Origin of the sequence: Treponema sp. OMZ 906 (assembly GCF_024181185.1) — a bacterium.
Classification (GTDB): domain Bacteria; phylum Spirochaetota; class Spirochaetia; order Treponematales; family Treponemataceae; genus Treponema.
On record NZ_CP051196.1, the window covers coordinates 2,537,546 to 2,652,888 of the forward strand.

Here is a 115,343-nt window from a genome sequence, read left to right on the forward strand (position 1 = left end):
TTTTTTCGTGTGTTACTATTTATATCATCTTTATAGAAATAGTATCGCCATTGCTGATGGACTATCGACGCTACAGCGACTTTAAAACACATGATTACTACGATTTTATAAAAGAGACCGATATCTCATTACGTAACGGGGATGCCGAAAAAGCGTACGATAATGTGAAGGCTGCCCTAGGGATTTGGAAAAACAACCCCGACGCGTTACAGCTTTTTGATAAAGCTAAAGTATTGCATGAAGCATACGTGGCCGATCACAAGCGAAACAATATCAGCGAGACTGCTTCTGAGAGTGCCGACCCTGAAAATCTGACAGCGGAAGGCGCATTGTTTATCAGCAAGCGATTTATGAATAAATATGATTTTTACACCGCGCATTATTATGCCATGCGGGCATACCAACTCAGCACCGAAAATGAGCCCTATCGTGAAGAAGCCTTACGACTGGCAGCACAAGCATGGAACCAGATAGAAAAGGGAATTGCCGATCTTACTGCTGAATTTGATATACGTTTATACCAAGCAAAAAAAGCCGGATACGAGATGATCCAGCAGGGGAACTACATCAAAGCATATTACCAATTTGTAAATGCACAGCGTATGCTTGAGCAAAACAATCCGCTCAAAAGAGACCCCGATATAGACCGTTTTATAGACATTACCCGAAAAAAAGTGTTGGAAGAAGTTTTCTTTATTGATGAAACAGCCTCTCTGCCGCTTTTTGAAACAGCACGGAATATTCATTTTACCGCTCCGGCCTCGGGTACGAGAGCACCGGCACAGATAACAATAGAAGGTCTTTCTTATATCACCAACAACAATATTAAGGAAATATATGGAAGGAATTGTGAACTTACACAATACACCACCGACGGTAAGATTCTTTATCGGTCGCGGATTCCTTTCATCAAACTTATTCCGATTGAGAGCGCAGAAGGAGAGCCCATGCTCCGTATGCTATTCCAAGCCGTGGATAAACAGCGCGATAAAGTAGTGCTAAAACCTATCGTTCTGGAAGGAACAATGCCGATTGAGCGGCAGACATCTTTAAGACTGCCGTTTTCTTATAGCGATTTTGAACTTATTATTGCAGCTAATGAGGGTGAAAAGACCATGACGTTGCCGCAGCTGTACGCCTTCCGCCAGCGGGGAGGGCAATACGGCTTCCCCGGGCAAATATACCATCGGGAACTATTAGCAAGGATCAGCGATGTTTTCCTGATTTTGATTGTTTCAATTTATATGCTAGTATTGGCGTGGCGCTTCCGTATCCCGCCGCACCGTCAATTTAAGCATTCATGGGCGCTGGCTTTTCCGCTCTTTTTTGTAGCAGCAACCGGATTTGTAGAGGCAGGACGGTATTGTGCCCGCCTCGTAATTGCCCTGCTTACCGACGTATCTTATAGCCTATCGCCGTTACTGCTATTACTTGCATACACACTCTGTTTTATCGGAATGTGCTTCCTTTTTATCGGTCAGCGCTCGGAAACCTAAGAGTTCTTCTTCAGATGACCAAGGATACTTTCGATATCGAGCTCTCCCGCAAAGGCCGGAACGGTAACAGACCAGTTTTCTAACACTTGCGGATGCAATTCGCCGAAAATGCCGATTTGTTTCCCATCGGCAAGGACCCCCGCCTGTCGCCCTTCGATAAAGCGCGGGTCGTGCGTTTCGCATACGTTGTAGTCCATTTGCAGATAGTACAATAAACCGGCGACAAGGCTGGCGGCTTCGTTAAAGTTAGCGTCTTGGTTTACGCTAAGAAAGCCGAGGCTCTGGCGGGTGCGCGTACCGGTATTTTCTTCGGGAGCAAGGTACGCGATTTTCCCCGTTTCAAAGATACGGTGCGGATAGACCGCATTTCCCGAAACCGTTTCTGCGGATAAGAGCGACGGAATGATGGACGGGCGGACAAACTGATAGTTTTCCGACATGGGGTTTGCAATTTCGATTACCGCCGCTCCGTCTATATTCATGCGGTCGATGTAGTCTTTCTTTGAACCGAGATAGTTAAAAATCATCTCTTGATAGCCGAAGCCGACCATCAAACTTTTAATCTTTCTGCTCAGCTGGGTAACCGGAGAGAGCCGCCCGATGGTAAATTCCCGCGGCGTTTCCGGTTCAAAGAACTCGACGGTTTTACCCATCATCACGTCTTCGATAATATCCACTTCGTGTAAAAAGTCATTCCGGTATGCAGGCGGCATCAGCGACAGGCAATCCCCCTCGACGGTAACGGTGTTGTCCATACGCTCTAACGCTTCCACAATGTCCTGCGCCGAAAGCTCCGTTCCGAGGAGCTTATTGACGGCATGAACCGTCGTCTTTGTCGGCTCTTGGAAGTAAAGCGGCGTAGTAATCGTCTTACCGAAGCCCGTGTCATACGGATATTCTACGCTGACCGGTAAAATCGTGTATCCCGCATCGGAAAAATCGCAGGCAACAATGTTGGTTGCAAGCAGCAGAGAGGGCATATCGGTACCGGTCAGCTCAACCAACAGGTCGGCATCCCCCGGCTGTACCGCGCCGATCTCCGCACTGTTGATAATCGGCGCCATTGAAAGCACACCGCCCTTTGAATCCGATAAGAGCGGTACCTTCTTCATATCTTTGAGTATCCAGCCGTATTCCTTGCCTTTCGGGTGTTCGGTGATAATGCGCCCACACGTCATTTCGGTGTCGAATCCGAGCGGTCTAAACGAGGTTGTGTGCGGGTCAACAGCGCGGTAGTGTAGCGGCCAATTGATCAGTTCGCTGCGGTACACTCCCATCGACACGGAACGGCGTTTTCGGCCGAAGTTCCAGCACAGTTTTTCCTGTGTTTGGATAATATCTTTTAGCATAGCATCGTCGATGGGCTTGCCCGAAATGACAAAGGCCGTCATAAAGGGGCGGATATGCTGTAATTCGGGGTCTACGGTTACTATCCGTTTTCCGGAATCCTTCCGCTCGCTCAATGTCGATAAAAATGCTTGATACCGAGCTTTGTTTGAAGCACCTCCCGTGTGCATACGCAAAAGGCGAGCAAGCCCCGCTGTTGACCACAGGTCGGGACGGTTGGTATCGTTTAATTCAATTTTTATAATGCGTTCATCTTGCGGTGCTGCTGCGGAAGGAGCTTCGTCCAGCTCCGCCTTTGCAGAGCTTAATAAGTGTTCAAATTCGGGGGAATAATCGTATTTTTTTCCTAATAAATTGAAAAAAAGCTGTTCATTTACATCGATCTTGGGCATAGTCTATCCTTTTTTAATATGACTGAGCTGAGGCAAATGCTAAAACACACGGTTCACGATGCCTCTGAAACAATTCACATATAATAATATTGAAAGAGTATATGCAATATGCTTCTGTTTGACAAGAATAGTACGAGATTGGTTATCGGGCACCTCTAAAAATATAACCGAGCTTTTAGAGGTCATTATCGTATTTTCAAGCAGCCGCTTTTTGCTCTACGCAAGCCGTTCCTCTCTTTGTAACATTATAAATGCGATGAGAATAAAGAGCTCACACAATAAAATCGATTTCTCCGCATAGTATTTTATGGCAATAAATCCAAATGAAACGCCAATGCCGAAACTTGCAATGATGAGAAAGTATTTAAAGCACGAGTGCAGGTATTTTATATCTTTTGTTGTTCGATACTTTGCAAGATTTATCATGCAGCTTTTTAAGTTGCCGGTAATCATTGTGGTTGCTATCGGATTGCCGTCAACCTTATCGAAGTTGGCAACCTGTAGCGCTGCAATAAAAGAAATAACGGAATTAATAATATCATGTCGGAAGTAAGAACCGATTAATCCGATTGTAGCAATAACCAATAATTCAAATACTAATACCATAACCATCCGTGCATAATTTTTAACATAATGCTTATTTTTAAAAAATTCTGAGATAAATATACCGATCGCAAACGTAACAATGGGTATGATATATTTAAGGGCTTTATGAGGTTCCCAACTAGCAACTGAGATAAATAGTAGCACAACATTACCGGTTTGCGCATTCGCAAATACTTTACCTTTTAATAGATAAGAGTAAGCATCCAAGAAGCCTCCTACCAAAGAGAGGCATACGCCGATTACAATATTGTCATGCAGTTTTTCTTCTTGTATTTGTACCGTATCCACCTGTACATCCGTTAAAAAGTCTTTAAAAGTCAAAATCTTTAAAAATGTATAGGTATGATAGGATTAAACTTATCACCTGTCAACAGTTGCAGAAACAGATGTCATAGAAACAGAGAACCCCTTCCGTAAGCCTTTTGAAATAGCCTGTCCAGAAGTGTACATCCGTGTACACTTCTGGACGCGAGTTTTTGCGGCGCAAAAACGTCGCTTCTGCGTGGAACCACCGCCCTCCGTGGCGGTTCTGAAATACCATTTGCCGTAAGCCTTTTGAAATAGACGATGCAGATACAAGGCGCCTAGCAAATTCCAACCGCAGGCGTATCTTTGATACGTTGAGGATTAATTTTTTCGAAGCAACGAAGGAGATACCCGCATATTTCAAAAGGAATTTCCTTTTGTCTTGACCAAGATACGCCGATACTATAAAAGTAAGGTTTTAATAGAAGGAGTAGTGTAATGGCAGCTAAAATAGGCATAAAACTCGCAGATGGAATGTTTCTTCCCATTATGGACGACGATGCATCAGCCTCTGAAACGCTTGAATTAACTACGGTACGCGATAATCAACGGAGTGTACAAATTAATTTGTTCAAAAAAGAGGATGATACTTCTGATCCCTTGTATATCGGTTCGCTGATTGTTGAAGATATTCAAGAGAAGACAGCCGGAGAACCAACAATAGAATTAAAATTGGTCCTTGACGAAGATAAAAATCTTTCTGCTGAGGCTGTCGATAAAGATTCGGGTTCACACCAAGCGTTGCGAGTGTCATTGGAAACATTTGCAGATCAAGCATTCGATGATCTTGATTTTGATTTGAGTTCGGAAACGGCTGATGCTGATATCGACCTTTCCTCTGCCAACATAAACGCTGATGATAATTCTGAAACTCATCCTGAGTTTTCTGCTGCAACTTTTTATACCGATGAAGACGATGAAAAAGAACCGCAGCCGAAACGCGGAATGCCGGTTTGGCTTTTAATTTTACTTATTCTACTCGGTATTGCCGCATTAGTTCTCGGCATTCTATTGTTAACGAAAAAGAATCTTAGCAACGATGACCATCCGATGGCCGTGCAACCTGAGGTGGCCGCAGTTATACCGTCTCAAAAACATCCCATACAAGAACAACCAGCGTCAAATACGGCACCTTCATTACCGGCGGATAAAGCGGTAACCGAACCTCCTGCTCCTCAACCGGCAGGCCCCGCTCCAATAGAGCAGCCGGTGCCGTCGCAGCCTGTTCAGCCGGAACAACCGGTAAAACAAGAACCGTCTGTTCAGCAGACTAAGCCAGCGGTAAAAGAACCGGCTGCGTCCGGATCAGGACAGAAAGCAATCCGTTATAAACTTCGTTGGGGCGATACACTCTGGGATTTATCGGAAACGTATTACCGCAATCCGTGGCTGTATACGAAGATTGCAAAGCATAACAAACTGAAAAATCCTGATTTAATCATTTCGGGAACCTATATTGAAATTCCTCCGCAGTAAGATATTATTTGGCAAGCAAGAGCGTTTTCCGCGCTCTTGCTTGCCTCTTTTTCCGTTCCGGCTTTCCCTCTTTTCTCTATTTCTCTTCATAACTTCCGTTGCAGCCTGTGCAGCCGATAAAGGCGCTGTTCTATTAAAAAACTTAAAAGCAGGAAACTATGACTTTTTTTTAAAGGCGGACAACGCGGCTTACCGCAGCGTCAAAATGATGGGACGCGGCAGCGCCTACTATGTCGGGTTGCACTTGAAACGTGCAGGATATGAACAAGCCGCTCGTTTTTACTTTGACCTTGGAGAAAAGCAATATGAGGCGCCGCTGAACCGACTATGCCGCGAAGAATTATACGCAACAGGCGCCCCTGCCGACCGCTTACAATCCGTACAAAAACGCTTGCAAGAACTTACCGGAACGCCTACTGCATTTGGGCAAGAAGATCCGGCACAGGCTGAAAAAGAGCGATTATCGTTATTGGAAATTCGGCTCCTTTTGCAAACAGGTGCTTACGGCAGTATTACACAAGCGCCGGAACCCCTGTATCTTACCGGCCCGCTGACGGCGGAGCTTGTTGATGCCTTTTCTCACTTTGGTAAAGACCTGCCGCCGTTTTTATATAAGCTCGCCGAAGCCCGCATAGCGGTTTTTGAAAAACGCTATGTGGGAGCATGGAGTTCCGTACAAGAAGCTTTTGACATAGAGCATACGTTTGTAGGCATTGCCTCTCCCGCACTGCTCTCCGATATCGGTAAGGCGGGTACTTATGGAGCAGAGAACTCCGCCGATGCTGCTGCATTTTTTGAAGATTTTGCAGCGCAGGTACGGGTAGCAGTTTCCAACAGACAACTTTCCGATATCGACGCACGCCGCTGTCTCTTCTATACTTTATTCTACGAAGCCCGTTGCAGGGCTAAAATCGGCGGCGCTGCGCAACGTGAACAAGCCGTAAAACTTTTCTTACAGGCAGCAGAACTGGCCGATTCCGCTTCCGACTTTGATTCTGCGATGTGGTACTATCTGGATACCATGCGAATGCTCGGCTTATCCCGTTACCTCAAAGCGCTGGCGGATACGGCAGCCCGCTGGAAAAACCCTGCATGGTACGCCGATTTGGTACAATCGTTACGGGCGCAGCTGACTGCGACAAAGGACTGGAAAAACTTAGAAACACTCCATACGATGTTAGCAAAAACACAACTGCCGGAGCAGCAGGCTGCCGTTGCTTACACGCTTGCCTGCGCAGGGCATCTCCCGCCGGACAGAACGGCACGGTTACTACAAGAAGCCGCCGGTGAATCGCACGATGCGCTGTATTACCGAATTTTAGGAACATACCGGCTCGGCGGCGCTCAGCTGTTGAAAGACAGTTTTAACTTTCACAGTGCAAGCAATGGGCAAACGCAATCCGTCAGACGTACACAATCCCCCGGCACACAAGCGCAAGCCGGTGAATCGCACACTCAGGCCGACGCGGGCAAAGCGCAAACAAGCACATTTTCTCCCCAAGAGGCGCGAACGTATATCGACGGCTTGCTTCATTTCGGTTTATACGATATGGTCTATCCCCGCATTGTTGCCGTGTATCCGTCGATTTCCGCTGAAGAGGCACTACAAATCGCCCGCACGTTGGCTAGTGAAGGCCGCTATGCCGATTCGATACGGGTGATCCGCTTCTCGTTAAAAAATCAGGAAGATGCGGCGACAAAAGAGCAGCTTGAGCTGTTGTATCCCCGTCCGTGGGGTGAACTTGTCTCGAAATACGCCGCAGAATATGGGCTGCCGGAATATCTGTTATATGCGTTAATAAGAAGCGAGAGCTTTTTTCAGCATCAGGTTGTATCAGGGGCAGGCGCGGTCGGTCTTACACAGCTGATGCCCGCAACAGCTGCGGATATCGCAAAAAAGTTAAAGGTTGCAGATTACAGCCTTACCGATCCCGAAATAAATATCAGATTCGGCGCATATTACCTTGCGGAAATGATCCGCCGATCCGATAACCGTATTATGCCTGCCTGCTTTGCGTACAATGCAGGTATCTCACGCGTTCGCGGATGGCAAAAAAAAGCACAAGGTCTGCCGGAAGATCTCTTTTTGGAAAGTTTGGAATACGCCGAAACACGGGATTACGGGCGAAAACTACTGTCCGCTGCAACGGTATACGGAGTACTCTATTATTCGGAAGAGCCGGAAGATATTGTGCGGCTCTTTTTTAAGGAACTGTTATGACGATTATACAAGCAATTTTACTCGGCGCCGTTCAAGGCGTTGCCGAATTTCTTCCTATTTCAAGCTCCGGTCATCTCGCCGTAGCCGAGTACTTTTTGGGACATACCGATGTTCCCATCATTTTTGATATTCTGCTGCATATCGCGACCCTCGGAGCAGTTTGTATTGTGTTTTACAAACAGATATGGCGGCTTTTAACCGTACTCGGCCGGTTTATTATCAGGAAAAATACGATAGAAGACAGTGCAGACCTTAAACTAATCGGTGCACTGCTCATTTCTACTGCTGTTACCGGCGTTATCGGTATCGTTCTGAAAGATATTGTGCAGGCAAAAAACATGCTGTTTATCGCAGTCTGTTTTATTATTACCGGCATTGTGCTTTTTCTTTCGGCCAAACTGCAACCGAAAAAAAACGTTGCCGTGCCGTCCGTGCTGCAAGCGGTGATTATCGGAGCAGCGCAGGGTATCGGCGTACTGCCGGGTATTTCACGCTCAGGGTCCACCATCGCAGCGGCGCTTTTAACCGGCGTAAACCGCGAAAAAGCCGGAGAGTATTCGTTTCTTCTATCTATTCCAGCCATCCTCGCTGCGTTTATCTTTGAACTGAAATCAGCCGATACCATAAGCGGTTCAATCGGCATCGCAGCACTGATTGCGGGGATGCTGACCTCTTTTATCGTAGGTTTTTTTTCATTGACCTTTTTGCTCAAATTGATAAAAGGGGGAAAGCTCGGCTTATTCGCCTACTATCTTATCCCCGCGGGGATTATATTATTCGCTGCAGTCGGCATTTTACATTTATAAAAGGCGTTCACGGGAGGGGAGATAACATTAATGGGAAACCGAGAGAATCGATTTAGAGTTTTAGCGGTCATTTTAAGCGTGCTGTTCTTTTGTGCCGGTATTGTCTTGACGCTTGGCATTTTTTTACCGATTGCCGGATTTACTGCATCGCACTATGCGTTATTTGCGATGGGGCAGCGGGTCTTTTCCGTGTATGGGTTCTCTTCTTTTTTAATTCCTCTCCTTTTTTTGTACGGAGCGGTGTTACTGCTTATCCCCGGCTGGTCGCGCGAATCCAAAGCGGTGTTGCTTGGCGTGCCGTTCTATTTTGTTACCGCGATTATCGGTGAGCGGCTCATCTATGCTTTTGTTCCGTCCGTTTCGATTCCGCTTATCCGACAGTTTGTAACCGTTTCAATACTGATCTGTGCGTTGCTGCTTGTCTGTTTTGAAATTTTTTTAATGCTGACGCTGAGTGAAAAACTATCCGGCCGTCGTCCCTCTTTAGGCGGTATCCCGGAGAAAGATAGTGTCATTGAAAATGAAGAAACAAGCGGCGGCAATACGGATACGGAGGAAGCGTCAGCTTTACCGGAAGATACAACGACCGAGGCATCATCTCCACAGGCACAGACAACGGATACGGATACCGAAACTCCTTCGGAACCGGATACCGCCACAGAATCGGACGGTATTCTCTGCGAGGCGACCGGAACCGGCATTTCGGACATTACAGATGCACAAAGCGAAATACTGCAGCGTGAGCAGATGCTGCCGATTCAATCGGGAGACAGCGCAGAATCGTCGGCTACAGAGGAAGAACTGCCGTTACTGGAAAGGGTCGATGATGAAGACTTGAGCCCTGAGTTTTCCGAACAAGAAATCGAGGTTAACACGCCTAAACCGGAAAAGGATGACAAAACGATAGTAAGAACCGAAGAGCAACCGCTTCCGCTGTCAACACCGTTATCGGCTGTTATGGATATACAGGAACAAGAGGTTGTCCGTCCGGTATTTGACCCATCCGATCCGAACAACCTGTTTGCAAGTTTGGAGGAAATCACCGCTCCCGTTGAGCGCATTAAACAGACTGATCATTCAGAAGCGCAGTCTAATCCCTTGCCGCAGGAAGACGAAGCGTCGCCTACACCACCGGTCGAAAATGCACCGACTATGGCAGATAGCCCCGAAGCTCCTGCTCCAGTAGAAGGAGAAACGCTACCACCAGAGAACGATGCACCGGCTACAGCGGAAGAGGTCGCAGACGCCGTTTCTCAAATGGATATTATTCCGGAAGAAACAATTTCGGAAAATGAAACTATAGCAGATGTCTCTCAAACGGAGAGTGATTTTTCGGATACCGGTACGGCTACCGAAAACGAAAGCGTCGCTGTATCGAAATCAACTTCTCTGCAGCCGGTTGAAAATGTACCGGCAGCAGAGGATAGTTCTGTTGCTGAGCTTCCTCAAGCAGAACCGGAGATGCCGCTTGTTTTTGTAAACGGCGTACCGCTGCCAAATGAACGTTCAGACCTGCTCGATACAATGGTAGTGATCGACTCGGAAACCGACATTGGCGCCGAAGCCGCGGCTGTACCGGTTGAAGACACTGCGAGAGCGGATATTGCAATTACCGGTTTCGACACACAAAATGAGGATGGCATTGCAAGCAACGAAGCCGAAACAGATGCTGAAAGTGACAAAGCGGAAATCGAAAGCGACACATCGAATACCGATGATGAGTTCTTGGAAACCATCGAACAAACCGTACCGATCATTCCGGCGAAACCGGCACCTCCCCCGCCGCCGCGGAAAAAATATGCCATCCCGTTTGATCTTTTAACGAATTATCCCGACGGCGAATATTGGATTGTTGACGATGCAACAAGGCGAGCAGCGCTGATGCTGAAATCGACCTTTAACGAATTTAAAATCGATGTATCCATCACCGGTATCCGTAAAGGGCCTGTCGTAACGATGTTTGAAATGCTGCCTTCGCCGGGTATCAAACTATCGAAGATTACCAATCTACAGGATAATATCGCATTGCGTCTTGCTGCTTCCAGCGTTCGTATTGTCGCACCCATACCGGGTAAACATGCAGTCGGTATCGAAGTCCCCAATAAGAAGCGTTCGATTGTCAGCTTTCGGGAGCTGATAGAAACCGATTTGCCGGAAGCCGCTAAGATGGCGATCCCCGTTGCCCTCGGAAAAGATGTAACGGGAAATCCGCAAGTCCTTGACCTTGCACAAACACCGCATCTGCTCATTGCCGGTGCGACCGGTTCGGGAAAATCGGTCTGCGTTAATTCAATCATTTTGTCGATTCTCTATAACCGTCGTCCCGATGAGGTAAAGCTGATTTTGGTCGATCCCAAAATCGTCGAGCTGAAACTCTATAACGATATTGCGCATCTTTTAACCCCCGTTATTACCGAACCGAAGCGGGCGTTCCAAGCGTTGCAATATGCGCTCTGCGAAATGGAGCGGCGCTATGCCTTGCTCGATAATATGGGCGTGCGCGACATAAAGACCTTCAATGCGAAAATCAAATCGGAGCATATTGCAACTGAGACGTTGCCCTATATTGTCATCATCATCGATGAATTTGCAGACCTTATGGCCACATCGGGGAAAGAGCTTGAAGCTACAGTCGCGCGCTTGTGCGCAATGAGCCGCGCAGTCGGTATTCATCTGGTGCTTGCAACACAACGGCCGTCCATCGACGTCATCACCGGTTTGATTAAGGCAAATATTCCGAGCAGAATTGCTTTTATGGTTGCATCAAAAACCGATAGCCGAATCATCTTGGATGAGATGGGTGCGGAAAAACTGCTGGGGAAAGGCGATATGCTGTATGTAAGCGCTGCTCGTCCGTTCCCGACCCGTATACAGGGCGCTTTTGTTTCCGAACAGGAAGTAGAACGTGTCGTTGCCTGTGTAAAAGAATATTGCGAGCCTGAATATATCGATGAAGAAATCTTTGTCGATGATGATGACGAGCCCTATGATAACGCCGTGTTCTCCGACGATAATGATCCGCTCTACGATCAAGCGTTGGAAATTGTTACCTTTGCAGGCAAAGCGTCCGCTTCTTATGTGCAGCGCAAACTGAAAATCGGGTACAACCGCGCGGCACGTCTTATCGAAGAGATGGAAGCCCGCGGCATCGTTGGCCCTGCAAACGGTTCAAAACCCCGCGAAGTTATCAGACACGTGTAGTTTTTTCTTGCTGGACACCTGTAGGTAAAAGGTCTATACTTTTATGTACATAGGGAGAGATCAATAATGAAAAAACGCTTTTCTATTCGATATAAACTTATTCTCATTTTTGGGTTTCTTATTGTGACGGCTTTAACAATAGAAAGTGTTCTAGCCGTCCACACAGCACGCAAAGCTGTAATAAAAAATATTGAAGCGCATCTGCTGGATAAGGCGCATGATACAGCCGAAATACTGGACGGCAGAATTGAGCAGTGGTTTCAATTGCTTGAAGGTATTGCCCAGATGCCGGCATTACAAAGTACCGAATTATCGTATTTTGAAAAGGCGGTATTGTTAAAAGAACTCGCTGATAAAAATACTTCTTTCCAAATACTCAATATTATCACTCAAAACGGAATCGGTTATTTAGCTAACGGGCGAACAAGTGATATTTCTTCTACCGCTTGGTTTAAAAGTTATCGAGGAAAACCTTTGATGTGCGAGCCTTTTATGTCCCTTATCAGCGGTAAAATGATTATCATTATTGCTGTTCCGATTTATGATGATAATAATCAAGCACATGATATACTTGCAGCAACAATCGACGGATTCGCGATGTATGATGCTGTAAAAGATATCGTTATCGGACAAACCGGTAATTGTTCTATGATAGGAGATACAGGGATAGTCATTGCTGATCAAGATACGGAGTTGATAAAGAATCAGTTTAACCCAATAGAAGAAGCTAAAAAGAATCCGGCTTTTACTTCTCTTGCAGTATTTTTGCAAACAGCGCTTGAAGCAAAGGATTCTACAATCGGGTATTATGAATACGACAAAGTACGGAAAATTGCGGCGTACGCTGTAATGAAAACGACCGGATGGACAGTGCTTGTCAATGCACCGGCAGAGGAGTTTATGGGCACTGTCAACACCTTACGCGGAACTATGGTGATTATGGGGCTTATCATTTTGCTGCTGGCAATCGTTATTGTATATATTATCGCCCGTACAATGGTAAAGCCGGTACAGACGGCTGTTAATGCTTTAAAAAATATTGCACAAGGTGAAGGTGATTTGACAGTACGGCTACCGGTGATCGGCAATGATGAGGTAACCGATTTATCCGAATATTTTAACGAAACAATTACTAAAATCGGCGCTTCAATACAAGCGGTTGGTAGAAACAGCAATGAAATGGAAGAAATAGGAAATGAATTATCTACTAATATGATTGAAACAGCCGGCGCAGTGAATGAAATTAGCGCAAATATAGATGGAGTAAAGCAGCAGGTGCTTACCCAAGCAGCAAGTGTTACCGAAACAGCTGCTACCATCGAAGAGATTGTCCGAACGATAAAGCAGCTGAACACCAGCATCGAAACTCAAACGACAAGTGTTGCACAATCTTCTTCTTCCGTAGAAGAAATGGTCGCAAATATTGCTTCAATCGGGCAAACGCTCGGTAAAACCGACGATGTAATCAGGACACTCACTGCAGCGACCGGCGATGGCAAAGCTACGCTAGTTTCCTCCAATACTGTAACACAAAAGATTGCCGAAGAATCCGGTTCGTTGATGGATGCCTCCAGCGTTATTCAACATATTGCGTCACAGACAAACCTATTGGCTATGAACGCTGCGATAGAAGCTGCGCATGCCGGGGAAGCGGGTAAAGGCTTTGCCGTCGTTGCCGATGAAATCCGTAAACTCGCAGAAGAATCCTCCGCGCAAGGTAAAACTATTACTACAACGTTGAAAACGCTCAGCGGAGAAATTGAAATGCTTGCAACCTCTTCAAAAACGGTAGAAGAAAAATTCAATGTAATTTTTACCTTAGCCGAACAGGTAAAATCGATGAGTGATCGACTTACCGAAGCAATGAGGGAGCAAGAAAACGGCAGCAGAGAGGTACTCACTGCTATTAAGAGCATTAACACGGTAACAATAGAAGTGCAGGCAGGTTCTGAAGAAATGTTGAAAGGCGGAGAGAGTGTCGCGCAGGAAATGCGTAAATTAGATGATCTTACCCGCATTATCACTGACAGTATGAATGAAATGGCGGCTGGCGCAGTACAAATTAACAATGCGGTACAGGAAGTCAATCAGATTACGCAGAAGAATAAACACAGTATCGAAAGCTTGGCTCAAGAAGTGGGAAAATTTAAGGTCAATTAGAGGGGATATCTCTTCTATTTGTACCCAACCAGTATCATGGTTCGAGCACGTTCATTATAGGGTGAGCGGTCAAAGTCGCCGTATATTTCGACTGAGGTAAAACCGGCAGACAGCATAAGCTGCCGTAATTCGGTAGCGGCATAGAGGCGCTGCACAAAGGTATGATCGGCTTTGAGGCCGTCTTTTGAATAGAGCTGCCAATGCGATCGTAGTCCTTCCCATGCCCCTTCTACCATAAAATCGGTGAGCACGGTATAACCGGCCCGCTCAAACCATTCTCCGGCGGTGAAGTCCCGCACGGCAATTTCGCGCCCTAACATTTCGAGGATAAAACAGCCACCTTCTTTTAAGGATTGCGCAATATTGCTGATAATAAGGGCATCTTCTTCAATCGTTTTGCAGTAGCCAAAGCTCGTATACATATTGATCGCAATATCGAAGGCCCCCGGCCGTATAAACTCCCGTAAATCGGCTCGCACCCATTCTATCGTTACGTTCTCCGCCGCTGCCGCCTCTGACGCTGCATCTAAAAATGGTTTAATAAGATCGACACCGGTAACCCGCGCACCGAGAATAGCAAGCTCAACGGCAATGCGACCTAAACCACATCCCGCATCAAAAATTTTTAATTCCTGCGGCTGTCGTCCCGTCCCGGCAAGTTTAAAAATACCTTCGGCAACGGCAGGCGCCTCCTTCCATCGTGAAGTGTCAAACATGATAGGGGCATACTGTACCCAAAAAGATTCATTTTCAAACCAATCGTCCATATTGCGACCTTTCGATTCTCCTTTTTAAACCCCACCCTGCTGTTCGTACTACTGCGGATTGGTATCTGTGCCGTTTTGCAAAATAGTATCTAAACCGGAATTCCGATTAACACTGCCGTCGGCAATAAGTTTTTGTTTTAGTACATTTGCTCGGTGGTTTTCGGAATCGAGTTTCAACGACTGATTCAACAATGCGATTGCTTCCGGCATCCCATTGTGTTCGGCATATATCCGTGCAGCTTCGTAGAGCATCTTACTTTTTACACGGTTATCGGAAAGCAACTCTGCAGCATGGGAAAAATACTTAATTGCCATATCCGGTTCATTGCGTGCATCATAGATATAAGCTTGATCAACCACCGCAGGAATTGTATAGCGGTGTTCGTTTTCCACCTCGGTAAAATTCTTTAGTGCTGCAGTCGAGTATCCCTGCACTGCATGCCGGATACCGTTGTAGAATATATCTTCATCATGGTTGTCTGCTTTGTCGATTCCAAGGCAGGCATTAAAATCGCCCGAAGAAGCAAAGTACCAGCGTGCATACGCCTTTACCAGCGGGTTATGGGGATGGGCTTCTAGGATTTTCCACATCTCTCCGTTTCCCTGTGCATAGTTTTTCGGCTGCACATAACGGTATCGAAATTCTTCTAGCTGAAACCGTATATCGTCGCTATCGGCAGCCATGGCTTCCTCAAGCACTTGCTCGGCGGAAAGCGTAAAAGCCGAAGACACAAACAAGCCTTTTTCCATCTGTAATGAGAAAAAATCTTTGCTTTGCAGATATTCGTCTAAGGGATTTTTTTGATCATGCCCCGCATTGATAGCGGACCAAGCGCGGACATACTGTGCCACCGCCGGATAGTATCCCGGATTTTGCGAAATACACTCGATCAATATCTCTGCTTTTTCGTCTTGGGTAGGAGCGGTCATCGCTAAGTTATAAAAAACTTCGCTTGAAGAATCCGCATAACGGTCGACATATATGTGCCAAAAACCACGCGCCTGCTCCATATCACCGAGCCCCGCACTTGCATCAGCGGCAAGCAAGAGATGACGGCGGGCATATTCAAAAACCTTAGGATTGTTTTCAGGGAGCCCCGCCATGTCGGCATACGCAAGTGAATAGACTAAATCATCCAGTACCGGTTGGAAATTCCCCATATCATAAGCTAAGCACGACCAAAAATAGGGAGACCGAAGCGCTTCTTCTTTAGCAATTCGGAAACGGAGTGCGGCTGCCTGTGCAATGTCTCCTTGGTGAGCAAGCATTACGGCAGCATTCTCCAAGAAAATATGTTCGCCCGTAAGCCGAAAACTTTCTTGCCAAAAAGAAGCAGGCGTCTGGTATGTTTGTTTTTCCTTATCTATATGGATAAGAGCCTCCGCCCCAATACCAACATAAGAGGAGCCACGCAAAGATTCAGCTGCTGCAGCAGCATCTTCTATCCGTCCTTCCTGCATCAATGTATGAGTAAGGGCAGCGTTAAGCATCGGGTCATCAGGATATTTTTTTAGACCGGTCTGAATTGATTGTAGAGCTTGTACAGGGTAATGCAACTGTAATTCCCGTTTTGCAATGCTTAAATAGTGAATGGGGATCTGTGCTTTTTTACGCAATGCACGTAAGTTATTCAGGGCTTTTTGAGTATTTCCCTCTTGCATAACACCGTCAATGACATTCAGTTTTTGTTGAAAAAGCTCATTTTTATCTGTTTTTGAACATGCTGCGGCAATAACGCAGAGGAAAAGACTTCCTATAAGAAAGAGATTAGTTTTTGTCCTTTTCATAAGAGCAGTCTAAACACTCTCGTTTAATGCTGTCAAGTACTGCGTTTACAAACTTAAAGGAATCATCGGTGCCATACGTGCGGGCAATAGTAACCGCTTCGTTAATTACGATCCTGGGATCGGTGTCTTGTTGAAAAAGGAGTGAATAAGTACTGAGGCGAAGAATTGCCTTGTCGACCAATTTAAGCCGATTAAAATCCCAATTTTCTAAGTTCTTGGTAATGAGGGTATCGATTTTATTGATATGCTCAACAGTACCTAAAAAAAGAAGCTGTGAAAATAATAGATCTTCGTCATGCACCTCTTTACTGGTACGTTCCGCCCATGGGAAGCGCAATAAATCATCAGGCGAAAGCGATCCCGCATCCCAAGCAAACAGCGCTTGAAACGCAAGAATCCTTCCACGTCGTCTCCCGATCGCCATCTTTACCACGAAAGAGCTTTTTCAAGATCGGTGCCGGTTTTAAATATGACGAAATTTTCCGATTTACGGAGCTCATTGGTTACCGAAACCAGCGCGTTGTTAAGTGCTTCATTTTGGCGCTGCATAATCACCATCTTTTTTATATATTCGTAGAGACTGACATTTCCGCCCGGTTCTACTACATCACTTAAACCGAGTATCTTCGCATCTTTTTTCGCTAGGACGACAAAACACTGGTAATTAGCACCTGTTTCCGTTATCGGAGACACATCTCCTACCTTCATGTTAAAGATTTTGAGAAGTTCGTCCATCGGAATACCGAGCTGCTCAGCTGCTAATGAGGTTTTACTGACAAAAATCTCTCCGGCCTGATAACCTGAATTCTTTTCCTGCGATTTTGCCCGAATATCGGCGGTAGCCTTCGAGTTTGCCGTCAGTTTTTTTTGAATATCTTTTATCGTTTTTTCCGCAGTACTTGCTTTGTCGCCTTTCGGGGCTACCACAAGGAAAAGCTGTACTGTGTCAGGCTGTACGAAAGACTGTTTATTCACCTCATAATACGAACGGATTTGATCATCGCTCGGACTTGGAATCGATTGCAGCTCTTTTTGTTTCTTCTGCATCACATATCTTTGCGCAGTCAGTTGGGTTCGTAAAAAGCTCTTAAACTCTGCAAGGGTCATGCCATTTTGTGCTTTCATATATTCATCCAGCGACATATTGGTCTTTTCTTTAATCAGTTTTGCAAAATCTGCTTCGGACACCTGCTGCCCCAATTGATTGGATACGTATTCGGTGAAGTAATTATTTACTTCCGAATCCATGATTTTTATTCCGTCTTTTTCGGCAGCCTGTACGATTAAACGCTCATTGATGAGACCGTCCAGCGTTTGCTGCCGCTCTTCTAAAGTCATCTTCCGTCCGATTTCTTTTTCCAAGGCAGAAACACGAGTTTTTAGCTGACCAAGAGTAATCGGTGTCCTTCCTGTAAGCTTCACTTCTGCAATAGGCTGCAAATTGGTTTGGGCAAAGACGCCGCTTATAGACAAACTTAATACAATAAACAACATGATTACAGTTTTCTTCATCGTATCCTCTTCAAGTTTTGATATTTGTAAACAAATGAACCACCGATAAGTTACTTACCGGTGGTTCACATATCTCATTTTATAAGTACCGCACGGATACGTCTGATACCCGCCGATGACGATTGTTCTTTTTGGATTACGAACTTGCCTAATACACCGGTGTGTTCTACGTGTGGGCCACCACATACCTCTTTTGAAAAGTTCCCGATGGAGTACACTTTTACGGTATCTTCGTATTTTTCTCCAAAGAGTGCCATCGCCCCTGCACGCTTTGCTTCTTCGAGCGACATTATTTCCATCGTAACCGGTAAATCTGCTTGGATCTGCTCGTTGACAATACGTTCTACTTCCGCCTTTTCTTCGGCAGTCATCGGCTGCGGATGAGAAAAGTCGAAGCGGAGTCGCTCTGCCGTAATATTAGACCCTTTTTGCGCAACATGATCGCCAAGTACCATCCTGAGCGCTTTATGCAAAAGATGCGTCGCGGTGTGGTACGCGGTGGTCTGCTCGGAGTGATCTGCCAAACCACCTTTAAAAATCTGTTCGCTTCCGGCGCGAGAGAGCGCTTGGTGTTTTTTAAAGGCTTCTTCAAATTCCTCTTTATCAACGGTTAAACCCGATTCCCGCGCAAGCTCTTCGGTAAGCTCAATAGGGAAGCCGTAGGTATCGTAGAGTTTAAAGGCAAGCCTGCCCGGGATAATCTTTTTAGGATTTTTTAACAGGTTTGGCTTCATTTTTTCGTACTCAGTCTCGCCTTTTTTGAGGGTCTCGAGGAAGCGTTTCTCTTCGGCTTCAAGCTCGGCGGTGATGGTTGCTTCTTTCTCTTTTAATTCGGGATACGCGCCCTTGTATTGTTCGATGACAACCTTTGCCGGAATTGCGAGGAAAGTTCCCTCGATACCAAGCTTCCTGCCATGGCGGACAGCTCGTCTGATAATACGGCGAAGTACGTACCCTGCACCGACATTGGATGGCACCACAGTTTTCGGATCTCCCAAGATAACGGTAGCCGCACGGATGTGGTCACAGATAATACGGACGGATACATCTTTTTCAGCATCGCTGCCGTATTGGTAGCCGGTAATCTTTTCAATTGCGGCAATCAGCGGGGTAAAAATCTCGGTTTCGTACACGGATTTCTTGCCTTGCAGCATTGCAACGGTACGTTCAATTCCCATACCGGTATCGACACAGTGCCGCTCCAACGTGTGATAGGAACCGTCTTGCTCTTTGCGGTACTGCATAAAGACATCGTTCCATATTTCAACGTACTTACCGCAGCTGCAACCCGGGCGACATGCGGCGCCGCACGCAGGCTTTCCCGTGTCGATGAACATTTCCGTGTCGGGACCGCACGGACCGGTTTCCCCTGCGGGCCCCCACCAGTTATCCTCGCGGGGTAAAAAGTGAATCCGTTCTTTCGGGATACCGTGTTTTTCCCAAATCTCCGCCGATTCGGTGTCGCGTGGCACTTTATCATCGCCTGCAAAAACGGTTACGGAAAGGAGATCAACCGGAATGTTAAGATATTGTGGGCTTGTCAAAAATTCAAAGCTGAATCCAATAGCTTCTTTTTTAAAGTAATCGCCAAGCGACCAGTTTCCCAGCATTTCAAAAAAGGTGAGGTGAGAAGCATCCCCTACCGCATCGATGTCGCCGGTGCGGATACACTTTTGATAGTCCGTTAAACGTGTCCCCGCAGGATGCGGTTCACCCATCAGATAGGGAACAAGCGGGTGCATACCTGCGGTGGTAAATAGTACGGTAGGATCGTTTTCGGGGATAACCGACTTACCGGAAATTTCCGTATGGCCTTTACTTTTAAAAAATGCGATATACTTGGAACGGAGTTCGTCTGCTGTAATGTGTTTATTCATATTTTATCATAGTAAGAAAAGCTATTAAGCCTGTCAACTGTACTTTTGAAAATAGGTGGCACATCTGCGTTGTCGCTTAACAAAAAACAGTCCTCGACGTACAACAAGTACGCCTGCGGGTGTTTTTTGTACGCTCCTAGCATCTGTACCGCCTCGTATAATAAAGTCATTGAATGATCTTATGCATTTTGGGATAGTATACCCGTGCAATATGATGAGATAACCCGTCTGCACGCTGGGGGTGCTCCCCGTAAAATAGACTGGATTTCTTAGCTCCGGTAGGTAGTACACAGATGAGCAGGATGGGGGCATTCCCCGTATCTCACACGAGGATGTGTGCCTTTCGGAGATAAGATCATTCATATTTCACCAATCCATTTATCCCAAAGGAATACAGCATTATGTTTATTGTTGGAATTGATATTGCCAAGAAAACTCACGTTGCTGCTATAACCGATGATACCGGTAAGCTCATCGGTAAAACGTTCAAAGTCGACAACTCCGTCGAAGGCTTTAACGGTCTTCTTCAAAAACTTGCCGACATCAGTACTGACATCAGTCAATTCGTTTTCGGTATGGAAGCGAGCGGACATTATTGGCTGAACCTGTATACGTGGCTGAGCGATAAAGGTTTTACCATTCACGTTATCAATCCCCTCCAGTCCGATGCACTGCGCCGGTTGCAGATACGACGGACAAAAACCGATCCTATCGATGCACAACTGATTGGCGAATGTATACGGCTAGGGAAATACTGTGAAACCAATCTTGCCAACGATGATATGCTCGCTCTGCGTGACCTTACTCGTCAGCGTTTCTATCTGGTCGATATGGCAGGTGATATAAAGCGCAAAGTTATTTCCATGATGGACAGGATTTTTCCCGAATATGAATCACTTTTTAGCGACATGTTCGGCAGAACCTCTTGTGAACTGCTGAAGGAATGCACGAGTCCTGAAGAAATCCTCGCTCTCGACACCGAACGGCTGTGTGAAATCTTACGCAAGTCAAGTAAAGGCCGTTTTAAGCAGCAGAAAGCTGATCAAGTACGAGAACGTGCACGAAATTCTTTTGCAGTTCTTTTATCTTCTCAGTCTTTGTCTCTGCTTGTAAAGCAAATGATCGAACAACTTGAACTTTTAGAAAGTCAAATACGCCAAATTGAGACGCTCATCGAACAACTGTATGCCAAGTTCGATTGTAAATTAACCAAAATACAGGGAATGGGTACTACGCTCGCTGCTGTAATCTTGAGCGAGATAGGTGATATCTCCCGTTTTCAAAATCCAAAACAGCTGACCGCTTTCGCAGGTCTGGATCCGGTTATTAAGCAATCCGGTTCCTTCTCGGCAACAAGGGTTCATATGTCTAAACGCGGCTCTCCGTATCTACGCAGAGCGCTGTGGCTTGCTGCAAACACCGTCAAACAATGGGATCCCTCATTTGCTTTTGCCTATCAGAAAAAAATGAATGCAGGAAAGAATAAATCTCAAGCCTTGGCTTTCATTACTCATAAACTTCTTAACGTCGTTTTTACCATACTCAAAAACAATATTGATTATCTCCCGCTCTTTCCTCCTGATTTTGAGCTTTCTAAGCTGCCTCAAAATTTTCATTTAGCCACTTGACTTTTCATAGCAGGCTATTTTCAAAAGTGCTGGCTATGCAGAACGAACACGGATGTCCGGGGTTTTACACAGCAGCGAAAAAAGACGGTGGCAGTTCCGGTACACGGTTTCGCATAAGTGTTCTACCGAACACTGCCGGTATTTGCTTGCAGCCTGATAGGTATACGAAATATTCAACGGGGTGTTTACCTCTCGTCTAACCGGTTGAGGGGCGAGGTACGGTGCATCCGTCTCCAATAGTAGTTTATCGTCAGGCACCATGCGTACCAATTCCGCTATTGTGGAAGCTGTTTTCGCATTGTCAGTGTATGTGATGGTACCCGGAAATGACAGATACCAGCCTCGTTCTAAAAAAGCCTCCGCTTCTTTCTTCCCGTACGAGAAACAATGAATAACGCCTCGGTGCCAGCCTACTTCGTCGATACAACGGAGCGTCGGTTCAAAGCCGTCGCGTGAATGAATAATCACAGCCAATCCGTACCGTTTGGCAAGAGCAAGCTGTTCTTTAAACAGCGTTTCTTCACCGGCGAGATCATCGGTTCCCGTACCCGTTGCTCCGGCATGGTTCCAATACCGGTCTATACCGCATTCTCCGACTGCCGTATACAGCTGCCCGCTTTTGAGGATCGCTTGAATATCGGCTTCAAGCCTTTGCAATGCCTCTGCCGAATGTTCAATAGCGGCACGCCCCGGCCACAATCCCGCAGAAAAATGGATAAAATCGGGTATAGAGCCGTCTTTGCCGCAAGCTTCCGCAACGGTGCTATACCGAGGGATAAAATCTCCGGCATCTGTCCCGATATCCATTATAAAAGGATACCCTTCTTCCTGCATCGCTTTCAGTATCAGCGGAAAGTGTGCCGTTTTTTGAGAAATATGATGTAAATGACAATGAGAGTCTGTAAACAATCTTGACCGCCTCTATAAATTCCGGTATAGTATATCATCTTTGCCGGAGTGGTGGAATTGGTAGACACCAGGGACTTAAAATCCCTTGACTGGTAACGGTCGTACGAGTTCAAGTCTCGTCTCCGGCACTTCTTTTCATGGAAGTCCCGAGCAACCCCGCTTTTTAATATATTTTCTTATCTGTGCTTTATTCTATGTCTTGAACTATTTATACGCGACTGCGTCTAATCTATTGTGAACTTATCGATGGTACGTTTCTGCATTCCATTAAAAATCTCTTCCGACTTTTGCACTTAATTTTTTTTCTTGTTTTCCGATATTGTCTGTATGAAGCTATGGGAGGATCTTATGAGAAAATACCATGTACTGTCAGCTCTAGTGGGGGCATTGTTGTTATTACCCCTTGGAGCGGAAGAATTACTCACAGCAGAAACTTATGCATCTTATTACGGAGAGGCTTTTAACGGCCGGCCGACGTCAAGCGGCGAAATTTTCGATATGAATGCCTATACGGCAGCCCACAAAACACTGCCGTTCGGAACTTTTCTTGAAGTAACCAATCTTGAAAACGGGAAAAAAGTGGTGGTACGCGTAAACGACCGCGGCCCATTTGTCCCAAACCGCGAGATAGATTTATCAAAAGCTGCAGCTAAATCCTTGGGGATGATTAGCCGCGGTATCACACGAGTTTCGATTAAAAGGGTTGATTCGCTTGATCATGCAGCACTCGTTGCGACAACTGATGTTTACAGCAACACAGCGACGGAATCCGCACCGAAAGGAACTCATCCCGTTACCGATTCCCAGCCTGAAGCGGTGCCTGTTCAGAAGGAGGCGGTGTCCGATATGCCAGTTAAAGGCTCCGACACAGCGGCAGAAACGGCACCGTCTAAAGCACCACAAGCTCAAGCATCGCAGCCTAACACAACACAAAGACAACCGTCATCTGTAGATCAACAAACAGCAAAGCCTGATACCGTTAAAGGTGCTGCAAACCGTTCAGCTTCCGCACAACCGGCACAAACTCCGGCGCCGGTTTATTCACAAGGTACTTCAGGCGTGTTGTGGAGAATTCAGCTGGGCGCTTTTGCACGGGAAGAAAATGCACTGCGGCTTGTTGTCCAACTAAGAAAAGCAGGATTCGACCCTGCGTATGAGCGTACTGAAAAATCGGTACGGGTTGTCCTTCCGGGTATACAACCTGACGATCTTGAAAAAGTAAAAGAAGCACTGGCAAATCATTCTTTCACTGATTACGTAATCAGACAGGAAAGCTGGTAAGCCGATTTTTTTATCAAAGTAAACGTATCAGACAAATCGACAACTCCACGACGCAAGGTGCCGGGGTTGTCGATTGTTATGTGCTATAGCGATCGTATCCCCGACAGCGATGTGCTCCGTAACCAGTCATTATTGCTTTAAACTTTCCCTGCCAGCAAAATTCATATTACTAAAAGTTTTCTTTTCATCTTTCGTATCTCAAGTATTGGACTTGCTACTTTATTTCGTATCCTGTCCCAATCTCTTCCTTCCATACCCATCCTCTCTCATTGTAATTATTCCATTTCCACTCTCTTAATGTGCCATATTTTTCAAACCTTTTAGCCATTGGAACACTGTTATACTTTGCTATATATCTATCTTCCCAATAGTTTATTGGACTGGTTAAATAACTTACTGACGTTTCTATAAATCTTATTGCATTGATGCTTGTACACTTATCTGAATACAGATAAAACACAACTTTTGATTGCTGAAAACATCCATATAAATAAAGCGATGACAATACCATAGACGATAAGTATTCCAATATCTTCCGAAAACTGCCGTGCCTTCATACGCTGTGTTGCATCTGCCTGTGATTGAGCTATTGCAAGTGCGTATGCTTTCTCATCTGGTGTTGCATTGTAGTTATGCACATTGTACACGCAAGCATCACACTCTTCCGTACACGTTCCCTCTTCAAGATGCCGTGCGCACTCACAAGCAAGCGCGCCTAAATCAATACCAATATCCCTGGCATTTACACCATTACGTTTCGTATAAGCCTTTTTACGGGGCGATTTTCCTCTCGACTGTGCATTGTGTTCAGTATTTTTCGCTGCGGACTGTGTAGAATGCGAGCCGGATAGATCGCTGTCGCAATACCTACACTTAATAGCTCTCTTTTTTATTTGTTCGCCGCAGTAAGGACATGTTTTATATTCATCGCTCTGTTCCATCGTTTTATCTCCTTCGGTATAAACCGTATCAAATAGAGGTTATCAAATCCGCATCCAACCGAAACAACGGGAAAATCCTCAATGCTGTCGGGGATGACGATATCACCGCCTTTTCCGACGTACTTTAGGATAACTACTCCCGTACCGTCTCCATTTAAGTCATACTCAAAATCCGAAGCGGGAGAAACATTTTGCGCTACCGCTTGTACCGTATCGATACCGCTGAGCAAAATAATAGACAGTACCGCCATAGAAAAAAGTTTTTTATTCATTTTTTATAGCTCCATATACAGTAGGTAACGATTCCGGTAAATCGCTATTACAGTACCGGCATTTAACGGCGGTTTTTTTTATTTCTTCACCGCAGTATGGGCAGGTTTTGTATTCATCAGGATGCGTATGTGCATTGTGTTCGGTATTTTCCACTGCGGACTGTGTAGGATGCGGCTCGGATAGGTTGCTGTTGCAGTATCGGCATACGACGGCAATTTTTTTTATCTGCTCACCGCAGTACGGACAGGTTTTTACATCGGTGTTCGGGGCGGGTTGAGTACCGTCCGCTTGAGTTTGCGCGGCTTGTTTTGCCTGCTTCTCTTTTTGAATTGCTTTGTATCGCCATACGGCACCGTCGGGGTTATCCGCCTGTAAAGAACATTTAGACACATATCCCGACTTTATCAGTTTCTCTTTAATCCAGTCGTTGCCTTTTATGCCGTAATAAACCGACACACCGAGTAATCCCAGAGCTCCTCCCCAATTAGTTCCCACAACCCCTAACAAAGAAAGTATGGTGAGTGCTATTCCCGTTACAGCTTGCGGAGTTAAATCGTGATACAGCGCCCAAAAACCGTCTAACCAAAACGCCGGATGCGACCAGCCTTTTTTTACCGCCTTAATGTCTCCCGAAGGATGTTCATAAATGACAAATTCTTTCATCGGTATCTCCTGTTGTAAAATAAGCAAGACAACTTATCTGCCAGCCTGATATTCCGTATTCTTTACACGTCTCGTTTACAGTACCGGCATTTAACAGCAATTTTTTTTATCTGCTCGCCGCAGTAGGGACAGGTTTTGTATTCATCGCTCTGCTCTATCATTTTATTTTCTTCGTTATCAATTGCATCAAATACGGTCAACAGCCCCTGTGGACTGGTATTCTCTAACAAAAAATAACAGGTTGTTTTGTACTGCCGCCATTTTGCCAGATGCTCATTGACTACAACATACATATAATCGACTTCGTCAACGAGCGCCATGCTGACATCACAGCCGCGTTGTGCCATCAAAGCCTTTACGGAAGATACCAAACCGGTATTGGGTTGATACACTTCTATATTATCAAAGTCGATATCATAACCGAGCCGCTCTACCCAGTGCGGAACAATGTGGTTACATATTTCGAAAGTATCTCCACCGTGGTAAGTTTGGGTATCGTAGAGCCAATAATGCAATCTACGCCCCAGGACAATCGCATAGCCGTCTTGTTCGCGGTACGAATCGGCAAAATTATTTTGTAAACCATCTGCTTTTGAACCGTAAAACCATCTACCGTTCAGGTTCACTCTTTCCGTATACGACCAATCATACATCGGTGACATCTAATTCTCCCTGCGCATGCGCCGTTCCGATGAAAGCAAGCAAACACATGCATGCGATAATCTTTTTCATAGCAATGCCTCCTTTATAGCAAAATTATTTGCACTCTATCTCCGCTTATTTTGTAATTCACGGATTTTTTCGTTTAGTCCTTTCTGACCGGGAATTCTGATTGTCGGACCGATTTTTACTGCAAAATTCATACTGATAGGATGGAACATTGATGCCCTCAGAAAGAATGCGGAAGCACTATCAACAGGCATTTCAGAAGAAGTAATGAAGGAACCTATACCAAATGTCCCCATACCGGAAATGCTGATCCCGACGCTGCGGGTAAAATAATATTTAAGATCCAAATCGATCGGTACGGTAAAAGAGATAAATGATGACTTGCCGAATATGCTGGCAGAAAGCCCGATGCCACCGGCGGGTGTCAGATAAAAATCTTTTACATTAAAGGTATAGCCGATGAGTAGATGTGCAGATAAAACCGATGAAAAGGCCGTATACGGTTCTCCCCATTGCGCACGAGAAGTGTTCTTTTCGGTTATTTTACCGCCTATTGCCCAATCTGCACCTATCATATATGACCAGCGGGTGGGAGGCCGTGCAACTTGCAACCAGTTTATACCGAATGTAAATTGATCTGATTTTCGAGCGGTGGTATCGACTCCATAGTAAGAATAATTGTAGCCTATAGAAGGCGTAAGCAAGAGAACGCTATTACCGGTTAATAAATCCGGCATCGGATAATTGCTTCTCATTTCCCAATTAGGGAGATGTCCGTTTTTGACAACATAGTTAAACAGCTCCATATTGGCAGGGCTAACAAAGCGTCCTTGTCTGCCCAGTTCGTTCCATTCATCGATATCCATGACTATATTATCAGGATGCGTATTGATCTGTTTTATAAAAAGCCCATTTTTAGAAAGCTCCCAACCGTGCATTGCAACAACATATACGGTTCCTTCGCCACTTTGCGGTTCAACATCAACGGCATGGCCGCGGATATTCAGTTGATTATATGCATGGTGCAAGGTGGGATTACCGACGAGCTTGCAATCAATGCGATAATACTTGCACAGCGCATAAAAAAGGAGAGCATAATCCTGACAGTCCACGAATTTATCATAGTTCATATTGTTGGCGGTTTTAACTGTACGGAAATACTGCGCTGCTTGCGGATTATTTGTACCGGAGGGATTATTGTACTCGAGCACTTCGGCAATATACGGAAGAATCTTATCTTCTATAATATTATGCTCTTTTATTGCTTTCGGCGTATCAATAAGAAAAGCACCGCGCCTATCTACTGTCATACAGGATATTGCTAAAAGGCAGTATATTACTGCAAACGCAGACATCATTATCCAGCGCTTTAGTGTTTTCATAACGTTCTTCCTTATAGTTGCTTACTACCTATTTCTTAACCTTCCCGTTCGGAAATTCGGTTAATCAACACCTAAATCCCGATAGAAAAAAGTATTTCCTACCAGGATTAGTTCATTAAAGGAGACAAAGCTTCTCGCAGTATTTTTCAGCCGTTATTTTTTATACGACTAACAATAAACATTTATTTCTTAGCCGCTTGACCTTTTCCTCCAAGCCTAAACGAGGGACCTACTTTTAAATTGAAAATATTGGCACTTCCGACCGGCAGGCCTGAAAAAATGGAAGGAATCTCGTTAATCGAAACACCGATACCGATCATATTCGTAAAAAAGTATTCAAAACCAACATGAAAAGCCAAGCCTACCGTAATTGCTGTGGATACAGCCTTTGCCTCCGTAACTTCATAACCGAAGGTACCTACGGCAAGTCCGCCTGCTAAACGGAGATATGCATTGTCTTTTGCAAACTTAAACGTATATCCCGGCATTATCCGCGAATTCCATGCTAGCCCCTTACTCACGCTCAGACCTACAGAGTTACCATCAACCTTAGTTGTTACTTTTCCAAAATACTGAAAATCATTATCCATGCAAAGCGTAAAGCCCGAATCCGTCAGGTACGAAAAGTCAAAACCGACCCCAAAGGGAACCATAGACACAGAAGACTTTTCCCCTGTTGAGCCGGAATAATAGCTAAGTCCAAGTCCCGGCACCATAACAAATTCTGCAAACGCATGTGCAGAAACCAACGCAAGACAGAAAAGCATAATAGCAATTTTCCTCATTTAAAAAAAACTCCTTTTTGGTATTAACCATACCGTAAAAAATTATAGACAACCTCTATTCCTATTTTAGAGGTTGTCATTGTAACTGCAAAAATATGTTACGTTTCGACGTAAAATACCCTATGCTTTTTCGAATTGATACATGGGAGCATCCGTTGCGCCATCCAATAGTGTAAGGATATTCCCTTCAATCTTGTATTTAAATTCCCTATTGAAGAGCATTTTTACTCCCGGATTAGTAAAACCGGTAAATGTTATTGTATTCCCTGTTATTGTATATGTACCGCTGTCAGACACCTCGACACCAACAGTACCAGTATATGTAACTTTCCCGTTTTTAAGTTGTAAAACCAACCGACCGCCATTAGCCTTCCAACGACCCTCGATACTTGATGCAGTATTTCCGCCTCCGGAACCTAAACCACCCCCTCCGGGAATGCCGCTCCCTCCGGCGGGAGCCCCCTGCCAGCACGCGGTAACCACGAATGCTGTACCGATAAGAGCCGCAAACAGCGCGGCTGTTAAACTAGATTTTTTGCTTTTCATATAAAGCTCCTTTCAAAATACTTTCTTCCATATTACCCCCCCCCCCCCCCCTCAAAAGTCAAGAGGAAAATTCAAGATAGGCAGGGCAAATATAACGGAAATACTTAAAGCAGACGTATTCTTTCTATATGAAATTTCGGAGGTGTAAGGTGAGCAGCGGTAAAATTCGATTCCTTGACAATTATTACGTGTATTATTATATTTTATACGTAGGAGAGGGCTATGCAAAAAAAACTGACACTTAATATCGACGATGAACTCATTAACTTCGCCCATACATATTCTCGTCAAAACGGTTTATCCATCTCAAAGTTATTTGAACAATATTTAAGCAAATTAAAAACAAATAACCAAACGCAGCCGCTCCATTCAAAAGTACAGGCTTTATACGGAATCTTTCATACCTCACCCATTCCGGATAAAAACGAATTAAGGCAAATATTCAATGAAAAAAGTGCTCATTGATTTAAATATCATTCTTGATTTTTTAAACAAACGAAATTTTCATCAAGAAGCTGCGCGACTCATTAATATGTGCGCTGAAAGTGTATTAACGGGCTACATTTGTGCACATGAAGTTACAACATTATCATATTTCTTATTCAAAGAACAAAAAGATAAAAATAAAGTAGTAACTACTATTTCAACATTGTTTGATATTTTTCAGATTATTCCAATTGATGAAACAATACTGAGAGCTTCATTACTATCACCAATAACGGATTATCAAGACGCAGTAATCGAAGTCAGTGCCGTTAAATTCAATATTGATTATATACTTTCCCGTAATATTTCCGATTTTAAATTATCACGCATTCCGACATACACACCTGAACAGTTCTTTTTATTCGTGCGGAGGGTTTAATACCCCGACGCTTGCGTCGTAACAAAGGGTATTAAAGCCGACTGCAACCACCTTATGAGAACAACAACCCCGACGCTTGCGTCGGGGTTGTTGATTGTGATGGGGAATGGATATGCCGGCATCGTCTATTTCCGAAATGCAACTTCCAAGTGCCTTTTTTCTTTTACACAATCCTTTAGATAATAATTAATTATATTCTGATACGGCATACCTGTTTCCTCTGCCATATTTTTAAAATAATTAATTACTTCGTCATCAAGACGGATGGTAATCTGTTTCTTTAATTTATCTGCATAGGGATTTTTGATTCCGTTTGAAAAATCATAATCGTCTCTCATATTAATTACCTCCGTATTGTTTTGCTTCCTGTAAATTTGCTTTTCTTGCAGAAATTATTCTGATTCTGTCATTTTCTCTATAGCAATGACAAACGAGCAGCATATGCATTTCTGAACTCAAGCCAAGCATAATAAACCGATCTTCATCTATATTTGAATGATCAGGATCTGCAATCAATAGTGCATTTTCATCATAAAATACGGTTTTTGCTTCCTCAAAAGTTACTTTGTGCTTTGCGTAATTCAAATCTGCTTTTACCGGATCCCATTCAAAAATTATTGAATCCATAATTATATTATAATTCCCCCTTTGCTTTCGTCAATATAAAAAGAGCTGTTCCATGATCTGCCGATTATCGATGTAATACCGTATGATAACTTCGGTAAAGGAAACTTGAAGCTACGGAAACAAAATCATCAAACTGCCGGACATCTTGTTTTTACGCTGATGAGACTGTTTGTCCGCAATTAATTCTCAATTATTAATTTGTACCTCTATTCACAGCAACTCTAAACAGTCGCGCAGCAAAATGGTTGACGCAGGCTGCTGCCTCATGGTTATCGGCAACGGGAGCGGGATGTTCATAGCGGAAATAGATGATGCCGTCTTGGCCGATAAGACTGAGCCGGATGCTGCTTTCGGTACATACTGCCGTGATGGAAAACGGCGCGTGTTCGGAAACCGTAAATAACGATTTGTTTAAAGCGGCGGCGATGCGTTTCTCGGTTCGTTTGCTGAGCCGTTCGTCTGCACCGGTACAGGTCAGCGTAACCGGCAACCGTATCCAATGTTCCGGAAAGCAGGCGGGATTGCTTTGCAGCAGCTCTTGATAGAACGCGGTTTTCAGTTCGGCGTTTCTTGTGCAGAGTATCAGCGTCGCGGCAGCTTGTTCCCGCAGTTCTTTCTCCCATACGGGGTCGAGGGCATCCAGCGCTTCCCGCAGCAGTTGTTCATCGCGGAGCAGGATACCTTTTTCGGCAATGTATGACGGACGCGCCTCCGGAATAACCGAGGTTTCCAGCGCTTCCGCACGGCGTAAATACCGCCGCGCCTTAAACGGTACCGACTGAAATGCCCGATAATAGAAGCTGTTTTTATACAACCCGTGCGTATTGCCGTCCGTATCCGCTATCGTGTACTCCTTTGCCAATTTCAAATTATGTATACTAAAAGCCGCTCGATAATATCGAATCAAAGCAGAATACTTTGTAAGATTTTTAGACCGGACAAAAAAATCCTTGGCGCTTTCAGGTATCCGCATCTTTTCCGCTGCATATTTTTTTTCGTATAATGTCTGATACAGGCCGTACAACTCAGTATAAAACTGCGCGGTACTCATCCCGAAGTTCGCAATCCACGAATAGTCGGTAACCCGCTCGATCTGTGTAATATAGCGTTCCGCTTGCTCCCAATGCCCCATCCGCAGATAGATTTTTGCAAGATTGATCAGCGGCAGCGGCGTATAATTATCTTTTGTCGATTGCGCATAATAGGCAATCGCACGGTCAAAATTATTTTTCCGCTCTTCAAGCTCTCCGAGAATCAAATATCCCGATGAGCGTGAAAAATAGTCGGAAGCATTGCGGGCATCTTCTTCAGCTTGATCAAAATGATAGAATTCGGTTTCCAAGATTGCCTTGTTGTAGGAATACACCGAGGCCGAGTATAGCGAATCGTTTCGCAGCGCGAGTTCAATGCCTTTCCGGTAATAGAGCGCCGCATTCCGGTAGTCGAAGAGTTCGCCGTACAGATTTCCGAGCGCGTTCGCAATACAGCCGTCGTCGCCGTAGCTGCTGCGGGCATCGAGCATCGCTTTAATCCCCTCATCGGTTCGGTGCGTTTTAAAACAGAGCCATCCGTACGTTGACCATCCGAAAATATCGGTAGGATTATACGAAAGATATTCGTGCAAAAGACCGCGCGCCTCCTCTGCTTTATTCAACGCCGCTGCTGCGCTCGCTGCGCCGTACAGAAGTTTGATGTTGTATCGGTTGATACGCAGGCCTTCGGTAAAGCGGCGGTATGCGGGTTCGTACAGTCCGTTGCTAAAATACATATCGCCGAGCTTGAGTTGGAAAAGCTCATTTGTCGGGTATCGCGCGATACCTTCTTCGAGCAGCGCAGCAGCGGTATCCCAGTTTTCCGCTTGCACCGCCGCGTCCGCTTTTTGCAGCAACTCATCAGCGTTCGATGTACCCGATGCAGGGAAGAGGTACAATGGTAATAGAAACAAAAACACCACGAGGAGCAGCCCGTTCCGTGATGCATGGCCGTTATGATGTTTATCGGTCGGGCGGTATTTTCGGTATTGTGCTTTCATTTGCCGTCCCTCCGACTTCGATGCCAAGCGTTTTTTCTCTGCTTTTTCTCCAAGCGGTAGAGCTGCTTTGCAATCGCAATATCTTCATCGGTACAGGACGGCGCAAACTTTGCTTTTTGAGTGAGTGCGTAAAAGGCATCGCTCGGATGCTTATGCAGCCGCTTCAGCGTGAGAATGATTTTCCGGTTATTCCTTGAAAATCTGATAATCAGATACGGATAGGCGCGGAAGGCGCCGTACAAGAGAAGCACAACGAGCACAGCAATGCAGAACAGTATTCCTCGGTGCATTTTAAAGAACTGCGAAACACGCTGAGCAACGGTTTGGGCTTCTGCTGCCGAAAGCGTTCCGCCGTGCCTAATACGGAGCGCCGAGCGGTTTAATAGAATTTCGTCGAGGAGCTGCGTAAATTGATCGCCGCCTGCCTGAAAAGAAAAATCGAGCGATTCACCGTCCGCGAGCTGTTCGGTGGTCGGGTCTATATCCACCCAGCCGAGATAGGGGAAAAAGACTTCCACCCACGCATGAGCCATATTCGCCCGCACCGGATAATAATTGAGGATACCCGATTCAGGCTGTAGAAAAAAACCGGCGGCGAGCCGCGCAGGAATGCCGAGGCTGCGGAGCATGAGGCAGTACGCAAAGGCGAAGTACGAGCAATAGCCCTTTTTCGATTCGGTTACAAAATACCGGAGCTGATCGCCATCGGGAGCCTGCCCGGGACGAAGCGAATATCGATACTCGCCTTCGCGGAAATAGTCGAGCAAGGCGTAGACCTTATCATAGTAGAGCGCAAAGGGAGCGGTAACCGATTCCGCGATAGGAAAGAGCAGCGCCTTTGTGCCGGAATCTACGGTCGTATAAAAACGCAAGGCTTCCGCCGATAGCCCCTCTGCCGGATTTCCCGACGGAGGCTCCGCCGTAATAAGGTCGAGCGGCACACCGTGCAGCACCTCGCTTTCCGCCTTGTAAGCGCCTTTAAAACTCACCGTGTCCCAAACCGTATACGGCGTTACCGACAGCGGATAATCGAGCGCGACAAGGGAATCGGGATCAAGGTTGACGGTAAATATTTCTTGACTGACCCGCTCGCGGCACAGGAAAGACTGATGCGGAAGTTCCGCCGGTTGCTGAGTAATCCGCAGAGGCTGCTCCGGTTCGCCGGGCGCCGACTTTTCGTAAAAACCTTTTTGCGGACTCCAGCCGGACAGGTACATACGGCGGAACAAGTGTGAATCATATTCCTGATCAACATGCACCACCATCACCAGATTGGTGTTCATTTTTACCTCATCCTGCAACTGCAGAAACTGAGAAAAATCGAACTCGAAAAGCTTTTGTTCGAGCAGTCCGCCATTATTACCAACGGAGCCTTTATTAAATGTCCTGATGAGGAGCGCAAGCAAAACCGCCGTTAAACCGATAAAGATGACTGCAAACGCTGCGAACCGTCTGCGTTTTAAAAACGGAATGCAGAGCAAGGTTATTTGAAGCAGCATGAAAACACCGGCAAAGCCCGCCGCAAAGAGCGGATGGGAAAAGGCTGTCAGACGATAGTGCTGCTGCGGAAAAAACAGCAGGGAGAACACGAGAATAGCAACAAGCGGTTCATAGCGCCGCCACCGTTCGGTAGAAATGAACAGCGCTGTTGAGGTAACGCTGATGAAGGCGGTGAGCGCAAGTAAGCCGAATATCAGCTTGATGCGCAAAAAGAGAGTATCCGCAATAAGCTGCGGTATCAACGCGAGCAAGCCGAGGACACATGCAGGGATAAGCAGCGCGGCGGAAAAGCCGATAATCCCCGCCGCTTCCGCACGAATTCCCTTTCTATACAGAAAGTGAATTACCGCCGTGCAGCAAAGCCCCCATACCGGCAGTGCCGCTGCGGGCAGAATACCGGCAAGATAGCGATACGGTACCGAAAGGAGCAGCAGGAGTGAACATATACGGAGCACGGCGGCAGGTTTAGAGTAGTTCTGCATGGCAATTTCCTGCGGTAAAGATACGGAGTTCCCGTTCGGCAGCTTCCTGCACCTTTCGATAAAAAGCATCCTGCCGTGCGGAAGCGGCGGAAGAATACAGCAGCCGGTGTATCCCCCTCCGGCTAAGAACACGATGCGCTAGCTCATCAGCCTGCATACAGTTTTCCGATACCGGCGGCACGGCAACGCAAAACAACGTTTCAACGCCGCTCCGGCTGTAAGCGGTGATTTTCCGGTAAGCGGCAATATTTTGGTAAGCTGCGATGTGTTCGCCGCCGCCGGTTATACCTTCTGTATGCGGTGGGCGAAACGGCGCAACAGACGCATTTCGAAGGACGCCTCCGGTCGGCATATAGCAGTATAACAGTTCCCCGCCGTCCGGCACTGCACTAAAGACCGCCGCCGCATCGGGAAGCGCTTCCGGTGAAGCACGGAGCGCCGGTATGGCTAGCAGAGTTTGTATCTGCGCAGCAGCAGCGGACGCGCCTTCCTCGGTTATCTCGTACCGCTGCAAGGACTGCTGCGGATAATCATATAATAGAAGAGAGCATTGGATTCCGGCATTGAGCAGCTCTATAATCACGCCGGAAAGGCGGCCGATAAAGGCATCAAAAATGGAAGCAACCCAAGCCCGTTCTTTTTTTTTCATGCACACCGGCTCTTCTATATATATCGTTAAGCGCTTAACCGGCGGCGGTTCAAAAGCACCGAGCTTTATGGAAAGCGTATTGGTATGTGCATAGAGCTTCCAGTGAATTTTCCGCGGATCGTCGCCGGGAAAATACGGACGGGATTCATAGAGTTCATGCGTGCGCTCTTGTGAGGGCAGATCGTTTACGGCGCGGGAACGGAGGTCGGGAAATACCGCTTTTTGCGGCGGAATCACCGGCTGTACTACAATGTAGGGCACGGACAGGCAAGGCGGCTGCGTATATGCCGCGGCAAAAAAACCGGCAAAGTCCCGGATATTGAGATACAGCCGTTTATAAAAGTACCGTCCGCGGGTTAGATTTTCAGGATGATATTTTGTTTGTATTCCCTGCAAGGGAATGGAAAGACATGCGGCCGTTTCTGCGGTAGGTTCAGGCGATAGTGAAAATTCAATGGTATAAAAGGCTGCGGTTCCGGGAACACAAGGCGGGAAGGTCTTTGCAGATTCTGACTGCACGGTTTTGGAACAGGCGGGAGTAACCGTAAAGCCGCCGCCGTCTGAGGCAAGGTCAGGTTCTTCCGATTTCCAACACAGGGCGGTAACCGCTACAGCAGCGGCAGCGAAACCGGCATAGAGCATAAGTACCCCGCCGCATACCGCGCTCAAAAGCTCTCCGCGGAGCAAGCCGCTTATTAAAAGTAGCGCACCCATCACGGTGTATACTGCGCCGTGCCTCGTAATCCGTATCCGCATCATGCCTTATTGTGCCTCAGCCGGTTTTGTCCAATCCGTTTGTTTGTCGGCGGTGCGGATAACCGCTTCGGTGATGCTGCTGATGAGTTCCGAAGCCGAGCCGTCGCCGGTTTTTATCAAGCACCGGTGAGCAAGTACGAGGGAGCTAAGTGTGCGGATATCTCCGTCCTCAACCCAATTGCGTCCGTTGACAAGCGCAAAGGTGCGGGCGAGGTACAGTAAATGCAAACCGGCGCGAGGCGATGTGCCGAGCCTAAACGCAGGATGGGCACGGGTCTCTTTTCCGATTCGCGCGATTATCTTCTCGAGTACGGGATGCACAAATACCTGCCGCTGTTCTTCCCGCGAAGCTGCGATATCCTCTATGGAAACAACCGGCGTAACCGGCTCCGGTTCTGCAGCGGGAAGGTGCGTTTGTTCATGCAGCAATTCGGTTTCCGCTTCTTCATCGGGGTAGCCGATCGACAGGCATATACTGAACCGATCCAGCTGAGCGGCGGGAAGCGGATAGGTACCTAAACTTTCCACAGGGTTTTGCGTAGCCGCCGTAAAAAAGTAAGGGCTTAACGGACGGGTTACCGTACCGGCGGTTACCTGCCGCTCAGCCATCGCTTCCAGCAAGGCGGACTGTACCTTCGGCGGGGTGCGGTTCAGCTCATCCGCAAGCAGGATATCTGCGAACACCGGGCCTTCCATAAATTCAAAGGTATTCAGCCCTGCATTAAAGACTTCCACACCGGTGATGTCGTAGGGCAAAAGGTCGGGGGTGCATTGGATACGCCTGAACCGCGCCGGCTGCCCGTCTTTTTCGATGAGCGCTGCAAATGTTTTTACCAGTGTGGTTTTCCCGACGCCCGGCACATCCTCTAAAAGAACATGCCCGCCGGTCAGATATGCGGTAATAAAAAGACGGAGAACATCCTTCTTTCCTTTAATCGCTTTTTCCAGTGCGGAAAGAAGCCGTTCCGCCGTTTTTTCGGTATTCATAGCGGAGATTATAGCATAGTATGCGGAACACCTCAACTTTATAAAAAGAGGTACTGTCCTATCCTATTCGTGATGATGTTCCCCATGATGATTGCATTGAGCATTCGGATCATCCTGTAATGTGCCTGTTAAAAAAGCTGCGACAGCTTCATCCGGGGAGCCGGTAATTCCCGCCAGCTGATGAATTCCGGCGTTATTCAGCGCATCAATCGCACCCTGTCCGCGGTTTCCTAAGATGAGCGTTTCAACTCCAAGACTTTTAAGATAGGTTGCCAAATCATGATGCCCGAAACCGCCGTTATCGATTACTTCAGTTTTCGTTACTTTTCCGGCTTCAATTGTGTAAACCTTAAAATGCTCTGTTTTTCCAAAATGCTGGAAAATCGAATTCGTTAAAATATCATAAGTCACTGCGATTTTCATATTGGTTGAGTGTATCATAATTCATGAGGGCTGTCTAAAGGTTGGTATAATCATCGAGGATCAATACCCCTCACGCTTTCCCAGATAATCCGATAAAACCGGTCACCCCATATCTATGCAGCGCCGTAATTTTTCGGTATGATGGCAGGATGGTCGAGTTATTAGCGCCGGCGGGGAATCCCGAAGCATTGGAAGCAGCGATTGCGGAAGGGGCGGACGCCGTTTATTTAGGTTTAAAAAGCTTTAATGCCCGTATGCGGTCTTCAAACTTTGCGTGGAATCAGTTTGAGGCAACGGTTGATGTACTGCATAAGCGGAATAAAAAAATATATGTTACCGTCAATACGGTTGTAACCGAGAATGAGATGGAGCGGCTCTACCGGTTTTTGGCATATCTCAACAATGTCGGCCCGGACGGCATTATCGTGCAGGATCTCGGGCTAATCCAGATGGCGCACAAACACTTTCCGAATCTCAAGCTCCACGCCTCAACACAGCTCAATATTGCGAGTGCAAAGGCAGCCAATGCGATGAGCCGCTGGGGGGTGTCGCGGACGGTTCTTGCCCGGGAACTGAGCTTGGAAGAAATCCGCGCTGTCCATGCCAACACCTCCTGCGAGCTGGAAGTATTCGTACACGGGGCGCTCTGTGTCAGCGAATCGGGACTCTGCCTGTTTTCGAGCTACCTCGGCGGAAAGTCGGCAAACCGCGGGATGTGTACCCAAGCGTGCCGCCGCCTCTACACGGCGCATGAGCCGGAGGGCGACCGGGAAGGCTACTTTTTCTCCCCTGCGGACTTACAGCTCATCGAGTATATCCCCGATTTGATTCAGGCAGGCGTTGCCTCATTTAAAATAGAAGGAAGAATGAAAAGCGCCGAGTATGTCGGCACGGTGGTGTCCGCCTACCGGTATGTCATCGACAACTGGGAAGCCGATAAAAAGGCGGCGATCGAAACGGGCAAGCGTATTTTAGCGAACGACTTTGCACGGAAAAAGACAAGCTATCGCTTTAAAAGCGCCCGCGCGGAAGAGGTGCTCAACCCCGATCAGGCGGGCGGCACCGGCATCTACCTCGGCATTATCGACGGCATTAAAAAAGGCGCCGTGGAGGAAGTCCCGTTCAAAGACGGCACGAGGGCGGTACACTATGTACAGCTGAAAGACGGACATTATACGCCGGAAAAAGGCGACTCGGTGCGCATTCATAAGAAGGACGACAGCGGACGCGAAAGCTGGAAAATTCAGGATATAATGGAAAGCAAATCCGGTGCATGGCTGCAACTGCCTGCGGATTCCGGCAAAGGCGACAGCGTATATCTTTTGCAGACCAAGGCGATGACCAAACGCTACCCTCGTTTGCTGCCAGCCTCGCTCGAAAAATACCGCAAACAGCCCAACGACGAAGCGCTACCGATGCTGACACTCGAAGCAGGCTTCCCGACGCTCGGCGATACAAGCAAGTCCGCGCCTTCAAAACCAGCAACCGCGACACCTGCCGGAGCTGCACTGCCGGCGAAATCAGCGGCTGCGACAACCGCACCATCTGCGACACCCGTCAAAAAGAGCCTTGCGAAAAAGCCTGCGGATATTTTCCCCGAAGGGCTCTACGTTCAAGTTTCTTCCATTGCAGATTTGCATACCATCCTTGCGGATAAACCGGTGCGGGTTATTATCAATTTGAATGAGGACACCTATCCGGCGCTGGCTGGACAACAGCCCAATCCGCAGCAGCAAAATCAGCAACAGGCAAAACCGCTGCCGTTCTCCAAACGGGAAATTTTTATTTCGCTTGATCCCTTTGTGCCGCAGGAACAGGAACCGATCCTTGCAGAACAGCTTGAACAGCTAACCGTACAGGGGTATACACAATTTATCGTGAATAATCCGGCGCATATTTCCATGCTCCGCAATAAAAAGAACTTTTTAGTTGCGGGACCGTACCTTTATACCTTTAACTGCTGGGCGGTTTCGTGGCTGCAGGAGAACGGCATCTGTGCTTACATTCCCCCTGCCGAAAGCTCTCAGGCGAATATCGAAACGGTGTTTGCGCCGGAGCTGCGTCCACAGGTACTGCTGCCGCTTTTTTCGTATTCCGTGTTGTTCAGGATGCGCTTTACGCTGCCGAAAAACTACAACTTTCTCTACTTTTCCGACAAGCAAGGCGAGGCATTCAGAGCTTTTTCTACACCGTCCGCCTCTTTTGTGCTGTCCGACAAGCCGTTCTCGGTTGTAGACCGATACCACGCCTTACAGCATCATCAGTTCTCACGCTTTTTGCTGGATTTTTCGCATACGAGCGTTGAACGCCGCGCTTATCGGTTTATTTTACAGTCGCTGCGGAGCGGCACTCCCCTCCCCGACTCGGTGCGCTTTAACTGGAAGGAAGGCTTCTACGATCCACAGCGGGTAGAAGAGCTCAAACAGCTGGGGCAAAAATCGGCGGCAGAGCGCGGCCCCAAAAACTCCGGCGGACGAGCAAAACCGCCTAAAGGACGTTCACAGAACCGTCGGCACAATCAGACACACCGGAAATAAATAGCCCCGTCTCTTCATTCCGATGCTGTACGATAATCGATGCATCGGGGGCATTGCGCTCGGCTAAACCGCGCTGTATCAGCGGATAGAGCTTTTCGTGCGGCTTTTGATTGCGGTACAGGATAAGCAGCAATGCCTCATTTTTGAACGCATCCATCATACAAAAATCGCCGTCACTGTCGCCCGCAATAAGGATGGGAGCTTTCCCGCCGTGCCGCGGAGCAATCAACGTCCGTATCGCATCCGCCTTTCCTTCCCGCCACGTTTGCGGAATGGAGTAATCCCGCTCATCGGTAAACACGCCGTCGGCATTCCGCAGCCGCCGTCTGCCGAACACTTGTTCGGGACGGAGGCAGTAGCCATACGCAGGATTACAGGCAAACACCCGCACGCCGTCCTCCTGCGAGGCAGAACAGATATAGGGAGTAATGCCGTGTTCTTCAAAACGGCGGAACAGCTCTTGTATTTCCGGCTGTATCCGTATCCCCTTCCGGTACGTTGCGGTAACAACACCGGCTCGCCCTGCCTGCCGCATGGGTGATACGAGCGTGTATTGTTTTATTTCAGCGGTAAGCGCTTCGGCAATTGTTTTTTCTACAAGACTATTTAATTCGGGGAGCGTCAATCCCGTGCATACCGATTGAGAAATATCGGTATCGCAGACCGTTACCGCATACCGCATCAGCGTCAGAATTTTTGCCTTAAAATCGAGGTATTCCTCGGTTTGCACGACTTCCTCGAGCGGGAGCGTCCCGTTCAAATGTTGATATGCATGATATAAGAACCGATAGCGGTCATCCAAATCCGCCGAAAGATCTGCTGCAGTGAGCTGACGCCCTTCGCTATTAAAGCAGCCGACGAGCGGAATATCCTGCGGAATTTCGTGCCGAATGGTAACGGCAAACTGTTCGGGCGCCAGGTTAAAACAAAGGTGTTCAAGCTGATACAGAAAAAGGCTATCCTGTATATCGTAGAAGATACACGTATAATCCCAATCAAAGACGGCATAATTGTCCGCAAAAGCTTTTTCCGCAATCAAGCGTTCCAACCGCAGTTTGTTCTGCGGCTCCCAATTCCCGGTTAATGCCGGTTTATTTGTTTTATGAGTCTTATCCGTTGCCTTGGTTTCCATGTCTGATGTTCCGATGAGGTTGTTCTGAAAGGCCCGATTATCTTATTTAAGCAAAACCTGTGCGCTGTGCCAGCTCAGTGTCGCGCATTTAATACGAGCAGGCATTTCGGCAAAATAGCTGAGAATCTGCGCATCGCCGAGGCTCTCCAATTCTTCCTCGGACTGCGGCTTTCCTGCCATCATATTAAAAAACACCTCAAGACAATGCTGCGCCTCTTTAACCGTTTTGCCTTTGATTAAATCGATCAGCATATTGGTGGAAGCGGTTGAAACCGCACAACCGGCACCTAAAAAAGAAGCGTCCTCAACAATCCCGTCCTTCTGCTTAATCAGCAAGGTTAAATCGTCGCCGCAGCTGGGATTATGCCCGCGCTCAATACCGGTCGCTCCGTCCAACTGATGTTTATGTTCGGTTCTCCGCGAATAATCCAATAATGTTTGTTGATATACCGTTTCGATGCTCACGTCCCGCTCCTCTATTGCTATCACCTAAAAGATTCAATCTAAAAAGTTCGGTGATAATTTTACACAAAACAGTTCCATTAGTATAGTAAATCATGTTAATGAAGCATTACCGCAATACAAACTTATTGAAAGATAAATGACGCTCAATAAGCTAGATATGCTTTCACAAAAGGGCTATCATAATCAGATGAAATTCACGTTTCGAATAGAAACAAAAACGCGACTCGACATTTTCCTACGTTCGGAACTTGTTCAGGCCGTATCCGTTCCGGTTGAAAACGCTTCTATTACACCTCTGTCAAATTCAAAAATACGACGGATGATTATCGCAGGAGCAGTCAGTGTTGACGGACTACAGATTCGCCGCCCTTCATATGAGCTTTTGCAAGGGCAGATTGTCTGCGCCGAATTCGATAAAGAAAAATTCTTCTTTGAAAAACAGGCGGATGATATTGCCTTTGAATTGACTGCCGCTGATGTGCTTTATGAAGACAACAATTTGATTGCCGTGAACAAGCCGGCATTTTTTCCGACGGAAGAAACGATTGTCGGCGGCGAAAAGCGGGACTGCCTGCACGCGGCGGTTGTACGCTACTTATGGACAAAAGCCGCGCTCCGAAATCCTCCTTACGCAGGGATCATGCACCGCCTTGACCGCGAAACCAGCGGCGTTATTATGTTTACAAAAAACCGCGCTGTAAATGCTGCCGTTCACGAAATATTTGAAAAACACACCGCGCAAAAAATCTACCGCGCCGTATGTGCCGTTGCAGGAAACAAGGGAAATACGCAGCGATACCGTAATTTGGAGAAAGGCTCCAAGTTTTTTGTAGAGAATAATATCGGGCGCATAAGCCCTAAAAGCACACGGGCAAAGTGGGGAGAGCTGAGCACGACGCACGGCGGATTGTATGCGCGCACGGAGTTTACAGTTTTGGAACGCTGCATGATCGGCGGTATTTCTGCCGTCAAGATTGAAGCGCGTCCGCTTACGGGACGCACCCACCAGATCCGCGTTCACCTTGCGTCGGTCGGTTTGCCAATTTTAGGCGACACACTTTACGGCGCACCGGAATACAAGCGCACAATGCTCCATGCACAAAGCTTGATATTCTCGCATCCCATTAGCAAAAACACAATGACGGTGAGCGCACCGCTGCCGGATGGCTTCTAGCGGCAGCCGGTCTACTCAAAAAGGCTGCCGGTCTGCGCCGCTGACGCCGGAATTTTTAGTCCGAGATGGGTGTATGCTTTTTCCGTAACCATACGTCCGCGCGGAGTACGCTGCAACAGTCCCGTTTGAATAAGGTAGGGTTCGTAGTAGTCTTCAAGCGTATCTTGCGACTCCCCGATAGAAATCGCAAGGGTCTCCGCCCCAACCGGTCCCCCTCCGTAGTTTTCGATGATAGAGCGGAGTATCTGCCGGTCATAGTTTTCCAAACCGAGCCGGTCGATGTGCAATTTTTCCAATCCCTGCGCAACGGTTGTTTCGCGGATAGTATCACTGCCTTCGATAAACGCAAAATCCCGCATACGCCTCAGCAGCCGATTGGCAACGCGTGGGGTTCCGCGGGAACAGCGGGCAAGTGCAACGGCCGCTTTTTTCCCGATGTTAATTTCGAGGATATCGGCGGAACGCATAATAATGGAAGCAAGCTCTTCGTCGCTGTAAAATTCAAAGCGCTGCACGATCCCGAACCGGCTAATAAGCGGACTGGAAACCATACCGGCACGAGTTGTCGCACCGATCAGCGTAAACGGCGGCAGCGGAATACGAACAGTCCGCGCCCCCGGCCCTTGCCCGATAATCCAGTCAAGCTCATAATCTTCCATAGCGATATAGAGCATTTCTTCGATGGCGGGCTTTAACCGATGAATTTCGTCGATAAAGAATACGCTCCGTTCGGACAGCGTTGTCAAAATACCCGCCAAATCCTTAGGTTTATCGAGGGCGGGGGCGCCGGTGATCTTGCATTCAACGCCAAGCTCTTGCGCGGTAATTTGCGCAAGGGTAGTTTTTCCCAGCCCAGGAGGCCCAATCAAAAAAAGGTGATCAAGGCTCTCTCCCCTACTCCGCGCCGCTTTGATAAAGACCGACAGGTTTTCTTTGATGTTTTGCTGTCCCTGAAAATCCTTCAAAAGCTGCGGGCGCAACGCGCGGTCTTTTTCATCCCCCGCACGCTTTTCTCCGCGTATAATGCCGAATTCATCTATTTCATTATCCTGATATATTTCGCCGTTCATCTGCATTGCTAAAAGATACTCATCGTATTAAAATAGTAGGAACCTCTAAAAATCTCGTTTTTTTGAGGTTTCCCTTACATGTAATTTGAGTTATGCGTTTTTCTTTTTATTCACTTTTTCCATAAACCGGCCGACATTGATAATCGCCCGTTCATGGATACCGCTGCCTATCACACCGTGCTCATCGCGTGCTTCAACTTGAAAAGTCAGAAATTTTCCATTTGCATTGATCTCTACCAATTCGGTATGGATGAACACCTTCATTCCTTCGGGGGTTGCATCAAGATGCCGTACATCCACATGTGTACCGACCGTTGCCTGCCCCTCGTCCAAATACGGCATCACACTGTGCGTTGCCGTATCTTCCATTCGAGCAATCATAGCCGGTGTTGCAAATACCTCTACCGTTCCGCTGCCCACCGCAGTTGCGAGCATTTCCTTTGTAACAACAAAGCTGGCATCGCCCTTAATTCCTATTTCCATAACCGTCTCCAACACATCAGAGCAACCGTATCAAAAAATATCTGATGCAGTTACTCTTTTAAATAAACCAGTCGAAATTATACCGTGAGCACGATACGATAGTCAATGAAGTTCACTTTTAGAAAATTAAACAAGGGGAAGACTTTTTTTCGATAAAAAGAAAAGTCTTCTCCTACGCCCCCATCTAAAGAAAAACGGGGGCTAAAGCTTGATTCTTATAGTGCTTCTACTTCTGCTTGAGAGAGTCCGGTGATTTTTGTAATTAAATTCAACGAAAGCCTTTCCTCTTTCATCAATTTTGCAGTTTCAAGCTTTGCTTGGCGGGAACCGCGAGCTTCTCCTTGCTGTATCCCAAGCATTAAACTTTCTTGTCTCTGGACTGCAATATCGGTATCGTAATCATATTCAGCTACTAACATGTTTATAACCTCCCGTGACTTTCTTTGTAAATATTCCCTTAATATATCGTTTTTAATGCATTCTTTAATGGCATATTCGGATTTACGGTTGACTGATGTTCTGCAAGCACGATGATTTTATTATCAACGAGATACGATACATCATTAGCGAATGACATATACATTGTTTGTTTAAGCCGTATATTTTGCAATATAGCTGTAGACTGATAATTCGTATTATACAGGGCATTATACAGTGCTAAAAAATTATTTTTTGCAGTTCTATCACTACTGAAAAGATCAACAAAGACTGAATCCTTTGAGAAGCGGCACGGATGCCGCTGGTTCCATGCAGAAGCGATGTTTTTGCTGGGCAAAAACTCGTAGCTCAAGCCGGTACACGGATGTATCGGCTTGAGCAGTTGTGTTTTCTCATAGTAATTCACCTCCGTGCACCGCCACTGACAGCAGTAGTTCCAACAGGATATATAAAGCACGGATGCAAAAATGGCTAAAGAAATGAAGAATTTTTGAGTTTTTTAATTACAAAATCCTATTGCAATACCTCCTGCACCGGCTGATTGCAACATGAGCCAACACAGGGGTAATGTGCAAAGCATATTCCTCCTCTGTCCACGCACACCGCTTTCATGCTTGTAGCGGTATTGCTTAATACGGTTTTTAAGACGTTTCTTCTTCTTTTGCGCAAGACATATCCCTTTCGGCTTGAGTAAAAAAACCAGAAACGGTACGCCACTCGCAGTTTTGCCGACAGTTTCTTCCTTTTATTTGTACAGCTCTTATCATTACTGCGCACGAACACGGATATCCTGAGTCCATACCACAAGTCTCCTGTACACGATAGGGACAGTTCACACTATTTGTGTGAGCTCTCAGTACCGCCACGGATGACATCGCGCACAAATGTACATCCTTGTACATTTGTGCGCTTCGGGTTTTTCTAATGAAAAACTCGATGCTGTGAAGAACCACTGACATCCTGTCAGCAGCAGCGACGTTTCGGTAGGCGAAGCTTACCGAAACTCGCGTCCAAGAATTGACAAGGACGTCAATTCTTGGACATAGCCACACGCAAGCCAAGATTGTCGTTGCTGTTGTCGGGGTTGTTGTTCCGTTTACCGACGACGCAGTTCTTCGCGTTATTGTTCCAGCTGCCACCCTGTTCATATTTTGACATCCTTGTCAAAATATGAACGCGAGTTTTTTGCTTACGCAAAAAAACATCGCTCCTGCATAGGACAATCGCCATCCTTGGCGATACTGACGCGGTTAGAACCGGAATCAGCACCTTTTTTTGTCCCTACCGTTTAATACATTACACTATCAATGACCTAATTATACATTTCGCCATTTGTTTACCTGTTGTTTTTCTTTTTTGTTTCCTTTTGTACGGCAGGGTACCACTACAGCAATCAAAATCCATGCAAAGATTGTACCGCTTAAACAAATACAATGTACAATGGAGCACTTCCTAAAACATAGAAAAGTCCCATAAAAATTTTTCGAGCCGCATCGTTAAAAAATGTACGTCCTGTACATTTTTTTAACAGCAAGTTTTTGAAACAAACTTGCTACTGCGTGGAACCACGGACATCCTGTCCGATTGTCGTAGTTCCACCTTTTTTTCAAAACTACACTGCACCACACGACACATTTTGCCGGTTCGGTTTCGCCGCATACCGCCACGGACGGCGGTGGTTCCAAACAGTAGTAAGTCTTTCGCTAGAAAAACTTATCGTTGAGCAGTGTACACGGACGTACACTGCTCAACAGCCCGCAGCTGCTCAACCTCACAGGCAAAAGCGGCATGGATGCCGCTGGTTCCACGCAACAGCGACGTTTGAGGCTTCGCCTCAAACTCGTCGATGAAAAATGTACAAGGATGTACATTTTTCATCAGGGGCGACAAGCCACACGCAAGCCAAGAAAGTGGATGCGAAAGTCCGGGTTGAAGCTGTCCCGAATACCGACGACGCAGCGCAACGCGTTATCGATCCAGCTACCGCCGCGAATGACGCGGCTATCACCGGATGCAGCACCTTGCGGGTCAACTACAAATCCGCCGGATGTATAAGCATCATTTACTGTAGGATTACTATCATACCCATCAAAACACCATTCCCATACATTCCCGCTCATATCGTGTAAGCCTAGTGCATTCTTCCGTTTTTCCCCTGCAGGATGGGTCTTACTGTCTGAATTATCACCATACCACGCAACCGCTTTTGTCTCATCCGCATTATTCCAGTCAGCTTTCGCTCCGCTTGCACTATTCAGTTTGGTAAGCCATACATCCCCGTATTGTTCAGCATTGGTGTTGTCGCTTCCCTGCCAACGAGCTGCATATTCCCATTCCGCTTCCGTCGGCAGCCGATACCCTTTTTTACTCATATCGGCATACGCCGCATCACACTCACTACCTTTCGTTGCGTCTTTTAATACCGTAGTATCGGTTTTGCTTTTGCGATAGACGCATTCCCCCTCCCCTTTGATTTTCTGGGTATACGCATTGCACCATACAATACAGTCTCGCCAGCTTACATTCGTTACCGGCTCTTCTTCAGTCCCGCTTCCATCTTTACCTTTTACTCCTGCATTGGCAAACTTGTATCCATTCGCAGGCTGTGTCGCCCAATCGTATACCTCTTTCCACAGTTTATACGGCACTTCCGTTTTGCCAAGCTTATAAGGGCTCAATTTTACCTTACGCCCTGCGCGGAATACCCCTTTCCCCCAATCTCCCGTTCCCGGCAATGTATATGTCGGATCTTTACCAGTAATCCCCGCTGCAGGCGGACTTATTTTTATAAAGCCGTCGCCTGTATCTTCAAAACTACCAACATCGCCGGAAGGTGGTGTAGGCGGGACGCTGTTGCTTTCAAAGCTCACCTTAACCTCGACGCCTTTTGTAACGGTAAACGAATAGAAAGCGTTCGTGCCGTTTACGGCTTCTCCATCGCACGTCCAGCCCTTTACCCTGTAGCCCGAATCAGCCGTTGCCGTAAAGGTTACGGTTTTACCCTTTTCAACGGTTATAGGACTTTCTGTCGTTTCCGTTATACCGTCCGCTTTTGCTTTTAACTTGCCGTTGCCGCCATCCACACTAAAGGTTACCGCAAACGTTTCAGGGGTGCTGCTTACATTTGTCTTACAGCCTGCTATCATCAGCGCCGCAAGTGCCAATCCTACTGCAAAACCTAAGAGCGTACTGCCCTTTTCCTTTGTTTTCATACGAAAATCTCCTCTATAAATTTGTCTTTATATCTTCAAAAACACTGTCCACCCGATGCAAGAACATCGGGTGGAGTGCTTAACGTTTCACATTGTATGTTCTATTTATATACAATCATCCTCATTGCAAAGATAAGTATCCGTGATAAACCCGGTATTCTTTACTGTAATCGGATTTTTACACCTTTCTTTGTTTTGTGTATTATACGTTGCTGCTAAGTTGCTGAGTGATTATGCCGACAAAGCTATGTGTGTCAACTACCTTTTGCAAATATGCGGGTATCTGCGCTTTTGGGGGAGAATTTTTATATTGCGGTAATCCGATTTTAAGACTCAGCATAGAAATAGTATAGGGGCAAATATCGGCAAATGCAAGAGGTGAATTACTGCCTGCACACCGAGATAGATATCCGCAACAAGGAAATCAAATGAGAACAGATAATACGGAAAATTCACCATACCCAAATCCCTGCAAACGGCATAAGGGCAAACGCATCCCCAAAATCGCTGATACGTAGTTGTTCTCCTTTTTAGCCGAAAATACAAATCTATGCCAGACAAACAGGAGCCGTTTCGCTATAATGTCCGCTATGAATTTTCGTTATTCGGACTATGACGTGATTGTCGTCGGCGGGGGGCACGCGGGCATCGAAGCCTCGCTCGCCGCTGCACGGATGGGCGCACAAACCCTTCTTATTACACAAACGGTTGATACTATCGGCAGGATGTCCTGCAACCCCTCGATTGGAGGCGTTTCAAAGGGCAATATCGTACGGGAAATAGACGCGCTCGGCGGCGAAATGGGAAAACTCGCCGATGCTTGTATGATTCAATACCGACTCCTCAACAAAAGCCGCGGACCGGCAGTGCAATCGCCCCGCATTCAGGCGGATAAATTCTTATATGCGCAGACTGCGCAGTACACCCTCGAAAAAGAAAAAAATCTCCATATTTATCAAGATACGGTTGTTGATGTTATCTCCTCGCAGACTGCGGAAAGCGGGCTTGTGGACGGAGGAACCATACAAGCGGTGTTGACGGCGCGCGGCAGGACAATTTCCGCACGGGCGGTGGTGCTTACCACCGGAACCTTTATGGAAGGGAAAATCTACATCGGCGAGTTCGAAGCGGAAGAAGGCCGCCTCGGCGAAAAAGCGGCGATCGGTCTCGGCAGCGCCCTTGCACGCAAGGGCTTCACGATGAGCAGGCTCAAAACCGGCACCCCCTGCCGCGTATTGCGGAAATCCGTTGATCTTTCTCAACTGGAAATACAGGAGGCGGATGCGGTGATGCGCCCGTTCTCCTTCGACACGGCGGAAATATTCCGCCCCTCGGCAGTGTGCTATGTCTGCTACACCAACGAGCATACCCACGAGGTTATCCGGCAAAACTTTCACCGCTCGCCGCTTTTTTCGGGAAAGATTCACGCAACGGGCGCCCGCTACTGCCCTTCCATCGAGGATAAGGTACGAAAGTTCCCCGAACGCACGCGGCACCAACTGTATATCGAACCGGAAGGCCTGATGAGCGATGAGCTGTACATCAACGGCTTTTCTTCGTCGCTGCCGGAGGATGTGCAGGATCAAATGCTCCGCACCCTCACCGGTTTTGCCGATGCCGTAATCACCCGCCCCGCGTATGCAGTCGATTATGCAGTTGTCTCTCCGCTGCAGCTGGGGCCAGACTTACAAACCCGCCGGATCGCAGGGCTTTTTACCGCGGGGCAGATTAACGGAACCTCCGGCTACGAAGAAGCGGGCGGCCAAGGCCTCATCGCCGGAATCAACGCAACGCTGTACGCCCGAGCTTTCAGCCACAGCAGCGCACAACCGGCAGCCTACGAACCGTTCACACTCCGCCGCGACGAAGCCTACATTGGCGTAATGATCGACGACCTTATCACGCAAGGGGTCGATGAACCCTACCGAATGTTCACCGCCCGCGCCGAATACCGGCTCAAGCTCCGGCACGATACTGCCGATGAGCGGCTCACCGAGCGTGCATACCGCATCGGCTTGCAAAAGCAAAGCTCCTTTACCCGCCTGCAGGAAAAACTTGCACAGCGCGGTGAGCTTATTAAACACTGGCGGGAGGTGAAAATTACCGGCAGCATTGTGGAGGCGGAACCCGCGTTGCAGTGTCATCTCGGCAAGTCTTTCGCCGACGCGCTGCACGATCCGCTCATTCCGCTTGAGCTGATCTGTCGATGCGATCCCGCAAGTGCACAGTATTCCGAGACAATTAAAAACTCGGCGGAACTTGAAATCCGCTATGAGCATTACATTATTGCGCAGGATAAACGAATTGATAAAATGAAGAAGATGGAAACGAGCCGCATCCCGCCGAATTTTAACTACGATGCGGTTTCGGGGCTTTCGACGGAATCGCTTGCACGCTTAAAGCGGGTAATGCCCACAACAATCGGACAGGCAAGCAGAATTCCCGGCATCCGCCCTTCGGACATTATGGTATTGATGGTCGCGATAAAATAAGAAAAGATTAGTTTCGTATATTCTCCGGCTAATCGCAGAGAAGACGAATCACCTAGCCCCGCACCGCCATCAGCATCTCAGCATCAGCATCGGTAATAAGCCCGCATTCCAGCATATCGTAGAGTTGATCGCTGTTTGTCTTGCCGAAGAACAACAGATCATCGGTACCGAGCCCTATCGGAATTCCCGCATCGATCATTTTTTTGATGGGGTGCTCTTTTAAACTGGGGACGGCGCTCAGCATCACGTTGCTCATCGGACACACATTACAGCGTATTTTACGATCGGCTAAAAATTTCAGCACCGAATCGTCAGAAGCGGCTCCGATACCGTGCTGCACTTCATCCAACTCAAAAAATTCAACGAATTTACGAACCGATTGTGCATCCGAAAATTCTCCGATATGCGCTTTCTTTTTGATATTATGTTTTTCGGCCAGTTTAAAGATATAACCGAAATCCTCGATCCCTTCAAAAACCTCGGGGCCATATAAATCGACATTCTTAAATACCTTGCTTTCAAAAAGCGGATATACCCACGTGCGAATAAAATCTCGGTCGAGTGTTTTCGGAATACCGACTTCGGGGCGTATTTCAATTTGTTTTTTGTATTTTGATACAAGCCTCGAAACATCCGATAAGAACTTATCAATATTGTTGTCGTAATGCTTTATAAAACCGATATCAATTGACGTTTCAAGCCAAACAACGTTGTCGGCAATCGCATCCTGAATGGACATTTCGAAAAGGGCTTTGACGTCTTTTGCCGTTTTACAGCGCGGGCGGGTATAAGAACCGATTACTTGATGCATTTCATCGAGACCTGCCATTTTGCGGGGAAAATTCGGAATAACCACACCCGCCCAATGCTTGTAGTGTTCATACTTCATGCTCAAATTAAGATGATTATGCGTATCCGACTTTGGTCGCGATTTTAAATACTCAATATCTTTCATTCTAAAACCCTTTTTGCGCCTCTACTGATATCCGACATGCATATTCCGACAAGCCGACGGTATAATTATCGGTAAATATCGGGAAATCTTGAAGCCCCTGACTCTTATAGTATTCGCCGGAATATCCTCCGAGATACTCCGCAAGTATATCATTTGTACGGCATCAATACGACAGTTTCAATTCATTCACTCACCATGCTTGAGAAAACAGCAATCGATCGGCGCATCTACCCATTAATTATTTTGACGCCGCTACTAGTGCCAATCCTTGAACACCCTGCTTCAATATATTTAAGCGCATCCTCACGACTGCGAATACCGCCTGACGCCTTAATCTTGGTATCTTTTTTGAGATATTTCTTAAATAAAGTGATATCTTCAAGCGATGCTCCGCGCGAACCGTAACCGGTAGAAGTTTTAATAAAATCCGCCCCGGCCTGTTCAACCGCAACACAGACATTTGCAATATCCTTTTCGGACAAATAGCAAGTCTCCACAATGACCTTTAAATGAGCTTTTTTTGCATGGCAGATTGAGGCAAGCGCAGCAATTTCTTTTTCAACATAGCTTGTATTGCCTTCCAGCAATTTTCCGATATTAATCACCATATCGATTTCGTCAGCGCCATCTTTTAACGCTTGTTCAGTCTCAGCACATTTTACTTGGGTTGTCTGTGTGCCGAATGGGAAACCGATAACGCTGCACGTCATAACATCGGAGCCTGCAAGTTCTTTTTTTACCAACGCAACATTGCAAGGATTCACACAAACCGAAGCAAAATGATATTCCTTCGCTTCTTTGCACAAAGTAACAAGCTCTGCCTCGACGGCATTAGGCTTTAATAAAGTATGATCGATATACTTATTTAATTCCATGTTATTCTCCTAAAAAATAACAGACACCTATTTGGTATCTTTGCATCTTATGATAAGTCAGGCAACACCGCCGACATATTCGCCATTAATTGTTCCAATTCTTGTCTTACTCTTATCCCCAAATCCTGATCCGGCAACTCAATACTTAAATCACGTAAATAACTCAGCAATTTAAATACTGATACATCATCATATGGCGGCTGAGCACTCGCTACGCTGCAGGCCTGCTTAATAAGATTCGCACGTTCTTTAAGTCCCAGTTCTCCCGACAACCGGGCAATAATATAATATATCTGTATTCTTTCACTGCTGTTAAGAAATATTTCGAGTTCTTCTTGCGGAAGATAGGCGGCTAAATCACGCAAATACAAGAACAACTGAGCAAGCTGTTCGGGATCGGTAGTATTAAGATATTGCTCAAATGAAGGTGAGTCTTTAATCTGATGTTTTGCATGGCACCATAAAAGATTTTGCTGTTCCTGATCAAGGACAAATGGCGTTTGGTTATCACTCGACTCATATTCTTCCTCTATCTCGGAATCTTCGGAAGCAGCAACTTCTTCATCCTCAACGGCAACTTCTGCGTCACCTTCTTGATTTAGATCAGATTGAATATCAACAGGTTCTTCCTCCACTGCACCTTCTGTAACCGCTTCGGCATGATCTTGCTCCATTATTTCATCAATCGGAACAGTTTCGGTTTCAAGTGAAATTGCCTGATTTTCCTCGGTGCCAAAAATATCTTCTTCCGCAGTTTCGACAACCTGAACACTATCATCATTCACCGATACATCCTTATCAACCGGCACACGATCTTCTTCCGTATCCGGGAAAGTTTCCTGTGGTTCGGCAATCTGTAGACATTCCTCCCCTTCTGTTACTGCAACAGCTTCCTCTTCTACGGGAGTGTCTTCGGATTCCTTTTCTGCTACAGCGGCAGTATTTTCTTCTTCTACTGCTGCTTCTGTGGCAGCAGCAGTGTCTTCGGCTTCCTCTACTGTCGCAATAGCTTCTTCTGTGGTAGCGGCTGGTACTCTGTCTTCTTGAGATATTTCCGCCGATTCTTGCAATGTTTGTTCTTCCGATTGAACCGGTTGCTCCTCAGGTTCTTGCTTTAGAGCGGTCGATTGAAGCGGTATTTTTCGACTAAGATTTTCAGCTATCCTTTCAGCCAAAACCTCGACTGCCTGCGCATATTGGTTTTCATCCAGTTGCTTATCAATATCTGAAATGACATCCTGTAAAAAACCGATTGTCGTTCCGTAGATATCCATATCTTTTAATCTTTCCTGTATTACCTCGTCACGAAGAAGATCTTGGCGTTTATGCAATGCGCGTGCATTTTTTTGAGAGATACTGCCTACACCAAAGGTGGCACTATTTCCAAGATGATTAGGATTAAGATAAAGTTCATCGACAGGAGAAGCAAAAGTCTCACTGGCTGCTACACCTACTTGGCCATCCGACAAGCCGGTTTTTACTTGCGGAATGTCACCGGCACTACGACCTGTTGCTGCAAGCCCGGTAGCATCAAAATTCCCGGCGCCGAATGCATGGGGTACAGATACCGTGCTTGGATGGGACGGAAATACGGGCTGACCGGATATATCCGATTGTTGACCAGTTGTCAACTGTATACCGTCCATAGAAACATCGTCTTTTTCCGACGGGAGTTCTTTCACTTCTTCAGTCCCTTCGATAAGCATTTCAAAAGGGAGTTCTCGCTCGGATATTGATATATCTCGTAATGAAGGAATTCTCTGTTTTGGCTCCGGGTTCAGCTCAGCCGGAGAAATATAAAGATCCGAATCGTCAGATTTCAGCTGTTCAAGGTTTTTGGTTAACAACGGATCCGCTATATAGTTTTCTGCTGCCTGCTCATAGAGATCGAGTGAGGCAGCCATATCTTGTCCCGGTTCATCAGATTCGGAGTCGCTTTGCATATTAAGGATCTCATTTGCCGTTTTTAATGCCTCAAGCGTATCCCCTCGTTTTTGAAATAACCGCGAAAGAGCAGATCGAGCTTCAATAGCATTCGGTTTTAATTCGAGTACTTTTTGATATTCTTGATATGCAGCCTGAGGATTATTCAGCAATTCTTCGGTTCTACCTAATGCCATCAATGCGGAAATATCGATCGGCTTTTGCTTCAAGAAGAGCCTCAGCTGCTCCTTAGCTTCCTCATATTTATGCGCCAAAAGATACTGCTCCGCGAGTTCTTGGCGGAACTCTATCGCTGACGGCGCTATGTTTAATATTTGTCTGAATGTCTCTTCAGCTCGTTCAACCTCGCCTGTAAGGGCATACAACTCTCCCCGTAATTTAAGAGCATTGAGACTGTTATTGTGTTCTGTGTCCAGCCGTCCAAAAAGCTCATGAGCCTTTGCATAATCTTTAGCATATATGCACATTTGGATAGCCTTAAGCCGTAGTGCATGATTGTCGGTATTTACCGGAGCAGATTCCGCAGCAAGTAAGATTGGAAGCGCTTCATTATACCGCTGCTTCTTTTCTAAAAGATTTGTTAAGGCAAGTGCAGCAGGAGCATATCCGAAATCGATTGCTAACGCGTCATAATAATATTGCTCAGCTTCTTGTTGAAGCTGTTTCTTTTCAAAAAGATAACCGAGCTTAGTATAAAGCGGAGCATTTTCACCGGTTATACGAAGCAACGATCGATAGGTATTCAATGCATCATCAAGTTTATCCAGTTGTAAATAGGCAGCAGCGATGCCCGTCAATACTTCCCCCCATGCCGGATTAACACGAAGCGCCGAGTTGTAATATACAATCGCTTCTTCATACCTCTTTTCTTGGCATAAAAGTCCGGCAAGGTGGAAATTCAAATAGGGATGATTAGAGTCTACGCGGAGACCCTGCTTATATATTTCAATTGCTTTATCCGTTTCACCGGTTAAAACATACAGATTACCGAGCCGATCATAGGCATGGGCATGATCAGGTTTAACTTCGATTGCGCGGGAAAAATACTCAGCAGATTTTGCATACTCCCCCATCTTTTTATAGGTTTTTGCAAGACTGTATAATACTTCATCGGTATCGCCGCCGATCGCCTGTGCTTTCTCTAATATCTTGAGTGCTTCTTCATAACGCTCCAAATGGCGATAGATACGGCCGAGGTTCAGCATCAGCTCAATATTATCGGGAGCACGTTCATATAAGTAAAGATAAGTCGCAAGTGACTGCTCAAGATTACCTTCATCACCATAAACGCGCGCTAACAAGTTCTCAATTTTTTCCTTATCACTCGGTAGTATGTCCGGATGTTTTTTCAGCACATTGGTCAACAACCGTTCGGCATATTCGAAATCTTGAGTAATTAAAGCTGAATTCGCACGTTCAAAGATAAAATCAAGTGAGTCTGACATAATCCCTCTGACCGCTATTCCTTCCGCGGCCTTGCCCATACTTCTTGAGAAAACGCCCCTACCCGCGTACCTGCCTCGTCATCATAGGCAGCAACGGCAAAAAAATAAATTTTACCGTTATGCAAATTCGGTATGCGATAAGAAAGGACTTTACCCACATTCAGAGGTGAGCCTGCCGAAAAATATTCTCCTCGGCGTTCTCCATAATATACCATATAACCTTTTACATCAAAATCAATCGATGGCGTCCATGACAACTCGATACTACCGTCTTTCGGTTCTGCAAATAAGCGCGCAGGAGGCAGCGGTTCTGAGTCTTTTTCATATTCAAGGCTGATGGAATGTACAATAGGCGTTTTCTGTCCCTCTGCATCCGGATACAAATCACCCGCAATTTGGAAGAACCGCCCTCGCATCCCCGTAATTGCCTGCCCGCTGCGTATAGGTTTCCATGCCGGCTCCGTATCTGTCCATGCATAGCGGTTCTCTCCGGAGCGAATAAAAAATACAGCATCCGTTTGTACCGGCGTATCTGCAGAGACGGTTAACAGTTTTGCCTCAGACAGAGAGCCCCCCGAATCAATAATCAGAGATTCGAAACGCCCTCCATTAAGGTGGTACCGGTCAAACAGTGCAGTCTGCTCGGCAAAAGTCGGCGGTTCAATAAATCGCTTGGTTATTTTCATTTCATCAAGTAATCCCGAATAATGCACGCCGATTGAAAGGTCTGCGGCGTGCCCCATTTTTGATAATAAGATGGCATCGCTTTCTCGCCCATTCTCGGTAACGTAGACGATATTCTCCGTATGTCCATTCATCCGGTACTCTAACAGCCCGATTTCTTCATCATACGTAATCAAATGATGTGACCACTGCGATGGAATTAAATTGGTGCGTCCCCGCAGCAAAATGGAAATACCGTTATTATATTTATCCTGCCAAATGTTAAAAAAATCCCATTGCACCTTGTTTTGAATAATCTGTGCAATGATATGTTGATCGGTCAAGCGTTCTTTTTCAAAATATGACGAATACCACTGTAGAATAATACTACCGCTCTCGGTAACCGCCGGTGCTATCCAGAATTCAATCGTAAACGATCCGGCAGAACTTTCGCCTGCAAAAAAAGAACCGTCCTGCGGTTTTAGCACTAACCCTGCAGTTTTTATATGGGGACTGCACATCGCCGCCCCTGCACCGAGCTTCGCCTGTTCAGCTCCTATGAAACGCATATTCGAAGAGACAACCGTATAGGAACTAGTCTCCTCTACAATAGAAGGGGAATCAAAATTGAGATAAAGATCGGTTTCCTGCGTTATTTTTGGAGCACTGCTGCTGAGTGAAATACCGGGATTCCCATATTTTCCCGGACACATCTGTATATTTTCGGTATACTGCAACATTCCCCAGCCATGTTTTCCGCCTAATTCAAACACTGCGGGGTCGGTAAAGGAGACAGTAAGAACGCTTGAGAAAAAAAACAGCACTGCAAAAATCTTTTTTATACACATCATCGCTTTCAATTATCGGTCAGAAGTATATATCATTTAAGGAAGTTTTAATAGACCGGAACGTTAGGACAAACGCATCAGTTCATTTTTTAACAGTCCCGCAGAATCAACAACCTCGACGCAAGCGTCGGGGTATGTTGTTCTCATAAGGTGGTTGCAGTCGGCTTTAATACCCTTTGTTACGACGCAAGCGTCGGGGGATTAAACCATCCGCACGAATAAAGAGGCCGTTCAACCAGAGTTGAACCTCTTTGCGGTTCAAATGGTCTCACAACCTCTTTATTCTACGGAATTGGATTTATTCATCTGATGCGTTTATCCTTCTCCTAAAATAAACTGTGCAAAATTTTGCTTAAAATTTCGCACAAACGGGGAAACCTGTTTAGCATATTTTCAGTGCGGTTGTCATGAGGAGAGTGTAACGGCCAATCGTAATATTTTCTTAAATATTATACTTGACAACATATTATATTATGAATAATATTATAAAAGTTGCAACCTAAGATGAGAGTATCTCTAACAACTTGGTTAGATTTTTCCACAAATGGTTGCGTATATTTAGAAATATAAACCTCAGGAGGTAAAAGTGCTTTTTTCAATTAACTCAGGATTGCTTGAAGCCTGCGTGCTCGCCCTCTTGAGTAATGAAGACTCCTACGGATATAAGTTAACGCAGGATGTAAAGGACGTCATGTCCATCTCCGAATCGACACTCTATCCGGTATTAAAACGCTTGCAAAGTGCCGGTTTTTTAGAAACATATGATATGCCTATTGATGGGCGCAATAGAAAATATTATCGCATAACGTCCGCAGGAAAAAGGCAGCAGAGCTTATACTGCGACGAATGGAAGTCTTACAAGGAATTGATTGAAAAAATTTTTAAAGGAGCACAGCATTCATGACCCGTAGAGAATTTATGACTGAGCTGGCTGCACGGCTGCACCGACTGCCAAAAGAAGATTTACAAGCTGCATTACAGTATTACGAAGAATACTTTGACGAGGCCGGCAGTCAAAATGAACAAGAGGTAATACGGGAACTGAGAAGCCCCGCACATGTTGCTTCAAAAATTTTATCCGATTATGCCGTAAAAGAAGCAAAAAAAGCCCGCGCTTCTACAAAAAGTGGCTGGCGCGCTTTTTGGTTTACCATACTGGCTATTTGCGCCGCGCCCGTTGCGGTACCGCTTATCATCGCCGCAGTAGTAACCATCGTAGCGCTCGGATTTGCCGGCTTTGCAGTTGTCTTTGCTTTGATCATTGCCGCCGGTGCAATTTTTATCAAAGGAATCGGCAGCTTGTTTTTCGGCTCTGCCACAGCCTTATTATTGTTCGGCAGTGCATTAATACTTGTCGGTTTTGCACTTCTGATCTTTTACGGCATCAGCGCCTTAATTGTCGCTATTGGCAAGCATATTAAAAACAAATCAAATAAATAAATGAGTGAGCATTGCTAAAAGCTCAAGTGAGCTTTTAGTGATTCTCAAAACTACATACATTGGAGGCTTATATGGACAAGAAACTCTATCGAAGTGAAAGCGATAAGAAAATCTGCGGCGTATGCGGCGGTATTGCCGAATACTTTGACATCGACTCAACCGTTATCCGGTTGCTGTGGATTCTTGCGACTCTTTTTTTCGGAAGCGGTATTTTCTGCTATATTATCTGCGCATTGGTAATGCCTATTAAAAAAGAAGAACCGCTCGAATACGAGTATATCAGGAAAAACACAAGCGATACTGACCGGTAAGGAGAGGAAAATGCTGATGATCATTATTTTGTGCATTCTGCTTAGTCTGTTCGGAATAGGCGGATTAGTCTTTGCCATCGCAGGCGGTCTCCTGAAATTCTCATTCAAACTCTTAATCTTTAGCATTACGTTGATTATTATGATTTTATGCAGCATCCCTCTCCTATTGGCAGGATTATTTTTCAGCGGTTTAGCATTCTTATTTTAGAATATTGCTAAGATATGTTTTTAGAATATTAGGATTATATCGATGAAAAGAAGAATAAGAACGGTATTTACAATTATTGGAATTGGAGGACTCCTCATCATTATTGGAATTCTGATGGGTGGCAACGTGAAAAAGACCTTCTACGACAATGGTTATCTCGATGAGGGATGGTGTATGGACAAGGAGGAATTGAGTATGGATAACGAAAATACAAGTAGTGCCCTATCGACACATACGAATGAAACACAGCTCATATCTGATGCTTCCGTTCTAAAACAGCTAAAAGCGGATGTTTCTTATGCCGCGCTGCGAATTGAACCGCATGATAAGCAATCCATTGCCTACAGCATCACAAATAACACAAAAAGGATCGGAGCTTCCGTACAAATTGACGGCGACACCTTAGTAATCAGCACAAAAAAGAACCACACATGGAGTTGGCCATTCGGATGGAAAGGCGACAGGCTGGGACGTTCTAAAACAGCCATCACGGTTAAGATACCTCAAAATACACTGTTTGATACCGCTAACATCAATATCGGGGCTGGCTTACTGATACTTGACGGTTTTACTGCAAATCAACGGTTTAAATTGAATAGCGGAGCAGGTAAAGTAGACGTCAAAAATATTACCGCCTCAAATGTAAACATCGAAACAGGCGTAGGAGAAACAGTCTTTCACAATTGTAGTTTTACGGATACTGTGATGAACACCGGCATCGGAGAGACCGTCTTTGACGGCAGAATTTTTACGAAACTTGAAATTAACGCAGGAATCGGCGAAATAGACATGCGCATAAATGGAAAAAAAGACGATTATTTGATCAATGCTACCTCAGGGATCGGTTCGATACTGATAGACGGACGCAGTGCGACAGGGATCGACTCCACATTCCGTATCAACAATCAAAATGCGCTGCATACCATCCGTGTTAAAGCCGGTATCGGGGAAGTCAATATCAATTTTACCGAATAACGTTATATATACGAAAGCAGAAACGCATCCTGCTGTTTTTGAATTTTCCGATAGAATAAAAAATAAAAAAGAGCTACTTGACAATAATGTTTTTTTGAGATATAAATATATCTCATTGTTGAGCAATGAATACTAATGTCTCCTTCGTCTAGTGGTTAGGACATCGGGTTTTCATCCCGACAACAGGGGTTCAATTCCCCTAGGAGATGGTTAAAGCCTGAAATAAACAGCGCGGTTTATTTCAGGCTTTTTATTTTCCAGACAGTCAGCTTACTTCTCGCTCAATCTCATACTGAAAAACCTTTTTTCAGCTAGCGCCCCACTTCATCGCTAAAAAAATCTACTAAATCACGGCATTATGCGCTTACATTTTTACTGAAGCCTTTCCAATTTTTCAGCAAGCTGAAGATACGTTTTATTATAAGGATCAAGCGCAATAACTTGCTGCAAATAATAATATGCTTTGCGATAATCCTTATGCTTAAAATACCACTCATATAGAGCAAAGAGCGTCAACGAGCTACGCGGATCGGACAAAAGACTCGACCGTAAGAGGGTCAGTTTCTCCTCATCGCTGGGCGCAAGTAATGCTTGATAATAAATTAAAATTGACTTTAAGGCAGATCGAGCATCACTGAGATGGCGGTTAATAACTTGCCTAAGCGTACCGTATTTTTTTGCACCGTAAAGAACCTGTAAATACAACGCGATAATTTCGTCAGAAGGCCGCTTTTGGGCGGCAGCCATATATGCAGCTTGCGCCGTATTCATCGCTTCTTCCCAGTTATTCATCCCTGCGCAGACACGGGCATATAACACGATATCTTGCTCAGAAGGATTATTATTATATAGATACTGTGCGCGTTCAAAGGCGTTTCCCCATCGTTTTTCAGCTATATCTTCTTTGACCAAAAGGCGGATTGCAAGAATATTACGCGGATTTTGTTTTAAAAGTACACTGAGAAAATCATTCGTAGTCTTCCCGTTAACGGTATTTTTTGTTTCAAAGCAAAAATTTGCACAAGCGAGAATAACATCAGGAGATTGCGGATAAAGAGAGTCAGCCTTTTCAAGGCATTGTTTTGCCTCAACAATATTCTTACTCCATTCGAGTAATACACGGCTCCGCAACAGAAGGTAAGCCTTATCAACCTTATTTTGTTTGGCAAACTCATCAAGCAGAGTATTTGCAGCTAAATATTCTTTTTTTTCTACATATAGCCGGACTTGCAAAAAGAAGGCACGCCCAAAATCATTATCTTTTTTGATGACCGCGGAAACAAGTTCCTCAGCTTTTTCAAAATTCCTTTTGTCAAGATATGTTTCGGCAAGTAATAGTCGAATTATTACAGCATCAGGATAACGAGTATACAATCTTTCAGCAATTTTATACGATGTTTCAATGTTATTACTAAAGAGGGCTAAATAAGCAAAGCGCATACCGGCCGGATAGCAGCTCTCATCTTGCGCCCATGCCATCTGATAGTAATTCTCTGCATCTGAAAGCCTACCAAGCTGCTCATATAAAAGCCCTAAAAGATAAGGGGGCAATACAGAAGAAGGATTTAAGCCTCTTGCAATAAAGAGACGTTTTTCCAATACAGTAGCGTATTCCTCCCCCCCGACACCCTTTATCAAAATCATTGCCGGAATAACCGCATCGAAAAACGTATTTGTTCCAAGGTTTTGTGGATAATTGCTTTTCTCAATTTGATCCAATGCATCAAGATACGGGTCAGCTTGTTGATAATTCGGAGTATTCCAATCGATAGACTCGAGCGGATATAAAAGGCGCATCAACCGGGTAGCCAATGTCAATTGCAATTGTTTTTCCTTCATTAAACCTTGAGAAGTCGCATATACACGGGTTACGGCACTACGAATGCTTGCCGGCGAAGCTATTTCCATATCAGTTTGAACCTGTGAGTCGATACGGTTTGATGCCAAATCAGCGGCAGAAGGTAATGGCAGGATAGTGGCCGAAACAGGCTGTCCAGATATAGAATCAGTATGAGTATTATTTCTTGCCGTAGCACATGATATAAAGAGAAGAATCGGAAATAATAAATACAATACACAATATTTTGAGATAGGGCGAGGAAACAACATCATCAATACCTACCTTTATCCCACTCAGAGGAGTAAAAAAAAGCCCGGCAGCTACCTACTTTCCCACTCTAGATGAGCAGTATCATCGGCGTAATGAGAGCTTGACTTCCGTGTTCGGGATGGGAACGGGTATGACCTCTCCACTATGGCAACCGGGCAATAAAAGACGAAACAAAAAAGAAACGAAATTTATTAAATAAAGGGAAGCGCTTCACTATAAAGCACATAAGGAAAGAAAGCGTAGAGTAAGGAAAAGAACAAAGAAGAGAAGATAATATGGTCAAGCCTCACGACTTATTAGTATTGCTCGGCTAGAACACATTACTGTGCTTAGACCTGCAACCTATCAACCTTGTAGTGTGCAAGGAGTCTTTAGCGGGGTTAAACCCCGAGGGATATGTAATCTTGAGGTGGGCTTCCCGCTTAGATGCCTTCAGCGGTTATCCCTTCCGAACGATAGCTACCCAGCACTTACCCTTGGCAGGATAACTGGTACACCAGAGGTTCGTCCACTTCGGTCCTCTCGTACTAAAAGCAGCCCCTCTCACATATCCAACGCCCATAGCAGATAGGGACCGAACTGTCTCGCGACGTTCTGAACCCAGCTCACGTACCGCTTTAATTGGCGAACAGCCAAACCCTTGGGACCTACTTCAGCCCCAGGATGCGATGAGCCGACATCGAGGTGCCAAACTTTCCCGTCGATGTGAACTCTTGGGGAAAATCAGCCTGTTATCCCCGGAGTACCTTTTATCCGTTAAGTGACGGCGCTTCCACTCGCGACCGCCAGATCACTAAGACCTACTTTCGTATCTGCTTGAGCTGTCACTCTTGCAGTTAAGCCTCCTTGTGCCTTTACACTCACTGCGTCGATTTCCAACCGACGTGAGGAGACCTTCGCGCACCTCCGTTACATTTTAGGAGGCGACCGCCCCAGTCAAACCGCCTGCCTACCACTGTTCCCATTCCGGCTTCACGGAACGGGTTAGAAACCTAATTCATCAAGGGTGGTATTTCACTTGGCAACTCCACTCACCCTAACGAGCAAGTTTCACTGTTTCCCACCTATTCTACACATGATAAACCAAGTCCCAATAGTAAGTTACGGTGAAGGTTCACGGGGTCTTTCCGTCTAACTATGGGTAACCGGCTTCTTTACCGGTATATAAATTTCACCGAGCCTCGCGTTGAGACAGTGCCCAGATACGTTACACCATTCGTGCGGGTCGGAACTTACCCGACAAGGAATTTCGCTACCTTAGGACCGTTATAGTTACGGCCGCCGTTTACCGGGGCTTCAATTAACAGCTTCGCATTACTGCTCACCGCTCCTCTTAACCTTCCGGCACCGGGCAGGTGTCACCACCTATACGTCTCATTACTGATTCGCAGATGGCTGTGTTTTTGATAAACAGTCGCCTGGGCCTGCTTTATGCTACCTCCACTCATTACTAAACAGAGGCCACACTTTTCCCTAAGTTACGTGTGCATTTTGCCGAGTTCCTTAACGCGAGTTCTCTCGAGCGCCTTAGATTTCTCATCCTACCTACCTGTGTCGGTTTACGGTACGGTCTTTTATAACCTAGCCTTAGACAGTATTTCCCGGCACCATGACTTACCCCGCTTCGCTTCTCTCATCGATCCACTCGCTGTCGCTTCTCACCTTGGATAGCGGATTTACCTACCATCCTTCATAACGGCTTAAATACTTCGACCGGAACAACCGTTCTCCGGCCGGGGGTCGCCTCATGCGTCCTGCCATCGAAATTATAAAAGGTATCGGAATATGAACCGATTTCCCATCGACTACGGCTTTCGCCCTCGCCTTAGGAGCCGACTAACCCTGGGCAGATGACCTTTACCCAGGAAACCTGAGGTTTTCGGCGGAAAGGAATCTCACCTTTCTTTTCGTGTACTTATACCTGCATTCTCTCTTCCATCCCCTCCAGTGCCCCTGTCAGGTACACCTTCATCAGTCCATGGAATGCTCCCCTACCGCCTTATGCTTATACTGCATAAGACCCGTAGCTTCGGTATACTGCTTAGCCCCGTTACATTATCTGCGCATGTATACTCGACCAGTGAGCTATTACGCACTCTTTTAAGGAATGGCTGCTTCTAAGCCAACCTCCTGGCTGTCTAGGTATCCACACTTCATTTCACACTCAAGCAGTATTTCGGGACCTTAGCTGACGGTCTGGGCTGTTTCCCTTTTGACTACGAACCTTGTCGCACGCAGTCTCACTCCTATACGTTGATTACCGGCATTCAGAGTTTGATTGGGTTTGGTAGGCGGTGAAGCCCCCTAGTCCATCCAGTGCTTTACCTCCGGTAATTTTGTATAAGGCTGTCCCTAAAGGCATTTCGGGGAGAACCAGCTATTTCCAGGTTTGTTTAGCCTTTCACTCCTAGTCACAAGTCATCCAAACCTTTTTTAACAGATTGTAGTTCGGTCCTCCACAGCGTTTTACCGCTGCTTCAACCTGCTCATGACTAGATCACTCTGGCTTCGGGTCTACGACATGCAACTCTTACTTCGCCCTTTTCAGACTCGGTTTCCCTCCGGCTCCGGAACTTCTATTCCTTAACCTCGCTGCATACCGTAACTCGCAGGCTCATTCTACAAAAGGCACGCCACCACCCATAAAGGGCTGTAACATCTTGTCGGTTTATGGTTTCAGGTTCTATTTCACTCCCCTCACCGGGGTTCTTTTCATCTTTCCCTCACGGTACTTGTCCGCTATCGGTAGCCAACTCGTATTTAGCCTTGGATCGTGGTCGACCCGGATTCCGACAGGATTTCTCGTGTCCCGCCGTACTCAGGTACTGCACCGGCAAGACGACTGTATTTCGCGTACGGGGATTTCACCCTCTCTGTCAGGCTTTCCCAAAACCTTTCCGCTATACATTCGCTTTATCACTTGCTGTACGTAAGCCCGTGCAGCCCTACAACCCCCGTTTAACGGGTTTGGGCTCTTCCAATTTCGCTCGCCACTACTTTCGGAATCTCTTTTGATGTCTTTTCCTTGAGTTACTTAGATGGTTCAGTTCACTCAGTATTGCTTTACCTCTCTATTTTATTCAAGAGTGTAATGATAGAATCACTCCTATCGGGTTACCCCATTCGGCTATCTCCGGATCACAGGATATGTGCTCCTCCCCGAAGCTTTTCGCAGCTTATCACGGCCTTCTTCGCCGGCTGGCTCCAAGACATCCACCATAAACCTATTCTTCGCTTGACCATATTATGTTCTCTTCTTAAAACGATCATCTATTCAATAACCGTCAAGAATTCTTCTTTTCACCTTATTTTTCACTCTCCAGTTCATCCCTTTACTTTAAATAAAGAAAATTCACCTTCAAGCATTCTTTCTTTCCCTTCCCTAGCTTTTCAAAGATCTCTTCGTAAAAACAAAACACTTTCTGTTTTACGTTTTTGGAGATAAGGGGATTCGAACCCCTGACCTACGGCTTGCAAAGCCGCCGCTCTAGCCAGCTGAGCTATATCCCCTTACTACAAACCAAAAATATAAAAAAGGGAGGAAAAGAAGAGGAGATAAGCGGACGCTTTGTGTACAACCTACAAAGCATTTAGTATTTACCTTTCTCTAAGAAAGGAGGTGATCCAGCCGCACCTTCCGGTACGGCTACCTTGTTACGACTTCACCCTCCTTACCAAGCGTACCTTCGGCACCGTCCTCCTTTGCAGGTTAGACAAGCGACTTCGGGTACCCCCAACTCGGATGGTGTGACGGGCGGTGTGTACAAGGCCCGGGAACGTATTCACCGCGCCGTGCTGATGCGCGATTACTAGCGATTCCAACTTCATGAAGTCGAGTTTCAGACTTCAATCCGAACTACGATTGCTTTTTTGCGGTTTGCTCCACCTTACGGTCTCGCTTCGCTTTGTAGCAACCATTGTAGCACGTGTGTAGCCCTGGACATAAGGGCCATGATGACTTGACGTCATCCCCACCTTCCTCCGATTTGTCATCGGCAGTTCCGCCAGAGTCCTCAAGCTTTACCTGTTAGTAACTGGCAGTAGGGGTTGCGCTCGTTGCGGGACTTAACCCAACACCTCACGGCACGAGCTGACGACAGCCATGCAGCACCTGTCTAGCAGGGTATTGCTACCCGGCCTTATCTCTAAGACCTTCTACTAGATGTCAAACCCAGGTAAGGTTCCTCGCGTACCATCGAATTAAACCACATGCTCCACCGCTTGTGCGGGCCCCCGTCAATTCCTTTGAGTTTCACCCTTGCGGGCATACTCCCCAGGCGGTACACTTATCGCGTTTGCTTTGGCACTGAAGCTCTTGCCCCAACACCTAGTGTACATCGTTTACAGTGTGGACTACCAGGGTATCTAATCCTGTTCGATCCCCACACTTTCGCATCTCAGCGTCAATTATCGGCCAGAAACCCGCCTTCGCCACCGGTGTTCTTCCAAATATCTACAGATTCCACCCCTACACTTGGAATTCCAGTTTCCCTTCCGTAATTCAAGCTATACAGTACCCAATGCTATTCTAGGGTTAAGCCCCAGGATTTCACATCAGGCTTACATAGCCGCCTACATGCCCTTTACGCCCAATAATTCCGAACAACGCTCGCCCCTTACGTGTTACCGCGGCTGCTGGCACGTAATTAGCCGGGGCTTATTCGTCGATTACCGTCATCAGATGAGCATTCCCTCTCACCCTTATTCTTCATCAACAAAAGGATTTTACAACTTTTCAGCCTTCTTCATCCACGCGGCGTCGCTCCGTCAGACTTCCGTCCATTGCGGAATATTCTTAGCTGCTGCCTCCCGTAGGAGTTTGGGCCGTATCTCAGTCCCAATGTGTCCGTTCACCCTCTCAGGCCGGATACCCATCGTCGCCTTGGTGGGCCTTTACCTCACCAACTAGCTAATGGGACGCAAGCTCATCCTCAAGCGAAGCCGTAGCTTCCTTTCCTCAACATCTCTTGTGATATGCCGAGTGTATTCGGTATTACCTGCTATTTCTAGCAGCTATCCCCATCTTAAGGGTAGATTACCCACGTGTTCCTCACCAGTCCGCCACTCTAGGAGAGAAGCAAGCTCCTCTCTTGCCGTTCGACTTGCATGCTTAAGACGCGCCGCCAGCGTTCGTTCTGAGCCAGGATCAAACTCTCCATTATTTTATTTCAAACACCCCGAAGGGCGTCTGATATTCATAATTTTGAAAGCAAGTCCCGTTTCTTTTATTTTAGGAACGTTGACCTTTAAGAGAAAGAAAATAATAATGCAAAGCAATTATTTATCGCCCTGCACACCTTCTTTCTCTTGATTCTTTGTTCTACGCTTATTTCCTTACCAAAGATTTTGCTCTTTGGCTTTTTCTTCTTTCCCTTCCCTTTAATTTCAAAGACCGGTTTGCTTAACTGCGCTTCGCCTTGGCATCGCAGCAAGCGAAAAAGAATATATCAAAAAACCATTCGTTTTGTCAAGTACCTTTTGTCCTTTTTTATTTTTATTTTTTTAAGTCAAGACCGAGTTAAAGAACGCAAGAGAACGGCGACAAACTCACGAACATGCAATGCCCACAATATGAAAACACTATAGGCAAATTTCTCACCAAACCACTAAGCCGTTTTGAGAAAAATTCCTTCAAGAATTAATTGCAATATAAATTATTATAGAAAGGAATAAAACTATGGAGAATAGGGGATTCGAACCCCTGACCTATTGATTGCGAACCAATCGCTCTACCACCTGAGCTAATTCCCCAAAGCGGTATTGAGTATATAGTTTTTAGATAAATTGAGCAAGTGCTTTTTAGGACATACGAAAAATTTTTATGTACTATTAAAACAATGTGGCACGTTATATTATAAAGAAATACCCCTAAAGACCTCGGCTTCTAGAGCTGCCTAAAGGTATAAAAATACAAAATATAATCCTTGACTTTTCCAGCAAAGTCCCGTACACTAAACATATGAACTTGAAAACCGTTTTGACACCTGAAACTGTCAATCTCCATTTAAAAGGAACCTCTAAAGAGGAAATTATTGATGAATTACTTGAAATGCTTGTTCAGGCAGGAAAAGTAAAAGATAAAGCCGTCGCCCGCGCTTGCGTATTAGATCGTGAACGAAAAATGTCTACGGGAATGAAGCATGGTATTGCAATCCCGCACGGAAAGACCGATTCGGTTAACGATCTCGTTGCCTGTATCGGCATTTCGGATCATCCGGTCGATTTCGATTCACTGGATCAAGAGCCATGCCGTATTTTTATTATGACACTTTCACCGATTGACAAAACAGGACCGCACTTGCAGTTCTTGGCAGAAGTCAGTCTGCTGTTCAAGAGTGCCGAAAAACGGCAAGAAATATTGAATGCAACTGACAAGTCCGATATTATCCGTATCTTGACCGAATAGTGTACACGACTGGAGCAAATGCACTTAAACTAACAAAGCATGAGGAGGTTTTATGCTTGTAAATGTATTAACAACAGGAGACGATGTAAGTGAAAAACTAAAGACATACTGCAATGGGCTGCCTGATGTCGATAAGAAGGTTATGGATGCTGCATCCGATGAAGGAAAAAGCTTTATGGGTGCGCATGGCGTATCTGCAGCTCCGATGGTTGTCGTACTTGATGAAGACGGAAAGGATTTGCTAAAGACTACCGATATGAGCGAACTTGAAAAGTTCTTTTCTTAAATTTCTGCAAACTTAATTTAAAAACCTCTCGGAAGCATTATTCCGAGAGGTTTTCTTTTAATATATGGCTATATTTTCTCTGCTTTACAAGCAAAAACGCCGCACCGTATTTAAAGATTTTTATACATATTCCAAGTTGATTCAATCAATGTTTTGATATCGGAGTATTTCGGATTCCAGCCTATCGTTTCGCGGGCATGCTGAGATGTTGCATAAAGCTCGGCGGGGTCTCCGGCACGGCGGCCAACAAAGCGTGCGGGTATTGCCTTTCCGGTAATAGAGCGCGCTGAGGTAAGCATTTCGCTGACAGTAATGCCAACTTCGCTGCCAAGATTGACGATAAGGCTGTTGTCGGTTTTATCGATATAGTGCAGCGCGTCGGTATGCGCTTTCGCAAGGTCACTGACATGTACATAATCACGGATACAAGTGCCGTCGCGTGTAGGATAATCATTGCCGAAAATCTGAAGTTCTTTCCGCATACCGGCAGCGACCTCCATAATAATCGGCAAAAGGTTTTGCGGATTCCGCTCAAGCCCCTTAACAGCACCCTCCGGATCATAGCCCGCCGCATTAAAATACCGCAACGATGCAAACTTGAACCCCTTGAGCCGGTCATACCACTGCAAAAACTCTTCGGTTTTGAGCTTGGTAAACCCATAATAACTTTCAGGATTTTTCGGATGCTTTTCGTCAATTGGTAGATATTCCGGCGAGCCGTAGACGGCTGCCGATGACGAAAACACAAAGCGGAGGCACCCATGCTTAACCGCGGCATTTAAAATGTTCATCGTTGCCGAAATATTATTGATGGAGTATTTTTCAGGGGCAACCATCGATTCCCCCACCGCTTTAAATGCAGCTAAGTATACAGCCCCGTCAAATCCGCGGGCAAAAGCTGCATCAATATCGTCACTGTGTCGGGTATCTCCTGCAATAAATTCCGTACCCGGGAAAATATTGCATAATTGTCCCGTCGATAAATTGTCGAATACCGTAACTGAATGCCCGGCTTCCAGCATCGCTTTAACTACGTGGCTGCCGATATATCCGGCTCCACCGATAACCAATACACGCATAATAATCCTCTTATAAATCCGCTCTATTTGAGCGCTATATATATGAAACCTCCAAAAAGCTGTAGATTTTAGAGGTTTTTCTTCGGCGGATTCCGTAATGCCGTTATACTCCGCAATCGTTTTATCAATTCTTTATCCTTGCTTAAAGTTTCTATCGGAAACGACAGTCGGTATGTCCAGTTCGAATCACTGACCGTACCGGGGATGTTAATCCGCTCATCCTGCGGCTTGACCGTATGTATTTCATCAATCATGAGTCCCAACCAATCTTGTATGGGAAAGATGGCAAAAACCGACGGAACTTTGACTAAAGCGCTCAATAAGGCTGCAGCTAAGTCCGCCGTATAGGGCGGCTTTTTCCCGTCGATAGGACACAGGGCTCTCCGTATATTACCATCAATACGCAGAGCATTAAAGAACGAAAGCATATCTGCATAAGACAATTCTTCCTCCCACCATTCCCGCAGTGTCGAAGAATCATGCACGGAAGTTACCGCAACCGCTTCTTGAGGATAGTCGCACAGCGGAATAAAAGGGGCACCGTCCTTTTCCCATTCACGTTCCCAGCGGAATACCCGCAGGCTCAAAATATGTAATTTTCCCAGAATTTCCGGCAATGCCGCAGGTTTCGCGCCCAAATCTTCGGCGCATGGCTGCATATCGACGGAAGCACATAATTCCGACAAAATATCTTCTGCCTGCACTGCCCACAGTTTGTTTTGCTCTGTTTCTTTCTCTTCGACCAACAATGAAAATCGTCTTTGTTCGTCCTCCGATAGCGTTCCCCATGCGGTTGTATTCCGGTATAGATATGCCGCAGTATACACAACTGTTCCCCGTAAGTCTTTTCCGGCTTTTACAAGCATACGGTCAGTCCATTTTTGCCGCAAAGCTGTTTCTACTTCCGGCGGCAGCCCGCAACGACGTATATCCACTTCGCTTTGTATTTCATCTTTAAAAAGCCAGAGCTCCTCCGTACCGATTCTATCGGCAACTTTATGCAATAACCCATGCGCATACAAATAGTCGCCGTTCACCGCAGTTTGAACGATATCGGTATTGATATGCGGCTCTGCCATCCATCGAATACGTTCTTGGGAAAAACCTGCTTTTCTTAAATCTTTCATTGTGATTTCCGCATAAGGGATGGGTTTTCCCAAAAGCCCTGTTGTTTCCCCTTCGGGAATAGCCCAAATTCTAAAAAAACCTAAGATATGATCAAGCCGGTACGCATGATAATACTGCGATGCATGGGCGAGCCGTTCCTTCCACCAACGGTAGCCGGTTACTTTCAAATTTACCCAGTTATAAATGGGGAACCCCCAATTTTGTCCCGTAGGATTATCCCCATCAGGAGGACTGCCCGCACGGAGATCACCGCGGAAATATTCGGGATGTGCCCACACCTCTACGGAATCCTCGTTCATCAAAATCGGAATATCGCCTTTTACCGAAATCCCGTTATCGGCACAATAGGCAATGGCTTTTAACAGTTGTTTATGCAGATGCATTTGTACCCACGCATAGAACAGATGTTCTCGTTTCAAGACAGAATCGTTCCATGCAGCAGTGATTTTCGCCGTTGAAGGAGAACGCATATCGGCACATTCTTTCCAGTCCTTCCACGAAGCATGATAGTTTTGCCTCTTGATATTTTTAAACACTGCATATTCGATTATCCACGGATTTGCCTTTATCCATTCCGCAAGCTCACCGGTCTGAGAATCCGCAATAATCTGTGATTCAGCCTTATTAAATACGGCATGCAGCAGTACATTTTTTTCGTGAAGTATATCCCGGTACCGAAAACGTTCCGCCGGAGTGTTCGGTATAAAGGCAGTGCGTATTTTTTTTATCTCAGCTTTGAAGGTATGCGCTTCCGGTATATCATCCAAGCAGATATAGAGCGGATGCAATGCAAAAGCCGAAAGAGCATTATATGGAGAACTGTCAGTACCTGTATCATTGACGGGCAAAAGTTGGATAATACGCAACCCTGCTTTTTTACAAAAGTCGGCAAAAGGAATAAGATCGGAGAACTCACCGACGCCACAGCTTTTTTGACTATATAGAGCGGAAACCGGTATGGCAGCCCCGCATAAGGCCTGATTAAGCGGTGAACATTTCATTTCATCTCTCCTCGCTACTTGAGCCTATCATAGACCAAAAACGGAAAGTTAGAAAGGGGGAAGTGTCAAAACAACAAACATTATTCCATTTGACAAAAGGCCGTATGCGTATTACCGTGTAGAGAGAAACTTCAAAATCCGCCGATTTTTGGAAATCTCCCTATAATGCTCTATAAAGGAAAGATATATGAAAAACGTACCGGCAGAAACTCTCCGACACAATATAAAGTATTTGGATTTACTCTCCCGCTCATTTCCCAATGTTACTACCGCAGTGGAAGAAGTGGTCAATCTAAAAGCCATCCTGAATTTACCGAAAGGCACCGAGCATTTTTTGACGGATATTCACGGAGAAGCGGAAGCGTTTAATCATGTGATGCAAAATGCTTCGGGTGCTATCCGACGGAAAGTCTCCGAAGAACTCAGCTCAACAGTCAGCATCGATGATTTAGAAGAGCTCACCACGCTTATCTACTATCCTAAGGAAAAGCTCGAACTGATCAAAGCGGAAAAAGAGGCCAATATTACAAACTGGTACGAATTAACCATTTACCGGCTGGTACGGGTGGCGAGGGCAACAGCATCAAAGTATACGCGGTCAAAGGTGAGGAAACTGCTGCCGAAGAGCTTTGCCTACATAATGGAAGAGCTGCTGCAGGAGGATGAACACCGCTTTAACAAGAAGGATTATTACAGCGAAATTATCAAAAGCCTCGTAGAATACGGACGCGCGGATTTGTTCATTATCGAGCTATCCGAAGTGATAAAAAAATGTACCATCGATCATCTGCATATTATCGGCGATATTTTTGACCGCGGCCCGTCCCCGCATAAAGTGATGGATACACTGATGGCACAGAACAGTCTTGATATCCAGTGGGGCAACCACGATATCCTCTGGATGGGTGCTGCTGCGGGATGCAGGGCATGTGTTGCAACGGCGATACGGATTGCACTCCGCTATTCCAATATCGATTCCATTGAGGACGGATACGGGATTAGTCTCTTGCCGTTGGTGAGTTTTGCACAGCATGTGTATAAGGATGATCCATGCACGCAGTTTATGCCGAAGGTAAACGAGAAAAAGCCCTTCGACGTCGATGCAGAGCTGCTGGCAAAAATGCATAAGGCAATCAGCATCATCCAATTCAAACTTGAAGAGAATATCATCGAGCAAAATCCTTCATATAATATGGAACACCGAAAGCTTTTGCGAACGCTCAACCCTACTGCGGGCACCATCGAAATTGAAGGGAAAACCTATCCCCTGAACGACACCTCGTTCCCGACCATCGACCCCGCACATCAAACAGCGCTCACCGACGAAGAACAGTACCTCATCGATACGCTGACCAATACGTTCATGGCAAGCGAAAAACTCAAGCAGCATGTCAGGTTCTTGTATGCAAAGGGGAGCATGTACCGACGCTATAACGATAACCTGCTCTTCCATGCGTGCCTGTTGCTGAACGAGGACGGCAGCTTTAAGGAGAAAGAGATAGACGGCGCCGTATATTACGGCAAAAGCCTGATGGATAAATACGACCAGATGGCGCGGGAAGCCTACTTTTCCGGGCAAAATGCGGATTTTCTGTGGTTCTTATGGTGCAATCAGGATTCGACGCTGTTTGGCAAGACAAAGATGACCACCTTTGAACGCTACTTTATCGATGATAAAGCAACGCATAAGGAGCCGTCCTCGCCGTACTATAAGCTGATGGAACGGGATGACGGAACACTTGCCGCACGGATTCTCAAGGAGTTCGGACTAAGCGGCAACGCTCATATCGTTAACGGGCATACACCGGTCAAAGTTGTAAAAGGCGAAAGTCCGATTAAAGCGGGCGGCAAGCTCTTGGTCATCGACGGCGGATTTTCAAAAGCCTACCAAAAGACCACCGGTATTGCAGGCTATACGCTTACCTATAACTCTTATGGGATGACGCTGATAAGCCACCACCCGTTTGAGTCCGTTGACAAAGTTTTACGCGAAGGCTTCGACATTGAATCGACCAAAGAGGTAATCGAAACTTTAGTTGAACGAAAGCGGGTAGCGGATACCGACACCGGCGCCGACATGAAGGAAAAAATCCAAAACTTGGAAATGCTGATTAGCGCCTACAACAAGGGCATTTTAAAACAGCAGGATTAACGACACAAATACTTTTCCGCATACTGATGCGCAGCAGCCGGTTCCGGTTCGTAGTAACGCTTGATGCGGATAAGCCGCTGTGCAATGGATGCAAGATTATCTCCCCTGCCAAGCCCGTAGAGTGCCAACGCCGCATCGCCGATCAGTTCACCGTCGGCAAAAGCGGGGAGTGCAAAAGTTCTACCGGTCATATCGGCTTTCATTTGGCACCAGATAGCATTATGCGCCTGTCCGCCGGACAAGGTATACACGGGATGAAAACCGGAAGCTTGTTCCAGTAAATCACAGCCGTGCCGGATACGGAACGCAAGCTCCTCTACAAAGGCACGCCCCTGCCCCGCAAAGGTCGCAGGATATGCACCCGAAGTAACGAACGGCTCTGCGGCGATCCGTTCCATTGCGGCGATGTAATCGTTACCTAAAAACCCGTGGGACACCAGAAACGAGGAAAACGCTGCGCCGGAAGACGGAATAACGGATGACAGATTCCACAAATCAGGCATAACCGATGGCAGCAGCAGCGTTTTTTCAGCACGGCGCGGCTGCGAGATGCAAACGTTAATGCCCTCACTTGAACCGGCACGGTCGCAGGCGGTACCCGCCGTCAGCGTTCCCGTCCCGATAAGCGCCGCGATAAAATCCGGTACACCGGCGATAACCGGAATACCGCAAAAGCGTCCGATTACCGTACCGGCGGCTGTGAAAGGCGGCAGCAAACCGGCTAGTCTTTCCGTATCGATATGCAGCGCTTCCGAAAACCGGAAAAGCTCTTCTTTACTCCAATATGCCGCCTCGTAGCGCGGATCAGGGAGGCTGGTTACCGCCGCGCCGGTTAAAAGGTAAGAGACATATTCCTGCCCGGAAAAAAGCTGCGCGGCGCCGGCGAATACATCAGGATACTTTGCACGGAAAGCCGCAATCCGCGGCAAAAAAAGGGACAGCCCCGTCGGCGGGATAGATGCAGCTCCATCTTGCGGCGCCGGTATAGTAGCTCCCTGCTGCCCCGATACGGTAAGCCCTTGCGACACAGGTTCATTCCATAAAAACAGGGCATCGTTTTTTGCCGCATCAATAATACCGTTCATAACATCATCGGGGGGGAGAGACGCGGAGAATAAATGCCTGTCAACGTTGATATGTATCTTGGGTACGCGTCCGGCAGAGTTTATGTTTGCTTCCGGCACGCGGCGGTTTTGAGGTACGGCAACAAACGAAGGACCATTTCCGGAAACACAAATAGCTTCTACCGTATAATCAGCGGGTAAGATATGCCATGCAGCAAAAAAGGCCTGCACCCAGTCTACCGCCTGAACAGGCTGAGGGAACAGCAAGCGTATAAACTTGAGTACTGTTCCGGCCTCGGTAATAAACGCTGCTTTTAGCGACGACGTACCGATATCGGCACATAAAATACCACTTTGCATGAACCTATTGAGCGCCGCCGGAGAAAGATTCGTCGTTTGCAAGTATTTGGTTTATATCGCCGTCATCAACTTCCGAACGAGTATGTACAGAGGCAAAACGGGTACTATACCAATCAACCCGCCGAGTAAGGAACATCAACAGTGCAACAACACAGAAAATACCGATACTGCCGATAAGCAGTGCATAATCTTCCGATTGCAATATGCCGAACAATAAAAAATAGGATATGGCTTGCACCGCCGTTAACAAGACACCCCAACGGATTTGCTTAAAAATTGCCGCAGTATAAAATCCGACAACGGTACACACACCAGCCGTCGCAATCAAATAGCTAAGGCTAAACGAAACATGTTCGGAAAAAGACAATAACAGCAAGTAAAATAACACATCAGCAAGCCCGATAAGAAAATACTGGATGGGATGAATCCGCACCGCGCTCCACAATTCACATAAAAAGATCGCTAAAAACGGCACCGCTAAAAAAAGGAGCGCATAAGTAATGCACCGCTTTACTTGCGAATAATGATTAACGGGAGTGATAAAACCGATCTTTACCGTTTCGGGCGAACTGCGGAGACTTGGAGAAGCTTTTGTCGCATAACTGTCGTATTCATCGTACACATCCGTATCTTTGGATATACTGAAATCTTGAGCTCTCCAGCTGCGGGGAAATACCGTGCTTAACCCGGAAATACGCCAGTCGGCGGAAAAGCCCGAATTGTCGAGTGTTCGGTTTTTCGGCAGCCATCCTCCCGCAAAGCTGGGAGCAGACCATGTCGACTGTACGGCAAAACTGTTGTCCGCAGCAAGCGGTACGATACAAAGGCTTTTACCCCCTTGGATGGAAATGGAACCTTCTATCGAAAAGCCGGAACGCACAATATCTTCCGGCACCATGTAATACACGGCATTGCGGAACGGAGAGGCTCCGGCAGGGGCAGTCAGCGCTTCAAGCAGCGGTTTACCGTTTCCATAAAGCGCAGGATAAGCGGTTAATGTCTTTTTATCTTTTATCCCAAGGATAAGTACCGCATCCTTATAACGGATATTTTTTTCCGCGATATTGAATTGACTAAATTGGAACCCTGAGAATGAGGCGGTTACCGCGAGATCACCGTTAAAAACAGGCACGGTAAAGATACCCCGCGAAAGGCGATAGGGATCAATCTGTGTTACCAGATTATATGTTTCAGGAACCGTGAGGATATAGTCCGTTTTTTTTCCCTTTTTGACAACCTTCCCGGAAGAATCCGTATATTCGACCAATTCGTCATACGGCACGGCGAGCACAAGTCCTTCAATAACAGGCTCTCCCCCAGCCGGTTCCATGATAGACGCTTCGGCAGTCCGCCGGTACCCTTCCCGATCATTAACAAGCGAGCGGATAAATGCAAGCGGGATAAGCAGTACCAGCATCATAATAAAAATGATAACCGGCTTTATCCATGCCGCTTGATGAGAAAATAGCGATTTCTTCGGCATAGCAACCGTAATCTCCGAGGATTGTTTTACATCCATATCAATTCCAACTTTGTCTCATCTTATTTGTTATCTATTTTATGCTGTGTATTCGGATCCGCAGTATGGAGCATCCGTTCGATAATATCCCTATTATCCAATAGGCCGCTTAAAGACTGATTATGATGCAATCGCGAAATAGTCTGTGCGAACAGCCCCGAAACATCGGTTGAAATATACCATTCTTTCTTGAGCAACTCTTCGTGGTATACCGCATTAGTACCGATGATGCGGTAAAAAAAACCTTTTTGATAGGCTTCATCAAAAAGTTGGGTTGCATCACCGGTGAAGAACGGCAAACTCACAGCTGCAATAACTTTTTTTGCGCCCTTGTTTTTAAGGAACTCCATCGCCTTTAATAAGGTTCCGCCTGTACCGAGCATATCATCGGCAAGGAAGGCGGTTTTGCCGGTCACATCCCCTAATAAGTTAATATTGACAATATTGGATTGCTTTGCATTTTGCGTAACGACGGAATAGTCCCGCTCTTTATAAATCATCGCAAGCGGTTTTTTTAGGCCGCTGGAATAAAATTTATTCCGATCTACCGCACCGCTATCGGGAGCAACAATAACAAACTCTGCATTGGGATCAGCAAGATTTTCAATCTTTGAAAGTTCGCGCATAATCTGATAACTTGCATGGAGGTTTTCGATACGAGCCGTATGAAAGGCATTCTCAATCTCACGAGAATGGATATCCAGTGTAATGATTTGATCGACGCCGAGTGTTTCGTAAAAATGGCCTAACATACTAGCAGTTAGTCCTTCACGCCCCTTCTTTTTATGCTGGCGGCTATACGGATAGACGGGAACTACCAGTGTAATATGTGCAGCTCCGGCATAGCGTACGGCGTCGATGGTTACCATCATCGACATAAGATGATCATTCACCGAAAAAACATGCTGATTTTTACCTTCATTCACCCAAAGCGGATAATGGTTTTCTACATCTTGAAAAATAAATACGTTCTTACCGCGGATACATTCCAATATTTCAGTCTTAAATTCACCGTTTGTAAAATAGGTAAAACGAGCATTCACTTTAAATCGGGGAACACGAATTTTTTCAATCTCGTTATTTTCATGTAATCCGGAAGAAATAAGGTCGTTATAAAAATTGATGTCCCGGATAAGCCTTTCTTTTTGTAAATTATATCGTTTTATTAACTTGTCTATCTTTCTATTAAGTTTTTCTACATAAATATGTTTTAAGTGTTTAATTACCGCATCGGCAAAATGTTCGCCGCCCGGACACGCCAGAATTGCCAAATTCGCAGAACCGGAGTATGTCATACCCGCCCCCTCATGTCGGAATAAATTTGAGCATTAGTTTACATGTTTTTAAAAAAAATTCAATCGGTCGTTGTAGGGTAAACGCATCAGGTTGCTTTTTAACAACCCCGCGGAAAGATTGATACTATTCGACCAGAGTTGAACCGCTTCGCGTTTCAAATGGTCTCATAGTATCAATCTTTCCGCGTTTTTTATCTACTCTACCTGATGCGTTTACCCGCTTGTTAGAAAAAATGTACGAAATTTTAAGCAAAATTTCATACAAAAGGAAGGCAAACGCATTAGGGCACACACGGATTTAGCTTTCCGTTAGCCTTTTGAAAATAGCTTGTTGAGAAACGTACATCCGTGTACGTTTCTCAACGACGAGATTTGTGCTGCCACAAATCTCGCTTCTGTTAAATTTCACGGACATCCGTGTCCGTTCTGCAATTACAAGGCGCGAGCACAAATTAACCGCAAGCGTATCTATGATACGTTGAGGACACTTTTTTGTCGTATGACGCAGTAGATGCGTCGTATATTTTCAAAAGGACATCCTAGAAACCGAGACCAATACCAAGCTTTATCCCTAGACCGGACAGCGTTGTAAATGCCCGCTTGAAATCCTGCGAGGCAACGGATGCAGCAAGGTTAAACGTAAACCAACGCGAATCTATAAAAAGACAAAACTCATGCTTCCACATCCGTTCGACATATCGGCTATCCAAATATACGCCGAGCACCTTTGCAAAACGGCTTTCAATTTTAAGCCCTCCGTCTACATAATACGGCTTTGCATTAAGAATCGGAAAAGCAAGAAATGGTGATAAAATCAAGTAATCATTTTGAAACGGCTTAAAATCGGCGCCGATACTTACCTTACACGGGCGCATAATTTTCTTTTTAGCCAAGGTACCGGAAAGGCTCGTTTTTGTTGTTTGGTTAAAAAAGGAAGTACCCCCACTCGTAATACCGTCTAAAAGGTTAGCCACAGAACCGTCATAGTTAAATGTAGCCTGCATACCTTTCGTCGTTACGATCGGCATAATCGGTAAGTAGTCGATACCGCCCGTAATCGCGACCCAACCTGTTGGCCGGAATACACCGGTTAAACTTAAATCAACACCGCCGTTTTTTAAAACCTCAAGTATAGAAAAATTTCTATTGGCTAAATAATCCGGTAGATACCCATAAATATTTGCAGTACCTTGAGCTTTCAGTGTAATACCATCAACCACACCGCCTGTCATATGCGGAGACAGACTATATGTTCCGCTGGGATTTTCCATATATGCGACAGGTGCAAAATATGCAACCCGTGCCGAAAAACCGTAAGTCGGATTATTAAACTGATACATTAGTCCGGCATCAGCGAACACATTGATCTTTGCATTCAAAGTACCATGAATTGTCTGACCGGTTGCAATCGCCGGGTTACCGTTAGCTGCAAGATCAAGCAAACTCTTCGGTAAATTTCCCCATACATCCCCATTAGCGGTAATAGAAAACTTTACCGTATGTTTTTCCAATACGGTGAACCGGAAAAATGTGTCAACATCCAAAAGCGCACCTACATGTATGCCCGATTTCATCGTATCTTTTGAAAGTTGATTAAGGTCGATAACCAATTCAGGCCGAAAAAAATCCAACACAGAAACCATATTATTGGCAGCGGTAGCCGAAACAACAAATCCCGTATGCAGAGAGAACGGACGAACCTTCTTAGGCTGCTGTGTCGGTTCATTCATTTCAACCGACTGTGATACATCTTTCTGCTCTTGCGCTTTATTGTTCTGTTCCGGGGCAATTCCGGCGCCGGAAGATTCGTCTTTAGCATTTGCGTTTGGAGCCGGCGAAGCCGGGAATTCAGTCACTCCGGTATCCGTATGAGCTGCCGGCGCGGCAGAAACGTTTTCGGCAGCAGCAGGCAGTGCGGTACTGCCGTTATCAGCAGCAGAAACGGCAGCGGACGCTTCGCTTTCGGGTAGAGCAGCCGCATGTTCTTGGGGAGACTCTGCCTCTTCTGCGCCAGTCGCTTGAGCAGGAACGATAGCTCCATCGGCTTGATCACGATCAGTTGTTGCTGCTTGTTCGGTTACTATTTTAGAATCGGTACTCGTACCTACCGCATCCTGTCCAAACGCCGTAACAACGCCTAGTACGATATATAATACAATAAACCATTTTTTTTTCATTTTACTTTCCTCAGGATATTCCGGTAATTAGTTCACTTTCATCGAATAATTGATATCCGTTTCCGCTAAGACAGTAATCGATGCTCCCAGTTTAAAATCACGCTTCAACGAATATGAGCCTTGCGGTAGTTCCAACACCAACTCCGGTGAGACGGGATACTTTTCGAGAAGCTTTTTCAATTCTGAAGAAGTGAGCTTTACCGTCTGCTCTCCTGCAGCCGCTGCTATTTCTTTTTTAATGGGTTTGTCAGAGTCACCCTTAATAGCATTGCCGGAACCGTCTTTGAATCGCAATATACATTTAGGCACAGGACCGCTCAAATCATTTTTTAAGTTAATATGTACATTAAGTGCCTGTAATGAATCTAAAATCTGATCATCAAGGCCGAAAGGTTTATCATGAACACTACGCCTGCCGAATAAATCGGTGCCGGACATATTTATACCGAACATATCCATCAATGAAAGCGGATGATCCGACTCTACTTTAAAACCTACCGGCACATCCAAAACAAGATCAATACTTACCTTAGGCTTTTTATCTTTGAGAGTATTATACTCCGCACGGGTAATCGGAATTTCCCCCATATTAAGCGTACAGGTAAGTTGCAAATTTTTCGGATAGTCGTTCATAATACCCGCCAAGGTCTTTGTAATACCGGACTCTCCCTGCTTTATAGAAAGCATAGCATCCGGAATAGCGCCCATAAATATTTTATCCGAAGGGAATGTACCGGCAGGAAGTGCTTTCAAGGTAATATTACTCTTGTCTACCAAGACTGCCGGTGTATCAGTCGTCTCTCCCGTCTTAATATACGTTGCCGTTAATTTTACATTCATTTTTGTACTTCCAAGCAACCCCGAATCGGAGCCCGCATAAAAATACGCAGGAATTTCTTCCAGTTTTATGCCGGAATCTTTCAATTTTGAAGTCAGCTCGGATAAGTCCATCTTGCCCGTCTGTGGGAAAGAAACGGTTTGATTAGCTTTTGCCTTTAAAATAATTTCTTCCCAATCGGGATTAAACTGAATAGAACCGGATAATGTTATATCCTTGCCTGTCTCTATGTTCTTCAAGGTAAAGGTAGTGCCAGTAGTATTCGGTAAAATCACCTGCATTTTTAAATCAAACTTAGGCAGAGGCTCAATATCTAAATCGAAAGCAGTCCCGCCATTACAGCTATACTCTTGTTCCGTTTTGCCGGATACGAATACTCTTTCCTCTGGTGGCACCATTTTAAAACTAGTGGAAGAAAGCTTTATTTTTATATCATTTTCTGCTGGTAAACCGTTATCAAGTTTAATTTTTGCAGATACTGTCTTAAACTTTATCTTTTTAACCCAGTCTTTCATATCTTGCGGAACATCCTGCTCCCTATCAACTGTAAGGCCGGAAGGATGTTGCAGTGTAATTTCTTTAAACTTTTTAATATCAAGCGCTAAGGTAACAGGCAGACTGTCTTGTTTCGTATATGTTGCATTATTCAGCTTTACTTTGAATGCAGGAGTATAGGAGAGCTGCTGCTTATTCAAATTTTGATTTTCCAGAGAAACGGTATTTCCTAACGGCCGATAGTCCGAAGGGATAATAGAGAAGCCGCCTACCCCACCTTGTTCTACCTTCATTTTTTCTTTTATCGTAATGCCTGACCACTCGTTCGGCATTTGCGCGGTAAACTTCATAAAACCTTCAGCAATCGTTGCCTTTTCAAATTCAGTAGGTAAGGACAGAGGAATGGTTTGAGTCGGCAAAGAAACATCAATATCAGCAGCAGTTACACCCGTCGCTTTTTTTATGTCACCTTCCAACTTGGTACCCAGAGAAATAGTACCGGAACCGCTTGTAAGATTTAGCGTCAATTGAAACCTTACCGTGTTGTTTATAGTAATACCGTCTAATGAAAATTCAATCTTCTTTCCATCAAGGGATATAGTTCCCGGAACAGACGCTCCATGACTTTCCATCGTTGCTGCTGTAATGGTATAAGTTACAGTCGCAGAGCTTGATGATAACGTGAGCTTTGCACCGTTTTCAAAAGAAATCGCATTAAAACCTGTAAAACTGACATTAACAGACTGCCTATGTGAGAGGAACGGTGCTATACCTGGCGGGATAGTAATAGGGATTGCAGTGCCGGTATTAAACCGATTAAGTAATTCCTGATTGATACCAGACACATCTATAGGAACATCTTTCTTTTGCTGTAAATCGGGAACAGAAATCTTCTTCTCAAAATTTTGAGAAAGTGCGGCATTGTCTCCCGATCCGCCGTTTCCCAGCGGATCCCCATTGAAATACTTGCTTATATCAAGCTCTAAGGTTTGGAGCGGATAATGCACTAAATAGCGGAGTTTATCATCCCCTCCGGAAGGCTGATACCGGTACAGACGAATGTTTTTATTGTTCTTTTGCAGCGTTTCTTCAAGTTTTGTGAATACTTCAGCTTCAGTAATACTTTTTTCACCCAGCGGTACATAAACCGTCGGTTTTGCCTTTATTCTAACGCTTGAAAAAGGCTGTAAACCACAGGCGGCAGTAAAAGCCAAAGCAATAAGTATACTGATACACATAGGATATTTGCTATATTTATGATAAGACATCTTTTCCCCCTTACTTTACAGGCAGGATGCTGCCAAAAAATCATGACGGTTTAGAACGATGGTGCTATTTAATAGTTTATAGAATATACCATGTTATCTATGCAAAAACAAGAAGTTACGATAAAGAGCTCCACCTAAAATAGCGTCGGAGCTTTTTATCTCTTTACGTGTACGCGTAATGCGCGCACGACTAAAAGCTTTTTCGGAAACTGATGTTTCCTGTAAAAGTTTTTATGGGAGCAAGAAAGATAATTACATCAGGTTGTTTTTAATCTATCGAGAATTATTTTCCGATACTCATACTGAGGCTTATTGTTATGAACATAAAACTGAAAATCGGAATCTTATCGGGCATATTGGTGTTGCTATTGCTTATTGCGGCCGGAACTTTTATGCAGATTTCTAAACCGGCTGATACGCTCGAACATCAGATTGTGCTACTTGCCGGTTACGAACGTAACATACTCTACGTACGCGGTACTATATATCGTTATGGTGTTGCCGGTGTACATATCCCTTCTTCTGTTACCAGTGCGTTAAGTAAATACGAGCCCACATTAGTTGCCGTGGAATATGCAGCGGAAAAATATACGGAAAAGGATGCTGTATTGCGGAACAGCCTTTCGGAATATTTTACTTCAGCCCGTTCAATAAATGCGGAATTTACCACACTGGTTAATGACTATAACCAGTTGGGCGCAGCAAAACCGAAGCCGTTTGATGAAAGGAAGTTGGAAACAATTGAAAAACTAATCAACACTCATGTTAATAACTTTGACACAGTATCAGGCGCATTAGAGAGCGCCGCCAGCCGGTATCGTAAACAGGCAGCAATTCTTTCGGGGATATTGATTTCGGTAACCTGGCTGTTAGGTCTTTTTGTTACATGGGCACTGGTACAAACTATTTATACCATCTTACTTGCCCGCAATGCGAAAAGACGAATTGTGCTGAAAGCAGGGCCAAAAACTGATGTTTCTGGGCAAAGATTGACGACCGGTTTGAGTGGGGTGCAAAACAGGACGGATAGAAACGGCTTATATGTTTATAAAACAGATGGAGAATTGGTGGATGCAGGTGATGCTTTGAAAAACTACGGCTCGGCTGATGCCACATCGCAGCTACAACTTGCTTCCGGGGTATCACCTTTCCGGTCGTCTCAATCGGGACAATCAGCACAGTCGACGCGCTTCACGTTCGGCAACTATGAAGCAGGGGTATCTGCAGAATCCGAGGCATCGATAACATCGTGGAAAGCGAAAAACCGTAGCGATATGGAAAACCGCTTTACTGGTAATACGCAGCCCGATACAAAGAATAGTGCTTTTGCTGAAAAACAGGCAGATCTTCTTGAGCGAAATACACAGCTAGAACAAAATCTTACCGAACTCCAACGTAGCTATGATTCACTGGAAAAGAAACACGCCGATCTGCAGGCAACATATAAAACGATGCAAGTAACAGCCGAGAAAGAGCGTACCGGATACCACCATTCGGCCGCTCAGATGAAAGAAATTCTTTCTTCGGTACAACAAACCGCTGAAAATCACCGCAGCGATTCCGAAGCGGCAAAAAAGCTAGTGGAAACATTTAAAACAGGGCATCAGCTGTTCAAAACAACCCATGAGCATTTGCAGTTTATTATCCAAAATGTTTCGAAAATCCAAGAAATGTCCGAAATTATAGAAAGTATTGCAGAACAAACAAAGATGCTGAGTATGAATGCGGCAATCGAAGCGGCACATGCCGGCGATGCCGGTAAAGGCTTTGCCGTTGTTGCCGAAGAGCTGAGCCGTCTCGCCGCTGCCGCGCTGGAAAGTTCACACGATATCGGCGGAACGATAAAACAAGTAGTAACCGTCATTACCGGCATTGGAACCACCAGTGATGAACTCGATCAATCTTTCGAAAAAATTCATTTGCAAACGGATACTATTTATACATCGCTAGTAGACTTTTCATCAATGATTGAAAAAACCGGCGACGAGGCAAAAACGGCTTTAATGCACTTTTCCACCTTAGAATAGATGTTTTTGAGATTGTTGAGTCATGAGAACCTCTGAAAGCTCCGTCCGCTTTTGAGGTTCTCGATAGAAGAAATGTTTACAACTGCATACTATCCAATAACGCTTTGAGCGCGGTCACCTCTTCTGTAGTGAGCGTAACCCCCTTGCCCATCTTTTCGTGATCGGGAGACCAACTACGAAGGTCATATTTAGGGCTGCGTCCATTCCATGCTACTGAGTTTAATTCCATTGTCCATCCGCTTTTTGAAGTAGAAAGAACCCCATATTTTTGTGTAATTTCATAGCTGAATTCATCTGCCATACCTACCTCCATGTATATTGAACAAACGCATTATAAAAATTTTAAGCGTTTGCTTTCATTTCTACACAAAATTTTGAACAAAATTTTGCATATTTTTTCAGGGTAAGGGTAAATGCATCAGATAAATAGATAAAAATCGCAGAATGAGGAGGCCGGGCAACCATTTGAGCCACAATGCGGCGAAATTCTGGTTGAACAGCCTCATCATTCTGCGGGGATATTCAAGAAATCTCTGATGTGTTTACCCTGTTATCCATGTATGTGTTATAACATAATCTCATCGATAGGACTAGCAAGTAAAAATTATTTTGTTATTTTTGTTATATATGCTTGACATTAATGTAATCTTTTGCTAACATAACAGTATACAAGAACTTTCTTGTAAGGAGGTTGCTATAAGTCAAAGGCGTTCGTAAAAGTATTGATAAGTGTGAATGATTTATACTCTATTTTAAACCGCTCCATCTTGCATACTCCTGGAGCGGTTTTTTTATGTAATCACCACCTCCGGCACAGAGCGTAGGCGAGAAGCCGCACCCGGTTCAAACAAACCGTTGTTCAGGTTACAGATAATGCAGTATGTTTTCAGAAAGACAAATCTCAATTATAATAGACCTGTTCGATAACTGCGTTGTCGAACAGGTCGACGAGTTCTAAATCGCGCAAATAGCACGATTTAGAACATCGCATTTCAAGGTAACCTGTTCTGAAACTGAAGTTTCCGGACAGGTTTAATAGTTACCAAAGGAACCTATTAGATGATACTTTATCACGGAAGCAGGGAAATACGAGGTATATGATGAAAAATAATAGTTCGTTATTTTATGTGTGCAGTCTTTTGGAATATATCGGCCGCCTCTGCAAAATTGAACGGTCAAAACTGGTAAATCAACAACCTCGATGCAGAGCATCGGGGTATGTTGTTCTCATAAGGTGGTTGCAGTCGGTTTTAATACCCTTTGTTACGACGCAAAGCGTCAGGGTATTAAACCCTCCGCACGAATCAACTTGGGAAAAACAATATAAAAAGACTTTATAAAGATGCAGACACGCTTCATTGCGAACCGATTGAAAAAATTGCCGATGAAGTTATATCCATTTATAATATAACATCCGGAGACTTTGATAATGTTTTACGGTGTCATTATGCAGTTCCGGATTATTGGACAATCGGCGCAGTATACGAACGCCTTATTGAAGATATTTGTGCAGAGAACGAATCTATTGATTTTATTGTTGACACATTGGTCTTTGTTTATTCGTCATGGATTGACGGAGCAATTTCAAATTATAATACGGATTTTTTCTATCAATCCCGTGAGTATATTTTTGAATCGTGGAAAGAGGGAGCTGTACTTCAATAAATAACCCCGACGCAGAGCGTTGGCGGGGATGGCGCGTATTAAACCGCACGAATAACTTACGAGGCACTATTCATGGCAAAGACGGCAAATATTACTATCAGAATCGATCCTGAAACAAAGACAAGTGCGGAACAACTTTTCTCAAGCTTCGGCATCACCGTAACGGATGCGATCTCTATTTTTCTTCATAAGTCTATTATGGAAGGGGGACTGCCCTTTGAGGTGAAACAGCCCCGCTTCAATGCTGAAACCGAAGCGGCGATTGAAGAAGCGAGAGGCATTATTGCAGGGAAAATACCTGCAAAACGCTATGGTTCCGTTCGCGACTTGTTTAATGAGCTGGACAAAGAAATAACCGCTGAATTATGATGGAACTGGTAACAACGGGAGCTTTCCGAAAAGACTACAGATTATAAACAGCCCAATTTTGCAGACTTTTAAAGTTGTTTTTTATGCTCAAAAATGAAGAGAAGGAAGGGGGTAGCCCTGTAAAAAGCTTTTCACAAAATTGCATTTGAGTAAAGTCACTTGACAACATGCGCATAAATACATATCATAAATTATGACATTTAAAGAAATAGAAAAGTTAATAAAAAAAGACGGCTGGTATTTACAATCTACAATAGGCTCTCATTATCATTATGTGCACGATTCTAAAAAAGGAAAAGTAACAATTCCATTTCATGGTAATAAAGAATTATCAAAATATGTTGTAAATAGTATTTTGAAGCAAGCAGGCTTAAAGGAGTAAAGAATGTATATATACCCTGCATTTTTCTATAAAGATAATGACGGTTATTCAGTTGTTTTCAAAGATTTAGAACTGGCGACCGGCGGCTCTACTTTACAAGAAGCCTTACTAATGGCTGAAGAAGCATTAACGGGAAGAGTGTATCTTATGCTGCAAGATGGTGAAACGTTACCGGCAGCTACGGAAATTGGAAATATAACAAAACCGCAAGATGCTGATTTCGTTACACTTATAAAAACCGATAAAAAATATTTGATACAAGACAAAAGTGTTCGTAAAAATGTAACACTACCTGCTTGGCTTGCAGAGGCAGCGGAAAATGCAAACCTCAATTTTTCACAGGAGTTACAAAACGCATTAAAACAAAGGCTGCAAATAGCATTGTAATTTTATTCGTGCGGAGAGTTAAACACCCGCCATTCCTCCACCACCACGGACAGCAGTGATTCCACGCAGCAGCGATGTTTCGCGAATCGCAAAACATCGCATAGCATTTTTCTGTCTGCGCCGTCCATGGCGCAAGCTTTTAATCGGGGAGACCTCCCCCTCCAAATAACCACCTAAACGAACAAAAAGCCCTAACTCTTCCATTCCTTAAAATGCAGTAACTGAACAAAGTATAAACTTTGAAAGTTGCTGCATTAGTACGCGAACAGCGCATACATTAATAAGCGACGTTTGCAAAGCAAACTCGACAGTTCAGTACCGCCACGGATGGCGGTGGTTATAACAGAAGCGATATTTTGGCTTTGCCAAAATTCGCAATCAACTGATGAACAAGGAAGTTCATCAGTTGATGATGCACTATTCCAGCGGCTGAAAATAAACTTTTCTTTTCCCCACGTTTTATGCTATACTCTCCACTCTTATGAATACGGAAAATTTGAATCCTGAGCAGGCGAAGGCGGTCAATACGATTAACGGGCCGGTGCTGATTATTGCGGGGGCGGGGTCGGGGAAGACGCGCGTGATTACGTTTAGAATTGCGCACATGCTGGAAAGCGGAATTCCTCAGTCGCAGATTTTGGCGTTGACCTTTACGAACAAGGCGGCGCGGGAGATGGAGCAGCGGATTAAGGAGCTGACGGGCAAGAAGCTACAGAATTTAACGATTAGTACTTTTCACGCGCTGGGGGTGAAAATCCTGCGGGAATATATTGACCGGCTGGGATGGCGGCAGAATTTTAGCATTTATGATGAGGTAGACCGCAATCAGCTGATTAAGGAGTCGGCAAAGGAACTGAAAATTGCGACGGAGACGCTCGATGTGTACGGAGTGGGGACGCTGTTTTCTCAGATAAAGACGGGGCAGAAAAACTTTACGGCACAGACGGCGGTGTATCGTCCGTTGTATAACGAATATCAGGCGGGACTCAAGCTGTTTAATGCGGTGGATTTTGACGATTTGATTATGCTGCCGATTAAGCTTTTTACCGAACATCCCGATGTGCTTGCGGTGTACAAGAACCGCTACCGGTATGTGATGGTGGATGAGTTTCAGGACACGAGTATTCAGCAATATCAGATGATGCATTTGATTGCGGATGATAATGTCTGCGTGGTAGGCGATGATGATCAGTCTATTTATTCGTGGCGGGGGGCGAATTATGAAAATATCCGCCTGTTTGAAAAGGATTTCCCGCACCTGGTGGAGATTAAGCTTGAGCAGAATTACCGTTCCACCGGTACGATTTTGGCGGCAGCAAACGGGGTGATTTCGCACAATACCAACCGGAAGGAAAAAGCGCTGTGGTCGGGGAACGGCTCCGGCAAGCCCATCGAAATTTTTATCCCGGAGAATGAGGCGGCAGAGGCTGATTTTATTGCGGACACCATCCTTACCGAGAAGATGCGCGAGAACCGGAACTATGCGGACTTCGGTGTTTTGATCCGCACCAACGGCTTGGGACGCGCAATTGAAGAAGCCTTCCTCGATGCCAATATTCCGTACCGGATGTCCGGCGGCACGAGCTTTTTTCAGCGCAAAGAAATTAAAGACATTATCAGCTATCTGCGGGTGATTGCGAATCCCGACGACGACATCAATCTCCTGCGTATTATCAACACACCGCGGCGCGGTATCGGAAAAAAAACACTGGAAGTGCTCTCTGCAATCGCAACGGAAAAGGAGTGCTCTATCCGCATGGCGATTCATGCGCTGCTTGAGCGTCCGCCAGATGACTTCCGCGAAAAGAGCCTTGCCGATTTGGAGGAATTTGTCGAGCTGATAAGTTCCGAACGGAAACAGCTGCTTTCGGGAAAGGGCTTGGCAAACAAGGTACGGAAACTCGTAGAGCGCATTCAGTATTTTGATTATCTGACGCAGGAATTTCAGAAAAACGAAAAAGCGGCGCGCTTTAAGTTTTTGAATATCGAAAGCCTCTTGCAGTCCATCGATACGTGGGAGACAAATCCCGACAACTTTGACCCTTCGCTGTATACTTATCTCAATCGCATCACACTGTTGAGCCGCGATGACCAAAATGAGGAGGACACTGGCGAGGTGAATATCATGACCATCCACGCAGCGAAGGGGTTGGAGTTCCCGGTGGTGTTTATCGCTGGCGCCGAGGAAGGCATTATCCCCCATGCCCGTAGTATGGAAGAAAATGCAGGGGATGTGGAAGAAGAGCGCCGCCTGTTCTATGTTGCCATTACCCGCGCCCGCGACAAACTCATTATTACAAGCTGCCGAACGCGGCGCAGGCAGGCTGGTTTGCTGGAATGCAGCCCCTCGCCGTTCTTGGAAGAAATTCCTGCTGAGCTGGTGCAGTATCATGAGCCGGAAACGGAACCGGAGGAAGAAGATATCGCCAAGATGTTTGCCCAGATGAAGAAGAAGTTTTCGATGTAAGATGTTTATACTTGTAAAAACCTGTGAACTGATATATAGTAAAGTCCATGTTAGTGGATGATAGAATTATCGCTGAAATAATCGTAAGAATTGGGCGGCATTACAATGAAAATATCGCAACGCGTTTCTTACGTCCTTTGTTTGCACAAATTCTTTCTAATATTGATTTATCACGGCACATAGTTGATTTGACCGAACATTCCGATGATTTTGTCTTACAAGGGTTTCATCTTGATGACCTCTATTATGACATTATTGCGCTTGCCCGTTTTATCTATTTAGTCCGGCGCGATGTCCTCCCCAATATTAATTCGATTGCCGAAGCAAATACTAAAATGGCGACTGCCGATAAAGTGTACCGCAATATGGCATTCAGTAATCTGGCCCCGAACCTTAACTTATTGTCTTCAATGGTGCTTGAACTTTACCGCGCAACACTCCAATATGATACAAAAATGGCTGGACGCAGCAAGACTGTGGCGAGTCGTATTACAAGCTTGGCCGACATAGAACGCCTGTTGACGGGTACCGGTATAGATGATTAAAGGAAACTATATGACTGCTGAAGAAAAATTGATACAATGTTTTAAAAATATCAAAGATCACATTCCGTACCCCCCTAAGATCGCACTAGTGCTTGGCTCCGGACTGGGTGATCTGGCGAACGAATTGGAGGTTGACGCGACTATTCCGTATGCTTCCATTCGTAATTTCCCGCTTTCTACAGCACCGGGACACCGCGGCGCATTTGTATTTGCAAAAATAGGAGAAATTCCTATCGTTATTATGCAAGGGAGAATCCACTATTACGAAGGATATCCGATGACCGATGTGGTACTTCCTATCAGGATTATGAAAATGATGGGGGCGGAAATTCTCTTTTTAACCAATGCGGCAGGCGGGGCGAACAAAAACTTCAGCGCAGGTAATTTTATGCTGATTACCGATCATATCACCTGCCTTGTGCCTTCTCCACTCATCGGGAAAAACTTCGAAACACTCGGTGTGCGTTTCCCCGATATGACTCAAGTTTATGATAGAGATCTCCGAATACATATCAAAGCAGCAGCAGATGCCTTGCATATTCCCCTGAAAGAAGGGGTATATTGTCAATTCACCGGACCGGCTTATGAAACGCCGCAAGAAGTTCGCCTGGCAGGGATGCTCGGCGCCGATGCCGTTGGTATGAGTACTGCTGTAGAAGCAGTCGCTGCCCGCCATGCCGGTATGCGTGTTTGCGGCGTCTCGTTCATTTCGAATCTTGCGGCAGGTATGAGCAGTTCCTTATTGAGCGAACGAGAAGTGCTGGACGCAGGGGAAAAAGCAGCTCCGCTATTTAAACGACTGGTATTAAACAGCATCGGCCGCATAGGAAAAGCATAAAACGGAATTTATTCTTTCGGAAAACGATGCCGGCAGGCGGCTTGACCGTGTAATCAGAAAATTTCTGGCGGACACTCCGCTTTCGACGTTGTATGCAGCAATCCGTAAGGGCTCCATCCGCATCAACGGCAAGCGAACAGTGCTTAACTACCGGACGGCAGTAGGCGATACATTATCGATTTCCGAAACACTCCTCTCTGCTGAAAAACGACCGGTATGGAAGCAATCAGCACCCGGTGAACAAAACCATATCTCCGGCAAACGGTGCCGTGTCTCAAGCAGGCAAACTCGCATTCATACCGATATCCCGATCTTGTTAAAAACAACCGACTTGCTCATTGTCAATAAGCCGGCGAGAATTCCCGTACATGGGGAACACAGCATTGACACGCTACTTTCCGATGCTACGGCACAATTATCCGCCGATATACCGCCTTCTACCAGCTCCGCTAGTCATCCTCTGCGAAGCCTTTCTTTTAAATCAGGGCCGTTGCACCGGCTGGATAAAGATACTACCGGTGTGCTCTGTTTTTCGCAGACACTTGCCGGAGCGCAATGGTTTTCTCAATGTCTGCGGGAAAAAACGGTAGGCAAGTACTATTTAGGCGTTGTACGCGGTAATCTGCAAACACAGCTTATTACCGTCGAAGACGAAAGCGGTAAAACTATCACGCAATGTTATTCGCTGAGCTACAATAGAGGGATTGATGCGTCGCTGATACTGTTTAAGCTTATTACCGGTAAAAAACATCAGATACGAAAGCATAGCGCGAACGCAGGCCATCCGTTGGTTGGGGATCGTAAATACCGCGGAGGGAATCCGCTGCCTACCTGCAAGCACTATTTACTCCATGCGTGGCGGTTGTATTTTCCCGCCTCAAGACCGGCGGATATGCCCGCTCTTATTGAAGCTCCGTTTTTTCCCGAAATGAAAACTTCTCTCAAACAATATTTTTCAGGTTGGAGAAAAGCAGCATCCGCCATTCTTACAAATCAAACTCGAGCAGCTGGCAATTTTTAATTTCCAACCGCAATAATTCCTCTGCTGAGAAAGGCTTAAAATACGTACAAATAGCCGCTGCCATCACGCCATGGCAGACAAAAAGAATATTACCGGCCCCTGTATGCTTATCCTTTACGTCTTCTATAATACTGTATGCACGGTGCGCCACCTGTGCAAAGGATTCACCCGCAGGAAATTTTAAAAAAGGATTTTTATGAATATATAAAAACTCGGGACTATTCCACGGTTTCCCTTCGAAATCACCGAAATTTATCTCTTGTAAGTGAGTATTAGGAATAGCCGTAAGCTGTAATGCCTGTTCAATATATACTGCCGTATCCCTCGCTCTTTTGAGCGGAGATACATAAATCGTCGTGATGTTATTTTTTTCTTTATCTTCTTTTAACCGAGTGGCTACGGATTGCGCTTGTAGCCGCCCCTTTTCCGTTAGCATAGATTCCGAAACGCCGCATGCCAATTCTTTTACATTCCAGTCTGTTTCGCCGTGCCGCACAACAAAAAGCTTCATACTGTAAAGTATAAGCTGATTCGGCCTTCACGGCAAGGGGATAAAAAGCCTTACAGGCCTTACAGACTGTAGTTGAATGTTTCGGCAATCACCGCTTCACCCAAATCAGCACGAGCAAGCGAAATTGCTTGAGTTTTTGTTTTAGCTTTTGCAGTATGGGTAAAGGTAAATCGGTTTATTTTCCGCGCCTGTTTAAAATCCCAAATAGATACATCAGCCCGTATGGTACAGGTAAACATGATATTATCTTCTGTATTTACCGTAATATATGTTCTTCCGAAAATAAAACGATCGACAGCAGCGCCGATCTTCGCCTGCGCAGCACGGATAACAGAAGTGTCATCCGCATTAGCAAGTTCACGATATTCATCAAGCCCAACCCTAGTAAAACCGCGTTTCATAAGCCCCATAAGAAGTCGTGTCGAGGTTGTATTACTGGAAAAAATAGGCGCATTATTTTCATCATAATCAAGAATAGCAATAATAGACGGTATCCGTTTCTCCGTTGTTGCAACTTTATAAGGGAAGAAAACGGATAGATTATCGTCTGCGCCATTAATTAAAGCGGTATCCGCTCTTACCGGGTAAAGACAAAATAAAAGTTTCCCATCACATGCTCGATTGGGGGTGGGTGGTGTAAAGTATAAAAAACCATCGGAATCCGTCCGTACAAACTCTCTTTTTAAACTGCTGCCTGTACCGGCGGATGGGTAGAGAACGGTGATAGGATAATTATCAAGCGGGAACTGTTTTCCGGGTATGGTAATGACAATACGTGCTGTAAATGGCTGTGTGAACGGAGATCCGGCATTCACAGGTGCGGGTTTATTGATCACCTCTATGGAAATAGACTCCAATAACGGTTTTATCCGATTGCGAGCATCGATAAGGCTCGCATCAGCTTCTTGCCCATTGCACGATTCATAAATAGTACTAAACAATGCAAGCCCTTTATGTACATCGTGATTTTCAACAGCCTGTGTAAGCTCTGAAAGCAGCCGTACAGCTGTTTGCGTCTCTGACGATGTTTCGGTAATTTTATTACCCAATCCCTCTGTTTGAGAAGATCGTTTCGAGTATTCTTGTTCAGAACCTCCACTTAGGTCCGTTACCGGTGATACAGTAATACCTTGTGCGGCACTGGACGCACAAGAAATGGATAACAATAAAAAATAGCAGCAACACAGTACAGATACTATACGATACATACACTAACGCCTCAATTTCGTAGAAAAAATCAACTCTTATATCGGATATTTTATAGAATCCTTTAGGAATACAACGGACAACCGATACTCACAATAACACGATATATTACGTCGGTAAGAAATTCTTTGGGGGAGGAGAGTCATGCTTGATACGTTAGAAGTAAAGTTCTTGCTTATTATTTTAGTAACTACGGGAATTCTATTCATTATTGTCGCTTTCTTCCTTGGAACGAAGATTGGTAAACTCATTGCCAGCAGACACCTCACAGCAGAAATTAAAACAGCTCGAGAAGATGCCATTAAACGGTCGCGAGCCGTACTAAACGGACAACTCTCCGAACAATTTGCGGCGTTCTTCCCCGGCTTTCCTGCCGATCCGACTGAAATTCGGTTTGTTGGAAAACCGGTCGACTTTGTCGCATTTCCGGGGATGTCGACTGGAACAATTAATGAAGTGCTGTTCGTCGAAGTAAAAACCGGCAATGCGGTGCTCTCAAATATTGAGCGTTCATTGCGCGATGCCGTCGAAAAGAAGAATGTCCGCTACACCGAGTACCGTATACCCAGTGTAGCAGAATAACCTCCAAACTTTCGCGGTCTTATGCAACGAAGCTTTCAAGTTCGTGCTGATGACCTATCGACTGCAGCCGTTCAAGTGCTTTCTTTTCGATTTGGCGGATGCGCTCTTTGGTTAAATTAAACCGTACACCTACTTCTTTTAACGAAAGCTGCTCATACCCGTTTAAGCCGAAGCGGTAGCGGAGGATCTCTGCCTCCCGTTCAGTCAAAGAAGCAAGCAACGCATCGACATTCTCACGGAGATCAATATCAAGTGCATAGCTTTCAGGCTGCATATAGCGGGTATCTTCAACAAAATCGCCGGTACTGGCAGCGTTGTTATCATTAAATATCGGTGCATCCAAAGAAACGGGGTCACGGGCAGCATTCATAATTGTCCGTACCATTTCAGGTTCAATGCGAAGATCTTGAGCGATGGCTGTAAGTTCTTTATCTTCCGGTTCACTTCCGCTCTTTCCCATAATCTTGCGGGCTTTTTCAATCTGTACCAACTCGTTTGCTCTGTTTAACGGAAGTCGAATCATGCGAGATTTTTCGCAGATAGCTTTTAAAATTGCTTGGCGAATCCACCATACCGCATACGAAATAAACTTGTACCCCTTATCGGGATCAAAACGGTCGGCAGCATTCATCAGCCCGATATTACCTTCGCTGATTAAATCCATAATCGGGATATTCTTATTTTGATATTTTTTTGCGACATTGACCACGAATCGTAAATTCGATTCAATCAGTATTTTTTTTGCCTTTTCATCTCCGGCGGCAGCTGCTTTTGCGTATTTTACCTCGTCTTCTACCGACAACAGCGGTATCTTGTTTATCTCTCTCAAATAAGTTGCAAAGATATTATTATCCGTACGCGTATTCTGTATTCTTTCCATAAGTCAAAACTCCTTGCAAATGAAGTATACGGTTTTCCGGTGCAATGCAGCGGGAACTCGCCGATCAATAAGGTGCTTTATCAATCACCTTGATTAAACCCTGTATATCAATTATTAAAGCAAACAAGATGCCAAGTTTTTCTCTATACAAACATGGCATAATTAAGGCAAAAACAGCTACAAAGTCGCCTTATTACGGACATTTTAGACATGGAATCATAAAAATAGGAAAAAAACTTGCCTTTTTACATCTTTGTTTGTATATTTAACTCAACCTTATACGGCTCAAATGACACACTCAGTATGAATAAAAGTAAAACTGGGTTAAATTGACACAGTCGTATCCGGTTAAAATGCCCCCGGATGCCAAGCGGGGCATATTTTTTTGCTACCGAAAAGTACATTATGATAGGAGGTTCTTACATGAAAGTACGGCCATTAGCAGACCGTGTTTTAGTAAAAGTCGATAAGGTAGAAACTAAAACCGCAAGCGGAATTATCATTCCCGATACCGCACAGGAAAAAACACAGACGGCAGTTGTCGTTGCCGTCGGCGATGATAAAGAAAAGATTAAGGTATCGGTCGGTCAAAAAGTGATGCATGATAAATATGCAGGGACACAAATTAAGATCGATGGCGAAGAATACTTGATATTAAAGGCTGGCGATATTGTTGCTGTAATTGAATAATTACGCCTACGCTGTTACAGCGCAGAGCCCAGCCGAAAAACGGCAGATATTAACTGCTCCGCGCGAATGAACCGGTATAGCCTAGAGGTATACCGGTTATTTTTTATACGCTGAAACTTAACGACCTTGCTCCAAATAACGCGGAGTAAAAATCTTATCGGGTATATTCATATTATATTGCATTTTTATAATGTTAATGGTTGTCGATGTATTTGTTGCAAGAGTGGTCATTTTAGTAACCCGCGGGGTATCCACACCTTGAGTTGCTTCGTAATTGCTCATTTCCATGATTTTTACCAATACGTTTTTTCGATCATAAAAGGCAATTTTTACCAGATGTTTGGTATTTTTTTCTACCCACACATTGGTTTTAGAATATTCCGATTTTGTATCCTTAGGGATACCTTCAATAACATAACAGAGAGTTCCGCCATACTCTTCTTCGCGCAGCAGTTTATACGTATCCAAACTGCTGTCCCGCTGCAAATACGACATGTCATTATATGAAAAATCGGTACCGAGAAAACTTTCGGTTCCTTCCGACTCACCGGTAATACGGCGTACTTTTCCGAGCGAGGGTAGATAAATCCGCTGATCGGTAACTCCGTCTTTTGCAATCATCAAAAAACGTGTCCCCTTTACATTTGCAGGCGCTTTGATTTCCAAAAAGGTGCGGTGATCGTTTTCTTTTTGCACGGAATATTGATCGACTAATAGTTCCGCCATCGTCGTGCCGTTTCGTTGGATTTCCATCTTTGCCCGCGTCCCGATTGTTTCAATCGTTATTTTTGACGGAGCGCCCTTCATAATGGATTCAGCGGTTTCTTCGGCAAAAAGCACTGTGATGCTGCAGAGCAATAAAAAACAAAGCATTAGTAATTTTTTCATCGTTATATACCTCCATAAAAATCTTTTAAAAAAATATCAAAGCCTACGGTTCTGTACTATCCCCCGGCAGCGGCTTCGTAATAAACCGCGGCTTTACAATCGAAAGAATGGTCGGTAGTATCGTTAAGCTTGCGAAAGAGCTCGTCGCCATTACCAAGGCAATCAGCAAGCCGAGTTCTGACAGCATATTAAACTTTGAAAGCATTAAAACGGCAAAGCCTGCTCCGACGGATACCGCATTAAACAGGATTGCTTTGCCCGAACCGTAGAATGTATGGATAAGAAAATTCCGGTCGTCGCGCCGTTTGGTATATTCATGATGATAAGCCGCCAAATAGTGGATGGTATAATCGATACCGATACCGATTGCAAAACTCGCGACCATCGCCGTCCCGATATTGAGTTTTATACCGACAATTCCCATAAACCCGAAGTTCAGCGCAACGGATATCATCAGCGGGATAATTCCGATAATACCGGCGATAATAGACCGGTAATAAATCGCTAAAATGAGAAATACGATACCGAACGATACCGCCACGGAAATCAGCTGAGACTGTACCACAAGGGTATTTAACGACTGTTCGATGAACATTGAGCCGTTTGCTTCTACGGATATGTCCTTGGGAAAATTGGCCTTAACATACGCCATTATCGCTTGCAAGGCTTGTTCGCTATCGTGTTGACCAACCGTTCTGAGCTGAATATTTACTTTAAGCGTAGCAGGGGTATGTATGTCATCGATAAAATCCTGTACGTTACCACCCATAAGCAAGAGGTAATTTTGAATAAGCATTGAAAGTTCTTCCTGCGTCTCTTTGCCGTATTTTTGAGGATCCGTAGGAATTTCGTAGTAGGCAGCACCTTTATAATTGATATCTTTCTTTAACGCATCAATCACCTCGGTCGCGGAAACATACCTGCCGCGGCGGGCTGCTTGAGCAGCTGCAAGTTTCTCGATGATTTCGGGAAAAGTATACGCCCGTTCTTTTTGTGTTTCTACGCCAGTGTTCACCACCGTATCGGTTACGGCAGAATTTGCAGTTTTATCAAGAGGAGTCGTTGTGTCATCGTCTCCAAAATCGCCAAAATCCCCAAATGTATCTTTTTCTCCCTTTTCGGTAGAGTTTGCACCGGTAGGCGTAAGTCCTGCCGCAGGCGCATCCGCGTTATACACTTGATTGAACCGTTTAATAACATCCGCCAGTGAGGTAACTTTTCCTACTTCGGGAATATTTTCTTCCGCATACTCGGCAAGAGAATCAATTGCCTGCAATACGTCAGGGCGGATAACATCACCCTGTTTGGTGCCTTTAATAATTAAATTCAGCAATTTAGAACCGCCGAAATTTTCGCGGATAAAGGTATCGGATCGAACGACCTGTACATCCGGTTCAAAGTATTCCATTAATACGTTATCGATAACGAGTTTTGAAATTCCCAACCCCGCAAAGATGATACAACCAAGACTGATCAGCAGCACGCTCCGTTTATGTGCATGGACAATCATCAGTGTATCGGCAATAATCCGATCGATAATACCGGTATGGCTCGGTTGAACGCCGAAACGCCCTCCGATGGTCGGATTACGGGGGCCACGCAAAATAAGAATTGCCGGGATAAGCGTTACCGCAACGATAAAGGCAGAAAGTACGCCGAAGCTCGAAAATATACCAAACTCAAAAATGGGAACGACGCTTGTAAAGCAGAACGAGACAAAGCCTGCAAAGGTCGTAAGCGCCGCCAAAAAAACCGGCGGAATAACCCGTGACATAGCTTCAACAATCTGCGCTGAGTGAGTTTCTCGAGAGATTTCCTTACTCTGTGTTACTTCATCAAAATAGTGATTGATAACATGGATGCCATACGCACTGCCGACGGCAATCAGAATAACGGGCAGTACCGTCGAAAGGATGGTCAACGGAATTTGCAGCAACGCCATCGCACCGATTGCCCAAATACATGAAATAATAACGGTGAGCAGCGGCAAGAACACGCCGGTAAATCTTCTAAACGAAAAAAACAAGACGCCCGCCACTACGATGACGACGATAGGCACAAGGAACATTAAATCATGACTTGTTGCTTCGTTGACAATTTCACTGAATACCGGCGCTCCGGTCACGTAGGCAACGGAATCCGGAAAGTCCCATTCCTCCGCGATACTCATCACTTTACGACACACGGCAATCGTTTCCGGTGAGCCGCTTTCTTCTTGTTTTACATTAAGGAAGATAATAGTCTGTGTTGCTTTTAAATCGTCGGAAACCAAACTGCGGTTATAGGTATCCAACGAGCGAAGTCGTTCGGTAATTGTGTTCAATTCTTCCGGCGAACCGGTTAAATGTTCCGGCACAAGTTTTCCACTTACAATTGAATCACCTGCAGCTTCGATATGGGTTGTCGTCGTAAGCGAAACGACACTTTTTACAAGTGGCAACGCAAGCAATTGCTTATCCAACTCCTGCATCTTTTCTAAAAATTTATAATCAATTATCGTTGAATAACGCCGTTGAATACCGATGAGGAGCGGTACCGAATCCCCGAATATCTTTGCCATCTCGGCATCTGCTATTCGTGCAGGATCGCTTTCCGGTATAAAACGAAAATTATTATTATCAAATCGGATACGCGGAAGCTGCAACGCAAAAAAAAGCGTAATGCCGAGTATAATACCTAAAATAACACGAGGATGTTTGTATAGTTTTTTAACCAGTGCGTTTTTCAAATTCATAAGCACCTACTTTGACAAGCGAGATACTCTAAAGCTAAGATATTTAAAGAACCCCGAAAATTAATTAAGAGTCCCTATACTATACTCCCATCCGAGTAAAGTCAAGGTTGCGCCTTACCTTGACGTATGGACGAACCTGTTCCGGTTTTTATCACTTCAATCTTTTGCGGGATGCGGCTTTGCAGTTCACCGACATGAGAGATAATGCCGACCATCCGGTTCCCGCGTATTTCGTCTAAGATGCTGACGGCATTTTCTAAGGCTTTTTCGTCAAGCGACCCGAAGCCTTCGTCGATGAACATCGAATCTATTCTGATGCCGCCTGCTCGTACCTGAATGGAATCGGCAAGGCCGAGCGCAAGGCTGATGGAGGCCATAAAGGTTTCCCCGCCGGAGAGGGTCGCAGAGGGGCGACATTTACCGGTATAGGCATCGGCGATTTCCAAGTCGAGGCCTCGGTATGCGTTCCCTGCGCCGTGCTCTTCACTGACGGCAAGCCGGTACCGTCCTTCGCTCATCCGCTCAAGCCGCTTATTTGCAAACACGGTTACTTCATGCAAAAAGGCGGAAAGAATCCACGTGTCGAACTGTAGTTTTCGCGGATTGCTGCCGCAGAGGTCTTTTGCAAGGGCTACCCAGTTTTGCGCCTCCGCCGTTTTAACTGCGAGGGCTTTGGTCAGTTCCATGTGCTGGGCGTGCAACTCCTTAAGCTTTGCTTTCTCCGTATTGAGGACTTCGAGCCGCGCCTGTATTTCGTCATACCGTTGGCGCAGGGCTTCGACGGCAGTTTCCAGCTCATCGAGGTCGCGCGGCTCCGTTGCGGTAACGTCTTTTTCCAATCCGGACGCCGCCTGCTTGTACGCCGCGTACTGCTCATAAAAGGTGTCGATTTCGGTTTTCCACTGCGCAACTTCCGGTTCGCTGCACACGGCTTGCTGTAGATCTTCCAAATCGGCAAAACCTTCCTTTATATACGCGGCTTCGAGCTGTGCCGTTTTTTCGCTGCGCTGCTGCGAGCGTTCCTGTCCGTGCGTTTCCGCTGCGGAAAGTTCGCCGCGGATCCGTTCAAGGTTTTGCGTTGCTTCGGAAACATCGGTATGATAAGCATTGATAGTCAGTTTGAGTTCCTGCAGCAGCGCCTCGCATTGCTCCAACGCGGTTTCCGCATCGGGGACTTCGTATTGCTCCGGTGCGGTCTTGCCGACAGGGGCATCGGGGGCTTTGGCTTTGCCGCCGGTTCCCTGGTTATCCAAAATTTCCGTATCCGCGCTCAGCTGAACGCTGCGCAGATTTTCGGGCAGCTGAGAAAAAGCTTGGTTAAACTGGCGGCGTTTTTCTTGCAGCGCGGCGGAAACTCCGCTTAAGCGTTGTTCCGCGCTGTGGTGCTGCTGTGTACATTCCTGCCGCTCCCGCTGCAAACGGCGGGTTTCTTCTTCCAGCGTTTTGTGTTCGGCAAAGGCTTTGCGGGATGCGTTGTACGCTTGCACTGCCTCGTTTATCTGCTGAGCGGTTTCCTTAATGCGGCTCTCCGCCGCATCCTTTCCTTCCGGAAAGGGAACCGCGCTGCATTCTTTATACCGCAGCTGTAAATCAGCCGCCGCTGCCGCCCGTTCATCTATTTGTTTTTGATAGTTTGTATACGAAGCCTCCGCACCGGCGAGCGCCGTCTGCGCTTTTTCTTTTTCATGTTGCAGTTTTGCTGCGCTCCGTTTTGCCGCTTCTATCCGCTCGTCAAAGCTGAACGCACTTTCTGACATACCCTGCGCCGGTGCGGGGTGATGTATCGAACCGCAGACAGGGCAGGGGCTTCCTTCTTCGAGGTGTTCCGCAAGCGCCGCCGCTGCACGCTGCCGTTCCGCAGCTTTTTTTTCTTCTTCTATTCTATTGATTTGTTCCGTTTGAATATCACAGTCGCGGGCAATCTCCGTAAGCTGTGTCCGCGCATTATCCGCAGCCTGCGCATAGCTGTGCAAAAAGGTAGCAAGCTGCTCCTGTTTGCATAACATATCGTGCAGCTGTTTTTCCATGTCGAGCCGGGTTTGCAGGCTGCGGTAGGCATGTTCCCGCTCGTCAAGCGCATCGACGGCAGGAGCAAGGACGGCGGTTTTTTCCGTAACGGCGGTGAGCTGCGCTTCGATACGCTGCAGTTGCGCTTGGGCGGCAGCAGCGGCGCGTTTCAGCTTGTCTTCTTCGGCTTGCTCCGCTCCGATTTCTTGCTCCAACACGGCGGCTTTCCGCAGCGAGTCGATGACGGCATAGAGGCTGTCCCGCTGCTGCTCTTTTGCGGTGATCTCGTTGTGCCGTTCCTGCAAAGCGTTCATACGGGCGGTCAGTTCTTCCATGCGTTCCCGTTTTTCCCGTATCTGCCGTTCGTCCGCCGCACATGCCGCTTCCAACTCAAGGAGCTGATTTCCGTGGACGGCGAGCGGGGCCGCCCGCTGCGCTTTTTCGATCTTCGCTTTTAAATTGCGGATATCCTCTTCGCGGATGCGGCATGCTTCCAGCTCTTCGGTAACCCGCTCCAGCTCTTTTCGCTTCTCTGCGAGTATTTTTTCCTGCTCAAGCTCGGTATTCTTTGTCTGTAAGGCGGTCAGGATACCGCCGTGTTCATCCCTGATACGGTCAATTTCGTTCAGCAGCTCTGCGCGGTCGCTCTCGTAACGATGGTAGACAAAGCGGGTATGCAGGGTTTCAAGGTTTGCTTCTATTATATGCGCTTCCTGCTGCAACGTGTCTGCGCGGAGCTTCGCTTCCTGCATTAAATCCGAGTAGCGTTTGATGGGAAACAAGTGCATCAGCGTCTCTTTTTTATCGCTCGACTGCGCCCGCAAGAACTGCGCAAATTCTCCCTGCGGCAAAAGGACGATGCGGCTGAACTCTTTGTCGGAAAGTTTAATCAGATTTTGGATTGAAGCATCGGTTTCCCGCTTGTTAGTCGATGAGCGGTTTTCCCAGCTGCCGTTTTCGTAGCATTCGAGGGAGACTTCTTCCGGTGTTTCCAGCTTTCGGCCTTCTTTGGTATACGGCAGCTGCCGTTTTATTCGGTACAGCTGCGTTCCGATAAAAAAGGTGAGTATGACATCGGAGACTGCATAGTCGTCTGCAAAGTGGCTCCGCAAATTCCGCATAACGCCCGATCTACCGCCGAGCGGTTTTCCGTAAAAGGCGTAAGAAATGGCATCAAAGAGTGTGGTCTTTCCGGCGCCGGTTTGTCCGTAAATTAAAAAGAGGGAACCGAGGCTGTCAAAGTTGACGGTATGCTCGCCGGTAAAAGGGCCGATGTTGTGCAGTATCAGTTCTTTAGGTCTCATCAATAGCCTCTTTGCAGAGCTGTTCAAAAAGCTCCTGCTTCATTTGGTTCGACTCGCCGTTAATGACGATTTCAAACCGGCTAAAATTTTCGGCTAACGTGAGCGGGTCTTCAGCCGTCCGTTCGCGGAGGGTCAGCTGTTCTTCCCCATCCTGCTGTTCCCGATTCATAAAACTCTTTTGCCGGATACTCAGCAAAAACGGAAATTTCTGCCGCAGCAGCTGCATCGGGTGTGCAATAACCTCGGCATCGTTCAGCGTGATTTCCAGATAGCAGCCGCTCCATTCGTCGTAGCGGTTTCCGGTAAAAAACTCTTCAAAATTGCCTTCCAGCCGTTTAAGCGGGCGTTCGGAAATGATGGGTATCCGTTCAATGTTGAGCGGAGCCTTTGTGCCGTCTATAGCAGGCTGTAGGTTCTCCGCATCAAACAGTTCCCCACCGGAGTACGTTATCTCCTTGTCGATGGCGGTATTTTGTTTCGGTGCACAGTCGATATCTATCGAAATAACGCACTTTGCATCCTCCGATTCATCAAAGGAGTAGGGAAGGGGAGAACCGGAATAATACATTCTGTCGGTTATCCGTTGGCAGCGGTGCAAGTGTCCGAGCGCAACATAATCGAAAAAAGAAAAAAGGTCGGGATTGACATATTCAGCCGTACCGATAAAGGTTCGCTCGCTGGAGGAACTCTGCCCGCCAACGGTAAAGAGGTGCGCCGCTAACAGTGCGGGTATATCCGGCCGTACCGCTTGTTTCAGTATGTGCGACGCAACCGCCGCCATTTCCGCTTGCGAATCATCCGCGGCGCGGCACACTTCTTTTTTTTCTTCCGAAAAGGCTCCGAAGTTTAAAAACGGGAGCAGGTATACCGCAAGTTTTTCCGCGCCCTTGGTAAGGATTACCGGATCGGCAAGCCTGTTCGTATCCTGCGCAATATAGATACGCTGATTTTGCAGTATCTCGCGGGCAAAGGCAAGCCGCTGCGCGGAGTCGTGATTGCCGGGAATGATAAATACCGCCGTATCGGGACAATCCTCCCGTATCAGGGCAAGGAACCGGCTGAAAAGCGAAACCGCCTCCGCCGACGGAATGGCGCGGTCATACACATCGCCTGCGATAATCAGCGCTGCATAATCGTCCCGTGTAAGAATATCATGAATGTCGTTCAGCATTTTTTCCTGCACGCCGAGCAACGGCGTTTCATGCAGCGTCTTTCCCAAATGCAGGTCGGCGGTATGGAGCAGTTTCATCCTTGCTACTGTATGACTAATATCCGGTTCTGTAAAGGGGCGGAAAAATTCCCAAGTATAAAAGGTGTGATATATGGGAACCTCTAAAAACTTTCGTTTTTTTAAAGTGTTTCCTTAGATTTAATTAATTTTTATTCTTATTTGCTACTTGCAAACTTTTTGCATTTATGTATACTTGCAACCGATTTGCAACTAGCATTGCAAGAGGAGTTTTTAATGAAGAAATTGTTTTTTACAGCAGTTTGTATGATGTTTTTCAGCATCGTCACGGTAAGTCTGTTTGCCGGCGGAAAAACCGAGAAAAACATGGAAGGAAAAGTTGCCGTTGCAGCAACCTTTGATGCGATGAAGGAACTCACGGAAATCGTGGGTAAAGATAAGGTGTATGTCCATACGATTATCCCGCCGGGAGTTGAAGCTCATGATTTTGAACCCAAGGCAGGAGATTTAAAGTTCTTAATGCAGGCAAAAGCCGTTGTTTACAACGGTTTGGGTATGGAACCGTGGCTTATGGATGCTCTCCATGCGGTGAAGCAGGATACGATAAAGACTATCTGCGCAAGTAACGGTATTAAACCGATCGAACTCGCAGAAGGGCACCATCATCACCACCACCACCACGAAGATGAGCACGATCATGATCACGACGAGCATGACCATGATCATGACGACGACCATGATGCAGTTGATCCTCATGCGTGGTTGAGCCTTGAGTCTGCTAAAGTGATGGTTAAGAATATCGCCGACGGTTTAAGCGAGGTAGATCCTGCAAATGCAGCTTTCTATAAGGGGAATGCCGCAGCTTTTATCGCGAATGCTGATGCGCTTTTAGCAAAATACCGCGATAACCTTGCAAAGGTAAGTCATCGCCGTTTTGTTACCGGACACGCGGCGTTCGGCTATCTTTGCCGTGACTTCGGGCTTGAACAGAATAGCGTGGAAGATGTATTTTCTGACGGAGAACCGAGTGCACAACAATTAGCAAAATTAGCAGATTATTGTAACCAATATGGAATTAAAGTTGTTTTCTCCGAAAATGCGGCCAGCCCGCAAGTTTCGGCAACCTTAGCAAAAGAAGTCGGGGCTTCGGTGCAAACAATTTATACGATTGAGTCGGCTGAAGACGGTTTATCCTATATGGAACGGATGACCTCTAATATAGAAAAAATTTACAAAAGCCTTGCACAGTAAGCTCAAACCTTATATGTTGGCTTAAGACAAACGACAGCAAGTCCCGGTGATAGTCATTGTATGGCCTTTATATCTCTCCTTTAGCCATACCGTGATTATCACCTTTTTTTTGCCTCGATACAATCACAATCCACCATTATTCTGCGGGGCTGCTAGAAAAATGACCTGATGCATTTGCACGGCGCCTCATTGACAGATAGATAACTCTGCATAATAATGATGGAAAGGAACGTAGAGGGTTTATGCTCGAATTCTGTATTCTGTTGCTGTTTTCCGTCAGTTTAATTATCTGCGTTATTCTTCACTATTCGATTCTCTATGCGCTAATATTTGGCTATATACTTTTCTTTGCATTCGGCCTTATCAAGGGAGAAACGTGGAAGAAGATGTTCCGTTATTCCTTCCACGGGATCCTAACCGTAAAAAATATCCTGATAATTTTCATACTGATAGGTAGCATCACTGCAATATGGCGTGCGTGCGGCACCATTGCTTTTATCGTATATTATGCGTCTATGTTTGCGGCTCCGCAGATTATGGTATTGATCTGCTTTTTACTATGCTGCTTTGTATCATTTCTGATGGGCACGGCCTTCGGAAGTGCTGCAACTATCGGCATTATCTGTATGACATTGGCAAACAGTATGAATATCCCGGCCGTATACGCAGGCGGAGCCATCCTCTCGGGAATATTTTTCGGAGATCGCTGCTCGCCGATGTCGTCGGGGGCGCATTTAATCAGTGAATTAACAGACACCGATATCTTTAATAATATTAAAACGATGGTGAGGACAGCGTTTATCCCCTTTATCGTAACAGCTGTTCTGTATGGCATCATCGGGATTATCATCAATTTCAGTGCAGAAAACAGTGTGCTCAGTAACTCAGGCATGGGAAATGGTATGACCTTTCATATTTTTGCCGATTACTATAACCTTTCGCTTTTTACGACTATCCCCGCCGTCATTATCATCTTTTTTTCGTTACTTAAAATCGATGTAAAAATAACGATGACGATAAGCTGTCTTGCCGGTTTGGTTTGTGCCATATTTTTTCAGCATATACATACGTCGGAGCTGGTGAAAATAATCTTTTTAGGCTTTCATCCTCAAGATACGGAGTTGGCAAAGCTTATGTCCGGCGGCGGTATTATTTCAATGATACGGGCGTCCATAATTATCTGTATTTCGTCCTGCTATTCAGGAATGTTTAAGGGAACTCATTTTTTTGAGGGAATGCAGCGGATTATGCGACGACTGAGTAACCGGATTACCGCATTCGGTAGTGTCCTTACCGCTTCCGTCTTTGCTTCGGCGATTGCCTGCAATCAAACATTGGCAATTATGTTGACTCATCAAGTTTGCGATGATCTTATAGAAGATAAAAACACCTTTGCCTCTTACTTGGAGGATACCGCCGTCGTCGTTGCACCGCTGATGCCGTGGTCGATAGCGGTAAGTATTCCGTTGGCTTCTATTGGCGCTCCAGCCACGGCTCTCTTATCGGCCTTTTTCCTTTATTTAATTCCATTGTGGGGTCTTTTGGTGAATATCGTGCGACACCGCACACGTAAATAAGCAATATTTCAGACTCTGGTCTTATCTTGACAGTTATGTCAATAGATAAGATAATACATAAAGTATGTCTGTTGTAATTATCTCTCTTTTTATCATTATCGCAGTTGTTGCAGTTGTAACGGTCGCTATGACAGGCCTCAAAGGCCGCGGATCGTTATCAGTTGGCAAAAAAAATAAGGCCGCAGTGATACGCGAAGCAACAAAGCGGCTCGCACAAAATCCAAATGACAGCACCGCTCTTTTAATGGTCGGAGATATATACTTCCAGGATCAAGATTGGGAAAAAGCTTATGCTTCTTATGCCCCCCTTTTAGATCAGATGAGCGAGCGCATCCCCTCGGAGCAATTTGAAATCAGTTTGCGGTACGGCATCAGCGCAATGAAAACAGACCGGTTTGTAGAAGCAAAAAAGGGGCTGTTACTAGCAAAAAATATCAATCCAAACCATTTTGAAATAAACTATAACCTTGGGTATATTTATTATATCCAGAAAGAATATGAAAAAGCAGTTCCATTTTTACGGAAAGCGCTGCTCACACAACCGGATAACGTGATGGCGTTAAAATATCTTGGCTACACGCTCCAAAGTTTACGGAAATATCAAGAGGCGCTCCCCAGTTTAAAAAAAGTATTGGATGTACAGCCGGATAATAAGGAAGCCCTCTTTGCGATGGGAGAGTGCTTTTATGAAGTCGGCTCAAACGATCAGGCATTAAAGATATTTACGCATTTACGAGTATCGCCGGAAGTAGGGCCGCGCGCAGCGCTCTATGCAGGTTTAATACGAATGCGTGCGGGTCAATTGGAGAAGTCGATCGAAGATTTTGAAATCGGCCTAAAACATGACGGCATTCCGTTGGATATCATGAATGAACTGCGTTATAATTTAGCTGCAGCACGGATCAAAACGCAGGACTTACAAAAGGCACTAATACAGTTAAAGGAAATCCAGACCGTCAGTCCGGGCTATAAAGATGTTGCATCCCTCATTATGCGGTATCAGGAGTTAAATCAGAATAAGAATCTTCATACCTATTTGATGGCGGGGCAGAGCGAGTTTGTCGGATTGTGCCGCAGGATTGTTTCGCGCTTTTTTCCAAACGCTAAAGTAAAGATCCTTGATATCAGCGTCCTCGCGACCTATACCGATATTGTTGCCGAAATCGACACGCCAAAATGGGCAGATCTCGTAATATTCCGATTCTTCCGTTCCCAAGGTTCGGTCGGTGAGCTTGTACTGCGTGATTTCCATGGCAGGATTAAAGAGATGAAGGCCGGTAAGGGGATTTGTATGACTGCCGGTACCTTTACAGAAGAGGCACGCCGCTTTACGGAAGGCCGCCCGCTGGATCTCTTTGATAAGAATCGCTTGAACAAAGTCTTAAACACAATCGGGTAGTTTTCAAGACAAAAACTGCCGCGCCCCCAGCAACTGCATCAGAAATATTTTAAGCAAGCCTGTCAAGGGTAAGGCCTAATGCGTTTACCGCTGCCGTATTTTTTGTACGGCAGTCTTTAATAAGGAATCTCCCGTTATCAAAAGCAGCGTCAAAATAATCAGTGCGAAAAGCGCGGCGCTGATAAAGAGCGGAAGTCCTTGTGCGATAATACGGGGGTATGCCGCTAACGGGTCGTAGAGCCGTGCTCCGAAAAAATACAGCGGAGCGGCGGCAATCAGCGAAAAAAGCAGTATCTTAACGGTAAAGCCGATGGCCGATACAAGCAATGTACGTACATCGATCATCGAATCGCTTTTGGTAAGAAAATACAGCAAAAGGCCGGTGTTGACGACGCTCGCAGCGGTCAGTGCCAACGCGATACCGCCGCCTTGCATAAAGCCTGCTAGAGCCGCCGCAAGCACAATATTGATTCCGAAACACGCAATGCCTGCAATCGTGGGACGTTTGGTATCGCTTTGCGCATAAAAAGCCGAGGTTAAAATCCTGTTTAATGCAATAAAAAACAACCCTGCGATATGCCACTGAAAGGCCTGCAAGGTGAGCCGGACAGACTCGTCGGTAAAGCGGCGGCTCTTATACACCAAAATGATGACATGTTCACCCGAACAGAGCAGGAAAATCGTTGCAGGAACGGTTACGAGCGCAATAATCTTTGCGGCATTCAATAGCAGTTTTTGAAATACTTCCCATTGCTTATTAACCGCATGGGCGGACAGGTCGGGCAAGATAACCGTGCCGACGGAAACGGCGAAGATGCCGAGGATAAGTTCTTGTAAACGGATTGAATACTGCAAACTTGCCGCGACCCCAACTCCGGAATATGTCGCAAGCGCCGTGGAAACGAGGTCGTTGATTTGATACACCGCCGTACCTATCAAGGTCGGCACAATTAGCTTCAGTATTTTCCGCGCTCCGGCATTCTGTACACAGCGCCGGAACGGTATCAGCTTAAACGAAAAGCCTGCGCGCAGCACAAAGGGGAGCTGAAACAGCATTTGGCAGGAGCCGCCGATTACCACACCGATTGCCATTGCAAGCGCCGGATTACCGCAGGGCTTTGCAAGTACAAAGGTGCAGCCGATAACGGACAGGTTAAACAAAATCGGCGTGATTCCTGTCGGTAAGAAGCTGCGGACACCGTTCAATATTCCTTGAAAGAATGCCGCCACGGAGATAAGCAGCAGGTACGGAAACATGATGCGTGTCAAAAGCACCGTTGCGGAAAAGTCGCCGATTTTCGGAAAGAATACTGCAATAATCAGACCGCTGCACAAAATCCCGATGATGACGGTTCCCGTTACGGCAAAAGACAGCATAGTGAATGTTGCGGAAAGAAACTCCTTCATCGACGCCTTTGCATCCGGCGTATTGCGTTTTTCTTCCTCCAGATAGGTCTGGAAAGTAGGAATAAACGCAACGGTCATGCTGTTTTCGGCAAAGATACGCCTGAGCAGGTTGGGAATCATAAACGCAACGGTAAAGGCGTCCGCAAGAGGGCCGGTGCCGAGGAAGGCTGATTTGGTCATTTCCCGTATCAACCCCAAAACTCGCGACACAAGGGTGAGTACGGACAGGCTAATACCGCTTTTGAGTAAAGAAGATTTCCGGTTCATAGATTATCGTTTTTGTTTTACGCACACTTTTTTACCGCATTGCTTCATACCGCTGCTTCGTGCTATCTGCGGAGCCGGACACCTTCGATATCGGTGCTGAACAGCTCGCGTAAATCGTTGAGTCCCAATGCCATCAGCGCCATACGGTCAATACCGATACCCCATGCCAGAACGGGAACGTCGATGCCCATTGCCTTGGTAACTTCGGGGCGGAAGATGCCGGAGCCGCCCAACTCAAACCAGCCGAGTACCGGATGCTTGATATGCACCTCTATAGAAGGCTCCGTAAAAGGGAAGTACCCGCCGACATACTTCACTTCAGTGGCGCCGGCAATTTCGACGGCAAACATCTTGAGGATACCGAGCAGCGTTCGCAGGTTGACCTGTTCACCGAGGACGATACCTTCCGTCTGGTAAAAGTCGGAGAGGTGCGTTGCGTCTACCTTATCGTAGCGGAAGCAGCGCGCAATACCGAAGTATTTGCCCGGGATTTTTGCCTTTGCCAACTGATGAGCGGACAATACCGTGCCTTGGCTGCGGAGCAAAAGCTGCCGGGTAAAATCGCGGTCAAAGTGATAGTTCCAGCCGCGGCTGCCGCTGTCCCCGCCTGTTTCATGAATTTCCGCAACACGGGAAAGGAAGGGTTCCTCGATCGCTTTGGCGTGCGTGGGATTTTTTAGGTAATACACATCATGAATGTCGCGGGCTGCGTGGAATTGCGGCATAAAGAGCGCATCGGAGTTCCAGAAATCCGTTTCGACAAGCGGCCCGTCAAATTCCTCGAAGCCGAGCGACGTGAGTTTATCTTTGACACTCTCCAAAAAATCAACGTAGGGGTTTGTTCTGCCGGGGATAACGCGGGCAGGAGGCAGCTGGATATTATAGCTGCGGAAGGTTTGGGTTTTCCATGCACCTGTTTTAAGGCTTTCGGAAGTCAGCTGTCCCGTTTCATCGCCGGTAATGCCCGCCGCATTCAACGCCTTCTGCACTGCGGCAACCATATCCGTAAAGGCGTAAACAATCTCGTCCCGTTCAATAATCTTGAATGCGGCATCCGCAGCACCGCGTTTTTTCGCAATATCGGCGATGCAGGCCTTTTCGTCCTCCGTTAAAGAGTCCTCAGGCAGACGGCATTCGGCAGCCTCCGCGGCACGTTTCAGCAGCGCTTTTTTCAGCAAAAAGTTTTTATCGTCAGGATCCTTTATATATGCCGCTTTTTTTTCATCATTCATCGCGGCACAGCCCGCTTTGGAAAGCTCCCCGAAGGAAGAGCCGACATCCTTATTCTGCAAACCGAGTTTCTGTGCAATTTCGGGCAGCTTGAGCGGCCCTGCTTCCTTTAACAACAAGATAATCCGCTCGGCAGGCAATCCGTTTTTTGCATAGTCTTTGCCAAGCTCCGTCAATTCGTAGACAACGGTTGTCTTTCTCGTTTTTTCTTTTACTAATTCTTTGAGCTTGAGCCATGAAAAGGCCTGATTTGCATGACCTTCTTTATACTGCAAAACCTCTTGCAGTTTTTTCGCATATAATCCTTCGCCTATCTTAAAGTTCTTTAATACCTTGATTTCAAGCGGGTGTAGATTTTTTAATACCGATTGAATATCCATAACGGACTCCCCCTTTTTTTTCATAAAACGGCTAAAATGATACCTCATTTAACGGTTTTAGTGAATAGGATGAGTGGCTTTGCTCAGGGTTTTCACATCTGAAATATTTTAAACGATCGTTCTGTGCAAAAGTTGCATTTATTTGTAAAAAGGGTTATTATCCGGTTATGAATAAAGCTTTGCAGACGTTAATAGACCGCGGATTTTTTCAGCAATGCACTGATGCAGAAGCACTATCCGCGTTAATGGATAAGGAGCCGATCACGTTTTACACCGGTACCGACCCAACCGGCGGTAGTTTGCATATCGGGCACCTTGTTCCTCAATTTGCAGTTCGGCATTTACGCGATGCAGGTCATATCGGTATTGCACTGCTTGGTGGTGGCACGGGGCGCATCGGCGACCCTTCGGGGAAAACGGAAATGCGTAAAATGCTGGACTATCAACAACTTGATGAAAATGTTGAAAAGATAAAAGCGCAGCTCGACCGATTTATCGGATTTGACGGAAAGACAGCCTTTGCAGAAAACAACAAAAATTGGCTGGCCGATTTAAACTATATCGATTTCCTTAGAGACATCGGCTCCTGTTTTTCGGTTAACAAAATGCTTTCCTTTGAGGCGTACAAGATACGGATGGAAACAGGGTTGTCCTTCCTTGAGTTCAACTATCAACTGCTGCAAAGCTACGACTTTTTAATGCTGCATCAAAAACATCATTGTTGCCTGCAAATAGGTGGCGACGATCAATGGGGCAATATTGTCGCAGGCGTTGATTTAGTCCGCCGTAAGACCGGCGATGAGGTATTCGGCCTGACCTTCCCGCTCATTACCCGTAGCGACGGTAAAAAAATGGGAAAGAGCGAAAAAGGAGCGCTCTTCTTAAACAAAGAGATGACTCCTGTGTTCGACTTTTTTCAATATTGGCGGAATGTTGACGACGCCGATGTGCGCCGCTTTATGCTGCTGTTCACCTTTTTGCCGATCGAAGAGGTTGACCGTATTTGTGCCGGCAATATTAACGAGGCAAAAGAGCGACTCGCATGGGAAGTTACTAAAGAAATACATGGGAAAGACGAAGCGGACACGGCGCTTGCAGGCGCTAAAGCTGCATTCGGTGGTGGTGGCGATAAAACCGCTATGCCGACGGTGAAAATAAACCGCAGCGTTTTTGAGCAAGGAATTTCGATTGTTGATTTATTTGTTCAAAGCGGTTTATGTGCCACCAAGAGTGATGCCCGTCGTTTAATAGAGCAAGGCGGTGCCCTTGTCACAGGCAAATCGGTTACCGACTTTAAAACCGTCATTACCGCCGCCACCTTGGACGAAGCGGGAGAGCTTATTCTACGCGCCGGTAAAAAACGATTTAGCCGTATCGTTACCCGCTAAGTTTGGTAATATGCAAAAGGCATCCGTAAAAGTTTCCGGCTTTTACAGATGCCTTTTACCGTTTTATTTTTTAAGTGAAAAGTAATAACGTGCCCATGCTTTATCGTCGATTAAGATATGATTAAACAGCCAATCACGTAAAAAGCGGACAAATGAATTTGGAACAAGTTGTTTGCCGTTTGTGTAGGCATTGACGGATTTTAAAATTTCTTTAACAAACAGTTCGTGCTTTTGCCGATGTTCTTTCAGCCCTGGATAATTTATTTGTTCCATGATGGCTTCTTCATCTTTAAAGTGTATCATTACGTAATCTACCAACTCTTTCATCACATCTCTAAATGTTGCTTCAAGTTCAGCCCTTTCCCCTAAACAAGCATTATATAAGCTATTGATCAAATCTACTAAGTGGCGGTGTTGTTTATCGACACTCGGCACTCCCACATCATAGCTTACATCCCATGAAACGAATTTCTCCATCATTAACTCCTCACATCCGCAACTATTACATATTTCACCGGCGGTGTAAAGCCCGCCTTCTACGGCTATCGTGTCAGGTTGATAAGCCAGATACCGATCGCCTATATCAGTTTTGCAATTTTGCTGTAGAGACTGTTGACCGCTGCGGTTTGCGCTTCATCCAGTTCTGAACCTGCACTGTCGATGAGCTGTTGCAGGGAGGCAAGGTTTTCGTGCAGAGCCGTGTGGAAACCACGCGAAGTTTTCAGCCAGAAAGTACCGTTGCCATCGTTGAACAGGGTGATAAAGCCGAGCTGTTTGCTCTTCTGCTTTGCCGCAACCGTGCGGAAGATGAGCGGCAGCTGCTCCAGCAGGGCGGCTGTGTCATCAGGCAGCGTGAAGTTTTTAGTCCGCGGGAACGGTGTTTCCGAATCAAGGGGCTGGAGCGGAAAGGCTTCAGCGATGCTTAACACCAAGCCGAACTTTTCTCCGGCTAACAGCTCATAGCTGCCGAAGGTGATTTTTGCCCGCAAGTTTTTCAGCTGCTCCAGCCGTCCGTCATAGACAATACTGCCGTTTTCAAGAGGGGAGACCTCCTGACTGCTGCCGACCGTTTCGGCAGCAGTACCCTTTTGTGTATCCCAATCGGCATCCGTTTTACCGGTTTGTTGCCGCTCCGCCCGCAGCTGCTCTATCGTACGGCTGAACTGCTCCCACGGCAGCAACAGTTGTTTTTTACCTTTCATTTTTTGTACGATATACGGTGTTCCACAAATGGAGACCGTCTGCGGATGTTTTTCACCGATCGCACCTGCGCTGCTGATGCGGCTCCCCTGCCCTACAGCCTTTCCGCTGCTGCCGGAGAGCTTACCGGACACACCGGCGCCCTGTGCATTTTTACCGTTGCCTTTTCCGGTTCCGCTTGCAGCCCTATCAGCCCTGCCTTCAGCAGTACCGGCCTTTGCCCGCGCTTCCTGCGCTGCTTTTTTATCGAGGAGCGCAGGAGCAACCAGCGCTACAATGTCTTTGGAAAGAGGCGACACCGACATAGCATACATCCGCGACGTTCGTACAATCTCCCCCGCAACGATAAAGGCT

At 45.9% G+C, this 115,343-nt stretch carries 87 protein-coding genes, 4 tRNA genes, 3 rRNA genes and 1 pseudogene (2 of these 95 running past the window's edge); 37 read left to right on the forward strand and 58 right to left on the reverse strand.

The window, feature by feature from the left end; translation table 11 throughout:
- On the forward strand, positions 1–1,496 hold the 3' portion of the coding sequence (locus tag E4N69_RS11520) for a hypothetical protein (RefSeq protein ID WP_253823913.1). The gene continues 289 nt to the left of window position 1, outside the view; the window shows 1,496 of its 1,785 coding nt (coding positions 290–1,785); its start codon lies off the left edge, out of view; it ends in the stop codon at positions 1,494–1,496.
- Here E4N69_RS11520 and pheT read toward each other — a convergent pair.
- Together pheT and E4N69_RS11530 are read right to left on the reverse strand one after the other, a co-directional pair.
- Positions 1,493–3,235, reverse strand: a complete 1,743-nt coding sequence (pheT, locus tag E4N69_RS11525; RefSeq protein WP_253823914.1) for a phenylalanine--tRNA ligase subunit beta — start codon at positions 3,233–3,235, stop codon at positions 1,493–1,495. The two genes, E4N69_RS11520 and pheT, sit on opposite strands and share 4 nt — an antisense overlap.
- Positions 3,236–3,451: 216 nt before the next feature.
- Positions 3,452–4,129 (reverse strand): YoaK family protein, encoded by a 678-nt coding sequence (locus E4N69_RS11530; protein WP_253823915.1) that lies wholly within the window; start codon positions 4,127–4,129, stop codon positions 3,452–3,454.
- Positions 4,130–4,585: 456 nt separating this feature from the next.
- Between E4N69_RS11530 and E4N69_RS11535 the strand changes: the two genes are divergently transcribed.
- The 5 genes from E4N69_RS11535 to E4N69_RS11555 all read left to right on the forward strand — a co-directional run bounded on the left by E4N69_RS11535 (position 4,586) and on the right by E4N69_RS11555 (position 14,011).
- Positions 4,586–5,623, forward strand: coding sequence for an Hsp70 family protein (locus E4N69_RS11535; protein ID WP_253823916.1), 1,038 nt, complete (start codon positions 4,586–4,588; stop codon positions 5,621–5,623).
- Positions 5,604–7,844 carry a flagellar assembly lytic transglycosylase gene (locus tag E4N69_RS11540; protein ID WP_253823917.1) on the forward strand — a complete coding sequence of 747 codons (2,241 nt, stop codon included), beginning with the start codon at positions 5,604–5,606 and terminating at the stop codon, positions 7,842–7,844. Before E4N69_RS11535 ends, E4N69_RS11540 begins: the two co-directional genes overlap by 20 nt.
- Positions 7,841–8,650: an undecaprenyl-diphosphate phosphatase gene (locus tag E4N69_RS11545; protein WP_253823918.1), complete on the forward strand. Its 810-nt coding sequence runs from the start codon at positions 7,841–7,843 to the stop codon at positions 8,648–8,650. The genes E4N69_RS11540 and E4N69_RS11545 overlap by 4 nt, the downstream gene beginning before the upstream one ends.
- A 30-nt stretch (positions 8,651–8,680) precedes the next feature.
- On the forward strand, positions 8,681–11,851 hold the full coding sequence (locus E4N69_RS11550) for a DNA translocase FtsK (protein ID WP_253823919.1): 3,171 nt from the start codon (positions 8,681–8,683) through the stop codon (positions 11,849–11,851).
- Between the two features lie 66 nt (positions 11,852–11,917).
- Positions 11,918–14,011, forward strand: a complete 2,094-nt coding sequence (locus tag E4N69_RS11555; RefSeq protein ID WP_162664420.1) for a methyl-accepting chemotaxis protein — start codon at positions 11,918–11,920, stop codon at positions 14,009–14,011.
- A gap of 14 nt (positions 14,012–14,025) precedes the next feature.
- Here E4N69_RS11555 and E4N69_RS11560 read toward each other — a convergent pair whose 3' ends face one another.
- From E4N69_RS11560 to E4N69_RS11580, 5 genes are all read right to left on the reverse strand, one after another.
- Positions 14,026–14,778 (reverse strand): class I SAM-dependent methyltransferase, encoded by a 753-nt coding sequence (locus tag E4N69_RS11560; protein ID WP_162664421.1) that lies wholly within the window; start codon positions 14,776–14,778, stop codon positions 14,026–14,028.
- Positions 14,779–14,826: 48 nt separating this feature from the next.
- A complete protein-coding gene (locus E4N69_RS11565; RefSeq protein WP_162664422.1) occupies positions 14,827–16,566 on the reverse strand; it encodes a tetratricopeptide repeat protein in 1,740 nt (579 codons plus the stop codon).
- Entirely contained in the window at positions 16,547–16,990 is a 444-nt protein-coding gene (nusB, locus tag E4N69_RS11570) for a transcription antitermination factor NusB (protein WP_162664423.1), read from the reverse strand. The genes E4N69_RS11565 and nusB overlap by 20 nt, the downstream gene beginning before the upstream one ends.
- 2 nt (positions 16,991–16,992) lie before the next feature.
- Positions 16,993–18,078, reverse strand: a complete 1,086-nt coding sequence (locus tag E4N69_RS11575; protein ID WP_162664424.1) for an MOSP complex formation periplasmic protein, TDE1658 family — start codon at positions 18,076–18,078, stop codon at positions 16,993–16,995.
- 74 nt (positions 18,079–18,152) lie between these two features.
- A complete protein-coding gene (locus E4N69_RS11580) occupies positions 18,153–19,955 on the reverse strand; it encodes an alanine--tRNA ligase (protein WP_253823920.1) in 1,803 nt (600 codons plus the stop codon).
- Positions 19,956–20,356: 401 nt separating this feature from the next.
- Between E4N69_RS11580 and E4N69_RS11585 the strand changes: the two genes are divergently transcribed.
- Positions 20,357–21,583, forward strand: a complete 1,227-nt coding sequence (locus E4N69_RS11585; RefSeq protein ID WP_253823921.1) for an IS110 family RNA-guided transposase — start codon at positions 20,357–20,359, stop codon at positions 21,581–21,583.
- 33 nt (positions 21,584–21,616) lie between these two features.
- Here E4N69_RS11585 and E4N69_RS11590 read toward each other — a convergent pair whose 3' ends face one another.
- Positions 21,617–22,492 carry a TatD family hydrolase gene (locus E4N69_RS11590; protein WP_253823922.1) on the reverse strand — a complete coding sequence of 292 codons (876 nt, stop codon included), beginning with the start codon at positions 22,490–22,492 and terminating at the stop codon, positions 21,617–21,619.
- Positions 22,493–22,534: 42 nt separating this feature from the next.
- Here E4N69_RS11590 and E4N69_RS11595 point away from each other — a divergent pair.
- A tRNA-Leu gene (locus E4N69_RS11595) sits at positions 22,535–22,620 on the forward strand.
- Positions 22,621–22,840: 220 nt separating this feature from the next.
- Entirely contained in the window at positions 22,841–23,773 is a 933-nt protein-coding gene (locus tag E4N69_RS11600) for a septal ring lytic transglycosylase RlpA family protein (RefSeq protein ID WP_253823923.1), read from the forward strand.
- A gap of 437 nt (positions 23,774–24,210) precedes the next feature.
- Here the strand turns inward: E4N69_RS11600 and E4N69_RS11605 are convergent, their stop codons facing one another.
- From E4N69_RS11605 to E4N69_RS11635, 7 genes are all read right to left on the reverse strand, one after another.
- Complete coding sequence (locus tag E4N69_RS11605; protein ID WP_253823924.1) at positions 24,211–24,714, reverse strand: zinc ribbon domain-containing protein; 504 nt, start codon at positions 24,712–24,714, stop codon at positions 24,211–24,213.
- Positions 24,663–24,986 carry a hypothetical protein gene (locus E4N69_RS11610; RefSeq protein ID WP_253823925.1) on the reverse strand — a complete coding sequence of 108 codons (324 nt, stop codon included), beginning with the start codon at positions 24,984–24,986 and terminating at the stop codon, positions 24,663–24,665. The genes E4N69_RS11605 and E4N69_RS11610 overlap by 52 nt, the downstream gene beginning before the upstream one ends.
- Positions 24,979–25,650, reverse strand: coding sequence for a zinc ribbon domain-containing protein (locus E4N69_RS11615; RefSeq protein ID WP_253823926.1), 672 nt, complete (start codon positions 25,648–25,650; stop codon positions 24,979–24,981). The genes E4N69_RS11610 and E4N69_RS11615 overlap by 8 nt, the downstream gene beginning before the upstream one ends.
- 62 nt (positions 25,651–25,712) lie before the next feature.
- The gene (locus E4N69_RS11620) at positions 25,713–26,312 is read right to left on the reverse strand and encodes a hypothetical protein (RefSeq protein WP_253823927.1); all 600 of its coding nucleotides are present in this window, start codon (positions 26,310–26,312) and stop codon (positions 25,713–25,715) included.
- A 105-nt stretch (positions 26,313–26,417) separates the two neighbouring features.
- Positions 26,418–27,701: a DUF2715 domain-containing protein gene (locus E4N69_RS11625; protein WP_253823928.1), complete on the reverse strand. Its 1,284-nt coding sequence runs from the start codon at positions 27,699–27,701 to the stop codon at positions 26,418–26,420.
- A gap of 182 nt (positions 27,702–27,883) precedes the next feature.
- Positions 27,884–28,486 carry a DUF2715 domain-containing protein gene (locus E4N69_RS11630; protein WP_253714530.1) on the reverse strand — a complete coding sequence of 201 codons (603 nt, stop codon included), beginning with the start codon at positions 28,484–28,486 and terminating at the stop codon, positions 27,884–27,886.
- Positions 28,487–28,606: 120 nt separating this feature from the next.
- The gene (locus E4N69_RS11635) at positions 28,607–29,032 is read right to left on the reverse strand and encodes a hypothetical protein (RefSeq protein ID WP_253823929.1); all 426 of its coding nucleotides are present in this window, start codon (positions 29,030–29,032) and stop codon (positions 28,607–28,609) included.
- Positions 29,033–29,254: 222 nt separating this feature from the next.
- On the opposite strand from E4N69_RS11635, the gene E4N69_RS11640 reads away from it, so the two are divergent.
- Positions 29,255–29,497, forward strand: coding sequence for a DUF6364 family protein (locus E4N69_RS11640; protein ID WP_253823930.1), 243 nt, complete (start codon positions 29,255–29,257; stop codon positions 29,495–29,497).
- Positions 29,478–29,897, forward strand: coding sequence for a PIN domain-containing protein (locus E4N69_RS11645; RefSeq protein WP_253823931.1), 420 nt, complete (start codon positions 29,478–29,480; stop codon positions 29,895–29,897). The genes E4N69_RS11640 and E4N69_RS11645 overlap by 20 nt, the downstream gene beginning before the upstream one ends.
- 125 nt (positions 29,898–30,022) lie before the next feature.
- On the opposite strand, the gene E4N69_RS11650 is transcribed toward E4N69_RS11645, so the two are convergent.
- The 7 genes from E4N69_RS11650 to E4N69_RS11680 all read right to left on the reverse strand — a co-directional run bounded on the left by E4N69_RS11650 (position 30,023) and on the right by E4N69_RS11680 (position 37,353).
- The gene (locus E4N69_RS11650) at positions 30,023–30,235 is read right to left on the reverse strand and encodes a BrnA antitoxin family protein (RefSeq protein WP_253823932.1); all 213 of its coding nucleotides are present in this window, start codon (positions 30,233–30,235) and stop codon (positions 30,023–30,025) included.
- A 1-nt stretch (position 30,236) separates the two neighbouring features.
- Complete coding sequence (locus E4N69_RS11655) at positions 30,237–30,524, reverse strand: BrnT family toxin (protein WP_253823933.1); 288 nt, start codon at positions 30,522–30,524, stop codon at positions 30,237–30,239.
- A gap of 193 nt (positions 30,525–30,717) precedes the next feature.
- Complete coding sequence (locus tag E4N69_RS11660; protein ID WP_253823934.1) at positions 30,718–32,556, reverse strand: tetratricopeptide repeat protein; 1,839 nt, start codon at positions 32,554–32,556, stop codon at positions 30,718–30,720.
- Entirely contained in the window at positions 32,553–34,538 is a 1,986-nt protein-coding gene (locus E4N69_RS11665) for a transglutaminase TgpA family protein (RefSeq protein ID WP_253823935.1), read from the reverse strand. Before E4N69_RS11665 ends, E4N69_RS11660 begins: the two co-directional genes overlap by 4 nt.
- Positions 34,522–35,946, reverse strand: a complete 1,425-nt coding sequence (locus E4N69_RS11670) for a DUF58 domain-containing protein (RefSeq protein WP_253823936.1) — start codon at positions 35,944–35,946, stop codon at positions 34,522–34,524. Before E4N69_RS11670 ends, E4N69_RS11665 begins: the two co-directional genes overlap by 17 nt.
- Before the next feature lie 3 nt (positions 35,947–35,949).
- Complete coding sequence (locus E4N69_RS11675) at positions 35,950–36,930, reverse strand: AAA family ATPase (protein WP_253823937.1); 981 nt, start codon at positions 36,928–36,930, stop codon at positions 35,950–35,952.
- A gap of 63 nt (positions 36,931–36,993) precedes the next feature.
- Entirely contained in the window at positions 36,994–37,353 is a 360-nt protein-coding gene (locus E4N69_RS11680) for a NifB/NifX family molybdenum-iron cluster-binding protein (protein ID WP_253714539.1), read from the reverse strand.
- Between the two features lie 149 nt (positions 37,354–37,502).
- On the opposite strand from E4N69_RS11680, the gene E4N69_RS11685 reads away from it, so the two are divergent.
- Positions 37,503–39,890 (forward strand): peptidase U32 family protein, encoded by a 2,388-nt coding sequence (locus E4N69_RS11685; RefSeq protein ID WP_253823938.1) that lies wholly within the window; start codon positions 37,503–37,505, stop codon positions 39,888–39,890.
- Here the strand turns inward: E4N69_RS11685 and E4N69_RS11690 are convergent.
- Together E4N69_RS11690 and sufU are read right to left on the reverse strand one after the other, a co-directional pair.
- Entirely contained in the window at positions 39,841–41,022 is a 1,182-nt protein-coding gene (locus tag E4N69_RS11690; protein ID WP_162664494.1) for a haloacid dehalogenase-like hydrolase, read from the reverse strand. The genes E4N69_RS11685 and E4N69_RS11690 overlap by 50 nt on opposite strands.
- A 42-nt stretch (positions 41,023–41,064) precedes the next feature.
- Positions 41,065–41,487 (reverse strand): Fe-S cluster assembly sulfur transfer protein SufU, encoded by a 423-nt coding sequence (gene sufU / locus E4N69_RS11695; RefSeq protein ID WP_162664495.1) that lies wholly within the window; start codon positions 41,485–41,487, stop codon positions 41,065–41,067.
- 187 nt (positions 41,488–41,674) lie between these two features.
- On the opposite strand from sufU, the gene E4N69_RS11700 reads away from it, so the two are divergent.
- On the forward strand, positions 41,675–42,661 hold the full coding sequence (locus E4N69_RS11700) for an RluA family pseudouridine synthase (RefSeq protein WP_253823939.1): 987 nt from the start codon (positions 41,675–41,677) through the stop codon (positions 42,659–42,661).
- Between the two features lie 11 nt (positions 42,662–42,672).
- On the opposite strand, the gene ruvB is transcribed toward E4N69_RS11700, so the two are convergent.
- The 5 genes and pseudogenes from ruvB to E4N69_RS11725 form a co-directional block, all read right to left on the reverse strand.
- On the reverse strand, positions 42,673–43,731 hold the full coding sequence (gene ruvB, locus E4N69_RS11705) for a Holliday junction branch migration DNA helicase RuvB (protein ID WP_253714544.1): 1,059 nt from the start codon (positions 43,729–43,731) through the stop codon (positions 42,673–42,675).
- A gap of 90 nt (positions 43,732–43,821) precedes the next feature.
- Positions 43,822–44,214 carry a thioesterase family protein gene (locus tag E4N69_RS11710; RefSeq protein WP_253823940.1) on the reverse strand — a complete coding sequence of 131 codons (393 nt, stop codon included), beginning with the start codon at positions 44,212–44,214 and terminating at the stop codon, positions 43,822–43,824.
- A 215-nt stretch (positions 44,215–44,429) separates the two neighbouring features.
- Positions 44,430–44,974 (reverse strand): annotated as a pseudogene (locus tag E4N69_RS11715) (hypothetical protein).
- A gap of 1,391 nt (positions 44,975–46,365) precedes the next feature.
- Entirely contained in the window at positions 46,366–46,530 is a 165-nt protein-coding gene (locus E4N69_RS11720; RefSeq protein WP_253823941.1) for a hypothetical protein, read from the reverse strand.
- Positions 46,530–47,864 carry an SUMF1/EgtB/PvdO family nonheme iron enzyme gene (locus E4N69_RS11725; protein ID WP_253823942.1) on the reverse strand — a complete coding sequence of 445 codons (1,335 nt, stop codon included), beginning with the start codon at positions 47,862–47,864 and terminating at the stop codon, positions 46,530–46,532. The genes E4N69_RS11720 and E4N69_RS11725 overlap by 1 nt, the downstream gene beginning before the upstream one ends.
- 590 nt (positions 47,865–48,454) lie before the next feature.
- On the opposite strand from E4N69_RS11725, the gene mnmG reads away from it, so the two are divergent.
- Positions 48,455–50,356: a tRNA uridine-5-carboxymethylaminomethyl(34) synthesis enzyme MnmG gene (gene mnmG, locus E4N69_RS11730; protein WP_253824901.1), complete on the forward strand. Its 1,902-nt coding sequence runs from the start codon at positions 48,455–48,457 to the stop codon at positions 50,354–50,356.
- A 52-nt stretch (positions 50,357–50,408) separates the two neighbouring features.
- Here the strand turns inward: mnmG and E4N69_RS11735 are convergent, their stop codons facing one another.
- The 4 genes from E4N69_RS11735 to E4N69_RS11750 all read right to left on the reverse strand — a co-directional run bounded on the left by E4N69_RS11735 (position 50,409) and on the right by E4N69_RS11750 (position 57,089).
- Positions 50,409–51,311: an amidohydrolase family protein gene (locus tag E4N69_RS11735; protein WP_253714546.1), complete on the reverse strand. Its 903-nt coding sequence runs from the start codon at positions 51,309–51,311 to the stop codon at positions 50,409–50,411.
- Between the two features lie 227 nt (positions 51,312–51,538).
- Positions 51,539–52,186, reverse strand: coding sequence for a deoxyribose-phosphate aldolase (gene deoC / locus E4N69_RS11740; RefSeq protein WP_253823943.1), 648 nt, complete (start codon positions 52,184–52,186; stop codon positions 51,539–51,541).
- A 47-nt stretch (positions 52,187–52,233) separates the two neighbouring features.
- Complete coding sequence (locus E4N69_RS11745) at positions 52,234–55,575, reverse strand: tetratricopeptide repeat protein (RefSeq protein ID WP_253823944.1); 3,342 nt, start codon at positions 55,573–55,575, stop codon at positions 52,234–52,236.
- A 14-nt stretch (positions 55,576–55,589) separates the two neighbouring features.
- Positions 55,590–57,089 carry a hypothetical protein gene (locus E4N69_RS11750; RefSeq protein ID WP_253823945.1) on the reverse strand — a complete coding sequence of 500 codons (1,500 nt, stop codon included), beginning with the start codon at positions 57,087–57,089 and terminating at the stop codon, positions 55,590–55,592.
- A 583-nt stretch (positions 57,090–57,672) separates the two neighbouring features.
- Here E4N69_RS11750 and E4N69_RS11755 point away from each other — a divergent pair.
- From E4N69_RS11755 to E4N69_RS11780, 6 genes are all read left to right on the forward strand, one after another.
- Positions 57,673–57,990 (forward strand): PadR family transcriptional regulator, encoded by a 318-nt coding sequence (locus E4N69_RS11755; RefSeq protein ID WP_162664502.1) that lies wholly within the window; start codon positions 57,673–57,675, stop codon positions 57,988–57,990.
- Positions 57,987–58,526: a DUF1700 domain-containing protein gene (locus tag E4N69_RS11760; RefSeq protein WP_162664503.1), complete on the forward strand. Its 540-nt coding sequence runs from the start codon at positions 57,987–57,989 to the stop codon at positions 58,524–58,526. The genes E4N69_RS11755 and E4N69_RS11760 overlap by 4 nt, the downstream gene beginning before the upstream one ends.
- Positions 58,527–58,597: 71 nt before the next feature.
- Positions 58,598–58,837: a PspC domain-containing protein gene (locus E4N69_RS11765; protein ID WP_162664504.1), complete on the forward strand. Its 240-nt coding sequence runs from the start codon at positions 58,598–58,600 to the stop codon at positions 58,835–58,837.
- A 10-nt stretch (positions 58,838–58,847) separates the two neighbouring features.
- Entirely contained in the window at positions 58,848–59,045 is a 198-nt protein-coding gene (locus E4N69_RS11770; protein ID WP_162664505.1) for a hypothetical protein, read from the forward strand.
- A 42-nt stretch (positions 59,046–59,087) separates the two neighbouring features.
- Positions 59,088–60,020, forward strand: coding sequence for a DUF4097 family beta strand repeat-containing protein (locus E4N69_RS11775; RefSeq protein ID WP_162664506.1), 933 nt, complete (start codon positions 59,088–59,090; stop codon positions 60,018–60,020).
- Between the two features lie 137 nt (positions 60,021–60,157).
- A tRNA-Glu gene (locus tag E4N69_RS11780) sits at positions 60,158–60,229 on the forward strand.
- 163 nt (positions 60,230–60,392) lie between these two features.
- Here the strand turns inward: E4N69_RS11780 and E4N69_RS11785 are convergent.
- The 6 genes from E4N69_RS11785 to E4N69_RS11810 form a co-directional block, all read right to left on the reverse strand.
- Positions 60,393–61,928 (reverse strand): tetratricopeptide repeat protein, encoded by a 1,536-nt coding sequence (locus tag E4N69_RS11785; protein ID WP_253823946.1) that lies wholly within the window; start codon positions 61,926–61,928, stop codon positions 60,393–60,395.
- A gap of 243 nt (positions 61,929–62,171) precedes the next feature.
- Positions 62,172–62,286: ribosomal RNA gene (gene rrf, locus E4N69_RS11790) — 5S ribosomal RNA — on the reverse strand.
- A 119-nt stretch (positions 62,287–62,405) separates the two neighbouring features.
- Positions 62,406–65,371: ribosomal RNA gene (locus E4N69_RS11795) — 23S ribosomal RNA — on the reverse strand.
- 195 nt (positions 65,372–65,566) lie between these two features.
- Positions 65,567–65,640, reverse strand: a tRNA-Ala gene (locus E4N69_RS11800).
- A 102-nt stretch (positions 65,641–65,742) separates the two neighbouring features.
- Positions 65,743–67,292: ribosomal RNA gene (locus tag E4N69_RS11805) — 16S ribosomal RNA — on the reverse strand.
- The 16S, 23S and 5S rRNA genes sit together here with 1 tRNA gene alongside, the layout of an rRNA operon.
- Before the next feature lie 516 nt (positions 67,293–67,808).
- Positions 67,809–67,881: transfer RNA gene (locus E4N69_RS11810), tRNA-Ala, on the reverse strand.
- A 208-nt stretch (positions 67,882–68,089) separates the two neighbouring features.
- Here E4N69_RS11810 and E4N69_RS11815 point away from each other — a divergent pair.
- Together E4N69_RS11815 and E4N69_RS11820 are read left to right on the forward strand one after the other, a co-directional pair.
- A complete protein-coding gene (locus tag E4N69_RS11815) occupies positions 68,090–68,536 on the forward strand; it encodes a PTS sugar transporter subunit IIA (RefSeq protein WP_016522864.1) in 447 nt (148 codons plus the stop codon).
- A 52-nt stretch (positions 68,537–68,588) separates the two neighbouring features.
- On the forward strand, positions 68,589–68,822 hold the full coding sequence (locus tag E4N69_RS11820) for a thioredoxin domain-containing protein (RefSeq protein ID WP_162664509.1): 234 nt from the start codon (positions 68,589–68,591) through the stop codon (positions 68,820–68,822).
- 110 nt (positions 68,823–68,932) lie between these two features.
- On the opposite strand, the gene galE is transcribed toward E4N69_RS11820, so the two are convergent.
- A complete protein-coding gene (gene galE, locus E4N69_RS11825; RefSeq protein WP_253823947.1) occupies positions 68,933–69,901 on the reverse strand; it encodes a UDP-glucose 4-epimerase GalE in 969 nt (322 codons plus the stop codon).
- Positions 69,902–69,969: 68 nt separating this feature from the next.
- Positions 69,970–72,030 (reverse strand): 4-alpha-glucanotransferase, encoded by a 2,061-nt coding sequence (locus tag E4N69_RS11830; protein ID WP_253823948.1) that lies wholly within the window; start codon positions 72,028–72,030, stop codon positions 69,970–69,972.
- A gap of 187 nt (positions 72,031–72,217) precedes the next feature.
- Here E4N69_RS11830 and E4N69_RS11835 point away from each other — a divergent pair, with 187 nt between their 5' ends.
- A complete protein-coding gene (locus E4N69_RS11835) occupies positions 72,218–74,182 on the forward strand; it encodes a fructose-1,6-bisphosphatase (protein WP_253823949.1) in 1,965 nt (654 codons plus the stop codon).
- Here the strand turns inward: E4N69_RS11835 and E4N69_RS11840 are convergent.
- From E4N69_RS11840 to E4N69_RS11860, 5 genes are all read right to left on the reverse strand, one after another.
- Positions 74,179–75,606 (reverse strand): xylulokinase, encoded by a 1,428-nt coding sequence (locus tag E4N69_RS11840; RefSeq protein WP_253823950.1) that lies wholly within the window; start codon positions 75,604–75,606, stop codon positions 74,179–74,181. The two genes, E4N69_RS11835 and E4N69_RS11840, sit on opposite strands and share 4 nt — an antisense overlap.
- A gap of 4 nt (positions 75,607–75,610) precedes the next feature.
- Positions 75,611–77,089 (reverse strand): cell envelope integrity protein CreD, encoded by a 1,479-nt coding sequence (gene creD, locus E4N69_RS11845; protein ID WP_253823951.1) that lies wholly within the window; start codon positions 77,087–77,089, stop codon positions 75,611–75,613.
- Positions 77,090–77,148: 59 nt separating this feature from the next.
- Positions 77,149–78,420 carry a ribose-phosphate diphosphokinase gene (gene prs / locus E4N69_RS11850; RefSeq protein ID WP_253823952.1) on the reverse strand — a complete coding sequence of 424 codons (1,272 nt, stop codon included), beginning with the start codon at positions 78,418–78,420 and terminating at the stop codon, positions 77,149–77,151.
- Positions 78,421–78,959: 539 nt separating this feature from the next.
- Positions 78,960–80,597: a DUF5723 family protein gene (locus E4N69_RS11855; RefSeq protein WP_253823953.1), complete on the reverse strand. Its 1,638-nt coding sequence runs from the start codon at positions 80,595–80,597 to the stop codon at positions 78,960–78,962.
- 27 nt (positions 80,598–80,624) lie between these two features.
- Positions 80,625–83,168, reverse strand: coding sequence for a hypothetical protein (locus E4N69_RS11860; protein WP_253823954.1), 2,544 nt, complete (start codon positions 83,166–83,168; stop codon positions 80,625–80,627).
- 347 nt (positions 83,169–83,515) lie between these two features.
- On the opposite strand from E4N69_RS11860, the gene E4N69_RS11865 reads away from it, so the two are divergent.
- Positions 83,516–85,225, forward strand: a complete 1,710-nt coding sequence (locus E4N69_RS11865) for a methyl-accepting chemotaxis protein (RefSeq protein ID WP_253823955.1) — start codon at positions 83,516–83,518, stop codon at positions 85,223–85,225.
- Between the two features lie 76 nt (positions 85,226–85,301).
- Here the strand turns inward: E4N69_RS11865 and E4N69_RS11870 are convergent, their stop codons facing one another.
- Entirely contained in the window at positions 85,302–85,526 is a 225-nt protein-coding gene (locus E4N69_RS11870; protein WP_162664516.1) for a YdbC family protein, read from the reverse strand.
- Between the two features lie 1,436 nt (positions 85,527–86,962).
- On the opposite strand from E4N69_RS11870, the gene E4N69_RS11875 reads away from it, so the two are divergent.
- From E4N69_RS11875 to E4N69_RS11905, 7 genes are all read left to right on the forward strand, one after another.
- Positions 86,963–87,259 carry a type II toxin-antitoxin system RelB/DinJ family antitoxin gene (locus E4N69_RS11875; protein ID WP_253823956.1) on the forward strand — a complete coding sequence of 99 codons (297 nt, stop codon included), beginning with the start codon at positions 86,963–86,965 and terminating at the stop codon, positions 87,257–87,259.
- A gap of 193 nt (positions 87,260–87,452) precedes the next feature.
- On the forward strand, positions 87,453–87,641 hold the full coding sequence (locus E4N69_RS11880; RefSeq protein WP_162664517.1) for a type II toxin-antitoxin system HicA family toxin: 189 nt from the start codon (positions 87,453–87,455) through the stop codon (positions 87,639–87,641).
- Positions 87,642–87,644: 3 nt separating this feature from the next.
- A complete protein-coding gene (locus E4N69_RS11885; protein WP_162664518.1) occupies positions 87,645–88,028 on the forward strand; it encodes a type II toxin-antitoxin system HicB family antitoxin in 384 nt (127 codons plus the stop codon).
- A 481-nt stretch (positions 88,029–88,509) separates the two neighbouring features.
- Positions 88,510–90,495: an ATP-dependent helicase gene (locus E4N69_RS11890; protein WP_253823957.1), complete on the forward strand. Its 1,986-nt coding sequence runs from the start codon at positions 88,510–88,512 to the stop codon at positions 90,493–90,495.
- A gap of 47 nt (positions 90,496–90,542) precedes the next feature.
- On the forward strand, positions 90,543–91,040 hold the full coding sequence (locus E4N69_RS11895; protein ID WP_162664523.1) for a hypothetical protein: 498 nt from the start codon (positions 90,543–90,545) through the stop codon (positions 91,038–91,040).
- A 10-nt stretch (positions 91,041–91,050) separates the two neighbouring features.
- Positions 91,051–91,878 carry a purine-nucleoside phosphorylase gene (locus E4N69_RS11900; protein ID WP_253823958.1) on the forward strand — a complete coding sequence of 276 codons (828 nt, stop codon included), beginning with the start codon at positions 91,051–91,053 and terminating at the stop codon, positions 91,876–91,878.
- 88 nt (positions 91,879–91,966) lie between these two features.
- The gene (locus tag E4N69_RS11905; RefSeq protein ID WP_253823959.1) at positions 91,967–92,899 is read left to right on the forward strand and encodes an RluA family pseudouridine synthase; all 933 of its coding nucleotides are present in this window, start codon (positions 91,967–91,969) and stop codon (positions 92,897–92,899) included.
- On the opposite strand, the gene E4N69_RS11910 is transcribed toward E4N69_RS11905, so the two are convergent.
- Positions 92,865–93,410, reverse strand: coding sequence for a histidine phosphatase family protein (locus E4N69_RS11910; protein ID WP_253823960.1), 546 nt, complete (start codon positions 93,408–93,410; stop codon positions 92,865–92,867). The genes E4N69_RS11905 and E4N69_RS11910 overlap by 35 nt on opposite strands.
- A gap of 59 nt (positions 93,411–93,469) precedes the next feature.
- Entirely contained in the window at positions 93,470–94,618 is a 1,149-nt protein-coding gene (locus tag E4N69_RS11915) for a hypothetical protein (RefSeq protein ID WP_371922351.1), read from the reverse strand.
- A gap of 142 nt (positions 94,619–94,760) precedes the next feature.
- On the opposite strand from E4N69_RS11915, the gene E4N69_RS11920 reads away from it, so the two are divergent.
- Positions 94,761–95,198 carry a Holliday junction resolvase-like protein gene (locus tag E4N69_RS11920; RefSeq protein ID WP_253714568.1) on the forward strand — a complete coding sequence of 146 codons (438 nt, stop codon included), beginning with the start codon at positions 94,761–94,763 and terminating at the stop codon, positions 95,196–95,198.
- A gap of 19 nt (positions 95,199–95,217) precedes the next feature.
- On the opposite strand, the gene E4N69_RS11925 is transcribed toward E4N69_RS11920, so the two are convergent.
- Positions 95,218–96,078 (reverse strand): sigma-70 family RNA polymerase sigma factor, encoded by an 861-nt coding sequence (locus tag E4N69_RS11925; RefSeq protein ID WP_253823962.1) that lies wholly within the window; start codon positions 96,076–96,078, stop codon positions 95,218–95,220.
- A gap of 423 nt (positions 96,079–96,501) precedes the next feature.
- Between E4N69_RS11925 and E4N69_RS11930 the strand changes: the two genes are divergently transcribed.
- Complete coding sequence (locus E4N69_RS11930) at positions 96,502–96,768, forward strand: co-chaperone GroES (RefSeq protein WP_006188806.1); 267 nt, start codon at positions 96,502–96,504, stop codon at positions 96,766–96,768.
- A 117-nt stretch (positions 96,769–96,885) separates the two neighbouring features.
- Here the strand turns inward: E4N69_RS11930 and E4N69_RS11935 are convergent, their stop codons facing one another.
- The 4 genes from E4N69_RS11935 to E4N69_RS11950 form a co-directional block, all read right to left on the reverse strand.
- The gene (locus E4N69_RS11935) at positions 96,886–97,656 is read right to left on the reverse strand and encodes an outer membrane lipoprotein-sorting protein (RefSeq protein WP_253823963.1); all 771 of its coding nucleotides are present in this window, start codon (positions 97,654–97,656) and stop codon (positions 96,886–96,888) included.
- A 43-nt stretch (positions 97,657–97,699) separates the two neighbouring features.
- Entirely contained in the window at positions 97,700–100,390 is a 2,691-nt protein-coding gene (locus tag E4N69_RS11940; RefSeq protein ID WP_253823964.1) for an efflux RND transporter permease subunit, read from the reverse strand.
- Positions 100,391–100,491: 101 nt separating this feature from the next.
- The gene (locus E4N69_RS11945; protein ID WP_253823965.1) at positions 100,492–103,701 is read right to left on the reverse strand and encodes an SbcC/MukB-like Walker B domain-containing protein; all 3,210 of its coding nucleotides are present in this window, start codon (positions 103,699–103,701) and stop codon (positions 100,492–100,494) included.
- Entirely contained in the window at positions 103,691–104,950 is a 1,260-nt protein-coding gene (locus tag E4N69_RS11950) for an exonuclease SbcCD subunit D (protein WP_253823966.1), read from the reverse strand. The genes E4N69_RS11945 and E4N69_RS11950 overlap by 11 nt, the downstream gene beginning before the upstream one ends.
- 216 nt (positions 104,951–105,166) lie before the next feature.
- Here E4N69_RS11950 and E4N69_RS11955 point away from each other — a divergent pair, with 216 nt between their 5' ends.
- The 3 genes from E4N69_RS11955 to E4N69_RS11965 all read left to right on the forward strand — a co-directional run bounded on the left by E4N69_RS11955 (position 105,167) and on the right by E4N69_RS11965 (position 109,117).
- A complete protein-coding gene (locus E4N69_RS11955) occupies positions 105,167–106,141 on the forward strand; it encodes a metal ABC transporter solute-binding protein, Zn/Mn family (protein WP_253823967.1) in 975 nt (324 codons plus the stop codon).
- A 242-nt stretch (positions 106,142–106,383) separates the two neighbouring features.
- Positions 106,384–107,718, forward strand: coding sequence for a Na+/H+ antiporter NhaC family protein (locus E4N69_RS11960; protein ID WP_253823968.1), 1,335 nt, complete (start codon positions 106,384–106,386; stop codon positions 107,716–107,718).
- A 64-nt stretch (positions 107,719–107,782) separates the two neighbouring features.
- Positions 107,783–109,117, forward strand: a complete 1,335-nt coding sequence (locus E4N69_RS11965) for a tetratricopeptide repeat protein (RefSeq protein WP_253823969.1) — start codon at positions 107,783–107,785, stop codon at positions 109,115–109,117.
- Positions 109,118–109,201: 84 nt separating this feature from the next.
- Here E4N69_RS11965 and murJ read toward each other — a convergent pair whose 3' ends face one another.
- Complete coding sequence (gene murJ / locus E4N69_RS11970) at positions 109,202–110,791, reverse strand: murein biosynthesis integral membrane protein MurJ (protein ID WP_253823970.1); 1,590 nt, start codon at positions 110,789–110,791, stop codon at positions 109,202–109,204.
- 62 nt (positions 110,792–110,853) lie between these two features.
- Entirely contained in the window at positions 110,854–112,401 is a 1,548-nt protein-coding gene (locus E4N69_RS11975; protein ID WP_253823971.1) for a phenylalanine--tRNA ligase subunit alpha, read from the reverse strand.
- A 167-nt stretch (positions 112,402–112,568) separates the two neighbouring features.
- Between E4N69_RS11975 and tyrS the strand changes: the two genes are divergently transcribed.
- A complete protein-coding gene (gene tyrS, locus E4N69_RS11980; protein WP_253823972.1) occupies positions 112,569–113,789 on the forward strand; it encodes a tyrosine--tRNA ligase in 1,221 nt (406 codons plus the stop codon).
- Between the two features lie 63 nt (positions 113,790–113,852).
- Here tyrS and E4N69_RS11985 read toward each other — a convergent pair whose 3' ends face one another.
- Together E4N69_RS11985 and E4N69_RS11990 are read right to left on the reverse strand one after the other, a co-directional pair.
- Positions 113,853–114,266 (reverse strand): bacteriohemerythrin, encoded by a 414-nt coding sequence (locus E4N69_RS11985; RefSeq protein ID WP_162664862.1) that lies wholly within the window; start codon positions 114,264–114,266, stop codon positions 113,853–113,855.
- Between the two features lie 101 nt (positions 114,267–114,367).
- Positions 114,368–115,343, reverse strand: the final stretch of a protein-coding gene (locus E4N69_RS11990; protein WP_253823973.1) for a helicase-related protein. The gene runs 1,772 nt beyond the window's last position; only the last 976 of its 2,748 coding nucleotides appear in the window; the start codon falls outside the window, past its right edge — the gene reads right to left on this strand; it ends in the stop codon at positions 114,368–114,370.

Coding starts and splice junctions, on each gene's coding strand:
- pheT (WP_253823914.1), bottom strand. CDS start 3,235: ATGCCCAAGATCGATGTAAATGAACAGCTTTTTTTCAATTTATTAGGA.
- E4N69_RS11535 (WP_253823916.1), top strand. CDS start 4,586: ATGGCAGCTAAAATAGGCATAAAACTCGCAGATGGAATGTTTCTTCCC.
- E4N69_RS11545 (WP_253823918.1), top strand. CDS start 7,841: ATGACGATTATACAAGCAATTTTACTCGGCGCCGTTCAAGGCGTTGCC.
- E4N69_RS11550 (WP_253823919.1), top strand. CDS start 8,681: ATGGGAAACCGAGAGAATCGATTTAGAGTTTTAGCGGTCATTTTAAGC.
- E4N69_RS11555 (WP_162664420.1), top strand. CDS start 11,918: ATGAAAAAACGCTTTTCTATTCGATATAAACTTATTCTCATTTTTGGG.
- E4N69_RS11560 (WP_162664421.1), bottom strand. CDS start 14,778: ATGGACGATTGGTTTGAAAATGAATCTTTTTGGGTACAGTATGCCCCT.
- E4N69_RS11565 (WP_162664422.1), bottom strand. CDS start 16,566: ATGAAAAGGACAAAAACTAATCTCTTTCTTATAGGAAGTCTTTTCCTC.
- nusB (WP_162664423.1), bottom strand. CDS start 16,990: ATGGCGATCGGGAGACGACGTGGAAGGATTCTTGCGTTTCAAGCGCTG.
- E4N69_RS11575 (WP_162664424.1), bottom strand. CDS start 18,078: ATGAAGAAAACTGTAATCATGTTGTTTATTGTATTAAGTTTGTCTATA.
- E4N69_RS11580 (WP_253823920.1), bottom strand. CDS start 19,955: ATGAATAAACACATTACAGCAGACGAACTCCGTTCCAAGTATATCGCA.
- E4N69_RS11585 (WP_253823921.1), top strand. CDS start 20,357: ATGTTTATTGTTGGAATTGATATTGCCAAGAAAACTCACGTTGCTGCT.
- E4N69_RS11600 (WP_253823923.1), top strand. CDS start 22,841: ATGAGAAAATACCATGTACTGTCAGCTCTAGTGGGGGCATTGTTGTTA.
- E4N69_RS11605 (WP_253823924.1), bottom strand. CDS start 24,714: ATGGAACAGAGCGATGAATATAAAACATGTCCTTACTGCGGCGAACAA.
- E4N69_RS11610 (WP_253823925.1), bottom strand. CDS start 24,986: ATGAATAAAAAACTTTTTTCTATGGCGGTACTGTCTATTATTTTGCTC.
- E4N69_RS11615 (WP_253823926.1), bottom strand. CDS start 25,650: ATGAAAGAATTTGTCATTTATGAACATCCTTCGGGAGACATTAAGGCG.
- E4N69_RS11620 (WP_253823927.1), bottom strand. CDS start 26,312: ATGTCACCGATGTATGATTGGTCGTATACGGAAAGAGTGAACCTGAAC.
- E4N69_RS11625 (WP_253823928.1), bottom strand. CDS start 27,701: ATGAAAACACTAAAGCGCTGGATAATGATGTCTGCGTTTGCAGTAATA.
- E4N69_RS11630 (WP_253714530.1), bottom strand. CDS start 28,486: ATGAGGAAAATTGCTATTATGCTTTTCTGTCTTGCGTTGGTTTCTGCA.
- E4N69_RS11635 (WP_253823929.1), bottom strand. CDS start 29,032: ATGAAAAGCAAAAAATCTAGTTTAACAGCCGCGCTGTTTGCGGCTCTT.
- E4N69_RS11640 (WP_253823930.1), top strand. CDS start 29,255: ATGCAAAAAAAACTGACACTTAATATCGACGATGAACTCATTAACTTC.
- E4N69_RS11645 (WP_253823931.1), top strand. CDS start 29,478: ATGAAAAAAGTGCTCATTGATTTAAATATCATTCTTGATTTTTTAAAC.
- E4N69_RS11650 (WP_253823932.1), bottom strand. CDS start 30,235: ATGAGAGACGATTATGATTTTTCAAACGGAATCAAAAATCCCTATGCA.
- E4N69_RS11655 (WP_253823933.1), bottom strand. CDS start 30,524: ATGGATTCAATAATTTTTGAATGGGATCCGGTAAAAGCAGATTTGAAT.
- E4N69_RS11660 (WP_253823934.1), bottom strand. CDS start 32,556: ATGAAAGCACAATACCGAAAATACCGCCCGACCGATAAACATCATAAC.
- E4N69_RS11665 (WP_253823935.1), bottom strand. CDS start 34,538: ATGCAGAACTACTCTAAACCTGCCGCCGTGCTCCGTATATGTTCACTC.
- E4N69_RS11670 (WP_253823936.1), bottom strand. CDS start 35,946: ATGATGCGGATACGGATTACGAGGCACGGCGCAGTATACACCGTGATG.
- E4N69_RS11675 (WP_253823937.1), bottom strand. CDS start 36,930: ATGAATACCGAAAAAACGGCGGAACGGCTTCTTTCCGCACTGGAAAAA.
- E4N69_RS11680 (WP_253714539.1), bottom strand. CDS start 37,353: ATGAAAATCGCAGTGACTTATGATATTTTAACGAATTCGATTTTCCAG.
- E4N69_RS11685 (WP_253823938.1), top strand. CDS start 37,503: ATGGTCGAGTTATTAGCGCCGGCGGGGAATCCCGAAGCATTGGAAGCA.
- E4N69_RS11690 (WP_162664494.1), bottom strand. CDS start 41,022: ATGGAAACCAAGGCAACGGATAAGACTCATAAAACAAATAAACCGGCA.
- E4N69_RS11700 (WP_253823939.1), top strand. CDS start 41,675: ATGAAATTCACGTTTCGAATAGAAACAAAAACGCGACTCGACATTTTC.
- ruvB (WP_253714544.1), bottom strand. CDS start 43,731: ATGAACGGCGAAATATATCAGGATAATGAAATAGATGAATTCGGCATT.
- E4N69_RS11710 (WP_253823940.1), bottom strand. CDS start 44,214: ATGGAAATAGGAATTAAGGGCGATGCCAGCTTTGTTGTTACAAAGGAA.
- E4N69_RS11720 (WP_253823941.1), bottom strand. CDS start 46,530: ATGAAAAATGTACATCCTTGTACATTTTTCATCGACGAGTTTGAGGCG.
- E4N69_RS11725 (WP_253823942.1), bottom strand. CDS start 47,864: ATGAAAACAAAGGAAAAGGGCAGTACGCTCTTAGGTTTTGCAGTAGGA.
- mnmG (WP_253824901.1), top strand. CDS start 48,455: ATGAATTTTCGTTATTCGGACTATGACGTGATTGTCGTCGGCGGGGGG.
- E4N69_RS11735 (WP_253714546.1), bottom strand. CDS start 51,311: ATGAAAGATATTGAGTATTTAAAATCGCGACCAAAGTCGGATACGCAT.
- deoC (WP_253823943.1), bottom strand. CDS start 52,186: ATGGAATTAAATAAGTATATCGATCATACTTTATTAAAGCCTAATGCC.
- E4N69_RS11745 (WP_253823944.1), bottom strand. CDS start 55,575: ATGTCAGACTCACTTGATTTTATCTTTGAACGTGCGAATTCAGCTTTA.
- E4N69_RS11750 (WP_253823945.1), bottom strand. CDS start 57,089: ATGATGTGTATAAAAAAGATTTTTGCAGTGCTGTTTTTTTTCTCAAGC.
- E4N69_RS11760 (WP_162664503.1), top strand. CDS start 57,987: ATGACCCGTAGAGAATTTATGACTGAGCTGGCTGCACGGCTGCACCGA.
- E4N69_RS11765 (WP_162664504.1), top strand. CDS start 58,598: ATGGACAAGAAACTCTATCGAAGTGAAAGCGATAAGAAAATCTGCGGC.
- E4N69_RS11770 (WP_162664505.1), top strand. CDS start 58,848: ATGCTGATGATCATTATTTTGTGCATTCTGCTTAGTCTGTTCGGAATA.
- E4N69_RS11775 (WP_162664506.1), top strand. CDS start 59,088: ATGAAAAGAAGAATAAGAACGGTATTTACAATTATTGGAATTGGAGGA.
- E4N69_RS11785 (WP_253823946.1), bottom strand. CDS start 61,928: ATGGAAATAGCTTCGCCGGCAAGCATTCGTAGTGCCGTAACCCGTGTA.
- E4N69_RS11815 (WP_016522864.1), top strand. CDS start 68,090: ATGAACTTGAAAACCGTTTTGACACCTGAAACTGTCAATCTCCATTTA.
- E4N69_RS11820 (WP_162664509.1), top strand. CDS start 68,589: ATGCTTGTAAATGTATTAACAACAGGAGACGATGTAAGTGAAAAACTA.
- galE (WP_253823947.1), bottom strand. CDS start 69,901: ATGCGTGTATTGGTTATCGGTGGAGCCGGATATATCGGCAGCCACGTA.
- E4N69_RS11830 (WP_253823948.1), bottom strand. CDS start 72,030: ATGAAATGTTCACCGCTTAATCAGGCCTTATGCGGGGCTGCCATACCG.
- E4N69_RS11835 (WP_253823949.1), top strand. CDS start 72,218: ATGAAAAACGTACCGGCAGAAACTCTCCGACACAATATAAAGTATTTG.
- E4N69_RS11840 (WP_253823950.1), bottom strand. CDS start 75,606: ATGCAAAGTGGTATTTTATGTGCCGATATCGGTACGTCGTCGCTAAAA.
- creD (WP_253823951.1), bottom strand. CDS start 77,089: ATGCCGAAGAAATCGCTATTTTCTCATCAAGCGGCATGGATAAAGCCG.
- prs (WP_253823952.1), bottom strand. CDS start 78,420: ATGACATACTCCGGTTCTGCGAATTTGGCAATTCTGGCGTGTCCGGGC.
- E4N69_RS11855 (WP_253823953.1), bottom strand. CDS start 80,597: ATGAAAAAAAAATGGTTTATTGTATTATATATCGTACTAGGCGTTGTT.
- E4N69_RS11860 (WP_253823954.1), bottom strand. CDS start 83,168: ATGTGTATCAGTATACTTATTGCTTTGGCTTTTACTGCCGCCTGTGGT.
- E4N69_RS11865 (WP_253823955.1), top strand. CDS start 83,516: ATGAACATAAAACTGAAAATCGGAATCTTATCGGGCATATTGGTGTTG.
- E4N69_RS11870 (WP_162664516.1), bottom strand. CDS start 85,526: ATGGCAGATGAATTCAGCTATGAAATTACACAAAAATATGGGGTTCTT.
- E4N69_RS11875 (WP_253823956.1), top strand. CDS start 86,963: ATGGCAAAGACGGCAAATATTACTATCAGAATCGATCCTGAAACAAAG.
- E4N69_RS11880 (WP_162664517.1), top strand. CDS start 87,453: ATGACATTTAAAGAAATAGAAAAGTTAATAAAAAAAGACGGCTGGTAT.
- E4N69_RS11885 (WP_162664518.1), top strand. CDS start 87,645: ATGTATATATACCCTGCATTTTTCTATAAAGATAATGACGGTTATTCA.
- E4N69_RS11890 (WP_253823957.1), top strand. CDS start 88,510: ATGAATACGGAAAATTTGAATCCTGAGCAGGCGAAGGCGGTCAATACG.
- E4N69_RS11895 (WP_162664523.1), top strand. CDS start 90,543: ATGTTAGTGGATGATAGAATTATCGCTGAAATAATCGTAAGAATTGGG.
- E4N69_RS11900 (WP_253823958.1), top strand. CDS start 91,051: ATGACTGCTGAAGAAAAATTGATACAATGTTTTAAAAATATCAAAGAT.
- E4N69_RS11910 (WP_253823960.1), bottom strand. CDS start 93,410: ATGAAGCTTTTTGTTGTGCGGCACGGCGAAACAGACTGGAATGTAAAA.
- E4N69_RS11915 (WP_371922351.1), bottom strand. CDS start 94,618: ATGTATCGTATAGTATCTGTACTGTGTTGCTGCTATTTTTTATTGTTA.
- E4N69_RS11920 (WP_253714568.1), top strand. CDS start 94,761: ATGCTTGATACGTTAGAAGTAAAGTTCTTGCTTATTATTTTAGTAACT.
- E4N69_RS11925 (WP_253823962.1), bottom strand. CDS start 96,078: ATGGAAAGAATACAGAATACGCGTACGGATAATAATATCTTTGCAACT.
- E4N69_RS11930 (WP_006188806.1), top strand. CDS start 96,502: ATGAAAGTACGGCCATTAGCAGACCGTGTTTTAGTAAAAGTCGATAAG.
- E4N69_RS11935 (WP_253823963.1), bottom strand. CDS start 97,656: ATGAAAAAATTACTAATGCTTTGTTTTTTATTGCTCTGCAGCATCACA.
- E4N69_RS11940 (WP_253823964.1), bottom strand. CDS start 100,390: ATGAATTTGAAAAACGCACTGGTTAAAAAACTATACAAACATCCTCGT.
- E4N69_RS11945 (WP_253823965.1), bottom strand. CDS start 103,701: ATGAGACCTAAAGAACTGATACTGCACAACATCGGCCCTTTTACCGGC.
- E4N69_RS11950 (WP_253823966.1), bottom strand. CDS start 104,950: ATGAAACTGCTCCATACCGCCGACCTGCATTTGGGAAAGACGCTGCAT.
- E4N69_RS11955 (WP_253823967.1), top strand. CDS start 105,167: ATGAAGAAATTGTTTTTTACAGCAGTTTGTATGATGTTTTTCAGCATC.
- E4N69_RS11960 (WP_253823968.1), top strand. CDS start 106,384: ATGCTCGAATTCTGTATTCTGTTGCTGTTTTCCGTCAGTTTAATTATC.
- E4N69_RS11965 (WP_253823969.1), top strand. CDS start 107,783: ATGTCTGTTGTAATTATCTCTCTTTTTATCATTATCGCAGTTGTTGCA.
- murJ (WP_253823970.1), bottom strand. CDS start 110,791: ATGAACCGGAAATCTTCTTTACTCAAAAGCGGTATTAGCCTGTCCGTA.
- E4N69_RS11975 (WP_253823971.1), bottom strand. CDS start 112,401: ATGGATATTCAATCGGTATTAAAAAATCTACACCCGCTTGAAATCAAG.
- tyrS (WP_253823972.1), top strand. CDS start 112,569: ATGAATAAAGCTTTGCAGACGTTAATAGACCGCGGATTTTTTCAGCAA.
- E4N69_RS11985 (WP_162664862.1), bottom strand. CDS start 114,266: ATGGAGAAATTCGTTTCATGGGATGTAAGCTATGATGTGGGAGTGCCG.